Consider the following 108,284-nt stretch of genomic DNA (forward strand, 5'->3'; position numbering starts at 1 on the left):
ACGGGCATTGCCGAGGCTGACCCCGTGACCAGGGTTCCAACCAGTAAGTAGAGAAGGCGGTGCGCCCCCACAGGAAACCTGCTGCGGCCATTGATCTTGGCAGCTCGTCAGAGAAATCCCGGTTCGATCAGACCAGTGTTTTGCGCGGTCCGATGGAAAGGGTCATTCAATCTTCCAGGTCTTTGCGGCTGGGGGTGCGGCTTGGATCGCTCGCAAGGAACCCAAAGACGAAAATCCCGAGGAAAAAGAAGACGACCGAGTAGACGGAGATCTTGAGGGCGAGCATGGAGACCGACCGGCGTCTGTGACAAGGGCATCATCTTATGGGGCATGGCAGCGTCAGCAGGGGAATGAACCCTGATCAGGTCGGTCGATCGGAGTGGATTGAAACGTTTCGCAGTCGCTCGCGTTGTGATCTGCGTGCGGGCTGGCGCCGTTCAGGCTCTACCCAGGCTGGTGTTTTTCTCGATGAAACCTGGGGATCGACGCATCGCCCGGATTGGGCCAAGCGTGGTCTGCTGATCTGGCCAAAGGGACGCCAATGGCTGCGTCTTGAGCAGCAACTGATCTGGCCTGATGGCTGGTGTGACAGGGACTCCTGCCGTGCACGGTTGGTGCTGAGCTGGTGGGCGGAGCGGATGCGGCTCTGGGTTGATGGCGTGCTGGTTCATGAGGGGGATCTGTTCGACACCGCCTGTCGCTGGCCTCTCCCTGAGCGATGTCGCCAAGGGATTGCGTTGCATCTTGTGCTGGAGCTCTGCAGCCCACTGCATGACGATGGAGCTCTGATCAGCAGCCATCTGGATCTGGAGCCGCAACCCGGTTGCTCGGATCCGGATGGCACGCTTCTTCCTTCGGCCTTGGAACTGCACCTGGCGGCGGATGGTGATTTGCCGCTGCATTGGGCGGATTTGGATCCCGGTGGTGCTGAGGCGCAGGCCGCTGTCGCCATGCACCTTCACCAGGCGGACACCCCTCAAGGAGCGCTTCATTGGCTTGGTCATGCTCATCTGGATCTGGCCTGGCTTTGGCCGGTCGCCGACACCTGGCAGGCCGCTGAACGCACCTTCCGATCAGCCTTGGCTCTGATGCGTCGCTGGCCAGCGCTGCGCTTTGCCCATTCCACGCCGGCGCTTTACGCCTGGATGGAACAGCATCGCCCCGCTCTTTTTGCTGAGATCCAGGCGGCCAGCCGCGCCGGGCGCTGGGAACCGATCAATGGTCCCTGGGTCGAGACGGACTGTGTTCTGATCAGCACGGCGTCACTGTGGAATCAGTTCGCGCTTGGGCAGGACGACAGCCGGCGCCGCTTTCCGGAATGGGCCCATGAGTTGGCCTGGTTGCCGGACAGCTTTGGCTTCGCTGCAGGGTTGCCTGCGGTGGCGGCAGCCACCGGAGTGCGCTGGTTCTGCACGCACAAGCTGGCCTGGAATTCCGACAACTCCTTCCCCCATCGTGTGTTCCGTTGGCGCGGGCGGGGCGGATCCGAACTTCGCAGCCTGATGCTGCCGCCGATCGGGCGTCGCGCTGACCCCGTGGAGATGTTGCGGGAGCAACGGGCATGGCATCAGACCACAGGGCTGGAGACGGCGCTCTGGATCCCGGGCGTCGGTGATCACGGTGGCGGTCCGACCGACGAGTTGCTGGAGCAGATCGAGCTCTGGGAGGGGCAAGCGGCAGCATTGCCCGCCAGAGCCGGCACGGTGCGTGAGTTTCTGAAGGAGCTGGAGTGTGGCGATCAGGCCTGGCCGGTGTGGCGTGATGAGCTGTTTTTGGAGTTGCATCGCGGTTGCGCCACCAGCCGGCCCGATCAGAAGCGTCACAACCGCACGCTGGAGAGGCTTTTGCGGGAAGCCGATTCAGCTTCTGCCCTGTTGGCCATCGCTGGTCGGGATGGCGGCAGCAGCGACTGGCGCCCGCTGTTGTTTCAGCAGTTTCACGACATTCTCCCGGGGACATCGATCCCGGAGGTGTTCGAGCAGGCTGAACCGGTCTGGCGCTCGGCTCGGCGCCAGGCCCGAATGGCACGGGACCGGAGCCTGGAAAGGCTGCCTCGTCCGAAGGGCGCCCCGGGAGAATGGAGTTGGTGGGGGCTGGAGCCCTTGGCGTGCTGGTCGCCTCTGGTCCGACTTCCAGTCGGATCGTGGTCTGTCGATGCCGTTCCACTGCCCCAGCAAGCCGCTGCCGTTGGTGGTAAATGGGTGCAGTTGCCGCGTCAGCACGGGTCCTGTTCCGTGCCTCTCCGGCGTGAACCAGGCTTGGCGTCCTCCGCTGTTGAACCCCGGCAGCCTGTGGTCATCACCTCGCTGGGGTCGGGAGCCTGGCGTTTGGGCAATGGTCTGTTGGACCTCGAGGTTTCCGCAGCCGGACTCCTTTCTTTGCGGGATCGTGATGGTCGCGAGCAGCTGTCGGCGCCGCTGCAGCTCGAGCGTTACAGGGACCGTGGCGAATTTTGGGATGCATGGGATCTGGCGGCTGACTACCGCTCCCAGCCGCTGGGTGTCGTTCCCATGGCTTCGTTGCAATGGCTCGATCAGGGGCCTCTGGTGGCCCATCTGGTGCTGAGGCGCAAGATCGGTGCCAGCCGGATGCGCCTGGACCTGCGGCTGAAGGCCGATACGCCGTGGCTGGAGCTGATCTGCAGCATCGATTGGCATCAGACCCACGAGCTGTTGCGCCTGGAGCTGCCTTTGGCGACCCCCGCCGTTCGCATCGGTGCTGACACCAGTGGGGGAGTGATCGAACGCCCCGCTGCGCCGATGACGCCACGGGAGCAGGCCCGATGGGAAGTCCCCGTGGTCTCTTGGTTCGCCTCACAGTCGGCGGCTCCGGGAGGTGGGATGGCTGTGTTGCTGGACGGTCCCCAGGGGGTTGATTGGTCCCCAGCGCGGCTGGGGATCTCGCTGCTGCGGGGGCCGACCTGGCCTGATCCCAGCGCTGATCAGGGATGGCATCGCCATCGTTTGGCACTCATGCCGTTGTCAGGATCCTGGAGCGACGCTGGTGTGCCGCAGGCTGCTATTGCGTTCCGCGAGCCGGGTTGGTGTGCACCATTGCCCGCTGAGTTGCGGCAGTGGTTCCCATCGTTGCCGCTTCAGCTCACGCCGGTGGCATTGCAGGGTCATGACGGGGGCTGCTTGTTGAAGCTCCTTAACGCGGGATCTTCACGCTGCAGATGGGTTCCTGGCCCGGGCTGGGGTGTTCGCAGGCAAAGCGACCAGAACGCAACAGACGCAGTGGTGATCGCCCCAGGAGAACTCGTCTCCCTCGTGCTGTGTCAGTCCTCGTGATCGTCAAACGGGTCGTCGAGTGCTTTCGAGGGAGGACCAAAGGCTTGGTACACGCCAAATCCGGTTAGCCCGAACAAAACGGCGAGCACACCGATGGCAACGGACAGGGCTGGGGACGACGTTTCCATCACATCTCTCGACAGGATCAACCCCGAACCGGAGTAGGCCCCTACAGTATCGGGACTTCAAACCACCCGAGACCCGGCGTCGCCATGGCTCAACGCACCCGTCTGGGAGACCTTCTCCGCCCACTGAACTCCGAATACGGCAAAGTGGTTCCCGGATGGGGCACCACTCCCGTGATGGGCATCTTCATGGTGCTTTTCCTGGTGTTCCTGTTGGTGATCCTCCAGCTGTACAACAAGTCCCTCATCCTCGAGGGCATCAACGTGAACTGGAACGGCCTCGGCTGATCTGATCCATGAACATCTTCGGTGTCGGTCTCCCCGAAATGGCGGTTATCGGCGCCGTAGCGCTTTTGGTCTTCGGGCCGAAACGTTTGCCGGAACTTGGGCGCACCCTTGGAAAAACCCTGAAGGGTTTCCAATCGGCGTCGAAGGAATTTGAACGCGAGATCAATAAAGCGATGGCTGATCCGGAGGTCTCCGAAGACGCTCCCAAGCCGGCAGAAGAACTTCCCCCCAGTGACTGAATCGCTGTAGCGGCATGACCACTGATCTCAAGCTGGTGGTAGGGCTGGGGAACCCGGGCACGAAATACGCGGGCACGCGCCACAACATCGGTTTTATGGCTCTAGAGCTCTTGTCTGAGCGATCCGGATTTAGTTTTCGGCAGCAAGCCAAGTTGCATGGTTTTGCTGCTGATACAGGTTGTGGTGACCAGCGATTGCGTCTGCTGATGCCGCAGACCTATATGAATGACAGCGGTCGGGCGATCCGCGCTGCTCTCGATTGGTTTGATCTGGAGCCCCACCAACTGCTGGTGCTTGTGGACGACATGGACCTTCCCCTCGGTCGTTTGCGGCTTCGTGCTCAGGGCAGCGCTGGTGGCCATAACGGATTGCGCAGCACCATTCAGCATCTCGGGACTCAGGTCTTCCCGAGACTTCGCATCGGCATCGGCGCACCGGCTGACAACCCTGCCGAGCGTCGAGCCCGAACGGTGTCACATGTGCTCGGACCCTTCAGCAAGCTGGAGCAACCCTGTGTGGTAGCTGTGCTGGACGCTGTTTTGGAGGGGATTGAACGTCTTCAGCGTCAGAACTTCGAGCGTGCTGGGACTTGGATTAACGGGTTTCGCTACGACCTGGAGGCCGGTGACTGATGCCGGCTCTTCCGGCGACAACCGCCCATTTGCGGGTGCTCCGCCAATGCTTTCAGGCGCAGTGTGTTGAGGGTGAGGTCTCGGCTGGGGGGTTCGAGTGGCAGTTCTCCTGGGCGTTTGACCGCGGTGAGCTGTTGGTGGAGCCGTCCTTGGGACGCGCCCTGATTGAAGATGCTTTGCGGCGGTTCCTGGTGCGCTCCGATTACAGACTTGAACCGGGAGGCGATTACACCTTCATGGTCAGGGCCAGGTTCTGAGCGAGAACGTGGGTGCAGGTTCCGGCCATCGAAGTTGGCACTGCAGGTGCTCCTCCAGCATCACAAGGGCGGCAACAGCATCCAGGTCCACCGGTGGAATGCGCAGCCCTGTCGGCAGCATTCGTCGCCATCCCCGCGCTGGCCACAGCATCCAGTAACGCTCTCGTGCACGCAGGGTTGTTCCCCGCTCTGGAATCACGGTGAGGCTGCCCAAGCGCTCCAGCCGCTTGATCCACGCTTGGCATCCGGTGCCATCGCCGATCAGGATGCCGTCCAGAAGTTGGTCTTGATTCCACAGCTCCAGCCAGGGCTCCACGGCTTCTGGAGCCAAAACATGCCCCTCGAGCACAAGGCCAAGGTGAAGATCGGCCAGTACAAGGCCACACTTGCAGCGGCCTGGGTCGAGCACGGCCACCCGTTTCATGGGGATGCTTCAACCGTAACGACGACAGGATCGGCGCTGGCGCTGCCCCCTGATGCAATCACCTTCAAGACCACACTTTGGCTGGGTCCCTCAATCAATGTCTCGGCGAGTTGGGACAGTGCTGCTCCATCGAACTGCAGTCCCTCGGTGAGGGATCCTCGCCGTTGCACCTCGGCATAGGCCGAGGCCAAGAGAAGGTTCAGCCGCGTGAGAATGCCCTCCGGTGTGCGTTCATTGGGTTGCAGTGTGGTGGTCGCCAGCACGTCACCGTTTTGGGCCACCGGGCGGTTCGGGCGCACCTCGGGGAAGGCATAGACCGCCGTTTCGCCGCGCAGCACATTGGTGGCGGAGCGCAGTGAGATCACCCAGGTATCTGGTTTACGGAGGATGGTCTGCAGGCGTTCCACGTCGCTGCGGGGAACGCGGATCAGCTGTCGTTTGGGTGCTTCACCGGGCCTGACCTTGCCGTACGCGTTGACATTGGCCTCTTGCAACAGCCTGTCGACAGCCTGTTTCGCTTGACCCGGAGCATCGAGGCGAACCGTCGCTCTCGCCAAGGTCTGCCCGCTGCTAATAACAACCGATCCACGTCGGAGGGCGACCAGATTGCGTTCAAGTTCCTTGAGTTCCTGTTCACCGGATCTGATCCGGTTTCGCACGCTGTTTAATTCGGCTTCCGTGCGCTGGATATCGGCATCGCGAGCAGCGATATCCCGGCTCAGCCGTTCGCGTTCTGCCTCGAGTTGGGCGCGTTCGTTCTGCAAGGGAGCCAGTTCGCGACGCAAGGTATCCGCCCGTTGCTGTGACTGCTTGAGCTCAGCGGCGATCCGGTTGGTTTCCGTTCGGGTTTCTTGCCGTTCCCGTTCGGCTGCATCGAGCTGCCGCCGGCTGTCCTGCAGCCTCGCCTGAAGGGCATCCAGTTCAAACAGGCCCACCCGAAGCTGGCGGCTCACCATCAGAAGCACGCCGAGCGACAGTGCGCTGATCAGGCTGCCGGTCAACACCGTGATCAGAACGGCAGTCCGACGCGGGCGCATCTTGAACAGACTCAGGCGGGCCTTGCCGACGCGACTGCCCAACCGGTCTCCCAGGGTCGACAGCACGCCCCCGAGCACCAGCAGAACCAGGATCAGTGCCCAGCCGCTCATGGCTGCACCTGTTGCTCAACCTGCTGCCTAACTGAATCGTTTGGCCAGAGCGATCGGATCCAGAACAGTGATTTTTTTGCGGTCAATCTGAACCAGACCGGATTGACGCAAGTCTCCCAGCAGACGCGTGATTGTGACGCGCGTTGAGCCAATCGCTTCGGCGATGGCCTGATGGGACAGGCGCAGGTCGATCGTGATTCCCAGCTCATCCGCTACGCCGAAATCCCTGCACAGCACAAGCAGGAAGCTCACCAGCCGCGATGACATGTCCCTGTGGGTCAGGGTTTCGATCATCGTTTCGGTCTGAAGAATCCGACTGGACAGACCCTGTAGCAAGCGCAGGCCAACGCTCGTGTCTGCCTCGATCGCCGCCTTTACGGATGTCGCCGGCGCTGTCACCATCTCCACTCTGGTGAAGGCCACGGCGTGATAGAAGCGATCGGATCGTTGACCGGTCAGCAACGACAGCACGCCAAACAGGCTGTTCTCGCGCAGCAGCGCCACCGTGATCTCTTCCCCTGACTCATAAACGCGGGAGAGGCGGACGGCTCCGCGGCGAATCAGGTAAACCCGTTCGGCGGGATCCCCCGGGAAAAAGATGGTCTTGTTGCGGTCTACCAATTCACTACTGGCGCCGTCGAGATCCCGAATGATCTCCAGCAGAGAGCGGTTGGCGGGTTCTGCACTGGGAGCTGGAGCCACCATCTGGGGGGTGTATCGGCTGAAACCTCGGCTACTTGTCATAACAACCCCCTGGTGAGGCGAAGCTACGGAGCAAGCCGTTGCCGCCGTGTAGCGGTTATTACCTAACGCTGGTGTGCTCGTTGATGGCTTGGCGTTGCGCTTGCATTAATGATGTCAATCCAGGCTCAGCCAGATCCAGTAATTCATTGAGCTGGCTGCGGCTGAAGGGCGCTCCCTCCGCAGTCCCCTGGATCTCCAGCAGGCGACCATCTCCAGCCTGCACAACATTGAGATCGACCTCAGCTCTGCTGTCTTCGCTGTAATCCAGATCCAGTAACGCCTTGCCATCCACCAGGCCGACGGACACGGCGGCGACCTGGTCGACCAGCGGCGATTGTTCCAGGAGTCCCTGATCCACGAGTGAGAGGCAGGCCTGCTCAAGGGCGAGCCAAGCCCCGGTGATGGAGGCCGTCCGGGTGCCGGCGTCGGCCTGGATCACATCGCAGTCGATCAGCAGCGTGCGCTCCCCCAGGCGCTTCATATCGATCACGGCCCGCAGGCTTCGGCCGATCAACCGTTGAATCTCCTGTGTGCGGCCCGACAGTTTCATCAGCTCCCGAGATTGCCGCTGTGGCGTGGATCCCGGCAGTAGCCGGTATTCGGCGCTGAGCCATCCCAACCCTTCCCCTTTGCGCCAGCGGGGAACGTTCTCCTCGAGGCAGACGCTGCAGAGAACAGCGGTTCTGCCTGTGTGAACCACAAGGGAGCTCAAGGCAAAACCCATGGGATTCCAGGTCACCGAGAACGGTCGCAACTGCTGGGGACTGCGGCCATCAGTGCGGCTTTCAAGCGGTTGGCTCATCGGTGGTGTGCAGTTCTTCAAGCCTCGCAGGCGGGTGGTTCTTGCCCTTTCCAGACACCATGGGTGGTGTCAATCCCCTTGTGGAATGTCAACTCGCCGCTACATTCAAGGTCTTGCCGGGGTTGCCCGGACGGATGTTGCAGTGATGACCACAAGCCTTGCCGACCCCCAAGCGTTCCAGGACTCCCTGGATCGGGATCAGCAGGCTTTGCAGCGGGCTGGCCTCAGACCTCTTCCACCTGTCTCCGATCCTCCACCGCTCGTCCTGGTGGCTCCCGAAGGCCAGCTGCAGGTGCACACCGCGCCCTACCGCGGCAGCTTTGCCAGTGTTCTTAGTCAAGCGATGCGGGCCGCCGGTCTGGGCAGTCGGGTGCTGATCAGTCAGTTCCTCAAAGGGGGCGTGCAGCAGGGGCCTGCAGGACGCGTTCAACTCTGCGGTGGCCTGGTTTGGCTACGGCCCGAGGTACCCCTTTGCCTCTCCTCGCCGGGCCACCCTGGAGGTGCGGAGGCGGTGGCCGCGGTTTGGTCCATCTGCCGTCAGCATCTGATCCAGGGCGATCTCGATCAGCTGGTGTTGGATGAAATCGGGCTTGCTGTGGCCTTTGGATACCTGGATGAGGCGGACGTGATTGAAGCCCTCGAGCAGCGGCCCGCTTCGATGGATGTGATCATCACTGGACCTGCGATCCCCGCCGGTGTGGTGGAGATGGCAGACCAAGTCACGGAGTTGCGCCGAGGTTTCTGATGCTCAAGTGCGATCGCTGGATCACTGAACAGGCCGGGCAGGGAATGATCGAGCCATTCCAGAACGGCCTTGTCCGTCATCTGGATCCGGAGCAAAAGCTGCGTCCCGTGCTTAGTTTTGGTTGCTCCTCCTATGGCTACGACCTGCGCCTGTCCCCCCAGGAATTTCTGATCTTCCGGCACGTGCCCGGCACGGTGATGAATCCCAAGCGGTTCAATCCGGCCAATCTTGAGCCCACCCCTCTTCATGAAGATGAGGACGGCCGCTATTTCATTCTTCCGGCTCACTCCTATGGGCTTGGTGTAGCGCTGGAAAAGATGCGGGTTCCCCCCAACATCACGGTGATCTGCTTGGGCAAGAGCACCTATGCCCGCCTGGGAATCATTGTGAACACCACCCCGGCGGAAGCCGGCTGGGAGGGTCACCTCACCCTTGAATTCAGCAACAGCTCGGGTGCTGACTGCCGGATCTATGCCGATGAAGGGATCTGTCAGCTGCTGTTTTTTGAAGGCGATCCCTGCTCAACGACCTACAGCGATCGGCAAGGCAAGTACCAGCATCAGCCTGAACGGGTCACGCTGGCCAAGGTCTAGAGCGTTCGGGTTTAAGGGGCCAGTCGCGCCCTGTGAAGTCTGCTTTTTTCATACCAGGCCGCAAATTCAGGAGCCCACTCCACCATGTGGGGCCACATCAGATCGCAGAGCTGGCGGATCTCCAGCTGAGCATCGAGCTTGGCGCGCAGATCCATGAAGTGGAGAAAAGCGCGCAAGCTGAAGCTCACCACGAAGTGCTGCCGGTAGTCGAAAGGAAGGATGCCGCGGGCGTGCTCCTCGGAGAAGCCGGCCTTCAGAAGATCCCTGTAGCGCTCGGCGGCGCTTCGGCATAGATCGAGATCTTGGTCGCGCAGCTCTTCTGTGTAGCTGTATTTCTTGCCCTGCCGATCGCTGTAGTCGCCAACAGGACGGAGATAGAACACCTCTTCGAGGTCAAGGGCACCATCCGCTGCGCGGCAAATCCGTTCGCCGGTGTAGCGCATCGATTGCACATCGAAGCTCACACCGACCCGATGGGTGCGGGCCTGCTGCATTACCGAGTGAGGGAACCAGCCCACGTTCAGCACGATCTGTGCGTGCTCCATGGGGCCGTAGTGACCGCGCTCTCCGGAAAGGAGACGTTTGACGCAGATCTCTCCTGCTCGTTGTTCATCCGGCCAACTGGCACGGTCTCCGGCCACGAACCCCTCGCTGTAGTCCTGATGCATCGCGGCGTAAATGCATTGCTGCGGGTTCGGCGTGGCTGCGATCAGATCGACCCGAAAGCGGTCCATGAGGGCGTCACAAGACGAGTTGTGGTGATCATGGCGAGGCGTGTCAACCATGGCTGCGTGGTCCGGCCGTCGGCTTGCTCGTTGTTCCAGCCAGTGCGCTTTCCTCGGAGGAGGGTGGTTGCAGACGACTGATGCTGCCGATGCCAGGCAAGGAAGGCAACGGCTGATTCTCAAGCAGGGCAGTACCCAAAAGTTCCAGTTCTTCCAAGTTGCGCAGGCCAAGGGAGCGTCCCCTTGGCTCCCCTTCGGCGTTGAACAGATTCAATTGAGGGATGCCGTTCACGTCGTAGCGATCAACAAGATCTTGCCAACGGGGGTTGTCGACGTTCACCAGAACGACATCGAGTCGATCTCGCGTGCTCCGCTCAAGTTCCAACATCGAGGGCGCCATTTCTCTGCAGACCTGACACCAGTCGGCATAGAACTCGATCAGGGTTGGACGTCCGTTGTTCAACGCTATTTGCGGGTCGAGTGTTCGTCGCGCCAGCTGTTCCATCGGGCTCTCGCTCTGAATACCGCCCCGCAGCATCACTAGACCGAGGGCCAGAGCAACCGCGACCAGCACCAGCACCCATCGCTGTGCTGTTCCCAGGGGGGAAGACTCTGGGGTGCCAGGCATCGCGTCTCAATCGCAGTAATCACTCTGGCAGTCCCTGCAGAAGCCCGCGGCTAACTTGCTTCCATGCCAATTCTGCGACTGCTGAGCCTTCCGGTTCGGGCGCCGTTGCTGACGGTGCTGTTCCTGGTTGCCGTTGTGCTCGGCAACCATTGGCAGGTTGTTCAGCCCACGTTCACCTCTCTCCATGGGGTGAGTTCGGCTTGGTTCTGGTGCCTTGTGCTGCTGCAGGCCCAGGTGGTTGTCGTGTTCTGCACGATGCCGGATCTGCTGTTGCGGCAGGTCTCGATGCTCATGGCGTCCAGCCGAGTGATGACGTTGGTGGTGACGCTGCTGGTGGTGATCACCGGTGGCCTCTACCTGCTGAAGCTCAATGTGCTGACCGACGTGTTGATTCTGGCTTCAGCCCTGCTGTTGGCGCGGCTCGATCTCATCCGCATTGGTGTTTCGCCCGCTGCCGGGATCTGTCTGGTCCTGATGAGTGTTGTTGTGATCGCAGGTATTGCCGCTGGCACGCTCCTACCTCACCCCACGGCCAGCCTCTTTGCAGAAGGGTTGCGCATCACCTGAGTAGCCGAGCAGGTTGTCGAGCACTTTTTTGGTGTAGAAGCGTGTTTCCGGGTAGGGAATGCGTTCCACCCAGAGCGCGGCATCTTCTGCATCCCTGGGTTGCGGCCACGCCGCCACGGTGCCCGGTCCGGCGTTGTAGCTCGCAATGCTGCGGAAGGGATCGCTCTCCCATTGCTTCAGCAATTGGTTGAGGTACCGCGCCCCATAAGTGATGTTGTCGGCGGGATCCTGCAGCATCAGTGTGCTGGTTGGCTTACCAGCCATCTCCGTAGCTGTCGATGGCAGCAGTTGCATTAGGCCTACGGCTCCTGCGGGGGAGACGACCCCAGGTGCAAAGCGTGACTCCTGTTTGGCGATCGCTCGCAGCAGATTGGGTTGAAGCTCTTCCCTCTGAGCCGCTGCTTCCATCTCAGCCTGAAAGAGTCGGGGGAACTGGCTGCGATGGAGAAGGATCCGTTGCAGGCAGTTGGGATCACGCCAGCGGAGGCTGAGCCACCACAGCTGATCCAGTCCCATCCAGGTGTCTCCGACAGCCAGGCGCAGCCTGCCCTCAGCGAGACGTTCCTCAGATGGGAGCGTGATTGCCGGATCACGCTGTGCCTGCCAGATCTCCCAGGCTGCATGCACCTGTCCCAGCCGCCAAAGCCTGTTCACCAGAGCGTTTTGACTGTTGAGGGGCTGCCAGGTCTGTGGATTCTGCTGCGCATGTGGTTTGCGCAGATCTAAGGGTTCGGAGATCCCAAGGCGATCCATGGCGCGCCATCGGTAGTAGCCCGCTGGAAAGGATTTGATCAGGTTGCGCCAGATCCGCTCCGCCTGTGCTGTTTCCCCGGTTTCCTGGTGGCTGAGCCCCAGCCAGAACAGCCTGCGTGCCTCCAACGGTGGTGGCAGAGGCCCATGGTCGCTATCGCGTTCCAGCAGGTTGCGAGCGCGAAGCCAATTCCCGCTGAGAAAGGCATCGCGGGCCAGGTCCCATTGGAGTTGCCAGATGTCGGGATCGTCGGGCCATTGGTTCAGGGCGGCTTCCGCCCCATCACCGTCGGCCAGTCTCACCCGGGCCGCTGCGACGGCGGCCGAGCGCTTCTCAACGGCAGCCGGCAGGGCATTCAGGACCCCAGGGTCGGGGTAAAGCGGTTCGCTCAAGATCCGCGCTGCTTCGAGGCTGGCGGGGTGGTTCGGGTTGTTTTGCGTCAGCGTCAGCAGCTGGTCTGTTCCTCCGTCAGGGTCACCATGCAGCAGCAGGGATCTCCCGATGGCCAGTTGGGTTTCCGGGGCGGCATCGACGTCCTGGAGACAGGCCAGTGCCGTTTCAGCATGGCCTCGTTTTGCCAGTGCTTTCGCCAATAATTGACGCTGGTCGGGCTGCGGTGCCTGTGCCCCCGTGGCTTGGCAGGCGTCTCTCATCTGCTTCAGGGCGCCAGGCCAGCGCACATTCCATCGGGCCAGATGCAGGGCCCCTTGATGGAGCGGCAGCGGTTCGGATCCACCTCCCGCTGCCAAGGTCAGTGCTGCCGGGTGGGCGGGTTGCTTCTGCAGCAGCTGTTGGTGAAGAACGGGGTTGTCCTTGCCGAGGGCCAAGCGGGCCCAGGCGGAGCCGGGCGCGTCAGGAAAGCGATCCAGCAGGTGCTGCCAGGTTTGTTCGGCCACCGCTGTCTTGCCCTGGGCCGCGGCCTTAAGTGCTGCCCGTTCGAGAACGACACCAGCGAGTGGATCGCGTCCCCAGCCTTGACTGTTGAGGAGTTCATTCGATCCATCCCTGGCCACCATCAGCAAGGCGGCTTCCCGTCGCAGCTGCGGATCGATGGACCAGCGGTAGTGCTCCCAGAGCTGCGCTTGTGAAAGCTCGGGCGTCAGGGGCTGATGCTGCCTGTTGAGCAGTTGCTGCCCACCCCATGCAGCAAAACCGCTGAAACCGGCAACGGTGAGGAGCAGCAGCGTTCCGATTCGCGGCCCTGCCTGCACACCCAATCCGGAGCTGAGGTCATTCTGATGCTCTTGGGAGGAATGGCGACTGTTTCATCACCTGAGGGCAAAGCAGCACCTGTCACGTTCCTGGGAACCAGCATCAGAAGCGCTTCGTAAGGTGCTGTCCACGATTGAGACCCATGGTTCAAAAGGCGTGTTCTCCGATCGGCCCGGCTCTCGGTGACGATGCGCCAGGTTTTGGAACCGATGGGATCCGTGGGCTGGCTGGCACCGTTCTCACGCCGGCCTTATGTCTTCAGGTCGGCTACTGGGTGGGCCGGGTTCTGCAGGCGGAAGGCCCAGTTCTGATCGGGATGGATTCCCGGACCAGCGGCAGCATGGTGGTGTCTGCCCTGACGGCTGGTTTGACAGCGGCTGGGCGCGATGTGTGGACCCTGGGTCTGTGTCCGACACCGGCGGTTCCCTTGCTGATTCGGCAGCTCGGTGCCGCCGGCGGACTCATGGTCTCAGCGAGTCATAACCCCCCTGCTGACAACGGCATCAAAGTCTTCGGAGCCGATGGCGCCAAGCTCAGCGGCCCACGTCAGGCCCAGGTGGAGGCAGGTCTGAAGGGGGATCTGTCCTCGGTAGAGGAGGGGCAGTTCCGCTGTGGTGTTGCGCGTTCGAGCGCCGATCTGCTGGATGGCTATCGGGAGGTGTTGCTGCAATCCGTGGCTGAACGCCGTCTCGATGGCGTTCCGATCGTGCTGGACCTCTGCTGGGGCTCCGCGACAGCCTGTGGCGCGGATGCCTTCCGTGCCTTGGGGGCTGATCTCACCGTGCTCCACGGTGAACCCGATGGCGCCCGCATCAATGTGGCCTGTGGATCCACCCATCTGGAACCTCTGCAGCGGGCTGTGATCGAGCGCGGTGCGGCGATGGGATTTGCGTTTGACGGTGACGCAGACCGGATGCTGGCGGTGGATGGCCGTGGTCGCATCCTTGATGGAGACCACGTGCTCTTCCTTTGGGGATCCGTGCTGCAGGACCAGCAGGCGCTTCCCGATCAGCGGTTGGTGGCCACCGTGATGTCGAATCTCGGTTTCGAGCGGGCCTGGCAGCAACGCGGCGGCACGCTGGACCGCACGCCGGTAGGAGATCAGCATGTGCATGCAGCGATGGTGGCCAGTGGCGCTGCCCTCGGCGGCGAGCAATCCGGCCACATCCTTTCGGCTTCCCACGGACTCTGTGGGGATGGTGTCCTGACCGCCGTGCAGCTGGCCACGCTGTGCCATTCCCAGGGCATCACCCTCAGCGATTGGTTGGACCGCAGTTTTCAGGCCTACCCGCAGAAATTGGTCAATGTGCGGGTGATGGACCGTGCGCGACGCAAGAACTGGAGCGATTGCACCGCCCTCACCGACGCCATTGCATCGGCTGAGCAGTCGATGGGCGATGCCGGTCGCATTTTGGTGCGAGCCAGCGGCACGGAACCTGTGCTTCGTGTGATGGTGGAAGCCGAGCAGTCAGCGGCTGTTGAGCACTGGACGGGGCATCTGGCTGCTGTTGCCGAAGACCATCTCAACGTGGCCTGACGGTTATTTCCTGCGCCATCAGCAGAGCTCCATCACAGGCATCGCCCCTGGCTTTCCCCCAGCGTGCCTCCGGAATCGATTGATGCATGTCCTGTTGCACGGCCGTGCGAAACCCTGTGAGATGGGTGATCGCTCCCCCCTGGCAGACCACCAAGGGTGAGCGCAGCGAAAGACGCTGGGCCACGGTGCTGATGCAGCTGGAGAGAGTGGCTGCTGATCGCTGCACAATCTGTTCCGCTCCAGAGCATCCTCGGTCTGCTGCGTCCACCACCAGAGGAGCCAGAGCTGCGAAGTTCTCTGTGCCGAAGTCGGCCTGCACCACTCGGGCTTTCACCGCTGCATGGCTGTCGCAGCCCATCTGATTCCAGATCTGTTCCCGCAGTGGATGGTCGGGGAGACGTCCATCGGCCATCCGCAGGGTCAATTGCAATCCCTGATGGCCAAGATCAAAGGCTGAGCCGGCTCCATCGAGGAGCCATCCCCAGCCACCACAGCGATGTTCACGGCCATCGTCGCTGCGTCCAAGGATGATCATCCCCGTGCCGCTGATCACAATGATTCCGGCACCGTGAGGGATCGCACCTCGCAGCGCTGTGCGTTCGTCCCCAGTGACCAGCACCTTGTCCAGTCCTGTGTCATCACCGAACTCCAGCGCTCTGTGAAGCAGCCGTTCGGCGCGCTGTTGCAACGCTGTGCCGTGTTCGATGCCGCTGGCTCCGACAACGGCCGCCTGGATCACTCCATCGGGGTGATCCTTCAGTGCATGCCGGGCGCTGGTTCGGATCGCCTCGAGAAAACGTTCCTCACCCCGGGGGGCATCCAGATGACTGACTCCAGGCCCCTCGCCCACACCAACAGGTTGAAGCAAGCCATGCCCAACGAGGCTGAGGCGGCACCGTGTGTGGGTTTGCCCGGCATCGAATCCAGCAAGCAGCATCATGATCCGCTTCGTTGACTCACCAGGGTGGCCAGGGAAAACCAGCCGATGAGCTGAACTTCGGGGCGGAAGAAGATTGTGTCTGTGCTGCCCTGCATCAGCAGGCCAGCGATGGCGGCAAGGCTGGCAATGGCAGCCAACGCGTTTGGCCCATCAGTGTTCAGCGGCTGCAGACCCTGTCGCAGGCTGCTGGCCAGCAATCCCAGGCAGGCCAGCAGCCCGGGTATGCCTGTTTCCACCAGGATTTCCAGCGGAACGGAGTAGGCACTGAGGGCGTTGAACTTCGGCTGCTGATACAGGGGATAGATGCTGTTGAACGCTGCATTGCCAGGACCGATGCCCAGCCAGGGACGGTCTTGCACCATTTGGATGGCCGCCATCCAGACGTTGATGCGGAAATTGTTGGAACTATCCCCTCGGCCTGCCAGCAGGCTGGTGATGCGCGTGCGGATCGGATCGATCTGGGTTGCCGCCACCACCAGGCAAGCGGCTCCAACCAGCAGCACGGCGAGGGGCACCAGACGTCTCAAGACCAAGGGCCAGTGGCGTGTCCAGCGCATTAGCAGCAACAGCAGCAGCACGGCGCCGGCAGCCACCATCCCCAGCCATCCCCCGCGGCTGTAGGTGAACAGCGTTGCTGTTCCCGCAAGCACCAGCGTGGTGCCGGCAAACAACTGGGCTCCAAGGCCACGCCAGCGCACCAAAGCAATTGCTGCGAAGGGAATCAGCGGCAGCAGATAACCCGCCAGGAGATTGGGGTTCCCAAGGGGGCCATAAATCCGAATGGTGCCGGCGCTGATGGAATTCGGATCCGCCCAGCCGGCCAGTTCCTCGCTGGAGGCATAGAGCTGACGTAAGGCGAGAACACTGCTGAGTAGGCCGCCACTCAGCAGGCCGGCGACCAGCCGGTCCCACCATCGCTCGTTGCTCAGCAGCAGTTTGCAAAGCAAGGCATAGACACCCAGGTAGCTGAGCAGCTTGATCAGGCCCTTGCTGGCGGCGATCGGAACGGGTGAATACCCCGTCGCTACAACTGCAATGGCAAGAAAAAGCATCAGCCACAGCGAGATGGCACCGATGCGCCGTGGTGGGCTGCAGAGGCACCAGAGCAGCCACAGGGCTCCGCAGGCTGCAATCACCAGGGCCAGGCCTGTGCGTGTGAACAGGGGAAGACCTGTCACTAAAACCAACAGCAGCAGCCCAGCCAGCCCTTCCAGGCGTTTCAGCACCGCCGGATCAGGAGCTATCAGCCCCTGCCAGCGCGCCAATAGTGGACCACCGCTCGCCGCCTGGGTTGCATCCGCAGAGGCCATCGTTGGGCTCAGGTGGTGAGTGCTTCCGCAGGATTATCGATCTCCTGCCAACGCTGTTCCAGATCTGACACGGAAGGAAGTGGACTCTGATTCCTGCGGTACAGCACCCGGTAGACAGGGAGACGTTGTTCGAGCACGTAGCGCTCCCGTTCGGTGGGAACCGAAAGCGGGTTGCTCGCCCGCCAGGGACTTTGATCCTCCGCCGGGCGGTCAAAACAGGCGCTGAGTTCGGTGAGGGCCACCATCGGCTCAATCACGTCGAGAACATCGCTCTGCAGAAACAGCTCACGGCCGGGCTGGAGGGCCGTTGCGATGGCGAGGAGTAGCGCTGGTTGCAGGACGCGGCGCTTGCGGTGCCGCCGTTTGAACCAGGGATCGGGAAACTGGATTGACACCCGTTGCAGGCGGTCCTGCTCCAGGGCCTTCATCCAGCCTTCCAGGCTGATGTTGGCGTTGCAGAACAGGATTCGAACATTGCCGTGCTCCGAAGCCAGTGCGTCTTGATCGGCTGAGGTCACCAGGGGCCGGCGGATTTCAACGCCGAGATGGTTCCAGTGGGCATCCCGCTCGGCCAGGCCCAGCAGGCAACGCCCACGGGCGCAGCCGATATCAAGGTGGATCGGCTGATCAGGAACCCGGAACAGCTCCTCGGGTGGTGGTAGTTCCAGCGGTAGCTGGAAGAAACTGCTTAGAGGATTGACGTGCTGACGCAAGGTTCCGAGGCGGTGCGATCCGGTTCAACCGAGACTGTCAGAGCCACTGTCGGCGCCACTGTCAGAGGAGCTGACGGAGTCCTGACGCAGCAAGCCCCAGCAGGCGGTGTAGCCATGCAGATGGGTCGTACCGCCGACGGGCCCGATTTCTCCGTTGCAGAACGCTCCCGCCACGGGCAGGTCTGGCATCAGTTGGCGCGCCAGGCTGATGTCGCCATCGGCACGACCGAAAAGCCCTTGGCCTCGTCCCAAGCAGGCCATCAGCAGGCCGAAGTGGACTGTGTCGCTTTGATCAGCCGTCGCTGCCTTCAGCAACCCAAGGGCCTCGTCCTGGGAGGCGGCAGCCTCCCGGAGATGAAATTGCACGTTCTGGCCGGCACGCACTCGCTCTGCAACGGCCACGGCGCCATTGTTGGGATCCACACCGATCAGGTTGCGGATCAGGAAGGCGCTCGCTTCTGAGGCTGCTCCATTGGCATTCAGCCGCAGACTGCTGCGTTCGACGCCGAGGAACAGCGAGTGACGCACCAGCTCGCGCTCCCGTTCGTTGAGGTCGGCCAGGACCCGTTGCAGGCAATTGATGGGGCTGGCTTTGGTGCAGCCATCACTGAGTTCCAGCAGCACATTGCGCTGCACCTGTTCGATCGAGAACACAGGGCCAATGGGACGACAGCCCTGAGCCACCACCGTTTCAAGTCGCCAGTTTCCCCCGATGGAACAGACCACCGCGCCGGTCACAATGCGGTCATCCAGCAGCAGCGATCCGTGCGGGCTGTTGTGGGGCGCTGCGATGCCGCCAATCTTGTCGGCAGACGGGTAGGCATAGTCCAGGCCGCTGATCAGATCATTGATGCCACTGCTGGTGGGGTCGATCAGGAGGATCTGGCTGCGAGAACCCTCGGGGCTGATGCCAACCCAGTCCTGCCATTGCAGGGCTGCTCCGTCTAGATCAGGCAGCTCTTCAGTGCTGAGGTGACGGGTTGCGATCGACGCCCCTGGCAGGGAGAGCATCGTCACGCTCAAGGCCGGTGTCTGCTCCAGTTCCGATGCACTGCCGTCGCCGCGGGTGCCCACCACGCCTCCCCCTGTGCATCCGATCCAATGTTTGGCATTGATTTGCGCCCGCAGCATTGGCAGTAGCCGCGGCAGGTCGGTGGCGTAACCCGTTGAGGTGAAGACAAGTGCGAGGTCGGCTTCAGTCCTGGGTCGACCCAGTTGCTCGACCACGTCCCGCACCGCTTCGTCCAGAGACGCTTTGGCGGAAAGTCCTGTCCGGCAACTGACTTCAGTGCCCCCGGATCGGAACCAGCTGAACGGTGCGAACGGTGCCATGAAGCGGACCCTATCAACCCTGGAGCTCAGCTCGGGGCGTTGATAATGGCGGGACTGTGACAGGCCCCAGTGAACGAGCTCACGTACCGCGCTCTGGTGTGGCTGACTTATCGCTTGGCCGCCACTTTTGCCGTTGGTGTGCCTTTGGTCCTGTTGATCTGGTCGGCCTGGCGTCGTGAGCCCATGGTGTTGCGGCTCCTCGGCATCTACTGGAAAGTGGCCAGCCTGATGGCGATCAGCCTGCTGCTGCTCATGGATCAGCGCCCCCTGGGCTACGCCACTGCGGTTGTCGCTCCGGTCTTGATGGTGATCAGCCTCTGGTTCTGGGTTGACCTCAATGAAGAGCTGGCCGACCAACCGTCCTGGCGTCCCCTGCCGTTGGCGGTGAAGGTTTGGCGTTGGGCGTTCAGTGGTTTTGGACTTCTGAGCCTGGTGATGAGCGTCACAAGCTTGGGTTGCATGCAGCAGCTGGCGTCGTCTTCATGCCTGACGTGGCTCGAGGCTCCCCAGGGCATCCATGGCCTGGCAGCCACGGTGTTCAATTTCCTATTCGGTGGTCAGTGGACGGAGGCGGTTGCTGCCTTTGTGGGATATGTCGCCCTGGTGGCTTACTTGGCCGGTCTGCTGCAGTGGCTGTTGGTGCGTTTGCCCCGTTACGGGCGTGTGGCAGGCGATTTCTGATGACCAACCAGGCGGTGGTTCAGGCTCTGGAGGAGCGCACGAGACTCCAGCCCCAGCGGGTTATTCGTTTGCGGGGAACAGTGGGGGACAAGCCCTTCGAGTTGTTGATCTTCCGTGGATTCAGCAGCAGCACCACCCATCCAACCGCATTTGACCCCGATGCCTCTGTTCTGCCCGAGGGAACATGCCTCGATCAGGCCGAGTTGCTTCAGGGGCCCTTGACGCCCACCGGGGAGGTTGTGCTGGCTGGACCGATGCCGCCGAACGACCTTCTGGCTCAGGCCAGCTGGTGAGTTCGGCGGTCGAGCACGCCAACGCAGCGACCACAAATATGGGGATGGTCGGGATGCTGGCCCACATCTCCTTCGTAGTGCCAGCAACGCTCGCATTTCCTGCCGCGCGCACGGCTCACTTCGATCACAGCGAGCTCGTCGTCCTGGCTGGCCAGCAGTTCGGCCCAGGGCTCGCCACCGATCTGTAATTGTGAGACCAACAGCCAGTCCCGCAGTCCGTCAACTTCTGCATCGCCTTGCTCATTCAGCCAGGAGAGAGCGGCCTGGAGCTCCGGACTACGGGCGTCAATCCGCACGGATGCCTCCAGTGATGCGCCGAGCTCTTGCCGGCTGCGGCAGTCCTCCAGCACTTTGTTCACCCCTGTCCGCAGTTCCCGCAGCTGCTGCAAAGGAGCGCTGAGGGTGTCATTGCGCCAGTCGGCCGGCACCGTGGGCCATCCGCGTCGAAAGACCGAGGTCTCCTCGACTGGGTAGGGCAGGTTCTGCCAGATGTCTTCGGCCATATGGCACAGCACCGGAGCGATCAGACCGGCCAGACGTTCGATGATCAGTGCCATGACGGTCTGGCAGCTGCGCCGGCGCCGGTCCTGAGGAGCGCTCACATAGAGCCTGTCCTTGGCAATGTCGAGGTAGAAGTTCGATAGATCGGTGACGCAGAAGTTCTGCAGCAGCTGGAAAAAACGGAAGAACTCGTAGCTTTCGAAGGCTTCGGTGATGTCGTCCATCACCTCGGCCGTGCGCTGCAGCATCCAGCGGTCCAGCAACGGCAGTTCCGCCACGGGGATGGCGTCGGTTGCCGGATGGAAGTCGTGCAGGTTGCCGAGCAGGTAACGGCTGGTGTTGCGCACTTTGCGGTACACATCCGCCAGCTGGCGCAAAATCCCAGCTCCGATCGGCACATCGGCGGAGTAATCCACCGAGCTCACCCAGAGCCGCAGCACATCGGCGCCGTAGGGCGGTTCCTGCTTCTGGTTCTTGCCGCCCTCGATGATCACCATCGGGTCGACCACATTCCCCAGGGATTTGCTCATCTTGCGGCCTTTCTCATCCAAGGCAAAGCCGTGGGTGAGCACCCGCTTGTAGGGGGCGTGGCCGTTGACGGCGACCGAGGTGAGCAGTGAGCTCTGGAACCAGCCCCTGTGCTGGTCGGATCCCTCCAAGTAGAGGTCAGCGGGGTAGCTGAGGTTGTCGCGCTGGCTGGCGACAGCGGCCCAGCTCGAGCCGGAGTCGAACCACACATCCATGGTGTCGGTCCCCTTGCGCCATTGGTCGGCCTGGTCGGCATAGGAGGCCGGCAGCAGATCAGCTTCGTCCTTTTCCCACCACACGTCGGCACCGTGTTCAGCGATTAGAGCCTGGATGTGAGCCAGGGTTTCGGCATTCAGCAGCACCTCACCACCGTTGCGCTTGTAAAAAACGGGGATGGGAACGCCCCAGGTGCGCTGACGCGAGATGCACCAGTCGCCCCGTTCCTTCACCATTGATTCGATTCGGTTGCGACCTGAGGCGGGAGTCCACTCCACCTGGTCGATTGCCTCGAGTGCTTGCTCCCGGAAGCCCTCCACGGAGGCGAACCACTGCTCCGTTGCACGGAAGATGGTGGGTTTCTTGGTGCGCCAGTCGTAGGGGTAGCGGTGGCCATAGGCCTCCTGCTTGAGCAGAGCACCAGCGGCCTCAAGCGCCTCAATAATCGCGGGATTGGCATCCTTGAGAACGTTCAGTCCTGCGAACGGCCCGGCCTCCTCGGTGAGGTTGCCTGCTTCATCCACGGGGCAGAGCACCGGCAGGCCGTTCTTCTGGCCGGTGTGGAAGTCATCGACGCCATGACCAGGAGCGGTGTGCACGAGGCCCGTGCCTGATTCGGTGGTGATGTAGTCGCCGCCGATCACCACTGGACTAGTGCGATCCAGAAGAGGGTGGCGGTAGATCAGCCCAGCGAGCAGGCCGCCTTTCACCGTGGCGCGTCGCATCAGCGGGCGTTCCAGAGTTGTGCTGAGCGTTTCGATGAGGTCAGCAGCCACCAGAAGCAGGCCTCCGTTGCCGTCGTCCGCCAGGGCGTAATCGAGCCGTTCGTTGACAGACACCGCCAGGTTGGCCGGCAAGGTCCAGGGTGTGGTGGTCCAGATCGCCACCTGCAGGGCCTGGCCCAGGCCTTCTGGACCGGTTGGCAGCTCGAGGCCATCAGCCTTGAGCGCATCCCGAAGGGTCGCTGGCAGTTCCACTGCAGGGAAGGCGACGTAGACGCTGGGGCTGGTGTGGCCGTCGGGGTACTCCAGTTCGGCTTCTGCCAACGCCGTGCGCGAGCTCGGACTCCAGTGCACCGGCTTGAGTCCCCGATAGATGTGCCCTTTGAGCACCATGTCGCCGAACACCCGGATCTGAGCGGATTCGTATTCCTTTTGAAGGGTCAGATAAGGCTGCTCCCAGTCGCCCCAGATGCCCCAGCGCTGAAAACCTTTCATCTGGCCATCCACCTGCTTCCTGGCGTAGGCAGCGGCCTTTTTGCGCAGCTTGATCGGTGTCAGCGCCTTGCGCTGCTCCTGATCCATCGACTGCAGCACCTTGAGCTCGATTGGCAGACCGTGGCAGTCCCAGCCGGGCACGTAACGCACCCGCCTCCCATTCAGCACCTGATACTTGTTGATGACGTCCTTCAGCACCTTGTTGAGGGCATGGCCCATGTGAAGGGCGCCATTGGCGTAGGGCGGGCCGTCGTGGAGAGTGAATGTTGGACCACTGTTCTTGAGGCCCAGCTCGCCGTCGATTCCCTGGCTCTTCCAGAAGGCCTGCAATTCCGGTTCCCGTTGGACGGCATTGGCGCGCATGCCAAATCCCGTCTGCAGCAGATTGAGCGTTTTCTTGTAGGAGGGACGTTCCTCGGCGGCGGCGTCGCGCGTCTCCTTGCTCACGGGGTCCCTGCTCTGGCCTCGGGATTATCAGTCCTCGCCCTCTTGGGATGTGACGTCCACGAATCGATCGGGATCGAGGCTGGCACCTTCTGAACAAGCGTCATCGCTTGCGGCATCTGTTTCAGGAGACTCGGGACGCACCCATTTTTTGCCCGTGACCCCCGATTTTCCAGATGGTTTGAGTTGTTTGGCGATGCCGCCGATGCCTTCTCCCACGCGGCCCGTGGTGATGAGGAGCTGCTGAATGCTGGTACGCCAGTGGTCGAGCGATTGAAAACGCTGCTGTTCGGTTTCGCTGAGGGTGTTCCAACGGGCTTGTCCGACCTCAGAGCCCAAGCGAGCGATCAAGAGACCGGCGCAGAGAACAGCGAGCATCGGCGCTCCCCTAAGCCGGTCACTGCTGGTGACCAGCACGAGGCCCAGCAGTAACACCACCGCTCCCCACACCCCATCGCGCGGGCGACTGAGTTCGACGGCCAAAAGTGGAAGTAGCAGGAGTGCCAGGCCAAGCAGGAGGCAGAAATCGCCGCTGAGGGTCGCGAGCATCCGTGGTGAGGCGGAATGCTCCCATTCTGGGGCGATCTCTAAAGTTGGAACATTGCCCACCTGGCGGAATTGGTAGACGCGCTGGTTTTAGGTACCAGTGGCTTCGGTCGTGGGGGTTCAAGTCCCCCGGTGGGCATTCCTTTCCCTACGGTGGTTCGGGAACGTTCCAGACTTGTTGCCTGCCCTCCGGATGCACCAGAGCACTGCTCAACAACAGCAGCATCGTCCGGTTGGAGCGGCTTACCGCTCGGTTCCTCGCGAATTCGTCGATCCGCCAGCTTTTTGGAATCCCACCGTTGGGTTGTTTCTTGGGGGGTATGCGCTTGCCGCCTTGACCATCTGGGGTTGGTTTGTCGCCGCTTGGCCTTTGCAGGTGCTGCTCTGCACAGGCTTTCTGGCGCTGCACCTTGAGGGGACGGTGATTCATGACGCCTGCCATAACGCCGCACACCCCAACCGTTGGGTCAATCAGGCCATGGGCCATGGCTCGGCACTACTGCTCGGATTCAGTTTTCCCGTTTTTACACGGGTGCATTTGGAGCATCACGCCCACGTCAATGATCCGAAGAACGATCCGGATCACATTGTCAGCACGTTTGGTCCGCTCTGGCTCATTGCACCGAGATTTTTCTATCACGAATGGTTTTTCTTTCAGCGACGCCTCTGGCGCCGTTGGGAGTTGATGCAGTGGGGATTGGAACGCAGCATTTTTGTGGTGATTGTTCTCGCTGCCGCACGCTTTGACTTTCTGCCGTTCATCTTCAACTGCTGGTTTGCCCCTGCCTTGATGGTTGGCGTGACGCTGGGTCTGTTCTTCGACTATCTCCCTCATCGGCCGTTCACCTCGCGCAACCGCTGGACGAATGCCCGCATCTACCCAGGCAAGCTGATGAACTGGCTGATCATGGGGCAGAACTATCACCTGGTTCATCACCTCTGGCCGTCGATTCCCTGGTTTGAATACAAACCGGCCTACGAGGCCACCAAGCCTCTCCTCGATTCCAAAGGATCTCCCCAGCGGTTGGGCATTTTCGAGACCCGACGAGATGGCTTCAACTTCCTCTACGACATCCTCGTGGGTGTTCGAAGCCACAAGCGTCGCAGCGGAAAAATGAGGCGTGCCGCGCGGTTCATGCCAGGACGGGGGCTTCGACGCCACTGGCTCGGATTTGTTGATCGCATCGCGATCAAAACCGAGCCCAAACGTTGGGTGTCCCGCTGAACCTGATTCAGTCGGCGAGAATTTTCGGAACCCTGAAGAAGTCACCCTCCCTCTGGGGAGCTTGATTGAGAATGTCTTCGCGCACCGCCGTCGGCTGCACGCCGTCAACCCTCGTGACGTTGGTCACTTCCACAGCTCGGGTTGTTTCTGGAACCCCCTCGGTGTTCACCTGCTGCAGCTGGCCGACGTACTCGAGGATGGATTCGAGCTGATCGGTGTAGGTCGCAATCTTGTCCTCGGGCAGATCAAGGCGGGCGAGATGGGCCACCTTGCGGACGTCGTCGCTGGAAATCTGGCTCATGACTCGCCAAGGAACGTGCGCAGATCCTCGCTCAGCGCGGTGGCTGCTGTCTCCAGCAAGGCATCGCCGTGCTGAGCAGTGGCCAAGAAGGGATGGGACCCCATGCGTCCATCGGGGTGACGGCGCCGGAAGTCGTCCGGTCCGTGAATGGGTCCTGCCGGGGCTGGGTCGGGCAGCGGCCGCTGCTTGCTCTTCAGGCTGGGCTCCACGGCGAGGGTGACAGCGATTTCGCTGGGGGTGGCGTGATGCCCTTCTTTATCGCCATACAGATCACGCGCCTGGCGCATCACGGGGCCGGCCATGAACCAGTTGGCCAGGCGACAACGCAGTTGAGGGGCAACGGGGAGATTGCGGGTGGTGGCAGTGCCGTGGGCCTGGGCAAAAGCTGCCTTGGCTGTCGCAATGTTGCCGCCGTGGCCATTGATCACAAACACCCTTTCAAAGCCATGTCGCCCCAGGGACAACACCAGGTCATGCAGGACGGCCAGAAGTGTTGCTGGCTGCAAGCTCATCGTCCCAGCGAAGCCAAGATGGTGTTCGGCCATGCCGAAGGCCTGGGCTGGGGTGACCAACACGCCGGTGCGACGGCCTACTTCGAGGGCGACTGCTTCTGCGGTGAGGGCGTCGGTGCCGATGGCTCCAGTGGGGCCGTGCTGCTCTGTCGATCCCAGAGGAATGATCACGCCCTTGCAGCCTTGGAGGTAGGTCTCAACCTCAGGCCAACTGCGCAGGGCCAGACGAATGGCGTCTGTGCTGTCGACGGGACCGGGAATTGCAGCGGTCATTCAGGCTGGACCAATAACTTGATGATCGCTCAATCCCAGCCGATCAGTGGGCGGTTCCGTTGCCGTCGTATTTGTCGGTGTTGTAGTAGCCACCGCGCGTTCCGAAAAACAGGCAGGCCAAAGGGAACAGCACAATGCTGGCAAGAAGCACAGTGCCGAGGTTGAAGCTGGAGGTGGCTGCGTCCATCAGCTGGCCTGAATTGAGCTCAGCTTGGCGTGGATGCACCCTTACTGCATCGCTGACGTTGATTCTGTTGTGAGTTCGAGTCCTTCTCCGGGAATATCGAGCCACTCCCTCAGCCATCCGGTGAGCCAGATGAAAGGCAGCGTGTCGCTCAGCGCCGCCAGCACCTTGAACAGGTAGCCGCTGCCGATGAAGCTGATCAGCTGAGGCAGCACGGATCGTTCCGGTTGCACAGGAAGCACATGGGCGCCGTAATGGCTGATCAGCACCACAGCACTGGTGTCCACCAGCTGACTCACCAAGGTGGAGCCGTTGTTGCGCAGCCAGAGTGCTTTGCCTTGGGTGCGCTGTTTCCAGAAGTGGAAGAGCCGCACATCAACGAACTGCGCCGTGAGATAAGCCACCATCGAGGCGCCCACTGAGCCGAAGCTGAGCTGCTGAATGGTGCGGAAGGTGCTGTCGTCGCTGCCACTCATGGCAGGAAGCAAGCCTCCTAGCCAGAGGATGAGCAGCACCCAGCCATTGAGCAGCAGCCCGACCCACACCACTTGATTGGCTTTCTGTTCACCCCAGATTTCACTGATGAGGTCAGTGCAGAGGAAGGTGATTGGATAAGGCAACGCGCCAACGGCCACCACGATCGGCCAGCTTCCAATGCTGCCCAGTTGAAGGAAGCGGGTCAGTCCGAGGATGTTGAGCATGCCCAGAGTGCCGAGGAACAGGCCTGCCAGCACCAGGAACACCCCATCACGCCGTGCCTGGAGGTTGCTGTCCAAAGCCCGCAGAGTTCAAGCTGGAACAAGCGTGGCCGCCAGCCGGCAGCCTGTCATCGATTTCGATTCGCTTCCGTTCATTTTCTTTGCGCGACCAGCTCAGATCGTGGGGCCTGAGCTGGTGGGCTGCAGGTTGGTGAAACGCCAGCAGGACGGCAGCCTGCTCTGGGGTGTGGTGGTGGAAACAGAGGCCTATTCCCAGGACGACCCCGCCTGTCATGGCTACCGCCGCCGCTCTCGTCAGAACGAAACCCTGTTCGGGGAGCCAGGTCGGTTTTATGTGTATGTGAGCTATGGCATTCACCACTGCGTGAACGTGGTCACCGATCGGGAGGATTGGGCCAATGGTGTGCTGCTGCGCGCGGTGGCCCTTCCTGATGAACCGGAGCGGGTTGCGGCAGGTCCAGGGCTGCTTGCACGCCGTTTTGGGCTTGATCGCAGTGATGACAGTCGTCCGGTGACGGGCGAACATGAGGTGTGGATGGCCCCGAGGTCAGACACGTTTGCCAACCAGGATCTTGTGACAACAACGCGGATCGGCATCTCCCAGGGCGCAGCAACCCCGTGGCGCTGGTATCTGCGGAGTAGTCGCAGTGTCAGCCGGCGAGCCAAGGGTGATCGCATGCCGCCCAAGGCAGAGTGCTGGTCGCCATCGCCGGAGCCTCTGTCATGAGTGGCTGGCCGCATCGGCATGTTCTTGATCTCGCGTCGTTCGCTCGGGAAGACTTCGCGGCGGTGCTTGAGCTCGCCCAGCGGTTTCGTTCGCTTCCGATCACCGGTGCCCGAAAACTTCCTGCGCTGCAGGGCCGGTTGGTGGCGACGCTGTTCTTTGAGCCCAGCACCCGAACCCGCAGCAGTTTTGAGCTGGCGGCCAAACGTCTGTCGGCAGACGTCATGAGCTTCTCACCTTCCAGCAGCTCCCTCAGCAAAGGGGAAAGCGTTCTCGATACAGCGCGCACTTACGTGGCCATGGGTGCCGATGTGTTGGTGGTGCGCCACCGTTCCACGGGTGTGCCGCAGCAACTGGCGTTGGACCTTCAGCAGATGGGTGAGCGCACCGTCGTACTCAATGGCGGGGATGGTCTCCACAGCCATCCCAGTCAGGGACTGCTCGATCTGCTCACCCTTGCTCGGCATTTCTCCCCCCAGCATCCGATGCCGGAAGCTCTGCAGGGACGCCGCATTGTGATCGTCGGCGACATCCTTCACTCGCGGGTGGCCCGATCGAATCTTTGGGCCTTGACGGCCTGTGGAGCGGATGTGGTGTTGTGCGGTCCACCAAGCCTCGTTCCAGACGATTTTGCGGCCTTTGTTGATGCTCCGCCACCAGGTCTTCTGCAGGATCCAGTGCCGCAGCGGGGCAAGGTCAGCGTCATACGACGCCTGGAGCATGCGTTGCCGGGTGCAGATGCCGTGATGACCCTGCGGCTACAGAAGGAGCGGATGGGCCAGCAGTTGCTCACCAGCCTGGAGCGCTACCACCGCGACTTCGGGCTGAGCCATGAACGCATGCAGCTTTGCGGTCAGCAGGTTCCAGTTCTGCATCCTGGTCCGGTGAACCGCGGCGTCGAATTGACCGGGTCGCTCCTGGATGACCCGCGCGTCAGCCTTGTGGAAGAGCAGGTCAGGAACGGCGTGCCCACCCGGATGGCCTTGCTCTATTTAATGGCTGCTTCCGAATCCGCCACGGAGGCTTCCTTGGTGTCAAGAAGCTCCTGAGTGTGGGGAAGACCACTGAGTTGGTTGGCGTAGTACTGCATGGCTGCTTTGAGGGCCGCGTCGGGTTCGGCGATGGATGGACCGGTTCCGCTGGCCATCGGGAAGTGAGCATCCTCGGCGTCGAGGGCCAAATGTTGGCTGGGCATGCCTGTGAGCAGAACGGAGGCCCGTTGCCGGGTCGCCAGCGCGTACAGCCATTTGATGCTCAAGGTGATTCGGTTTTCCCGGTTAGGGATCAAGGCCAGGTGAACGATGGCCCATAGCAGAAGGCCCATCCGTCCTGAGAATTTGAAGCCATGCAGGTCGGCGACGGCACTGCCATGAACCACAGCCATGCTGCCGAAGTCGACGTAGCGGAACCTAGGGCGAGAGCGTCCTGCTACGAGTGCGGCGATGTCCTTGCCGATGAACGTGCCGGCCTGTTTGGCGGGAGCCGCCATCCCAGGCAGAGGTTTGCCATTCAAGGTGTGGCTATAGCTGCACAGATCGCCGGCGATTCGGATCTCGGGATGGCTGGGGATCGAGAAATCGGGGTTGACCACGACCCGTCCTCCGCGATCGACTTCGCAACCGGTCGCATCAGTCAGTTTCTGACCCAGATGTGATGCCTTGACGCCAGCGGTCCAGATCACAGTCGCGGCTTGAACCCGAACATCTCCATTGGGGCCACCGATCACAACCTCCCCGGGTCGCATGGTTTGGACGCGGCCCTGGGGCATGTACTCGATGCCATCGCGCTCTAGGGCTTTGAGGGCCGTCTCGGAGAGCTCTGCCGGCATCGCTTTGAGCACCCTGTCGCCAGGATCCACCAACACAATTCGCGTTTTCTGGGGATCCAGCTGCTTGAACGCATCGCTCAAGGCCCACCGCATCAGTTCTGAAACGGCACCAGCCATTTCGCAGCCGCTGGGACCAGCCCCAACGATCACCACTGTTTGCAGAAACTGTCGAGCTTCGGGATTGGGAGTTTGTTCCGCCTGTTCCATCGCCATCAGCAGACGACGACGGATCTCCTCCGCGTGTTCGAGGATTTTCATCGGGGGCGCAAACGTCCGCCAGTCCTCATGGCCGAAATACGTGCTCCCCGATCCCGTCGCCAGGATCAGGTGGTCATAGCTGTAGGCCTTGCCGTTGAACACGATCTGCTTGCCCTCTGGGTTCACCGTGCTGACCTCCCCCAGCAGCACCTGAACGTTGTCTTGCTTGCCCACCAGTTCTCGCAGAGGTGTGGCCACGTCGCTTCTTGAGACCAGCCCCGTAGCCACCTGATAGAGCAGCGGTTGAAACAGGTTGAAGTTGCGCTTATCAATCAAGGTGATGCGCACATCGGCCTTGGCCAACGCCTTGCAGGCATGCACTCCGGCAAAGCCGCCGCCGACGATGACCACATGTGGGGCATGACGCAACCGCTCGGCAGGCGGTTCAAGCTCCAGGAAGTAATGGTCGCTTGCCATCTGCAGCTTGTCGGGTTCTTCCCGAAGGGTATGAACCGCGATCTCGTTTGTCTGGTTTGAACGGTTCCGCTTCAGATCAGCTTGAACCCCTCCAGAAAAAGTCCGTAAAGAAAGCCAATACGACCAAGATCCAGCAGTTGCTGGAGCAGTTTCAGAGAGGGCTCGGAACTGCGTCGTCGCCGAATCGTGAGTTCAGCACCCAGCACCACCAGCAGGGCCGCGACGGGATCCATCTGGCCGAGAACGCCTGCGACCGAGGTGATCGCGCTACCGATTAAAAATCCGATCAGCCCGGACAGGGAGAGAAGGGACAGCTTCCGCCATGGATTGAGAGCCCACTGATCCAGCCTCTGGATTGCTTGCCCAACGTTGTTTTGCAGACGGGTGGATTGGAGCCGTCGCACGGCATTGGATTCGGGGGAAGAGGCAGGGTTCAATTCAGTGATCCCCATCACCCGGCCAAGCCCTGCCATTCACTGTATACACCACATCTGGATAAGTTGCAGGCATCAGGCACTACAGATAGGAGATATCAATAAAAAACCCGGGTCAAGCCCGGGCCGGATGATGGGGACTGGCGCAGCAAAGCCAGGCTTGAAGGCTTTGGCAACCGCTTGCGCTGAAGGTTATTTAGTCTCAGCTTTCGCTTTTCTGGACGCTTTGCCTTCGAGGAGCTCTAGAAGAGCTTCCATTTGAGCCATGACGCCCCGAACTTCGCCTGCCTCAGGGAGAAGACCGTCTTCCATCACTCCCTGATGCATTTCACGTAGTTCCTGGCGGATGTAGCGCAGGTGGCTCACGACCTGCTCGCGCTTCGATTGCGACATCGTTAACAGGGTAGTAATAACCCCCTTTTACCTCATGGAGGGTCAGGTTCGGCGTGATGGGGCGCGACTTATTGCACCGGCTGCGGCGAGAAGCGCGAAGGTGAGGAGAGCTGATGGTCGTGCCACGGTGCTGAAGACCACAAGGGCGAACAGGCCGATCAGTGGCAGGCGGCGCTGCAAAAACGCAGTGGAGAATAGGGGATTTGAACCCCTGACCTCTGCGGTGCGATCGCAGCGCTCTACCAACTGAGCTAATTCCCCGGTTGTGTAACGCTAGCCGGGACAGCCTGCGTCAAACTGAGACCAAAGGCCTCTCAGAATTGCTCGATGCTTACGCAGGAACGGCTGGAGGCTTTTGACGAGGCGTCGACGGCCGAACTCGCTCGTCGGCTCGAAGAAGACGACTACCCCTCGCCATTTGACAGCTTGTCTGACTGGCACCTGCTTCGGGCTCTGGCTATTCATCGGCCTGAATTGATCCTGCCTTACCACCACTTGGTGGACCAGGAACCCTTTGATGAGGACTGACAAGCCGTCCCCACTGAACGGGCGGCGTGTGCTGGTGGCCGTCAGCGGCAGCATTGCCGCGGTCAAAACGCCGTTGTTGGTCAGTGCGCTGGTCAAGGCCGGCGCAGAGGTGCGCTGTCTTGTCACCTCCAGTGGCGCTGCTTTGGTGAGCCCCGTTGCTCTGGCCAGCCTCAGCCGCCATCGCTGTTACCTCGAGGCGGATCAGTGGAATCCCGTCGCGCCCCGGCCGCTTCATATTGAACTGGCCGAGTGGGCGGAGTTGACCGTCGTCGCGCCCCTGAGTGCCAGCAGCCTGGCGCGTTGGAGCCAGGGGTCGGCAGACGGATTGCTCGCCAGCGTCTTGTTGGCAACAGAAGGTCCGGTGATTGCGGCCCCGGCGATGAACACCGCCATGTGGCGTCATCCTGCGGTGCAGCGGAACTGGCTGCAGATCCAAGAGTTCCCCAAGGTGGTCCCTTTGCTGCCGGTGTCCGGTCTTCTGGCCTGCGATCGCGTCGGTGATGGGCGAATGGCCGACCCGGCCTTGATTCAGTTGGCGGCGGAATCTGTCTTCAGCCGAGGCCCTGATGCTCCTGTCGCTACCCGTGATTGGTCGGGGATGTCTGTTCTTGTCTCGGCTGGACCGACCCAGGAGTTCATTGATGCGGCCCGTTTCATGAGCAACCGCAGCAGCGGTCGGATGGGAGTGCTCCTGGCGCAGGCGGCACGGTTCAGGGGTGCAACCGTGCACCTGGTGCATGGTCCATTGGATCTCCCTGATGCCTGGCTTGAGGGATTGCAATGCACGCCGGTCGGGAATGCATCTGAATTGAGCTCAGTTCTGCAAAGGGCCCTATCGACGTCTGATGTCCTTGTGATGGCTGCCGCTGTGGCCGATCTTCGGCGGGAGGCAGCTCCTCAGGACAAATTGGCCAAGCTGGAGCTTCAGTCGGTTCTGTCCTCCGGTTGGGTCGAAGTACCTGATCTGCTGTCTCAACTGACGCGTCATCGCCGCCCGGGTCAATTGATTCTCGGATTCTCAGCACTGACAGGGAAGGACACCCATCTGCTGGAGCGGGCTGAGAGCAAGCGGATGGCGAAGGGCTGTGATCTGATGATGGTGAATCCCATTGACCGTGATGGTCAGGGTTTCGGTGACCAACCCAATGGAGGCTGGTTGCTGGGGGAAGGTTGGAGCCGGAAGCTGCCTCTGACCACCAAGCTGATGCTTTCTCATCAGTTGCTGGATGCTCTGATGAAGACGAGGGATCAGGCCGCGGCGTCGATGGAATCCTGACCCAGCAGGTCGATGAAGGTGCGCAGCTGCAGCCTGGGGATGTAGGGCCATCCACCGTTTTTCTCCATGCTTTGCAGCAATGTGAACAATTTCTGGCGGTTTTCAGGGAGGCTCTGGCGGAACGGACCGTCCTGAACGTCTCGATGCAGGGCTTCTAGCTCGCGAAGAAAGGTCAGCAGTGCTTCCGGATTTCCCCGTAACTCCTCTGCCAGCTCGCCCAGGGCGGCCAGCGACGGGGCCATCCGCGCCTGGGTCGAATCTGGATCGTTTGATGTCACGCGCTTTCGACAAGTTGTTGAGAGCTGCAAAAGGCTAGCCCTGTCGCCATTTTTAGCCCTGTAAGATCCAGATTCGACGGCTTACCGTCCCCTCTAGCGTTCAGCCGACAGGCCTTTTCCATGCGCATTCGTCCTCTGCTGGCCGTCGTGCTGGCGCTCTGCCTTGCGTTCTTCACCACGGCCTGCAGTGGTGATAACGAATCGGTACAGCGGTCGGGGTCCAACGTGACCTACGACGACATCCGCAACACCGGCAAAGCAAATGATTGCCCCACCATTGGGGATTCTGCTCGCGGCTCCATTCCTCTAACCGTCGGTGGCAGCTACGAGCTTCGTGAGATCTGCATGCACCCGGTTCAGGTTTACGCCAAGGAAGAGCCCAAGAACATCCGACAGCAGGCGGAGTTCGTTGAGGGCAAGATCCTGACGCGTTTCACCTCCAGCCTGGATGACGTCTTCGGTGATCTCACTGTTTCTGAGTCCGGTCTTCAGTTCCAGGAAAAAGGGGGTATCGACTTCCAGGCCATCACCGTTCTCGTCCCTGGTGGTGAGGAGTTTCCCTTCACCTTCTCCAGCAAGTCGCTGGATGCCAAGGCCGAAGGTGCTGCGATCACCACCAGCACCGACTTTGAGGGCACCTACCGCACCCCGAGCTACCGCACGAGCAACTTCATTGATCCCAAAGGTCGCGCTCTGACCACCGGTGTTCAGTACGCACAAGGCCTTATCGCTCTTGGTGGAGACGACGAGAATCTCGAGAAGGACAACAACAAGCGTTATATCGATGGCGTGGGAACCATGAGCCTCTCCATCACCAAGGTCGATCCGGAAACCGGTGAATTCGCTGGTGTGTTCAGTGCGATCCAACCCTCCGACTCCGATATGGGTGGTCGTGAAGTGGTCGACATCAAGATCACCGGCGACCTTTATGGCCGCCTTGAAGAAGCCTGATCCCTCTCGCCACAACAGGTTGCATTCGGGGGCTTAGGCCCCCTTTTTTTTGATCCGTTGCAATCCTCCGGTGATCTGGGAGAATCGCCCGATCTTTCTCTGCAGCCATGACCGCCAGTGCTTCTGCTCCCGCCCAGCGATCCGGTGTGATCGCTCCCTACGGGGGAACTCTGGTTGATCTGATGGTGACCGATGCGGATTGTGCCGCGGTGAAAGCCTCCGCAACCAAAACGATCGAGTGCTCCGATCGCAACGCTTGCGATGTTGAGCTGCTCTGCGTCGGTGGTTTCTCACCCTTGCGTGGGTTCATGCACCAGGAGGACTACAACTCAGTCGTCAATGGTCATCGTCTTGCTGCCGGTCAGCTGTTCGGCCTGCCGATCGTCATGGACACCGACCGCGATGACGTCGCGGTCGGTGACACTTTGCTTCTGACCTACAAAGGCCAGGATCTGGCTGTTCTCGAGGTGGAGGACAAGTGGGAGCCCGACAAAGTGGCCGAAGCCAAGGGTTGTTACGGCACCACCTCCATTGAGCATCCTGCGGTGCGGATGATCACCATGGAGCGCAAGCGCTTCTATCTGGGTGGAAGCCTCAAGGGTCTCGCTCTGCCCGAACGCGTGTTCCCCTGTAAAACCCCTGCGGAAGTGCGGGCAGGCTTGCCCGAAGGTGAGGACGTGGTGGCGTTCCAGTGCCGTAACCCCATTCACCGCGCTCACTACGAACTGTTCACCCGTGCACTGCATGCACAGAACGTCAGTGACAACGCTGTGGTGCTGGTTCATCCGACCTGTGGTCCCACCCAGCAGGACGACATCCCCGGCGCCGTTCGCTTCCAGACCTATGAGCGTTTGGCGGCCGAAGTCAACAACGACAGCATCCGCTGGGCTTATCTGCCCTACGCGATGCATATGGCAGGCCCGCGCGAAGCGCTCCAGCACATGATCATCCGCCGTAACTACGGATGCACCCACTTCATCATTGGCCGGGATATGGCGGGCTGCAAATCGTCTCTGACAGGTGACGACTTCTATGGCCCTTACGACGCCCAGAACTTTGCCAAGGAGTGTGCCCCCGAGCTCACGATGGAAACGGTTCCTTCCCTGAACCTCGTCTACACCCAGGAAGAGGGCTATGTGACGGCCGAGCACGCCGAAGCCCGTGGCCTTCACGTGAAGAAGCTCAGCGGCACCCAGTTCCGCAAGATGCTGCGTGGCGGTGAGGAAATTCCCGAGTGGTTCGCCTTCAAGAGCGTTGTTGAGGTGCTTCGCTCCGCCTGAAGACTGAGAACCGGTTTAACATTCCTTCATCTACGAGACGGCCTGTGAACAAGCGTTGGCGAAATATCGGTCTCGGGGCCTTGTTGGTCCTGGCGATCGTTGTGATTGCACCAGCGTTCATTGGTGGCGGCGGTGGTAGCCAGCCCCAGGTGAACACCATCCGCTACAGCGAGTTCGTTGAGGCGGTGAAGGATGACCAGATCAGCCGTGTGCTGATCGCACCCGACCAGGGCACAGCTCAGGTTGTTGAAAACGACGGCCGTCGTGCCCAGGTCAACCTGGCCCCCGATCGTGAGCTGCTCGGTTTGCTGACCGAACACAACGTTGACATCGCTGTGCAGCCCTCCCGTCAGACCCCTGGCTGGCAGCAGGCTGCTGGAAGTCTGATCTTCCCGATCCTTCTTCTGGGCGGACTGTTCTTCCTCTTCCGGCGTGCCCAAGGCGGCGGCGGTGGCAACCCCGCCATGCAGTTCGGCAAGAGCAAGGCACGGGTTCAGATGGAGCCTTCCACTCAGGTGACCTTCACCGATGTGGCCGGCATTGAAGGCGCCAAGCTTGAGCTAACCGAGGTGGTCGACTTCCTCAAGAACCCTGATCGCTTCACGGCCGTCGGCGCCAAGATCCCCAAAGGTGTTCTGCTTGTAGGCCCTCCCGGCACCGGTAAGACCCTGCTCGCCAAGGCCGTGGCTGGTGAAGCAGGTGTTCCCTTCTTCTCCATCTCTGGCTCAGAGTTCGTCGAGATGTTTGTTGGCGTTGGTGCCAGCCGTGTTCGCGACCTGTTCGAGCAAGCCAAGAAAAACGCCCCTTGCATCGTCTTCATCGACGAGATTGACGCCGTTGGTCGTCAGCGTGGAGCTGGCCTTGGCGGTGGCAACGATGAACGTGAGCAGACCCTGAACCAACTCCTGACGGAGATGGATGGTTTCGAGGGCAACACCGGAATCATCATCGTGGCGGCCACGAACCGCCCTGACGTGCTGGATGCAGCGCTGATGCGCCCAGGCCGTTTTGATCGACAGGTCACCGTTGACCGCCCTGACTATTCTGGGCGCCTACAGATCCTCGGGGTTCACGCACGCGGCAAGACCCTCGCCAAGGACGTCGATCTCGACAAGGTCGCTCGACGCACACCCGGCTACACCGGAGCCGATCTCGCCAATCTCCTCAATGAAGCCGCCATCCTCGCGGCCCGTCGCGAACTCACGGAAGTGAGCAACGACGAGATCAGCGATGCCATTGAACGGGTCATGGCCGGTCCGGAGAAGAAAGACCGCGTGATGAGCGAGCGGCGTGCGCGTCTGGTTGCTTATCACGAGGCGGGTCACGCTCTTGTGGGAGCCCTGATGCCCGACTACGACCCCGTCCAGAAGATCTCCATCATTCCCCGCGGCAACGCCGGTGGCCTGACGTTCTTTACCCCCAGTGAGGAACGGATGGAGTCAGGTCTCTACTCGAGGGCCTACCTCCAGAACCAGATGGCTGTGGCCCTTGGTGGTCGTGTGGCTGAGGAGATCGTCTACGGAGAAGACGAAGTCACCACAGGTGCCTCCAACGACCTTCAGCAGGTCGCTTCCACGGCACGCCAGATGATTACTCGCTTTGGCATGAGCGACGAGCTTGGCCCAGTGGCACTTGGGCGAGCGCAGGGTGGCATGTTCCTCGGTAGGGATATCGCAGCGGAGCGCGACTTCTCTGAAGAAACTGCCGCAATGATCGACAAGGAAGTCTCCGACCTGGTGGATGTGGCCTACAAGAGAGCCACCAAGGTTCTGGTTGACAACAGATCCGTTCTGGATGAATTGGCGGAGATGCTTGTTGAGCAGGAGACTGTTGATGCTGAAGAGCTTCAGGAGCTTCTGATCAAACGTGACGTCCGGGTCGCCGAATACGTCTGATTTCGATTCATCATCCAACCGTTGGCTGGTGCGGCAGGAGCTCTTCGTGGCATCCCTGCAGCATCAGCCTCTTTTATTGGTCGTCAGGCCTGAACCCGACGATCTCGGGCCTTCAGCATCGGGATCCGTTCTGTTGGATCAAGTGCAGCAACTTCACGCTGCAGGACTGCGCCATCTCGAGGTGGCCTGGCAGGACCAGGCGGGCTGGGTGGCGTTCATGCAACGGGTGCAGGATTATTGCCCAGAGCTGAATCTGGGGGCAGCTTCTGTGACCTCTTCCCTGGCGCTCAATGATCTTTCACGGCTGAATCTCGGCTACGCCATGGCTCCCTGTTGGTGTCCTGAGCTTGTGGAGCAGGCGAGGGCTCTTGGAGTTTTGCTCGTGCCTGGCGTCTTCAGCCCAACGGAGGTGCATCAGGCGGTGCGGTTCGGATGCAGGGTCGTCAAGCTGTTTCCCGCGGCCAACCTTGGGCCGGGGTACTGGGGGCGATTGCATGCGCCTCTCGGTCCATTGCCCTTTGTGATTGCCGCTGGTGGTCTTGAAGTGAGCGACATACCGGTTTGGCTGGAGGCTGGTCATGGTGCCGTTGCTCTGGGCCGCAGAGTGGTGGGCTCGCCACCTGCTTTCCAAGCACTCCTCGACTGGTTACGCCAATCGACAACTCAGCCTTGATGCCAACACCTGGTCGACATGCGTCCAAGATGCTACAGATGAGATAGCTATCCAACTGCGTCATGTCGCAGCTCACGATCAAGCTCAGCGACAAGGCCGATGCCCTGATCGCTCAGCTTCAGAAAGAGATTTTCAATCGCCGGCGCAAGAAGGTTTCGGCTGCAGGGGTTGTGGAGACCCTGGTTGAAAGTGGCGCGAAATCGCAGTCAGACAAGCGTTTTGCCACGTCCTGGACGAATCTGATCAAAGACATCGAGAAGGCGGCCAAGCTGTCCTATGCCCACGGGAGCAAACCCTCCACTCTTAGTGATGAAGAGTGGGCCCTCGTGTTGAGCCATCGAAGTCGTTCCACGACCGGTCGGACACGCCGCACGGTCAAGAAAGCGATGGCTTCCAAGAAACCCGCCTCAGCCAAGGCTCAAGCCAGCAAAAAGCCCGCTCGCCGCACCCGGACCCGCAGCGCGGCAAAGTCGAAACCGGTTGCAACGGTCGTCAGCCCCAACGGCACGGCAGCTGTGGCGTCTGTTTGACCTGACCGAAGTGTGGTGCTCACCAGAGGCTGCATTGTCCCTGCTGTCTCAGCAGGTGATCAGCCAGAACGAGCGCCACCATTGCCTCCACCATTGGCACGGCCCTGGGCAGAACACAAGGGTCGTGCCGTCCTTTCCCTGCAAGCGTGGTGGCCTTGCCATCGGAATCGATGGTCTGCTGCTCTTTGCGGATTGTGGCCGTTGGCTTGAAGGCCACCCGGATCACAATCGGCTCACCGTTGCTGATTCCCCCTTGGATGCCGCCGGAGTTGTTGGTGGCGGTTTTCAGGCGACCGTCCTCGCTCGGTAGGAATGCATCGTTGTGCTCGCTGCCTTTCAGCAACGTGCCCTCGAAACCGGACCCAATTTCGAATCCTTTGGTGGCCGGCAGCGACATCACCGCTTTGGCGAGGTCGGCTTCGAGCTTGTCGAACACCGGCATGCCCAAGCCAATGGCGGGATGGCGCACCACGCATTCGATCACCCCGCCGCAGGAATCGCCTTCACGGCCGATCGCTTCAATCCGCTCAATCATTCGCTCCGCGACCGCTGGATCGGGACACCGCACAATGTTGGCTTCCACGTCGCTCAACTGCACCTCCTGCGGGTCGATGTCGGAGGCTTCGATGCTGTGAATGCGCTTGACCCAGGCCAGGATTTCGGTCCCAGCTGCCTGTTTCAGCATCTGCTTAGCGATCGAACCTGCTGCGACGCGGCCGATGGTTTCCCGCGCTGAAGCACGCCCCCCACCGCTGCTCGCCTGAATTCCGTATTTAGCTTGATAAGTGGCATCGGCATGGGAGGGGCGAAAGGCGACCGCCATGTCCTTGTAATCCCCTGGCCGTTGGTCTTTGTTGCGCACCACCATGGCGATCGGGGTTCCCAGGGTGGTTTCTCCATCCAGTAGGCCACTGAGGACTTCAACCTGATCCGCTTCCTTGCGTGGTGTGGTGATGTGGCTCTGCCCTGGCTTGCGTCGATCCAGTTCGGCCTGAATGGACGCGACACTGAGTTTGAGCCGTGGTGGACATCCCTCAACAATCACGCCGACTCCTCCCCCGTGGGATTCACCGAAGGTGCTGATCCGGAAGAGGTCGCCGAAGCTGCTGCCCATGGCCATGACTCGATGCGGTGAGGCTACGAAGCCGTCGGTTCAAATCAACTCCGGATGCGGCAATCTCGGGCGTTCTGTCGCGGGTTGCTGCCGGGCCATCTCGAAATCCAAGAAGTCAAACCCCGGACCGACGCAACAGCTCACCAGGGTGTAATCACCCAGGCTGCGTGCTGCCTGCCAGGCATTGGCTGGAACCACCTGAACAGGGTTGGATGCACTCAATGGTTCCCGTTTCAGCCCTGTTCCATCCGCCTGACACTGAAAGAGCTCCAGAGTGGCCCCCTCAATGTGCGTCCAGGCTTCGTCGGCACCGATGACGCGATGCCAGCAACTGATGGCGCTGGCTGGCAGCAGAAACAGAATGGCTGTCAAAGCAGGTCGTTCGACACTGTCTTGGCGTTGAACCGGGTTCTGGCTTCGGTGCAACTCGCGGTACCAGCCCCCTTCCGGATGGGGAATCAACTGCAGCTGCTGGATCAGGGTCTGTACCCGCGTCATTGCAGGCCTGCGCGCTGGCGCATGTTCTGGACGTGCTGCCAGATCTGAGCCACCCAGAGGAAAATCCAGCTCATGCCGATCAGCCAGATCGGTTGATCCTTGCGGAAGACGTCGAAGAGCAACACCACTCTCGGCTGGCTGGAGCGGTTGATGGCGGAGTGCATGAAGGTGTCATCCCAGAGGAACCCCTCACCTTCCTGGAGGTAGTAGTTCTGGCCATCGATCATCAGTTCACAGGAACTGCGGCCATCCCCAAAATGCTCCACATACAAAGGCAGGTGATACCTCCAAACCCCTTTGAAGGGACCTTTATGAGGCCGTAGAACCTTCCCTGGTGGGAACAGGCTCACGGCCGCTGAAACGACGTCGGGGTGATGCTGGAGAAAGCTCCGCAGGGAAGGGATCAGAGCTTGATTGGCTGGGTAGTCGTAGCCATAGCCTCGTAAGGGCAACATTCCCCAGACCTTGCGGTCGAATTCATACAGGGTGCGCTGTTGCTGCATGATTTCGTGGTTTGCCGGCAGGCGTCCTGAGAGTGCGATCTCCAGGGTTTCCTTGCGGATCTGCTGATAGGACTGCAACAGCTGACGATGTGCCGGGAAGCCGCTGTCTGCTGCTACCACCGCTGGGTTGTGGAGCGATTGTTCGTAGCACCAGCGGGCGATCTCACGCCAGAACCGGTAATGCCATGGACTCCAGCGGATCACGCGTTGGATGGGACTGCGTTGTTTCCGCTTGGCCGTTGGGCTGCCCACGCGATGCCGCTCCTCTTGAGCGTGGAGCTTTGCATGCGGATGTCTATTGCCGTGAGATCAAGGCTCTGAGGGTCCGCCAGCCACGCCGCAGGGTTGTGGTCCAGTCGTCGCTGCCGCGCCGGATCAGCCGTGTTGAGGGATAGAGCGGTGTGGTCTCGCCGAGATCCGGCCAGTTGGTGATGGATCCATTGTCGAGAATCACAACGCAGGGAATTCCCAAGGCTCCAGCTAGATGCGCTGTGGTGTTGCTAATCGTCAGAACACCCCGTACTCCAGCCACTTGGCTGGCGAATCCATCCAGATCAAGCATTTGGTCGATGGGTTGGGATGAGCGAATGCGTTGTCCACTCAGTTCCCGCAGTGCCCGGATTCGTGCTGGTTTTTCCAGGTACTGCAGGGACTGAATTGGTTGGCGGATGGTTTGGAGCACCGATGCCCAGTCTTCGACGGGAGGCAAGGTCTTGTTCCTGGATTTGGAAAACCAGCTGATGCCGATGCCCTTGGGCTTCTCTCCAGCAAAGATGGGTGCCGCCAGCGTGCGGAAGCCACTGATCAGCTGTTGTTCGTCAGAGCCAAACCAGTACGCCAGACGCTCCTGGGCCGCCATGTGCGATATCTCAGCACGGTTCGGGATCCTTGCTGGATCGCAGCAGATCACACCAGGGAAGCTCCTCTCAATGAGGGGATGAAGACGAGGATCGGTTGAGACGATCACGTGCGCGATGTGTTCTTTTAGATCGCCGATAAATCTCAGGATTCGCAACTCATCTCCCAAGTCCCGTGTGTTGGGCAGAACAAGAGCTCCGCTGCATGTCAGGTTTGGCCCTGGCTAAATCGGGAGTCGGTGAAGGGTGGTCTCTTCAGATGCTCGTGCCAGAGCCTGCCAACAATCTCTGTAGCAGCGAGCCCGTTCAAAGCGGTTGCCGATATAACGCAGCTGAGTCCACTTTTCCTTGTCAATGGCCCGTGCTGCTTGAGCGGCGATTACGTCTCTGATGTCGTCGCTCATGATATGTATTAGGGAGTTTGGCTTTTGATTTTGCAGGTAATTTCAAATGCCTCGATCAAAAAAAGATGCAGATATCTCATTTTTATTGTGCCGCCAGGGCGTCGGCATTGAGGCGGAATGCATCCCAATCACGACGCACTTGTTGCGCGTAAGGCTGGGCCAAAGAGCGAATGAAGAATTTGAATTCCCAACGGTGGTTTTCGGCAATATCTTTCAGCTTTTCCTCCAAAGGGGAAGAATCTTTGTTTTGGTTGAGGCGGCGAGCTGCTCTGCGGTGTTTCAGGGCCAGAACTTCCCCCCACTGTGCAGCCATCAGTAGAAACTCTTTGGAGGAGAGCTTAGAGGTGTCAAAATCCCGCTTGTAGGGACAGCGTTCCCGTACAGAATAGCTTTCATTCTCTAGGCTGACCCAGCCCAGGTGATGGTCGGGGAAATCAGAGAGTGCCGTGTATGCATCAGCATGACGGACAGCGTGGCTGGCAAAATTGTTGTTGTATTCCTGGGTTTCCTCTTTGCTCAAATAGCCGTAGGCAGTTGGTTGTCCTTGGAGTTTGATGTCCAGGATGAAGTCATGATCTTGTGTTTCTTTGTCGATGTCCCGAACAAGGGCGTAAAATCTTTGGCTCCCTAGTGAACCTGTGCCCGCTCCTAGGCGCTCAACAACATCCAGTATTTCCATGGGCCTGTCTGTTTGCTCAAGCCCCAAAAATTCATTCCGGCGTGCTCTGTAGTTGGCCAGAGCATCGATCAGTTGTTCGCGACGTGGAATGTCGAGGGCTCTGACTTTCTCTGAATTGAGCTGAAAATGCCGATCCTGCTCTCCACTAGTCCATTTCTCGAGCATTTTTCGTCGTGAGCTTTTCCCTTGCGTCTTGTTCAAGAAGCTTGCAAGTGGTTTGCAAGTATTGGCAGAGGTGAATCGTTTTTCGAATAATGTTTTGCTTTTGATTGTCCTCCTGAAATTCAATAGGTAGGAGCGAGAAAATGTGTTGAGGGCGTTATCGATTTCATCTGAATTATTGAGATCGCGATCCCAGCAGTCCAGTACGATGCTGACAGCAAAACGCCAAATATCATATTGGTAATCAGCGACAAGAGAATCGTCAAAATCATCGAATCCGAAGCACACATTTTCGCCTTGATGCTTAAATGCCCCCATGTTGTAAACGTGTGAATCACCCTGGAGCCATGTTCTTGACCAGGAAGAGCCTCCGAATTGATGGAGTCTCCATGAGCCAGCAAAGTCTTGCCAGAATAAATGATTGGTTCCGCGATAAAAGATATAGGGAGATTGGGCCATTTTATGATACTTTTTGAATTTTGATTCTTCTGGTAGGAAAGCATTTTGTGCTCGAATGGCTTCAATGATTTTTCCTTCCCTGTCATAGCTTTTTGATTCGCTGATCAGATCTTTCATGCTTGAGTCCTTGGCTTTTACTTTTTTACCTATAGCTGTTGCACGGATGCTTCAGGGTTTCCAAAACAACAAAAAGCCCCCTCCGAGGAGGGGGCTTTCCGATTCAGTTGATCTGAATCGTTTTTGCTGTTCCGAATGGAACAGGTTGATTCCAGATCAACCGATGGCGGGAGCCTGCAGAGCCACAGGAGTGGACTCAGCAGCAGCCAGGTCGAGGGGGAAGTTGTGAGCGTTGCGCTCGTGCATCACTTCCATGCCGAGGCCGGCACGGTTCAACACGTCGGCCCAGGTGTTCAGGACACGGCCCTGACCATCAAGGATGGACTGGTTGAAGTTGAAGCCGTTCAGGTTGAAGGCCATGGTTGACACGCCAAGGGCGGTGAACCAGATGCCGACAACAGGCCAGGCAGCCAGGAAGAAGTGAAGGCTACGGCTGTTGTTGAAGGAGGCGTATTGGAAGATCAGGCGACCGAAGTAACCGTGGGCAGCCACGATGTTGTAGGTCTCTTCCTCTTGGCCAAACTTGTAGCCGTAGTTCTGGGACTCGCTCTCGGTGGTTTCACGCACCAGGGAGGAGGTCACCAGGGAGCCGTGCATGGCGGAGAACAAGCTGCCGCCGAAGACACCTGCGACGCCCATCATGTGGAAGGGGTGCATCAGGATGTTGTGCTCGGCCTGGAACACCAACATGTAGTTGAAGGTGCCAGAGATGCCCAGGGGCATTGCGTCAGAGAAAGAACCCTGACCGAAGGGGTAAACCAGGAAGACAGCGGAGGCTGCAGCGACAGGTGCGCTGTAGGCAACGCAGATCCAGGGGCGCATGCCCAGGCGGTAGGAGAGTTCCCACTCGCGACCCATGTAGGCGTAGATGCCGATGAGGAAGTGGAAAATAACCAGCTGGAAGGGGCCGCCGTTGTACAGCCACTCATCGAGGGAAGCAGCTTCCCAGATGGGGTAGAAGTGCAGGCCGATGGCGTTTGAAGAAGGAACAACAGCACCAGAGATGATGTTGTTTCCGTAGATCAGGGAGCCAGCGACAGGCTCGCGGATGCCATCGATGTCAACCGGAGGTGCGGCGACGAAGGCGATGACGAAACAGATGGTGGCAGCCAACAGAGTTGGGATCATCAGCACACCGAACCAACCGACATACAGACGGTTGTTGGTGGAGGTGACCCACTCGCAGAAGGCCTGCCAGCTGGAAGCGCCGGAGCGCTGCTGGAGGGTGGTGGTCATGAGAACGGAAAGGAATGTTCCCGAAGGAACGGTTTAAGGAAGGGCAGGAGAGCCCTGCCTGATCGGGAGTGTAACGGAAGTTTGCGCTGTGTGTCGCGCGCTTTATGAAGCTGTTGTGAAGAGGCCTTCAGCGCCTTTGGCTGTAGCGCTTGTTAGCGTCCGGGAGACCCGATGACAGCTCACGTGGCGCCACAACAAGAACGGGTGTTGTTGGTGCGGCTGCCCTGCAATCCGATCTTTCCGATCGGGCCGATTTATCTCGCCGATCATCTTCACAAGTGTTTTCCGGAGATGCCCCAACGCATCCTGGATCTCGCGGCTCTGCCCGTGCTGGATGTCCATCGTGTGTTGGACGCCACCGTTGACCAGTTCCAGCCAACACTTCTTGTCTTCTCGTGGCGGGATATTCAGATTTACGCTCCTGTGGACGGACGAGGAGGCAACCCGCTTCAGAATTCGTTTGAAGTCTTTTATGCCCGCAATCCACTGAAGCGACTTCATGGAGCACTGGGTGGGCTTCAGTTGATGCGCAGTCATTACGGCGAGCTCAGCAGAAATCAGCGATTGGTGCGTCAGGGCTTGAAGCGTGCACGCCGTCACCAGTCGAACGCCAGGGCCGTTCTAGGAGGAGGAGCCGTCAGTGTTTTTTATGAACAGCTCGGCAAATCTCTGCCCAAGGGCACGATTGTTTCCGTCGGCGAGGGTGAGCCGCTTCTGGAAAAGTTGATAGAAGGCCAGTCTCTCGAGGGTGAGCGCTGCTTCGTTGTTGGTGAAACGCCACGGTCAGGCTTGATCCATGAACAACCGGAGAGTCGTCCCAAGACCGCCTGTAATTACGACTACATCGCCTCGATTTGGCCCCAGCTCGATTGGTATCTCGAAGGCGGTGATTTCTACGTAGGTGTTCAGACCAAGCGCGGCTGCCCCCACAACTGCTGCTACTGCGTTTACACCGTGGTGGAAGGCAAACAGGTGCGCCTCAATCCTGTGGATGAGGTGGTGAAAGAAATGCGCCAGCTCTACGACCGCGGGGTGCGTGGTTTCTGGTTCACCGATGCCCAATTCATACCCGCTCGGAGATATATCGATGATGCGAAAGAACTCTTGCGTGCCATTAAGGCCGAAGGGCTGACTGGAATCCGCTGGGCGGCCTACATCCGGGCCGACAACCTTGATCCGGAGCTGGCTCAGCTCATGGTGGAAACGGGCATGAGCTATTTCGAGATCGGGATCACGTCAGGGTCTCAGGAGCTCGTTCGCAAGATGCGCATGGGATACAACCTGCGCACGGTGCTGGAGAGTTGTCGCATGCTTGCTGATGCTGGCTTTCGCGATCACGTCTCCGTCAACTACTCCTTCAATGTGATCGATGAGCGGCCTGAGACGATTCGGCAGACCGTGGCCTATCACCGAGAGTTGGAGACAATTTTTGGGGCTGATCTTGTTGAGCCAGCCATTTTTTTCATCGGTCTACAGCCCCACACTCATCTCGAGCAGTACGGTTTCGATCAAGGCTTGATCAAGCCGGGCTACAACCCGATGAGCATGATGCCGTGGACGGCACGGAAGCTTCTTTGGAATCCTGAGCCGATGGGAAGCACTTTTGGCCGGGTGTGTCTCGAGGCCTTTGATCGTAATCCCGCTGATTTCGGCCGCACGGTGATGTCACTCCTGGAAAGGGATTACGGCTTGGCTCCGCTTCAAGAGGCCTTGCGGGCTCCTGTCGCCGGACGTTCGGCGCTGGCGAAAGCAGTACGTTGAATGTTGCAATTGCTTTAGGAATTAAAGCGCTCTTTTAAGGATGCTTGGATGTTGTAATCGCTCGAGAGATGTTCTCTAAGATTCGCGGCTTCTTTGGCGCTGAAGTCTGAAGGTATCTTGAATGTATTTGATTTATACCGTCTTTGATACATGTTTTTTGTGTGAACTATTTTTGCTTTGGATGCTTTGAGGAAGCTGAATTGCGATGTGATTTTTTTTATGCTTAGTTCGAAGTCGATCCCAATCTGCTCTGTGCATATCAGTGATGTTCTTGTTGGACTCATCTTGTTAATGAGGTCTTCGGTCAAGTACCAGGCTTGTCCCATGGCCATGTGGCCAAAGGCAAGGTGATGGAATCTGCTCAATTGGAGGGCTTCGTTGTGTCTTTCTGAGATTCCTCTGGCGAGTTCAAGGCAGCTTTTGTATCGAGCAAGATGCTTGCTTGCTAGCTTATGACAGTAGAAATATTGATTTAAATGATACAAGTGTTGGTCCCAGTTGAATGCTGATATCCATCTCTTGATGGGGTCGCGATTCAGTATTATCCAGTGGATATTTTCGTGGTCAGCAAACTTGTTGATGATATTTTTCAAGATAATATTTGCATCAAAGACGTGATACTCGATGATGCATGTGCTCTCTTTTGGGAAGGATTTTCTTAGGGAGTCAAGAACGGATTCGCCGGCACATTTCCCGACATGGATGACGCATATGGTCGCTATTTCTGCGCTGTCAACTTGTTCGAGTCTCTCTGGGTTGAATCTGTCGCTTGTGAAGTGGGGAAAAATCTCGAGAGTATTGATTCCTGTTTGGATTGTTTTGTTAATCGCTGGTTGTGTCTGAGCTTGCTCGAGTGCGTTCAGTAGTTCGGATGCCTCGGTAGATGAAATGAGGTGGTGATCCTGCGCCATCGTCAAGGCTTTCTGGGTTTGTTGCAGCGCAATTAGATCGGAAATAAGTGCAACCGGGGTCTCCGTTGATGTCTCGAAGAGGATTTCCGAAATTTCGAGTGATTTCCTTCTATCGCCAATAAAGCGATAAAAGCGCCGAATGCTCTCTAAGTACTTCTGATCCCCGGCGCGCTGTCGCTTCAGTTCTTCCATGAGCTGCAGGCTCTGGTCGAGGTGCCCCAGCTCAACAAGATCTTGGGAGGCATTTATGTATCCAATTGGATTATTTGGCTCTGCCCTGATCAGCTCTCGAGCGAAATTTAACGCGACCTCGGTTTGCTCTGATGCTCTTGCTGCATGAATGCCAGTGGTCAGAATCTTTGGGTTCTCAGGGTGATGGGTTAATCCGTTTTGGACTGTGTTGAGAGCTTCGGCGTATTGATCGAGTTTCAGATGATCCTGAGCCGCTCGGATGAAGCCGACTGGATTGTCGGGGCTGGAGTGAATGAGGTGTTGAGCGAAGAGGAGGGACTGACGGATTTGGTTCGACGCTCTTGCTGCATCAATGCCGGTCGTGAGGAGCTGTGGATGGTCTGGATGATGGGTTAATCCGTTTAAGGCTGTGTTGAGGGCTTCTGCGGGTTGATCGAGTTTCAGGTGATCCTGAGCTGCGCGGATGAAACCGATTGGATTGGCCGGTTGCTTGTCGCAGAGCGACTGAGCATGGACCAAAGCCAGATTGAAATCCTCAAGGCTGCGGAACACCTGATTGGCGGCGGTGAGGATCCCGGGGTGATCGGGAAACAGATTTAGACCATCTTCAATATTTTTTTTGGCATCAATCTTGAAGCCAAGGGCAAGGTTCTCTTGGCTGGCTCGGATGTAGCCAACGGGTTTATTGGGGTGCTCTTTCAGCAGGGCTGCAGCATATTTCAAGGCCTGCTTGTGGTCCTTTAGTGCCCTCTGGACGTCATTCGCACGCGTCAGAAATTGGAGATCTCGTTGATCGTCCTGGGTTGCTGTTGTGAGAATCTCAATGCAGCCCTGAAGATTGTTGACTCGTAGCTCTTTCTCAAGGAGTTCAGCCTTGTTCGGATGGCTCATGGTTTAAGGCTGTTGAGATGGTTTGCCGCGCTGCATGATCGATTCGATGCGCAGCAGAAGAACGAAGGCCGTCATAGCGATGACACCTCCTAACGGGTTGGCCTGACTGCCCCCCGGACCGATCAGCCAGGTGGGGCTTTGGGGATCAAGCTCAATCAGGCCGTTCTGCAGCAGAAACCAGCCACCCACAAGTCCCCCATGCAGCCCAATGCAACCCCAGAGAGAGCCGCGGTCAATTTGACGCTGGGAAGCGAGGACCAGTCCGAGAAGGAACAGACCAGCCAGCAGTCCAATCATCGCGGTGAGGCCGAGGTTGAAGCGTGTATGGACGAGGCTGAACACGGTGGCCTGGGCGACGGTTCCCTGACGCGAGCCGATGAAACGATTCAGTTCTGCCCATAGCCATCCCCGAAAAATCAACTCTTCAGCAAAGCCCACGCCAAAGCAGAGAAGAGCTGCATTGAACATCTGGCTCGAATCGACATGCCCCAGCCATCGTCCCCAGCCTCCGATCAGAACGATGGTCGTGATCAGTGTCAGGAGTCCAGCGGAGATCAGGAGGCCTCTTAGACACCCAATCGCGGCAGTCGGACGATTGACGGAGCCTGACTTGCCGATGCCCAAGGCGGTCCAGGGGTGTGGTGTTGACCACTTCAAGACAGCCCATCGGGGCAGCACCAGAACAAACAGCACAAAGCTCAGCACGGTTCCCGCAAGCGAAACCTCATGTGCTGACAGCCCGAGCAGCGTGAATGGAACAGCTGCAATCCAACCCAACGCGTAGAGCAGAGGAATGAACAGAACTGTGGGCAGCCAGGCTGGCTGAAGCAGGAGAAACCTGTCCAGCAATTGCGTCATCTCACTAACTTTCGGGTTCGATTGAGCTGGTCAGCCCCTTGCCCTTCAGTGTTTCGCAATAAAACTCAGCTGGCTCGATGTCACACACGATCACCAGGCCGACACCTGTGTTGTGAGCTTCCAGCATCACAGCCATGCAGTCCTGTTCGCTCAGTTGGGGCACAACCTGCTGCAGGGTGGACACCACGTATTCCATGGAATTCACCGGGTCGTTATGGAGCAGCACCTTGTAGCGAGGTGAGCGCTTGCGAACGCGTTCCGGAGCTTTGTCCAGAACGGCAGCACCTCCTGGTTTTTGGCTGGGAGCATCCACGGCCATGACCATTGATCCGAGATTTTTGAAATCTAAGGGGAATGCGAAGGATGGGCGGCTCATAGAGCCTTGATGCGGGCCATGGCCTCGTCCACATTGGCGCGACTGTTGAAAGCGGACAAGCGGAAATAACCCTCTCCTGCGGCACCGAAACCGCTTCCGGGTGTGCCAACCACATTGGCTTTGTTGAGCAGATGGTCGAAGAACCCCCAAGAGTCCATGCCCTCAGGGGTCTTGATCCAGACGTAGGGGGCATGTTCGCCGCCGTAGATAGTGAGCCCTGCTGCACTGAGTTCGCGGCGGATGATCGCGGCGTTCTCCATGTAAAAGCTCACGAGGGCCTTCACCTCGGCTTGTCCTGCTTCGGAATAAACAGCTTCAGCTCCGCGCTGAATGATGTAGCTCACACCATTGAATTTGGTGCTCTGTCGGCGGTTCCACAGCCCCCAAAGTTCAACCTCTTCGCCGGTGCTTGCCTTGCCTTTCAGCCCTTTCGGCACCACGGTGAAGGCACAGCGCGTGCCAGTGAAGCCAGCGTTTTTGGAGAAGGAGCGGAACTCGATGGCGCACTCCCTGGCTCCGTCAATCTCAAAAATGGAGTGGGGGAGTGCCGGGTCCTGGATGAAGGCCTCATAGGCCGCATCGAACAAGATCAGTGCGCCATTGGCACGGGCGTAGTCCACCCAGGCTTGGAGTTGCTCCCTGGTGGCGACTGCACCGGTGGGGTTGTTGGGGAAACAGAGATAAATCAGGTCGACAGGTTCACTGGGAATCTGTGCTGCAAAACCGTTGTCCGCACTGATCGGGAGGTAGCTCAGGCCTGCATACCGACCAACTTCGCCGGCTTCACCGGTGCGGCCGGCCATCACGTTGCTGTCGACGTAGACCGGGTACACGGGGTCCGTAACGGCCACCTTGTTGCCCTCGCCGAGGATGTCGAGGATGTTGCTGCTGTCGCACTTCGAGCCGTCGGAGACAAAAATCTCTTCGGCAGTGATGTCGCAACCTCGGGATTGGAAGTCGTTCTTGGCGATGGCCTCCCGCAGCCAGCCGTATCCTTGTTCGGGGCCATAGCCGTGGAAACCTTCGGCTGTGCCCATCGCATCGATGGCTGTCTTCATCGCCTCACGGCAGGCGAGTGGCAAGGGCTCCGTGACATCACCGATGCCCAGGCGAATCAGCGCTGCATCGGGGTGGTCGGTGCTGAACGCCTTAACGCGTCGACCGATCTCAGGGAACAGGTAGCCCGCCTTGAGCTTGAGGTAATTGCCGTTGACCTGAACCACGGAACCGGAAGCTATGTCTGCGGGGCATCTTGCCTTGTCGGCAGCTCCATACGATGTCGTTAGGAGTATGGACATCCGACGTGGTCGTCTCAGCCCTGGATCACCCGGTTGATTTTCATGCCCTGGTGGACAGCGGCATCAATAAACCCGCCCGCTATATGGGGCATGAGTTAGGCGTCGAACCACGGGATTGGCAAGCTGCATCAGTTCGCTGGGCGCTCACCTACCCCGAAATTTATGAGGTCGGCTCCAGCAATCTCGGTCACATCATTCTCTATTCGATCCTCAATGCTGTGCCTGGGCAGCTGTGTGATCGTGCTTATCTCCCCGCCGCCGATTTGGCCGGCCGCCTGCGGGAGCGACATCAGGCGCTGTTTGCGGTGGAAAGCCGTCGGCCCCTGCCCGCCTTCGACATTCTGGGCTTCAGCCTGAGTTACGAACTTGGCGCCACCAACATCCTCGAGATGCTGGACCTCGCCCAGGTGCCGATTCGAGCCGCCGATCGAGGCGACTTGCCGCTGGGTGATCCTGCCGCACCTCCGCTGATCTTCGCGGGCGGACCCACAGCCACCAGCAATCCAGAGCCTTACGCCCCGTTCTTTGATTTCATCGCCCTGGGCGACGGCGAGGAGCTGTTGCCTGAAATCGGCCTCGTGGTCACGCAGGCCAAAGCCGATGGATTGCCCCGATCGCAACTGCTCCGCGATCTGGCCCAGGTTCCTGGCGTTTATGTGCCTTCTCTCTACGAGGTTGGCGCGGATGGAGTCACCCTTCAGCCGCTCCACCCTGATGTTCCGGCGCGGGTTCTCCGACGTGTAGCGACCCCGATGCCCCACTACGCCATGGGCCTGGTCCCCCATGTGGAAACGGTGCATGACCGTCTCACGGTGGAGATTCGTCGTGGTTGCACCCGCGGCTGTCGCTTCTGTCAGCCCGGGATGCTGACGCGCCCCGCTCGGGACGTGGAACCCGAGGCGGTGATCGAAGCGGTTGAAACCGGGATGAGACAGACCGGCTACAGCGATTTCTCGTTGTTGTCACTCAGCTGCAGTGACTACCTGGCACTGCCTGCGGTTGGAGTTGAGTTGCGCAACCGCCTTGCGGATCAGAACGTCACACTCCAGCTGCCGAGTCAGCGGGTGGATCGCTTTGATGAAGACATCGCGCACATCCTGGGCGGAACGAGGAAAGCGGGTCTGACCTTCGCCCCTGAGGCCGGTACACAGCGACTCCGCGACATCGTCAACAAGGGCCTGACTGATGACGACCTGCTGCATGGCATCCGCACCGCCATGCAGAACGGCTATCGCAAGGTGAAGCTGTACTTCATGATCGGCCTTCCTGGTGAGACGGATGCCGATGTTTTGGGCATTGCTGAGACCTGCGTGATGCTGCAGCAGCACTGCCGTGATCTGGGTCGCCTGAACCTGAACATCACGATCAGCAATTTCACGCCCAAGCCCCACACGCCTTTTCAGTGGCACAGCGTCTCGACAGCTGAGTTCGAGCGGCGGCAGACCCTGCTCAGAGAGGCCTTCAGACGCTTGCGCGGTGTGAAGGTGAATTTCACCGATGTGCGGCTGTCCGCCATGGAGGATTTTGTGGGTCGCAGTGATCGCCGTCTGGCACCGGTGATTGAGGCGGCCTGGAGGGCCGGTGCCGGAATGGATGCGTGGTTTGAGTCGCTGGATCGCGCCTATGCCGCCTGGACCGGAGCTATTTCGGATGCTGGTTTGGACCGGCGTTATCGGGAGATGGAGGTCGGGGGCTGGAGTGCCGTCGCCGCCTTGGATCGGGAGGACCTAGAAGCCTTCTGTGCTCAGCCGCTCCCCTGGGATCACATCGATACCGGGATCGATAAGGCTTGGCTGACAGAAGATCTGCAACGGGCCCTTGCCGCGGCGGTTGTGCCGGACTGCTCCTTTGACGGATGCAGCAGCTGTGGTGTGTGTGGCCCGGACTTGGGGCACAACGTGGTGGTTCCTGCTCCCGAGGTGCCAACCCAAGTGCCCACGCAGGCGCCTCCCAGCGCTCGGGTGTGCCGCATCCGGGTGCGATTCGCCAAGACGGGATCGATGGCGCTGCTCAGTCATCTTGATCTGATGCGAATGCTGGAGAGGGCCCTGCGCCGCAGTGCTCTCCCAATCAGTTTCACCGGAGGTTTTCATCCCCTGCCACGCGTTCAAATCGCTCTAGCCCTGCCCCTCGGAGCTGAGGCCAAGAGTGAGTGGATGGATCTGGAATTCACCCGGGAACTGGAGCCAAATCACTTCTGCAGCACGCTCCAGCCCTTGTTGCCGGAGGGGATCCAGCTGTTAGCGGCAGCCGAGGTTCCCGTGAGTGGGAAAAGCCTCTCTCAAGAACTGACGGGTGCCGTTTGGTGTTTTGATCTCGTTCAGGACGATCAGACCCAGATCTCTGTGGACTGGAGTGCGGCTGTCGATCAACTTCTGCTGGCCAAGACCCTGGTTTGGCATGACACCGACAAGAAGGGGCGCCCTAGAGAAAGGGATTGCCGTCCAGCGTTGAAAGCGCTTCAAGTGACGAATCAGACCGCCGGTGGAGCCGCTCGTCTTCGGTTGGAAGCAGCGGTGGATGACATGGGCCGAAGTTTGCGCCCTGCTCAGATTCAGCACTGGCTTTCCGAGACCGTCGGGCAGCCCTTGCAAGTGCAACGCTTGATCCGTGAAGCCCTGATCCTCAGTGCTCAGTGCTAGCTTGGATGGAGAGCAGGCGTTACGCCCGTCGGGCCAACCTTGTTCCGGTCTTGTCTGATCCCTACGGATATCGAGGTCCATTTCACGACTTGCGTGGCGGTCTTTTTCGCAACCCCCAAGTCTGAGTCATAGGAGTTCTTAACTCCGCATCCTTTTGGTCTCATCGACCAGTTCAGATCTTTTAATCACCCGTGAGTGCGGACCGGCAGGTTCCACAACGGATCTGGCCCTGAATTGGGCTCAACCAGTCCTCTTATGCCCCAGCAAATTGTCATCGCGGAGCAGCTGCGCATCGCAGCGGTGCTGACCGATGAACGTGTTGATGAACTCATCGTCGCGCAGGGCCGCTATCAGATCGGAGATGTCTACTTAGGAACTGTTGAGAATGTTTTGCCCGGTATTGATGCTGCCTTCGTCAACATCGGTGAAAGTGAGAAAAATGGTTTCATCCACGTCACTGATCTCGGGCCACTGCGCCTGAAGAAAGGTTCTGCCGGGATTACTGAACTTCTTGAACCTCGTCAAAAGGTTCTAGTTCAGGTGATGAAAGAACCGACCGGAACCAAGGGTCCACGGCTGACTGGAAACCTCGCTCTGCCTGGGCGTTACTTGGTGCTGCAGCCCCATGGCCAGGGTGTGAACATTTCCCGACGCATCAGTGCCGATGCGGAGAGGAACAGACTCCGTGCTCTCGGTGTCCTGATTAAGCCGCCTGGAGCTGGTCTGCTGATTCGGACAGAAGCCGACGGCATCAGCGAAGACCTCCTGATTGAAGATCTTGAGTCGTTGTTGCGGCAGTGGGAGGCGATTCAGCAAGCAGCCGAAACGGCAGCACCACCTGTTCTGCTCAATCGCGACGAAGATTTCATCCATCGGATTCTGCGGGATCACATGGGGCCTGATTTGGCCCGGGTTGTGGTGGACGATGCTGCTGCTGTGGGCCGTGTCAGCAGCTTCCTCGGGGCTGATGCCGGCCACGTTCTGGTGGAAGCCCACAGTGAACCCAGTGAGTTACTGGAGCACTACAAGGTCAATGCCGCCATCCGCGATGCGCTGAAGCCTCGGGTTGACCTGCCGTCCGGTGGTTACGTGATCATCGAGCCCACCGAGGCGCTCACGGTGATTGACGTGAACTCCGGATCGTTCACCCGTTCGGCCAATGCGCGAGAAACCGTCCTGTGGACCAATTGCGAGGCTGCGATTGAGATCGCTCGTCAGCTCAAGCTTCGCAACATTGGCGGGGTGATCATCATCGATTTCATCGATATGGATTCCCGTCGTGACCAGCTCCAGTTGCTGGAGCATTTCACGACAGCAGTCCGTGACGATTCAGCTCGGCCGCAGATTGCACAGCTCAGTGAACTGGGCCTGGTGGAGCTCACCCGTAAGCGTCAAGGGCAGAACATTTACGAACTCTTTGGACGGGCCTGCCCCAGTTGTGGTGGCCTCGGCCATGTGGCTGTGCTTCCAGGCAAAGATCTGCTCCAGCCGTTGGCGACTGCCACGGGATTGGTTCGTTCTGCTGCCTCTGCCCGTGCTGAAGTCGTCTCTCCTGGAGAAAATGGTGGCAATGGCCGGCGGCGGCGCGGTGGCCGAGGGCGCGGCAGTCAGGACGCCGTCCTTCCCGTCGATACCTCTGATACAACGACCCCTGAGGTGTCGACCCAAGAGGCGCAGGAGCCTGCGATCGCCCGTCGTCAGGACCCCGAGTTGGTTGCTGTACCCATGACCGATGAGCAGCAGGAGTTGTTTGGCTGGCTTGGTTTGAACCCTGCCCTGCTGCTCGAGGAGCCTCCTGAATCCGACAATGTTGTTGTGCGGGTTGTCCGCCCTGGCGAGGATGAGCAGGACGTCCTTGAAGCGGCGCGTCAGCAACTGGCAGCCAGTTCCGGTCGTCGTCGTCGTCGCGGCGGCCGTGGTGGTCGTTCAGGCGCACGCAATGGGTCCAGTCAGCCCGTCGTGACCCCTACGGCTGAGATGCCCGTTGTCGTGATGTCATCCGCCCCAGATGAGGAGACTGCACCCCTGATGGTGGAAATCACACCCTTGGAGGCTGTCACCAATCTGACGATCAGCGAACCGGAGCCAACCATCCTTACGGAACCTGTTGAGTCGGAGCCTGCTCCGGTGGCTGAAACGTCTGAGCCAGAGGAGCCCCGCCGTCGCCGTCGCCGCTCCTCTGCTGTCGCCACGGTCTGAGCAGTCGGATGACCCTGCAGGAGTCCCTTCCCATGGGGAGGGATGTGGCTGGAGTTGATGAAGTCGGTCGTGGTTGCTTGTTCGGCCCTGTGTTTGCGGCCGCTGTCGTGCTGGATGGCGCAGCTGCAGACCGCCTGCTGAAGGCGGGACTGACCGACAGCAAGAAACTCTCCCCTAAACGTCGGGCTGCTTTGGTTCCCTTGATTCAGTCGCTGTGTGTTGCCTCCGGCCTGGGCCAGGCTTCAGCGCGAGAAATTGATGCCTGCGGGATTCGTGTTGCTACCGAACGCGCCATGTTGCGTGCTCTTCAGCGACTGCCGCAGTCCCCCGGCTTGGTGCTTGTGGATGGCAACCTTCCCCTCAGGTTGTGGCTGGGCCAGCAGCGCACGGTTATTTCAGGCGATAGCCGCTCACCTGCCATTGCGGCTGCCAGCGTCTTGGCCAAGGAAGCCAGGGATGCACTCATTCGGCGGCTGTCTGCTCGTTTCCCCGGTTACGGACTCGAGCGCCATGCGGGCTACGGCACGGCACAGCATTGTCAGAGCTTGAAGGCTTCAGGCCCCACGCCCCTGCATCGGCACACGTTCCTGAAGCGGGTGCTGGGTTGAGAGTTGCGCCTCTGTTGCACGGCACCAGCTCCGATAGTCGTCAATGAGCTGTTGGCCGACACGGGCTTTGATGCCAATGAGGATGCCGCTCAGGATTGATTCCCCTGTTGACTCCAGCACCCGTTTTGGAATCAGCTTGAGCAGGGATGGTTGACTCACGCTGACCGACAGATGGGCGTTCCCCTGAAGCCCCTCGGATGTGCAGGCGAGCCGTGCTTCCAGATTCAGCGCAAAGTCATCAACGATTCCTAGACCTTCCAGTTCGCAATCCAGGGCCTGCATCACCAGCGTGTCCTCTTCCATATGGATTTGAAGCGACACCACGGGCTTCACATGGAGTTGAAAGACCTTCAGGCTGGTCACCACATAGCGGTAACGACCCGGCTGCAAGGGTGTGAGCTGGCGTGCGTCCAGCAGGGCTCCGAGAACCCGTTCCTCCTCCCGCAGATAGGTAGGGAGGCGCTCTGCGCCGGTTCTGACAGGCAGATCAAGCTTTTGACTGGCTTCGAAGGCCAGGGGCATGGACTTCACCTGACGCGGCATGATCTTATCGAGTCCATGCAGTGCGGCTTCGATGCCTACACGTCTCGCATTCCTTGGTCCAGCCGGGACCTATGGCGAGCAGGCCGCCCGGGTGTTGATCGAACAGGACGCCATAGATGATGTTCAGTTGATTCCCTGCACCGGTCTTCGATCGGTTGTGGAACAGCTGGCTCAGGGGCTATGTGATGCAGCGGTTGTTCCCATTGAGAACTCAGTCGAAGGGGGAGTGACAGCGACCCTCGATGCGCTCTGGTCGCATCCGGAGCTTTGTATTCGAAGGGCTTTGGTGCTTCCGATTCAACATGCTCTTCTGGGGAGTGGTCCGCTCAGCAGAGTCACGGAAGTGCTCTCCCATCCGCAGGCCCTGGCCCAGTGCAGTGGCTGGTTGGCGCAGCATTTGCCTGATGCCCTGCAACTTCCCACGTCGTCCACCGCTGAGGCGGCTCGCATGGTGGCGGGCAGTTCCTTCCGTGCTGCGATTGCCTCCAAGACGGCTGCAAGGGAACACGGCTTGGATGAGTTGGCTTTTCCCGTGAATGATGTTGCGGGAAATCGCACCCGTTTTCTCTTGTTGCGCCGTGGTGAGCGCAGTGAACATGGAGATGTGGCCAGCCTTGCGTTCTCACTGCATCGCAATGCGCCGGGGGCCCTGCTTGAGGCGCTGGCTTGTTTGGCTCAGCGGGGGCTGAACATGAGTCGAATTGAATCGCGCCCATCCAAACGGGAGTTGGGGGAATACGTGTTTTTTGTGGATGTGGATCTCCCGGCGGATCCGTCTATGGCTCTGGCAGAGCTGATCGCCCAATTGCAGCCTCTCTGCGAGCATCTCGCCCATTTCGGGGCTTACCCCAGCAGCGACCTCAGTGGCTGTTGAACATCAGTGGCTGTTCAAAATCAGTTTTTCCTAATCCGGAAGACGCCAAACTGCATCAGGCCGGTGGAAAAGGCCCAGTGCATCAGCAACAACGTCGGCGTCTCCCTCAGGCCTTGAAGCACCGCTTTCGGTCCCAGGCTGAGCACAGACCAGGGACGTCGGATGCCCTCGACGATGGAGTCAATCCATGAGGGCAGCGTGGCCTGGGTCCAGTCATCGGTGACAATCTGACCACGATGGTGGGCACTGTTCTCGAGGTTCTGGCGGAACCCCTTGATGCTGGCGAATTCAGGGTGGGCCCACTGGTTCAGCAGCTGACGCATTACCCAGCGTTCGGATCGCGTCATGCCGCCGTCGGATGGGTCGCGGCGGTTCCAGTCGGCCACAGCAAGCAGACCATCCGGCCGCATCACCCGCAGCAGTTCATCGGCATAACGCTGTTTGTCTGGCATGTGAGGACCGGCCTCCACACTCCAGACCGCATCAAAGCTGTGATCGGGCAGTTGAAGATCCAATGCATCCATCACTTGGAAGCGGCATGTCAGGCCTGATGGTGTGAGGTGCGTGGCCCGCTTCACCTGGGCCGGGCTGATGCTGATTCCGACAACGTCCAATCCGTAATCCCGCGCCAGGATTCGGGCGCTGCCGCCGATTCCGCATCCCACATCCAGCACACGGCTTCCGGCGGGGAGTTGATCCAGACCACTCCAGCGCACGAGCTCATGGACGAAGTCCTCCTTGGCTTTGCGGAAGTCGCAGGAGGTCGGTGGGGATCCGTAATGGCCGAGATGAACATGATCCCCCCAGAGTTGCTCCAACAACCGGTCTTCCGTCCAGGCGTCGTAGGCGGAGGCCACACTCTCCGACGATTCGTAACGACGGTCGCGACGAAGCCACAGCGCAAGCCCGACGGCTCCAACCGCTCCGGCAACCACAAGCAGAGATGCCAGCATCACTTCAGATCCATCAACACGGTGCGGGCCGCCAACTGGCGTCGGGTGTGATCCAACATTTCAAACTGCTGATTCAACCGTTCGTGGGTGTCAGTCAGTTCCAGAAGGCTCTGTTGTTCCGATGCGGCTTGGTCGAGATGGGCGCTGATCCAGAACGACAGCTCCCTCGGTAAATCAGGGAGATCGTCAGGAAGCTCCACGTCTCGATTTTGAAGCTTGCTCGTCAGTTGAACGACGTCGGTCAAAGCCTTGCTGACCCTGTCCCGCAAGCTGTTGAGTGCCTCGGCATCGGCCACGGGCTCATCTTCCAACCAGCTCACCATGCCTGTTCGGTAGGGCGTTTCACGGGTGATGTTCAACAGTCGGAACCGCTGTTGGCCCAGCGAAACGATGTAGCTGCGACCGTCTTCGGTGGTTTGGTGCTGGAGCACCTCTGCGCAACACCCGATTTCGGCCATCTCGCCGTTCTCAGGATTGATGCGAACGATGCCGAATCGTTTGTCGGTCTCCAGAACCGTCTGGAGAAGCATCCGATAACGCGATTCAAAAATGTGCAGCGGCAGGAGCTGCTGAGGGAACAACACGACGTCCGGCAGGGGGAACAGGGGAAGCTCCCTCACGGAAAAATCGGACACGAACGCCGTGTTGTAGGCAACTGAATCCTAGGAAAGTGAAGTCCTGATCGACTGGATCAGAGCTTCACTTCGATGTCCACACCACTGGGGAGATCAAGCTTCATCAGCGCATCGATGGTTTTGGCTGAAGGGCTGTAGATGTCGATAATCCGACGGTGCGTGCGGGTCTCGAAGTGCTCGCGGGAGTCCTTGTCCACGTGGGGGGAGCGCAGAACGCAGTAGATCTTGCGTTTCGTGGGCAGGGGGATCGGACCGATGGCAGTTGCAGCGGTGTTATCGGCCGTTTCAATGATTTTCTCGCAAGACAGATCCAGCATGCGGCGGTCAAACGCCTTAAGGCGGATGCGGATCTTCTGCTGAGCGATGGCAGTGGACATAGGAGAGAGGCGAAAGAGCTTCGAAGACGAAGCAGGACTTCAGTTGTCGAGGTTCTTAGAAATGTAGAAGATGGGGGGGCGGAGCCCCTCCATCTCCTGCGTTGTGGTTCAGCTCGCGCTGATCACTCGATGATCTTGGAGACCACGCCAGCACCGATGGTGCGGCCGCCTTCGCGGATAGCGAAACGCATGCCGGTTTCCATCGCAACAGGACAGATCAGCTCACCGGTCATCTGGATGTTGTCACCAGGCATCACCATTTCGACATTGCTGCCGTCTTCAGCGGTGAAGGCGGTGATCTGGCCGGTCACGTCAGTTGTACGGATGTAGAACTGCGGGCGGTAGCCAGCGAAGAAAGGAGTGTGGCGGCCGCCTTCTTCCTTCTTCAGCACGTACACCTGACCCTCGAACTTGGTGTGAGGGGTGATGGAGCCAGGCTTCACCAGCACCATGCCGCGTTCGATGTCTTCCTTCTGGATGCCGCGCAGCAGCAGACCAACGTTGTCGCCAGCCATGCCCTCGTCGAGCAGCTTGCGGAACATCTCGACACCGGTGACGGTTGTCTTGCGAGGCTCGCGAATGCCGACGATCTCAATTTCTTCGCCAACTTTGACGATGCCGCGCTCAATACGGCCGGTGGCCACGGTGCCACGACCGGTGATGGAGAAGACGTCTTCCACAGCCATCAGGAAGGGCTTGTCCACTTCCCGCTCAGGCTCAGGAATGCTGGCGTCAACAGCCGCCATCAGTTCCTCGATCTTGGCTTCCCACTCAGCCTCGCCTTCGATGGCCTTAAGGCCAGACACCTGAACGACGGGGATGTCATCGCCGGGGAAGTCGTAGCTGGAGAGCAGTTCACGGATCTCCATTTCCACCAGTTCGATGATCTCTTCGTCATCGACCATGTCGCACTTGTTCAGTGCAACAACCAGAGCTGGAACGCCCACCTGCTTGGCCAGAAGGATGTGCTCCTTGGTCTGGGCCATGGGGCCGTCGGTGGCAGCACACACCAGAATGGCGCCGTCCATCTGAGCGGCACCGGTGATCATGTTCTTCACATAGTCCGCGTGGCCAGGGCAGTCCACGTGAGCGTAGTGACGAGACTCGGTCTCGTACTCAACGTGAGCGGTGTTGATGGTGATGCCGCGCTCACGCTCTTCGGGGGCGCCGTCGATGTCGGCATAGTTCTGAACTTCAGCCTGCCCTTTCTTGGCGAGCACGTTGGTGATCGCGGCGGTGAGGGTGGTCTTGCCGTGGTCAACGTGGCCGATGGTGCCGATGTTGACGTGGGGCTTGTTCCTTTCGAACTTCTCGCGTGCCATGGGTGTTTAAAGAATCGAGGGTTGGGTTTGGAGGAGTTTAGAGATCAGGAATTGCCCTGATTCTTGGAGATGATGGCCTCGGCCACATTGCGAGGAACTTCGGCGTAATTGTCGAATTCCATCGAGAAAATGCCCCGGCCCTGGGTCATGGAGCGGAGCTCGGTGGCGTAACCGAACATCTCGGCAAGGGGCACCTTGGCCGAGATTTTGGACGTGCCGTCATCGACGGACTGGCCTTCAACCTGACCTCGACGGGAGGACAGGTCGCCGATGATCGAACCGAGGAAATCCTCGGGGACTTCGACCTCGACCTTCATCATCGGTTCAAGCAGCACAGGATTGCACTTCTTGACGCCGTCCTTGAAGGCCATGGATCCGGCGATCTTGAACGCCATCTCCGAAGAGTCGACGTCGTGATATGAGCCATGCACCATCGTGCATTTCACATCGATCAGCGGATATCCGGCGATCACACCGGATTCGCAGGTCTCTTTCATGCCCTGCTCGGCGGGCTTGATGTATTCCTTCGGAACGACACCGCCCACGATCTTGTTGACGAATTCGAAGCCGGAGCCGGGCTCACCCGGTTCCATTTCGATCACGACGTGGCCGTATTGACCCTTACCACCGGTCTGACGAGAGAACTTGCCTTCGCCACCTGCGGAACCACGGATGGTTTCGCGATAGGACACCTGAGGTGCGCCGATGTTCGCTTCCACCTTGAATTCGCGCAGCATGCGGTCCACCAGGATTTCCAGGTGGAGCTCGCCCATGCCGGCGATCACGGTCTGACCGGTTTCAGAGTCAGTATTAACGCGGAACGTGGGGTCTTCCTCTGCCAAAGACACAAGTGCCTTGGAGAGTTTTTCCATGTCGCCCTTGGTCTTGGGCTCCACGGCCACTGAGATCACCGGTTCGGGGATGAATAGGGTCTCAAGAACGATGGGATCGTCCTGGGTGCAGAGGGTGTCACCTGTGGTGGTGTTCTTCAGACCCAGTACCGCGCCGAGGTCTCCGGCTCGCAGGGCATCGACTTCTTCGCGGTCATCCGCCTTCAGCACCACAAGACGGGAGATGCGCTCTTTCTCTCCCTTGGTGGAGTTGAGTACGTAACTGCCTTTCTCCAACACGCCGGAGTACATCCGGACGAAGGTGAGTTTGCCGTAAGGATCGGCCATCACCTTGAAGGCGAGGGCACTGAAAGGAGCGCTGTCGTCGGAAGGACGCACGGCTTCGCTGCCGTCGGGAAGCACACCCTGGATGGGGGGGACATCGACAGGAGCTGGCAGGTAGTCGATCACGGCGTCGAGCACCAGCTGCACGCCTTTGTTCTTGAAGGCAGAGCCGCAGAGCATGGGAACAAGACCGTGCTTCAGCACGCCTTCGCGAATGCCTTGTTTGAGCTCATCAACGCTGAGTTCGCCGCTCTCGAGGAACTTCTCGATCAGAGACTCGTCGGTTTCGGCGACGGTTTCCATCAAGGTGTTCCGCCATTCGGCCACCTCGTCGGCCATAGCAGCCGGCACTTCGGCCTCTTCGATATCGGTGCCGAGATCGTTCTTATAGATGTACGCCTTGTTGGCAACGAGATCGATGATGCCGCTCAGTTCACCTTCAGCCCCGATCGGAAGCTGGATCGGCACAGCATTGGCCTTGAGGCGATCCTTGATCTGGCCGTGAACCTTGAGGAAGTCCGCACCGGTGCGGTCCATCTTGTTGACGAACACCATCCGGGGGACGGAGTAGCGATCCGCCTGACGCCAAACGGTCTCGGATTGGGGCTGAACACCGCCAACGGCGCAGAAGACGGCGATCACACCATCCAGCACACGCATGGAACGCTCCACCTCGATGGTGAAGTCCACGTGGCCAGGCGTGTCAATGATGTTGATCCGATGGTCCTGCCAAGACGTCGAAATGGCAGCTGCCGTGATCGTGATGCCACGTTCCCGCTCCTGGGCCATCCAGTCGGTGACTGCAGCGCCGTCATGCACTTCGCCGATTTTGTGCACCACACCGGAATAGAACAGGATCCGTTCGGTAGTGGTGGTTTTTCCGGCATCGATGTGAGCAGCGATACCAATATTTCTGACGCGTTCCAGGGGGAAGTCGCGGGCCACAGGAAATTCTCCGGGGGTGGGGCGTGAAAAGGCGGGGAGACTCTACAGGTCAGCCATGAACATCTGTGTTGACGGGCTGGCCTGAAAGGCTCAGTAGCGGTAGTGGGCGAAGGCTTTGTTGGCTTCGGCCATTTTGTGGGTCTCTTCGCGCTTGCGAACGGCGCTGCCAGCCTCATTGGCAGCATCCATCAATTCGCCAGCCAACTTCTGGGCCATGCTCCGACCATTACGGGCACGGGAAAAGCTCACCAGCCAGCGCAGGGCCATGGCCGTTCCGCGCTCCTGTCGCACTTCCATGGGCACCTGATAGGTGGCGCCACCAACCCGGCGAGCGCGCACTTCCACCAATGGAGTGGCGTTCTTGACGGCAGTTTCGAACAGCTCGAGCGGATCTCCGCCGGTGCGCTCATTGATCAGCCCGAACGCGTCGGACAGGATCCGTTGCGCTGTGGACTTCTTGCCGTGCTGCATCAGGCGCACCACCATCATCGTGGCGAGGCGGCTGTTGAACTGCGGATCGGGAAGAATCGGGCGCTTTTCAGCGGCGTTGCGGCGGGACATTAGGGATCAGAACGTTGTGGGAATGAGGAAGAAACCGGTGATCACTCCTTGGGAGCCTTGGCGCCGTACTTGGAGCGGGACTGACGCCGGTCTTTCACGCCAGCTGTATCCAGGGTTCCGCGAATGATGTGATAGCGGACGCCAGGGAGGTCCTTGACACGACCACCACGGATCAACACGACCGAGTGCTCCTGCAGGTTGTGACCGACGCCACCGATATAAGCCGTGACTTCAAAGCCGGATGTCAGGCGCACACGAGCCACCTTGCGCAAAGCCGAATTGGGCTTTTTCGGCGTTGAGGTGTAGACGCGGGTGCAAACACCGCGACGTTCCGGACACGATTTCAGGGCCGGGGACTTTGTCTTGGCCTTGAGGCGTGAGCGCTCAGTGCGGATCAGCTGTTGGATGGTTGGCATCGATGGTCGGTGAGCGGCCGGACTCCCGACCTGATTCGACAATCGACCACGATACCGGGTGACGGTCCCACCTCAGAGGCGACTGAAGGCACTGCCACAGGCACAGGGTTCAACACCGTCGCTGCTGCGGATCAGAAATCCGCCCCCACTGAGGTCGCCGCGGTAGTCCAGACAAAGACCCTCGAGCAATTTGAGCTGCTCTGCAGGGGCGTGCAGCGTCACGCCATCGGCCCTTGCAATGGCAATACCGGCCAAATGTCCTGCTCGAATGCGCAGCACATGCTGTGCGCATTCCCCTGGAGTGACGTCGAGATGCATCTGCCCGGGTGTTCCCGCCACGGCAGCCTGACGACCTAGCTCGGCAGCAGCGGCAGCGGTCAGCCGCAAATTGGCAGCCATGCTCAGTTTCTTGGGTTCCCCACTGTCGCAGGTCTCAGAGGGGGATGAGCCCCAGTCCGTTATGAACTCTCGGGGTGCTGCCACGACCGTTCATCACGGTTTGACCTGCCACCACGAGGGTTGTCGAACTGCCGCCATCCATATTCAACGCATCACGCAGGCCCAGTTGTTGGGCTGCCAGTGCTGTTTCCACAAGCGTGGGATCACTGCCAGAGGCACCACGCAGGGTCATTAGCCATTGACCGCTCTGCCCTTGGGCAACCACGGTCCGCGGTGCCGCCAAGCTCATGAAGCCGGGACTAAAGCCTTCTTGGCGTCCATTCAGAACCACACGCCCGTTCTGCATCAGGAGTGGACCGCCGCCCAGCACATTCGGCTGTTGGGCGAGGGATGAGCTCGCCCGTGATCTCACCAGGATCCGATCGCCAGGTCGCGCTGGTAGTGGGGTGCGCCCGCGAGCTACCACCAACTCAGCGTCCTGTGGGATGGAAATCCCGCGCTGCAGGTTGGTTTGCTCGAACGTTGCCTCGACGCGGCCACCGCGAATCAAGAGTGCTTCCTCTTCACCGCTCAAGGCCTGGTAGCGGGGGCCCCAGGCCGGTGTGTAAAGGCTCAGTCCTTTTTGGACGTAGCCGCTGTTGATCGTGTTGATGTCCCAGCGCCGACCGTTGTTCACCTGCAACGTTTGGTCCAGGCGAAGTCGGCCGAACTGCAGATCTCCTGACGATCCCCAAGCGATGACGCCTCGGTTCAGGATCGGTCCCGACAGCCAGACCCCCTCGCGCCGCAGGGCTCCCAGGGGGAGTTGATTGATCCGGTTGAAAAACCCTCCGTTCACGGCGACCAGCGCCCCTGCGGGTTGAGAAAGCTGCGGAAGAAATTGCAGGCCCTGTTGCTGTTCGGTCTTGGCCAGGGGCTGCAGGGTGATCCCGAGGCGGCTCAGGTCACCGCCCGCACGAAACACCTGGATGGGTTTCACCCCCACCTTGATCGTGCGTTTCTCCAGCACAAAGCCACGCCTGAGCAACGCGGCAACAGTTGGATTGCTTAAGGGCAGGCGTGCGCTTGGGGGTTGGCGGCGGCCGCCGACCCGCACACCGTCCAGCACCAATCGCCAGGGAGATGACAGGCTCAAGCTCCGTAGCTTTGTGGCTTGTCCCTGCAGCACAAGGCCGCCGTCACGACGCTGCTGGGGAGCGAGCCCCCAGGCTTTGAGCTGACGTTTCTGTGACGGCGAGACCTTGAGCTCCAGCAACAGGTCACCGTTCAGCTGCTGCACCAAGGCGGGTCCGTTCAGATCAAGCACCAAACGATCTGCTGTTGAACCCTTGCCGCGGCGCAGGTTGTTCACGGTTGGGGTGGGCAGCCGAAGCGTCAGGCTGCTTCCGTTCACTTGGGTGGTAACACCGATCTCGGTTAGCCAGTCGCTCACTTCGAGACCGACTTCATCCCCGAGCGAACGGGTCTCTAGCGAAGCCAGGGCGACGGTTCGACCGAACCATTCCAGTGCCTCTCCGTCGATGCGCGCCACGCGCCTGAAACCCAGCCGGGATTCCAGGAGCTCCAAGGGCAGCCAGAGTTCCTCTGTTGCTGTGTTGCTGCCCCTCCAAAGCCAAACCGCTTTACTGCGCTCTCGGCCGATGAGGACTTCATCACCCCTTTGCTTCGGCACAGCGCGAAGCTCAGGCGGTGGCGCGGGCGGTGGCGCGGAAAGTTGGGCAAAGGCCAGCATGAAATGCCTTGGCGGTGAGGCGCCTGCCTAGGATCGTTCCTCGAGATGGTTTCTGCAGAGCTCGAAGCTGCAGACCCATGCGACCGTCCGGTTGAGTTCCCTATGTCTGAAGCCATCCGTTCCGCTGTCTGGCCTTACTGCGACAGCCCTGCACCCGAGGTTGTTGCGGGTGAGAAGGATGCTTGTGGCGTGGGATTCCTGGCCCAGCTGCAGGGACAGGCCAGCCATTGGGTGTTGGAGCAAGCCCTGCGTGGTTTGGGATGCATGGAGCATCGAGGCGGTTGTGGGGGAGATGGAGACTCCGGCGATGGCGCAGGGGTGTTGTGTGAAATCCCCTGGACGTTCTTGAAAGCCGTCTGGCCGGAGGCGGATGCAGCTCGTGGCCTCGGGATGATGTTCATGCCGACCGATGCCACCCGTCGTGCCGAGGTCCGAGGCCTTTGTGATGACGAGGCCAAGGCGCTGGGCTTGCAACCCCTGGGTTGGCGAACTGTCCCCGTGAACTCTGCGGTGCTCGGCCCCCTGGCACGCGCCACGGCTCCCGTCATTGAGCAGTGGGTACTCAACGGCGATGCGGACGACGCAGGGTTTGATGGGCAGCTGCTCCGGTTGCGTCGGCGGATTGGCGCCCGTGTGCGGGCTGCGCTTGGCGCCGAGGTGGCGCAGGACGTTTATGTCGCTTCCCTGAGCAGCCGGACGGTTGTCTACAAGGGGATGGTCCGATCCGAGGTTCTGGCGCAGTACTACGCCGATTTGCAGGATCAGCGTTTTGCGGTGAGTTTTGCGGTTTATCACCGTCGATTCAGCACCAACACTTTGCCCCGCTGGCCTCTGGCGCAGCCGATGCGGCTTTTGGGTCACAACGGCGAGATCAATACGCTGCTGGGAAATCTCAACTGGGCCAAGGCGTCAGAAGCCAGCCTTGAGAACGTCTGGGGAGAGGCGGCAGACGACCTGATCCCGGTGGTGAACCCTGCATTCAGTGATTCCGCCAATCTTGACGCCACCCTGGAGCTGATGGTGCGCAGCGGTCGGTCGATCACCGACAGCCTGATTACGCTCGTGCCGGAAGCCTTTCGCAATCAGCCCGATCTCGATCGCCGTCCTGATGTGACGGCGATGTATGAATTCAACGCGGGAATTCAGGAACCCTGGGATGGCCCCGCCCTGTTGGTCTTTGCTGACGGCAAGCGGGTGGGTGCCACGCTCGACCGCAATGGGTTGCGCCCGGCGCGTTGGTGCACCACCGAAGACGGCTTCGTGATCATGGGGTCTGAGACCGGCGTGGTCGACCTCAGCGGCAAGACGATTGTTCAGAAAGGGCGCCTTGGCCCCGGCCAGATGGTGGCCGTTGATCTGGAACGCGGTGAGTTGCTCGACAACTGGTCGGTTAAGGAAGACGCGGCATGTCGATTCCCCTATGCCGATTGGTTGCAGCAGCATCGCCGCGGTGTGGCACCGCAGCCCTGGACTCAAAACCGACAGGTGGGTGAACTCGACCTGCTGCGGTTGCAGACCGCCATGGGCTTCACCGCTGAAGACTTCGATTTGATCATCGAAGACATGGCGGCCCTCGGCAAGGAGCCGACTTACTGCATGGGGGATGACATTCCTCTGGCGGTGCTTTCCGACAAGCCGCACCTGCTTTACGACTATTTCAAGCAGCGCTTCGCCCAGGTCACCAATCCACCGATTGATCCCTTGAGGGAAAAACTGGTGATGAGCCTGGAGATGCATCTTGGAGAACGCCGGCCGGCCCTGAAGCCTCAGCCGGAAGCGGCTTCAGTGATCCACCTCGAGACTCCTGTTCTGAATGAGGCGGAACTAGCGGCCATCAGTCAGCAAGGTTTGCCCGTCCAGACCGTGTCCACCCAGGTGGCAGTGGAGTCCTGCGCGGGAGGCTTTCAGAAGGCCATTGATGCGCTTTGCAGCCTTGCGGAACAGGCGGTGCGTGCCCGTGGTGCGCAGGTGCTGGTGCTCTCCGATCGGGTCGACAGCACGGGGGCGGCAGTACAGCTCACGCCGACGACGGTTGCGATGCCGGCTCTGCTGGCCGTCGGTGCGGTGCATCATCACCTCCTGCGCCAGAAGTTGCGTCTGCAGTGTTCTCTTGTGGTGGATACCGCGCAGTGCTGGAGCACCCATCACATGGCCTGCCTGATCGGCTATGGCGCCAGTGCTGTCTGCCCTTGGCTCACCTGGGAGACCACGCGCCACTGGCTGGAACATCCCAAGACCAAGAAGCGAATCGAACAGGGCAAGTTGCCAGCTCTGGATCCCGATCAGGCCCAAGCCAACGTGCGGCTGTCATTGGAGAACGGTCTGCGCAAGATCCTCTCCAAAATTGGTATCTCGTTGCTGGCCAGCTATCACGGCGCCCAGATCTTTGAAGCGATCGGTCTGGGTGCGGATGTGGTGGAGACCGCCTTCACCGGGACGACGAGCCGTGTTGCAGGCATGACGCTCGCCGAGTTGGCGAATGAAACGCTCTCGATGCATACCAAGGCCTTTCCCGAGCTCAATCGCAGCAAGCTCGAGTTCATGGGCTTTGTTCAGTACCGCAGCGGTGCCGAATACCACCGCAACAACCCCGAGCTTTCCAAGGCGCTGCACAAGGCAGTGGCCCAGGGCCCTGGTTATGACCATTTCTCCACCTACCAGGCGCTGTTGGCGAATCGCCCGGTGATGGCCCTGCGGGACCTGCTGGAGTTCAAGCTGGCGTCCACCCCGGTGCCTCTCGACCAGGTGGAGAGTGTGGAGAGCATCTGCACCCGTTTCTGTACGGGGGGGATGAGCCTCGGTGCACTCTCCCGTGAAGCCCATGAAGTGCTGGCCGTGGCGATGAATCGCATCGGTGGCAAGAGCAACAGCGGTGAAGGTGGTGAAGATCCCGCCCGCTTCCAGATCCTCAAGGATGTGGATGGGGAAGGACGTTCCGCCGCATTCCCCAGCATCGGCGGGCTTCGCAATGGCGACACCGCTTGTTCGGCGATCAAGCAGGTGGCTTCAGGGCGTTTCGGTGTGACGGCTGAATATTTGCGGAGTGGCAAACAACTGGAGATCAAGGTGGCCCAGGGGGCCAAGCCCGGTGAAGGGGGGCAACTGCCAGGGCCGAAGGTCGACAAGTACATCGCCTGGCTGCGCAACAGCAAGCCAGGAGTGGCTTTGATTTCGCCGCCACCGCACCACGACATCTATTCCATCGAGGACCTGGCGCAGTTGATCCATGACCTGCACCAGGTGCATCCCGCTGCTCCTGTGAGCGTGAAGCTGGTGGCCGAGATCGGCATTGGCACCATCGCTGCGGGGGTGGCGAAGGCCAACGCGGATGTGATCCAGATCTCCGGTCACGACGGTGGCACGGGCGCATCACCTCTGAGTTCGATCAAGCACGCCGGCAGTCCATGGGAACTGGGCCTGACCGAGGTGCATCGCTCTCTGGTGGAAAACGGTCTGCGCGATCGGGTTCTGCTGCGTGCTGATGGAGGTTTGAAAACCGGCTGGGACGTCATGATCGCTGCCCTGCTCGGCGCGGAAGAGTATGGGTTCGGGTCGATCGCCATGATCGCTGAGGGTTGCGTCATGGCTCGGGTCTGCCACACCAACAATTGCCCTGTCGGGGTCGCCACGCAGAAGGAGAACCTGCGCAAGCGCTTCACTGGCGTCCCTGAGCACGTTGTCAACTTCTTTTGGTATGTCGCCGAGGAAGTGCGTCAGCTGATGAGTTTGCTCGGGGTCACCCGTCTGCACGAGTTGATCGGCCGCACGGATTTGCTCAAGGCTCGTTCCGTCGATCTGGCCAAGACCAAGGGTGTGGATCTATCCAGCCTGATCGCTCCGATCAGTGGCGCTGCGGATCGCTCCTGGCTTCGTCACAGTGACCAGGCGCACGGCAATGGTCCGATTCTTGAGGATCAGCTTCTCGACGATGTTGACCTCATGGCAGCGCTGGAGAACCATGGTTCCGTCAGCCGCAGCATCGAGATCATCAACACCGATCGCAGTGTCTGTGCCCGTTTGGCTGGTGAAATTGCCCAGCGTCATGGCAACCGCGGCTTCAATGGACAGCTTGATCTGACGTTTCTTGGTGCCGCGGGCCAGAGCTTTGGGGCCTTCCTGGTGCAGGGCATGCAGGTTCGTCTTGAGGGTGAGGCCAACGACTACGTGGGCAAGGGCATGAACAGTGGTCGTATCACACTGGTGCCCTCTGACGGTTCTGCCTCCCCAGGAGATCAGGTGATCCTTGGCAATACTTGTCTTTATGGAGCGACCGGGGGTGAGCTGTTTGCTTATGGCCGGGCTGGCGAGCGCTTTGGCGTTCGCAACAGCGGAGCCCGCACCGTGGTGGAGGGGGCAGGTGACCACTGCTGTGAGTACATGACTGGTGGTGTGGTGGTTGTCCTCGGCAGCACTGGCCGCAATATCGGTGCTGGCATGACTGGTGGTGTGGCCTTCCTTCTGGATCAGGAGGGGCGTGTCGCGCCTCGGGTGAATCCGGAGATTGTTGAGGTCTGCACTATCACAACCGATGAGCAGGAGACGCTGCTGAAGGGCCTGCTGCAACAGCATCTGGATCTAACGGGCAGCGAAAAGGCGGCCGATCTCTTGGCCAACTGGTCTGCGGCGAAGCATCGCTTCAAGGTGTTGGTCCCACCAAGCGAGCGGGCCGCTATGGGATTGGTTGACAAGCAGGCTGTGGCGGCGTAGCGCCATCGCCGTCCGATGGCTTGGTTTGTCAAGACCGAAACCTTCACGGCCGAAGCCGCCGCCCTGCCCGTCGAGCAGCGGCGGCCGATCATCCAGGCTCATCGTCAATGGGTTCAACAGGAAAAAGCTAAGGGTCGATCGATTCAGAGCGGATATCTTGTTGACGAATACCAGCGCCCTGGCGGCGGTGGTCTGTTGATCTTTGAAGCAGCCTCATACACCGAAGCGTTGGTTTGGGTGCAGAACGACCCAATGATCTGCGCCGACCTGGTGGACTGGAAGTTGCAGGAATGGATCTCCGTCAGCGGGGATGGCTGGTCGGACTAAGCGGCTTGTTGATTTGGACGTTGCATTGCATTCCGTTTGGCAACTGTCCAGAGACGATAGTCTGATTTATTGCATTCTTTGAGAAGTTGACTCAACGCTGGGCTGAGTTCAAAGTCAAACAATTTTGACTTATTGCTGTGAGCAGCTTCATACTCATAGTTGGGGAAGTCTTGTAAGATTTCGCAAGCGATAGCTTTCAGGGAATTGTTGAAATCTTCGACAATTCCAACGATAGATATGTCATCGAGAGCTTCAATTGCTCGCTGAATTTTTGGCTGGCTGCCTGGTCGAAGTGTTGCCAGGCGGGCGGTTTGAAAATTACGACATTGTGTGTCTCCTTCTTCTTGGAGGCGCTTGACAACATAGTCCTCGAAGCTGAGCTGTTTTGCCAGTTGTGCACCCCATGTATCTGAACTCTGCATGCGTTCGAACTTGTACGCAGAGATGATTCTTTTGACCGGGTCCCGAAGCATCGCGATAGAGATGATCTTGACTCCATCAATTTTTGGGACTGGTCCGTTCATCGTGTGAGATGAAAATGCCACTGCCTTTGGATGGTCGTTGATCCATTGTGTAACGTCAGCTGTGTTATCGCTGAGGCTTTTGAATTCTTTAGTGACCCATTGTTCGCCAAAGTTTTCTTTGAGGATGGAGTCTATGGATGTGCCTGCATTTTTAAACAGGTGGTAATGCAAGATGATTGTTCTGGTGTTTTCCATTGGCTCAATCCTGGCTCTTATAGAGTTCAATGCTTTCAAAGATTTCACGCATTAGGCGACGCCCTTCGCTGAAAGAAAACTGCTGCTCGGCATATTCTCGTGATGCTTTGGAGATCGATTTCCAGAGACTTTCATTGTGGTAAAGCTTGTTAATCGATTCTGCCCACTCCTGTGGTGTGCGGGCAATCATGCAGTCATGCCCATGCCGAAGTCCGATGCCTTCTGCAGCCATTGGGGTGAGGATCGTTGGAATGCCATAAGACAGAGCATTGATCACTTTCCCTTTAATCCCGGCCCCACTTAGCAGAGGGGCAATGAAGATGCGATGTTTGGTGTAGAGGTCTTCCAGATGGTCGATATAACCCACTGCATTGATGCCTTGTTCGCGCATGGTTTCTTTGAACTTGTGATCCATGGCTGCTCCGAAGACGGAAAGCTCAATTCCTGTGTTTTTGATCAAGGGCATGACCTCAGCTCCGAACCACTCCATGCCTTCGCGATTTGGGGGATGTTTGAAACCCCCCAAGAAAGCAAGGCCTGCTGTTGATTTGAAACGAGGGAAATGATGAGGAGTCTCGACAACCCACGGGCATTTCATCACTTTCACTGCGTTATCAGTATGGGATTGGATAACAGCATGTTCAGTTTCGTTGTAGCTGATGACAACATCGGTTTCGAGCATCATTTCTAATTCCATCTCACGCACTTCAGCTGCTCGTTCAAGCTTGTTTGGATCATCTCCTGCAGAACGAAGTTCTCGTAGGAAATGTAGATCTGCATTGTTCATGATGATTTTGCAGTCCGGTGCGTATTCCCTCAGAGCCGGAATACTTTCTTGAGCGACGTAGTACCTCGTGATGTAGGCGCAGTCGAACTCAGTGCCCCTTTGTGCGATGAAATCTTCAATGGAGCGATAGAATGGGGCAACGATCACCTCCACTCCCATATTGCGTAACGTTTGCGTATAAACGCCAAAGTCTTCGAAATTCTTCGGTATAAATGTAACTTTATAGCCGAGTGATTGCACGAGTTTGATTTCTTGAAGAGCTGCATAGGAGCCAGCATCTCGATCTTCTCGTGGAGTTGTGTAATCGATAAACAATGCTCTGCCGATGATGCCTCGATCTTTCTCAAGATCGGGCTCAATGCCATCTTTATTGTGTTTGCAAAAGGATTTGGACCAGGCCTTCTTGAATTTTGGACGATTAACTTCTTGAAATCGCTTGAATCCACTACTGGTATCTGTGCCGCTGGTTAAACCTTCATGGTGGTAAACGATTGAAGAAGGAATGTAGTAAGTCTTGTATCCAGCTGCTCTGATTTTGAATGAAAAGTCGGTGTCCTCGAAGTACATCGGTTTGAGGTATTCGGAAAGTCCTCCAACCTCATCCCAGATTGTTTTGGTTGTCATCAAGGCTGCACCACAGATGTAATCAACCTGGCGGGCATACATGAACTTTGGATCCCATGGGTTCTGGCCGGTTCCGTAGTTCCAGGGATTGCCAGATCCCCAGACAATCCCACCCGCGCCTTGAAGGGTGCCGTCCGGGTAAAGGAGTTTGGAACCCACGGCTCCAACATTCGGAAAACGCTGGAAGCCTTCGATTAATTCATCAATCCAGCCATCGGTCACCTCGGTGTCATTGTTCAGGAGGATGACGTATTTGCCTTGCGCTGCATTTACGCCTGCATTGCAGGCTTCAATAAAGCGTTGAGGTTCATTGTTGTGAATGACCTTGACGCCGCTTATAAATTCTTCGAGTCGTTGAGTGTCATCGCTTGATCCATCGTCAACGACAATAATTTCAAAGCTTGCTTTGTTGTATGCAACCAGGATTGAGCATAAGCAGTAATAGGTGACTCGAACTTTGTTGTGAGCAGGAACCACAATGGAAACTTGTGGGTTTCTTTGTGTTGGTATGTCGAGATATTCAAGGTCGAGCGTGTTGTGACTGCGGTCAAGTGTTGCGAGTGCCTGACTCAACATGCGTGAGTCGGAGCCGGCTAGTGGGTTGGCCAGGTGTTTGCGGATCGATGTATAACGATGGCCGGAGCGCACCGTCAGATCAGTGGGATAAGGAGGCTTGCTCTGTTCATCCAGGGTTGGCTCTGACGTTAGAGCCCTCCTGAGGATCATTGAGCTTGCTGCAAGAACTTGGCTCCCTGAAAGGTCTCTAATTTCGACAATGGCCGGGTCACCGTTCAGAAAGTGACTATTGATTTCCGTGTAGGTTTTTTCGGTTTCAATGAAATCAGTTGTACTGATTCGATTGTTGACGTAAATATTATGAAGCCCGGCCGTGTTGCATGTCGCTATGACTTGACCATCTTTTAATCCCTGGATTTTGCCTGAAGTATCGAGGGGGTGAAAGAGAACAGTGCTGCTACCGTTTTTCCAGACAATTTCCAGTGGTGAATCGTGACTGCTTTGGAAAAGGCTCACTCTGGCCTTTTTGAGTTTGGCGATGTTTGGGAAGCCTTGGCTCCCTTCGTAAATACGAGCTGTGCAGATTGTTGTTGGTAGTCCTGATTTTTCTGTGACTCTCAGGTCAGAGATAAAGTAGAAACTGTCGGTTCTATCCGTCTTCTCCCAGGGCATATAGCATTGATGTTCTACGTAGATTGTGAGTTCGGCGACACTGTTAATGGCTGGAAGGTTGATGATTGCTTTATGGTATTTGTGTTCTTCATTGCCGCCTTTGTGGTCCTCTGAGAAGTTGATTTCATGTCTAGTTGTTGTTGAGTTCTGGTTGACTTCTGCGACCAGTTTTCCTTTTCCGCGGTGAAGGCCAAGCATCGCCCTGATCTGAAGGCTCTCCTTTGGCGAGCTGTGTATTTCAACATTTTTTAGGATATTGATCCTGCATGGGTCTGGCTCATTCCCAAGGCAAAAGCTCAGGGTTTTCTTGCCATCAATGACAAAGTCATCAAGCAGATTTATGCCATGCTTGAATGGTATTTTCCTTTCGCTTTCAAGGCTGATATTTAGCTTTCTTTGTTGTAGTGGAAAAATTGCGTTTCCCTTCCCTTGAAGACTGGAACGCGATATTGGCTTCTCGAGGTCTTGAAGCCTGAAAACTTGACTGCCTTTTTTGATGTGAAGTGGCTCGACTTCCCAGGAGGTCTTCGGTGACAGATAGAGGGAATCTTCAATCAGCCATGCATTGATGTTGCCGTCGGCTGCCGAGGTTCCCTGCACCTGATTTTCTCCGCATTGGATTTGATCAGAGAAGATTAACTTGCGCCGTCAGCCGTTTTTCGGCGATGGGGCTTCTCATCGGGGATGGCTGCTCATCAGTCGCTGCACCTCACCGGCGTGGTAGCTGCTGCGGGTGAGTGGTGTGCTGACCACCTGAAGGAAGCCCAGTTCCTCTTCGCCGACTTTTTTGTAGGTCTCGAATTGGATGGGGGTCACAAAGCGGTCGACGGCCAGGTGTTTTGGTCCCGGAGAGAGATACTGACCGATGGTGACGATGTCGACCTTGTGGAGCCGCAGATCTCGGAGCGTCTCGATCACCTCCTCATCAGTTTCTCCGAGCCCCACCATCAGGCCCGACTTGCTGTAGGCCTTGGGCCATTGGTCACGCACCCGTTGCAGTAGCTCGAGGGAGCGTTCGTAGATGCCTTGGGGCCGAGCCAGCCGATACATCCTCGGCACCGTTTCGATGTTGTGGTTCAGCACGTGGGGGGCGGCGGCCATCACCGTTGCCAGGGCATCCCAGTTGCCGCAGAAGTCGGGAATCAGCAGCTCGATTGTTGTGAGCGGTGAGCGTTGCTTCACCTGTTCGATGCAGGCAACGAATTGGGACGCTCCGCCATCCGCGAGATCGTCGCGGTTCACCGAGGTGATCACCACGTGTTTCAGGCCCAAGCGGGCCACCGCTTCCCCAAGCCGTTGGGGCTCGGTGGGATCCAGCGCACGCACGCTTTTGTCGAAGTCGATATCGCAGTAGGGGCATGCGCGGGTGCAGCCGGGCCCCATGATCAAAAATGTGGCGGTACCGCCTGCGAAGCATTCGCCGATATTGGGGCAGCTCGCCTCCTGGCAGACCGTGTTCAGGTTCAAGTCCAGCAGCAGGTCGGCCACGGCGCCAATTCGTTCGCGCTGCGGAGCCTTAACGCGCAACCACTCCGGCTTGAGCACGGCGAAGCTTCTTCAATCCATGACCCTAGTCCGTTTCCTGATGCACCTGCCTGGATCTTGGATGCACTGATCTTTTAAGATTGGAACGCCGGGATGTGGCGCAGTTTGGTAGCGCACTTCGTTCGGGACGAAGGGGCCGCAGGTTCGAATCCTGTCATCCCGATTTTGTGAGTTGGTCGGCGCATTGGTGCTGGCTCAATAGCGCTCCACATGAAGGCATTGGACGAGTTGGAAGCTCTTCAGTTGAAGATCAGAATCGGTGAATAAGACCGTCCGGCCCAGACCGACCACCAACGCGCTGCACGGGCCTCAGCGATCCGACGTGCCTCCACGGCCATTCGGTACTGATGTTCCCGTTGCTCCCGCAGTTTTCGTTCCCGGGTTGCTCTTTTTTGGTTGTAGTTGGCTGCTCCTTCAATCTCCATTTGTTCTCTGGCGGCAGCCTTGAAGGCTTTGAGCTGCTTGAGCTGATTCACTCTGGCGCTGTAGACAGCCTTGATATCATCCGCGCCTTCAATGCCGCGGTTTTTGCTGAGAAAGGCATTGATCCGCGCGATCGTCAGATCAGCAATCCGATCCGCTTCTTCGAACATCAGGTTGTCGTAGAGCTGCTCGGCACGGTCTAGTTCTCGGCTGAAATACTCCATCTGGCCGGAGGAATCTTGAGGAGGGAGCTGAGCTACCAGTGCAGAGCTGGCTGGGTTGACCGCCACAGCGGGCTGAACCGAGGACAGCAGCAGCCCTGCAATCAGAGCGGGAAGAGTCATGGACAGATGCCCCGGTTCAGAAGTCGAGGACGTCTTTTGTCGTTTGCCGCCGCCGCTGCTCCTTGGTGTCGTACTCAGCGATGCAGCTGTTCTTCAGATAGAGAACGCAGTCGAGATACTCGCTGATTTCGATCATCGCCGCCCTTACCGCTTTGGAGGCGGGAACTTTTTGGTCGACGACTGGCTGTCATTGAAGCCGATTCCATACATGCCTCCCGATGAGGACTTGGATTCCGATGTGGAGGTCGCTTTGCCTTCAATCGTGCGGGCGTAAGCGATTTCGCCGGTGGTGGTGTCCACCACGCGCACATCCACTGCGACATAGGCCGAGCTGGAGGATGAAGACTTGCGCTGGCCGAAGCCCATGATGTTGAAGCCTCCGCCACCACTCTTGGTTTCGGTGTTCTCGCGGTAGTCGCTGACGCTGCCAAGGATGTAGTACTTCGCTCCAGTCATGATTCCCCTTTTGGGAGCGGTGGATTGCCTGACGATTCCGAGGTCAGCGAGTTCCTGCTCGCTGAGAACTTTCTTTAGTCCTTGGCGTTCGACAACTGTGAAGTGCCCAGTGCTTTTGAGTTCATTGGCCAGCATTCCTGTGAGTTTGGTGGAGACCGCAGGGCTCCACCACCAGGTTCCAGTGGCGCTGTTGGTGATCTCCTTCACCGCAACGGTGACAGGGCCGGACGCCATGCCTGAAATCTGCGCCTGAGCCGGGGGGAGCGTGGCTCCTGACACCATCAATGTTGCGGTGGTGATCAAGGCGAGTTTCATGAACCCAGGGCTTGAGTTGTCTTGGAAAGGTAGTCACGCCTTCTCAAAAAAATCTTCATGGCGTCCAGCCATTGGGTGTGGGATCGGAACCTCTCCTATTGGAGGCTCGCCCCGGGGTACCCCCGCGGTGTCACCATCCAGCCGTCCTCGGCACGGCTGCTGCTGTTCCCGATTAAAACCAAGGTGAGCATGTCCACCGATTCAGGCTCTAAGCGTTCAAGGCTGGTGATCTGAAGGGATTCCTCCGCGCGTCCCAGCTGCCGCGCCAGCATCACCGGTGTTGTTGGGGGGCGGCGTTTCAGCAGGATCTGCTTGGCTTGTCCCAGCTGCCAATCCCGGCCCTTGGAGCGGGGGTTGTAGAGGGCGAGGACAAAATCTCCAGCTGCAGCAGCTTCCAGTCGCTTTTCGATCACGGTCCATGGCGTGAGGCGATCGCTGAGGCTCACGCAGCAGAAGTCATGCATGAGTGGCGCTCCCGCCCGGGCGGCGGCCAGCTGGAAGGCCGAAATGCCGGGATGCACCAAGAAGCTGGGGCGGTCCTGCTCGGGTTGCTGGAGCAGCAATTCCAGGGCCAATCCCGCCATGCCATAGATCCCGCTGTCGCCGGAGGAGATCAGAGCAACTTTGGCGCCCTGTTGGGCTAGGCGCAGTGCTTCGGCACAGCGGTCCCATTCCCGGGTGAGCTGGCCATCGAAGCGGATCTGATCCTGACGGCGCAGGGGCTCCAGAAGATCGAGGTAAAGGCTGTAGCCAACCCAGGCGCAACAACGGGACAGGGCTGCTTTGGCGTCTCCGCTGAGCAGGGACAGATCCCCCGGCCCACTGCCGACCAGGTGAAGTTCGCCCCGCCCGGGGGCGTGGGGGATTGGAGCCTCGGCAATGGCCACAGTCACAGCGCCCTGTTCCCCTGTTGTGGGACGGCTGATTTGCTTCGGTTGGATCAGCACACTTTTGTCGCCTGCAGCCAGCAACGCCGCTGCTTCTGACACTGAAGCTGTTCCCATTTCCCTGCGCACGACCTCGGAGGGGTTCGGTACGTCAATGGAGGCCAGCGTCTGCTCTGCAAAGGTTCGGAACGGCCATGCTCTGGTCTTGCTGAGTTGTTGCAGGGCCGGTTCATCGGATTTGCGCTCTGCGCTGGCGATGCCTGCGACAGCCTCCTGCGCCAGCCCTGCTGTTGCTAAAGCCTCGGCAATGGCCTTTTCGACCAGGGACAGACTGGTGTTGCGCTCGCAGCCGATGCCGATCCAGAGCGTTGCTGGATGCCATTGGCAATCACCCTGAAGGCGCGCTCCGATCACAAGGTCAGCAGCCTCTGGCGCCGTGGTTTCAAGCAAGTGCTGGCTTTCGCGGCCTTGCCAGGCGGAACATCCACCGCCCTGGTGAACGCTGATGCTGAATCCCTGGGCTTGCCGCACCATCAACTCGCGCCAACCCGCCACCGACCCCCTGCGTCTCCAGCCCCAGGCTTCACCAAAGGCATCCAGGGGGAGACGTCCTTCATGGGCGCAGGCGCCCGTGATCACGGCCTGCCCTCCCAGATCCATGGCGATCTCCCGAGCGCGTTGTTCGGCGCCTGCCGAATGGCTGCCCAGCAGAGGGATGACAAAAGTTCCCTTTGGATCCAGCACCAGAACGGCGGGATCCTGCTCTTTGCCCTGGATCCGAGTGGCGATGAGGCGTGTCACAGCCCCTACGGCGCCAACAATCAGCACGACGTTCTGCGCTGTCCAGTGCTCATCAAGAGCGGCTTTGATGTCTTGATCGACCGCCTTGATTTGGTCGATGTGGCCGCGCAGCAAAAGGCGCTCCAAGAGCGGCAGTGCGCTGGTAGAGAGTCCTAGCCCCAGGGAGGGCACGTCGGGTGTGGGGTTCAGGGCAGGGAATCCGAGTCAGGGCTTGCGCAAGCTCCCATCACTGTTGAGCAGCTCACGCGCTGATCCTCCCAGGCTGCTGCTTGGCATCAGCTTGACTTCTGCTTTGGCCGGCTGTTCGAGCGATTCGGTTGGCTTTTCCGCTACCGGTGGAGTGTTGTCGCTGGTGTTCATTGGAGGATCGTTGTCAGCGGGCTCCTCCTTGGTCGGTGTTGGCTGGCTGGCTTCTGTCGTGGCTTGGTCCTGAGCCAGGGGCGACTGTGGGGGCTCGTGATCGCTGTTCTCGCGGGCGATGGGATCGGTCTCTGTCTCTGTCTCTGTCTCTGTCTCTGTCTCGGCTTCGATCTCGATCTCGACTGGCGCCAGTTGTGGTGGCTGTTCTGCTTTCTGTGGAGCCTCTTTCGGTTGTTCGACCGTTTCCGGCATCTCTGGCTCAGGTGATCCGCTTAAGCGGGCGAGCTGGCTCTCATTGAGGCGCGATCGCATCCAGCCCGGCTTCGGACCTGATGGAGCCTTCAGGTGAACCAGCTGATTGTTGAACACGGGTGTGATCGGCTCGCCCAGCCCATTCAGAAGTTCCATCTGAATGTCGTGACTGCCTGCGCCATTCGATCCTTTGAGCCATAGGGCCTCCTGGTGATCAACCAGAAAGCTGTCCCCATCAATGCTGATGCGTAGACGCCAGCGTCCATCCCCCTCACGCAGGTTTTGGAGCGGAGCATTCCAAAGGAGCCAGTCCACCAGAAGTGGTTGCAGGCCTTGTTCTCCAGCGGGTGGAACAGGAACCAGCCAGGGTGCATCCCGGTCGGGTTGCGTGCCCTGAAGTTTTTGCCAGAGGTGGACGCGGCCCTGGATGGAGGCCCCTGGTGACTGAACGGCCTCCCCCCAGGGATAAGCAGCCCATGCGCTGAACCGGTGACTGCCCGCTTCCAGATCGTCAATGCGGACCGTCAGGCGGTTGCCATCGCTATCGCTCAGCCGTAGGGGAGAACGGTCATCGATCTGGATGGCGATGTGGGGGCCCAGCCCCAGTTCGGGGTCGTTGTTCAGGGGCCAGTCATCGATCTCGAAACTCAGCTCAAGCTCTTGCGTCGCCACGATGGTGTCGTTGCTTGGATCCACCAACCGCAGGGATGGACGGTGCCGTTGCAGCTCCTGCCGCAGCTGTTGCACCGCCCCTGGTGGGGCCACTTCCTGGAGCTTCCCGCTGGGGGTGGAGCTTGATAGGGGCTTCGCGCCGGTGCCGACATCGCGGTTGAAGAATCCAGGTCGTGCATGAACTGGCAATCCGGCGCTCAGCAGCACCACAGCTGTCAGCAGAACAGCCCATATCGACTTCAGGCCAGGGCGAAGCATTGGGCATGAACAGATCTGATCATTCTGAACAATCAGCCCTTCAATGTCACAGTTTTAGTTACTTAGGGAGAATATTTGAGGGAAATTGTATTGCTTACTGGTTGAGATCTTCATTGTTTGACTGATTCTCGGCCTTCTGCAGACGCCTGTCGCTGACTGGCCCGCCATGGGATTGAACCTTTGTAACTCAGTGCCCTTTAACCCCACCTCCGCACCTATGCTTCCGCCAGCGGTCCCCTCTGTGGGGCCCCAGCTTCAGTGCAGTCAAGGGGTTTCGGCTTCCTGTCTCACTGACGCCCTGACGCTGATTCCTTGTGGATTGGTGTCCGGGGCCCCGGTGGATTCCCATTCGCCGGAGGGGTGGCCCACCACCTCGAATCCCGTCCCTCGAGGAACGACTCGATGACCATCAGCCCACCAGAGCGTGGGAGTGACGCGAAGAGCCAGGTCGAGAAGGTTGACAATCCTGCAACCTTTGAATTGTTCGGTAAGCCCGGACATTTCGACCGCGCCCTCGCGAAAGGTCCCAAAACCACCACCTGGGTTTGGAACCTTCACGCCAACGCTCACGACTTCGACGCTCACACGAGCGACCTGCAAGAGGTCTCTCGGCGGATTTTCTCCGCGCATTTCGGCCACCTGGCCGTCATCTTCATCTGGCTCAGCGGTGCCTTCTTCCACGGCGCACGCTTCTCCAACTATTCCGGTTGGCTTGCCGACCCCACCCATGTGAAGCCAAGTGCCCAGCAAGTCTGGGCTGTCTTTGGCCAAGACATCCTCAATGGAGACATGGGTGCCGGGTTCCAAGGCATCCAAATCACCTCAGGCCTCTTCCAGATGTGGCGGGCCTGGGGCATCACCAGTGAAACCCAGCTCATGGCTTTGGCCATCGGTGCTCTGGTGATGGCCGGCCTGATGCTCAACGCTGGTGTTTTCCACTACCACAAGGCAGCGCCCAAGCTGGAGTGGTTCCAGAACGTTGAGTCGATGCTGAACCACCACCTGGCAGGTCTGCTGGGTCTCGGTTCACTGTCATGGGCAGGCCACCTGATCCACGTCTCGGCTCCTGTCACCAAGTTGATGGATGCCATTGATGCCGGCCAGCCGCTGGTTCTCAATGGCAAGACCATCGCTTCCGCTGCTGACATTCCGCTGCCGCACGAATTCTTCAACCAGGATCTGCTGGCTCAGCTGTACCCCGGCTTCAGCGCCGGTGTCGGTGCTTTCTTCTCCGGTAACTGGGCTGCCTACAGCGATTTCCTCACCTTCAAAGGTGGTCTAAATCCTGTGACGGGAAGCCTTTGGATGACGGATATCGCCCATCACCATGTGGCGATCGCCGTGATGTTCATCGTTGCCGGTCACATGTACCGGACCAACTGGGGCATCGGTCACTCCATCAAGGAGATCCACGAAGGCCAGAAGGGCGATCCCCTGCTGTTCCCTGCCACCAATGGTCACGACGGACTTTATGAGTTCATGACCACTTCCTGGCATGCCCAGCTGGCGGTCAACCTGGCCATCGGCGGCTCAGTGAGCATCATCGTTGCTCAGCACATGTACGCGATGCCTCCGTATCCGTACCAAGCGATCGACTACCCCACCCAGATTGGTCTCTTCACACACCACATTTGGATCGGCGGTTTCCTGATCGTTGGCGCCGGCGCTCACGCTGCCATTGCCATGGTGCGCGACTACGACCCCGCGAAGCACATCGACAACGTGCTCGATCGGGTTCTCAAGGCTCGCGACGCGATCATTAGTCACCTCAACTGGGTCTGCATCTGGCTCGGAGCCCACAGCTTCGGCCTGTATGTCCACAACGACACCATGCGTGCCTTGGGTCGTCCCCAGGACATGTTCAGCGATTCGGCCATCTCGATTCAGCCGATCTTTGCTCAGTGGATTCAGAACGTGCACGCCGCAGCTGCCGGTAGCACCGCTCCTAATGCCCTCGCGGGTGTGAGTGAAGTGTTCAACGGCTCGGTGGTCGCCGTCGGCGGCAAAGTCGCCGCGGCTCCCATGCCGCTCGGCACTGCCGACTTCATGGTCCACCACATTCACGCCTTCACGATTCACGTGACGGTGCTGATCCTGCTGAAGGGTGTCTTGTACGCCCGCAGCTCCCGTCTCATCCCTGATAAGGCCAACCTGGGCTTCCGCTTCTCCTGCGATGGTCCTGGTCGTGGTGGTACTTGCCAGGTCTCCGCTTGGGACCACGTGTTCCTGGGCCTGTTCTGGATGTACAACTCCCTGTCAATCGTGATCTTCCACTTCTCCTGGAAGATGCAGAGCGACATCTGGGGAACGGTGAATGCCGACGGCTCCGTCGCGCACATCACCAATGGCAACTTTGCTCAAAGCGCCATCACCATCAATGGCTGGCTGCGTGACTATCTGTGGGCTCAGGCCGTTCAGGTGATCAACAGCTATGGCTCGAACACGGCTGCCTACGGAATCATGTTCCTCGGCGCTCACTTCGTGTTCGCCTTCAGCCTGATGTTCCTCTTCAGTGGCCGCGGCTACTGGCAGGAGCTGATCGAGTCCATCGTTTGGGCTCACAACAAGCTGAAGGTGGCTCCCGCCATCCAGCCCCGTGCTCTTTCCATCATCCAAGGCCGTGCCGTGGGTGTTGCCCATTACCTCTTGGGCGGAATTGCGACCACGTGGGCCTTCTTCCACGCCCACATTCTTGTGGTCGGCTGACCTCACCTGACCTCTCCCTCTAATGGCAACGAAATTTCCTTCGTTCAGCCAGGGTCTGGCCCAGGACCCGACAACCCGCCGTATTTGGTACGGGATCGCCACGGCTCACGACTTCGAGAGCCATGACGGAATGACGGAGGAGCGCCTCTATCAGAAGCTCTTCTCCACCCATTTCGGTCATCTCGCGATCATCGGCCTGTGGGTTTCGGGAAACCTGTTCCACATCGCCTGGCAGGGCAACTTCGAGCAGTGGGTCGCCGACCCCCTGCACGTGCGCCCCATCGCTCACGCAATCTGGGATCCCCACTTCGGTCAAGGCGCCATTGACGCCTTCACCCAGGCGGGTGCTTCCTCCCCGGTGAACATCGCCTACTCAGGCCTGTATCACTGGTTCTACACAATCGGCATGACGACGAATGCCGAGCTGTATCAGGGTTCCATCTTCATGATGATCCTGTCGGCTTGGGCCCTCTTCGCCGGCTGGCTGCATCTGCAGCCCAAGTTCCGTCCTTCCCTGGCCTGGTTCAAAAACGCTGAATCGCGTCTGAACCACCATCTGGCTGTTCTGTTCGGCTTCAGTTCCATCGCCTGGACCGGTCACCTGGTTCACGTTGCGATCCCCGAAGCCCGCGGTCAGCACGTTGGATGGGACAACTTCCTCAACGTTCTGCCTCATCCCGCCGGTCTTGGACCCTTCTTCACCGGCAACTGGGGTGTGTATGCCGAAAATCCCGATTCTCTGAATCAGGTCTTTGGTAGTTCCGAAGGTGCCGGCACCGCCATCCTCACCTTCCTTGGTGGCTTCCACCCTCAGACAGAAGCTCTCTGGCTGACGGACATCGCCCACCACCACCTGGCCATCGGTTGCATCTTCGTGATCGCCGGCCACATGTACCGGACCAACTTCGGTATCGGTCACTCCATCAAGGAGATCCTTGAAACCCACAACCCTCCCCAGGGCACTCCTGGTGATCTGGGTGCGGGCCACAAAGGTCTCTACGACACCATCAACAACAGCCTGCACTTCCAGCTTGGTTTGGCTCTCGCCTCCCTTGGCGTGATCACCAGCCTCGTTGCGCAGCACATGTACTCGATGCCGTCGTATGCCTTCATCGCGAAGGACTACACAACCCAGGCAGCCCTGTACACCCATCACCAGTACATCGCCATTGCGCTGATGTGTGGTGCCTTTGCTCACGGTGCGATCTTCTTCATCCGTGACTACGACCCCGAAGCCAATAAGGACAACGTCCTGGCTCGGATGCTCGAGCACAAAGAAGCGATCATCAGTCACCTGAGCTGGGTCTCCCTGTTCCTCGGATTCCACACCCTGGGTCTCTACGTCCACAACGATGTGGTCGTTGCCTTCGGTACCCCCGAGAAGCAGATTCTGGTTGAGCCCGTTTTCGCCCAGTTCGTACAGGCCGCCTCTGGCAAGGCCATGTATGGAATGGATGTGCTGCTCTCCAATGCCTCCAGCTCCGCCAGCCTTGCGTCCCAGAACATTCCTGGCGACCACTACTGGCTTGATGCCATCAACGGCAACACCGATGTGTTCCTGCCGATCGGCCCTGGTGACTTCCTTGTTCACCATGCCATCGCTTTGGGTCTGCACACCACCACCCTCATCCTCGTGAAGGGTGCCCTGGATGCTCGCGGCTCCAAGCTGATGCCCGATAAGAAGGATTTCGGCTACTCCTTCCCCTGCGACGGCCCCGGCCGTGGCGGTACCTGCGACATCTCTGCCTGGGACGCCTTCTATCTGGCAGTCTTCTGGGCTCTGAACACCGTGGGCTGGCTGACCTTCTACTGGCACTGGAAGCACCTGGCGATCTGGTCAGGCAACGTGGCTCAGTTCAACGAATCCAGCACCTACCTGATGGGCTGGTTCCGCGACTACCTGTGGCTCAACTCCTCCCAGCTGATTAACGGTTACAACCCGTTTGGAAGCAACAACCTGGCCGTCTGGGCCTGGATGTTCCTCTTCGGTCACCTGGTATGGGCTACCGGTTTCATGTTCCTGATCTCCTGGCGGGGTTACTGGCAGGAACTGATCGAGACCATTGTCTGGGCACATCAGCGCAGCCCCATCGCCAACATGATGGGTTACCGCGACAAGCCTGTGGCACTCTCCATCGTTCAGGCCCGTGTTGTTGGTCTCGCCCACTTCACGGTCGGCTATGTACTGACGTACGCAGCCTTCCTGATAGCTTCGACTTCAGGAAAGTTCGGTTGATTCTTTCCTGATTCAACCTGCTACGAGTCGTTCCTCGTTTCATTGATCCCCATCCGGTGTTACGGGTGGGGATTTTTATTTTCCCGATTTCATTCCATTGGAATCTGGCCATTGACTGCAATCAGCTCAGTTGGCTTTGGCTAAATTGTCCGAGTGCAACTTCGGTACAAATCTGATCCGTCCAAACGCGCCATCATCTGCTGTGTTGCCCTGCTGTGACCGCTTGTTTCATAGTGCTGGGGACTGTGCGCGTTTGTGGAAGCAACTGGGATGTGATTACAACGTCGTTCAGATTTCGCCAGGTCCCCTGCATGGTCGTTTAAGAGTTGACCATCAGGATGGAATTCTGCTTGTTTCGATGCAAGCGGATCAGGCATTGTTGGTGGAGGGAACGCGTCACCCTCGCTGGTTGCCTTTCACGATTGAACATAGTGATAACTACAGGGAGCATCGCCATTTTGGTGAGTCCCTGTCTCCGCATACGTTGGCTGGATTCAACACCAAAATGACGGAGACGTTGATGAGAACGTCTCCAGGTGGCAATTGTATTGGGGCTGTTCTTGTCGACCGTCGTCGTGCTGACATCTGGGCAGATCTGATGGGTGCCCATGAGGTCTCGGATCGTATGGAACATAACAACAAAGCCATTCTTTCCCCAATGGTTCATCGCAAGTTGCGTCAGTTGATGGTGCTTCCTGCTTGGCAAGGTGCTGACGTCCCTAAGCCTTTCCAGGCTGATCTTTTGGAGGCGCAGCTGATTGAGTCTCTCTCGCCTGAGAGTTCATCACTTGTGCAGCCTGTGCAGAAGACTCATCACAGCGATCTTGTGAAGGAGTTGGTTCGCTTTTCTTTTCAATCGAGCACTGCACCCGTCTCTTTGGGTTTGGTGTGTCAGGCACTATTCACGACCAAGACAACCCTCACTGTGAGTTGTCGTGAAATGTTTGGCTACGGACCGATGGCTTTGATGCGTCGCATTCGGTTGCAGCAAGTGCACGAAGTCTTAACTAGTCCCGGCCTTCGGCAACAAACAGGGTGCCACACCGTCCAGCAGGCAGCTGAGCATTTTGGCTTTGTAAGTCGAAATCACTTTGCAAGTGCCTATCGCGATCTCTTTGCGGAGACGCCGCGGACAACTTTGCTGGCGTCCCGGTGATGGAGAGCGCGGGCCATCTCTGGCCCGCGCCTGCCTTGACGTGGGGTTGGCGTCTTCTTAAAGATCAGCCACGGGCGAGAAGATCTGGGTGATCACGTCGCTTTCGCTCATCTCGGCTTTGCGATGATGCGCATGGCCATGGTGGTCATGGTCATGGTCAATGCTCTTTGTTTTTGTGTTGCCTCCGGAGTAATCCAGTTGTTTCTTGTTGAGGTTTTTGACTCCCACCACCTTGGCCAGCGTTTTTTTGCCGGCTTTGATCAATGAGTTGCCGCCTTCAGTGCTGATTTTGATCTGTTTTTTGTTGTATCCGTCCACGCGGATAACGTCCTTTCCTTTTTTGCGATAGTCCTTGATTAGGACCGTGGCATCTCCGTCAAGGTAGAAATAATCGTTGCCCTTTCCGCCAATCATGGTGCAGTCGTCACCGTCGGCATAGAGGTGATCCTTGCCATTGCCACCAATCAGGGTGTCTTTGCCATACCAGGTGAAGATTCTGTCGTTGCCCTTCCCTCCCTCGTATTTGTGCTTTTCCCAATGGCCCGACATCAGGTCATCCTTGTTGGACCCACCAACGAAAGTCTTGTTGGATTTTGGGACAACAACGTTGAAATCTGCGTAGTCAAGAACTTTGTCGGTCCAGGGGTCGATGTAATTCCCCTTGACATCGATATTCTCGTAGCCCCTCTCCCAGAGGTCCTGGATCGAGTCATACAGATCGCCTAGTTGATCCTTGATGTCAAGGTCAGGGATCCATCCTTCGATTTCGTCCTTAATGTTGTCTAGGCCATCAGTGACTTTGTCTGGGACGTGGTTTTTGCCCTTACCTTTGCCCATGGAAGTTGTCGATGAGTCAACTTCCTTCGTAGCAACAGCGTGGATGTCTTGCCTAATTCAACTCAAAAACGGTGATTTCTGGACCAACCGCTATCGGCAGTCCTACTGCCTAAGGTCTCCAGGTTGCAGTAGCTGAATGCTGGATCAGTGGACTCTGTTCCAGTACAACCTCGGGATTTGGCAAGGGAGCTTCACCACGTTCAATCAGCAGCTGCAGCTGCAACATGTTCAGCCATCTGAACTGACCCTGGCGCTAGCTCCATCCGGGGTCAGCATTGAGCTCTCTCTGCTGTTTTGGTCTGAACAGCAGCACCAGCCCGTTGCACCGCCCATGGCCGAGCCGGTGAAGCGGATCAGCCAGAGCTTCAGCAACCTTTCCTCCGAACTCTGCTTCTTTTCGACTGGGAGCTTTTGTCGTGGGTCCCTGTTCATTGCATCGTTTCCTCAGGCTTGGTCGCGCCCTTACGCCGAATTCGGATTCCTAAACGGCCCACGGCGTCACCGCTTGGTTCTGCTCTGGGACGGCGCGGGCCATCTGGATCGGATCATCCTCATCCGTGAGTTCCGTGCCGGGAGTTCAGCGGTGGAGTGTCCTCCCTTGCAGGCCAATCAACTATTGGGGGACTGGCGTTGCGACATCAACTCACCAGGAGATGGCCTTCGTCTTGAAGCGGACGATCTTGAGCAGTGGATCTTTTTGCCCGATGGCGGAGCTTTCCTGGCGCCGCTTCAGATTGATCCCAACCAGACATTCCGCATCGAAGCGCTTTGGGTGTCGAGTCCGACCCGCCTTGAGCGAATCACGCGCCGTTATGGAGACAACGGTGCGCTGACGTCGGTGGATCACCAGCTGCTCATCCGCTGACGTTGTTCCGGTCAGGGGGTTTTGCTCAAAGCTCCATCGTCCTCCCGGCCCCTGTTGCTGAAAGCAATGTCGAGCGTCCGCAGATAGGTGTGCAGTCCTGCATCCTGAATCGGCAGCACGTAGGCGTCTACGCCGGACTCATTGTGGTGTGAGTGCCAGTAGCCCGGGGGTGTCACGAAGGCTGCACCGGTCACCCAGTCTTCTCGGTAACCATTGCGGATCATTCCGTTTGCGTCCAGTTCGGTGCCAATCATCGTGTAGCACCCCGGTTGGCAGGCCACCGCAAAATCAAGAGCGATCGACTGGTGTCGATGCGGGCGTTGGATCTGACCTGCGGGGAGAATTCCCAACATGGCCCACAGGGTGTGGGTAACGGTGCGTGTCTGAGGGAATGCGTCGTTGCCTAAAAGCACACTCACGCGATTGGCGTTGGCTCCTCGAGGATTGCTGGCGATGGCAGCCAGCTCAGCGCGAGCATCTTGATGGCTGTAGAAGCAGGGTTCAAACACCGGCTTCACTGTGCTGACGCCCAAATAACGAAGCAGGGGGGCATCGTGCACCCAGTAGAGGCCGGCGCGAGTCTCGCTGCTGTGGATCGCATCCCCGCCAGCGGGCAGAACGAAGGTGTCTCCTTCGCTCCAGTGAAAAACTTGACCACAGGATTCGGTTTGCCCATGGCCTCGGGCAACAAAGAACAGCTGACTGGTCGCATCCGCATTGGTGCGCAGTGCTCCTCGATCCAGGCGAATGAAATTGCCGCAGAGCGATGGACCGGTGGCCGGGCCCTCGCAGTGCAACTCAGCACTCAAATCAAGAGATTGCAGGGCCGTCCCAGGCTCATCGAAGAAACTCGCCGAAAAGCTTCGGTAGGGAATCGTGCTGATCAGGCCCTTCTGCAAGGGATTGGCGGCTGAGCCGTAGTCAAAGAACTGCGCCTGAGAACTCGTTGCCGTGGTCGCCCGCGGGGTGATGGTCATCGTTCCTTCCAGGAGCAGAACCAATGGTTCGAGGCCGCACCCTACGTGGTGGGCCATGCTGCAGCCGTTCAGGGTGCACTGTTAGGTCTGGGCTGGTGTTCGACGCGCTTCAACATCAGGTAGACGGCAGGGACTGCAAACAGTGAAAGGAAAGAGGCCACGAGCAGTCCGCTGAAGACCACGGTCCCAATGCTGATCCTGCTGGCGGCTCCCGTTCCTTGCGCCAACAGAAGAGGCAGGAAGCCCGCCAAGGATGTGATGGCTGTCAGCAGGATTGGACGCATCCTGTTCACGGCCGCGTCGAGCACCGCTTGGCGCAGTTCCAGGCCCGCTGCAATCCGTTGGTTGGCGAATTCCACGATCAAAATTCCGTTCTTGGCCGCCAGGCTCACCAGCACCAGGAGTCCCATCTGGCCGTAAACATCGAGCGGTAGACCCCGCAGTTTCAAGCCGATCAGTGCTCCCAGCAGAGCCATCGGCACCGTCAGCAGAATGATGAATGGATCGATAAAACTCTCGTAGAGCGCGGCTAGAAGCAGATACACCACAGTCACACCGAGGGCGAACAGCACCCAGGTCACCTGTCCAGCCCGTTGTTCTTCCAATGCCAGGCCGGTGAAGGCCAACCCGATGTTGTTGCCTCCAATCCGATCTCCTGCCTGGATTAGAGCGTCGATGGCTTCACCGCTGCTGACCGTTGGAGCGGGGATGGCGGTGATGCGGATCGCCCGGTTGAGTCCGAAATGGCGAATGTTGTTGACGCCCTCCTCTCGGCTCAATCTCGCCACTGTTGCCACAGACACAAGCTCACCGCTGCGGTTGCGCACCATCAGGCTGGTGAGATCTTCGGGTCGACGTCGCTCACGTCCATCCAGCTGCAGAACAATCGAGCGGATCCGACCGCCGTCGAAGGTGTCGTCGATGTAGCGGCCACCGAAGGCTGTGCCGATTTCCCGCAGTGTTGCGCCGAAGTCGAGGTCGAGAGCGGCCAGTTGGTCGCGGTCCAGGGTCAGGCGCCAACGGGGGAAACTGGCATCAAAGCGGGTGCTGACGCGTTCAAATCGGTTCGTCTCCTCCGCTGTTTGGATGAACGCTTCGGCGACACTGCCAAATTGGTCCAGGCTCAATTGGCCGCCGCTGCGGTCCAGCAGCTCAAGCGAGAGCCCTGATTCACTGCTGAAGCCCCTGACTGCAGGAGGGGTGGTCAGTACGACCCTGGCATCTCCGACCCGTTGCTGAATGTCGCGGCGGAGGCGGCGTTGGATGGCGCTGCTGCTCTGCTCAACGCCGGGACGATCCTTGAGTGCCTTTAACCGGAGGTAGAAGGACCCTCGGTCTTCTCCACTTTGTCCGAAGGAACTACCCGCATAAAAGTTGCCGGTGCGCACCAGGGGTTCTTCGCTGACGATGCGACGGATGTCGTCCATCACGGCAACGCTGCGCTCGAGACTGGCTCCGTCGGGGAGGGTGAAGTAGCCGCGGATCTGACCCTGGTCGTCATCCGGAATGAAGGCTGTCGGCATCACGGCCAATCCAGAGGCCGTGATGACAAGGCCGCTCAGCAGCACAAGGGAAATGAGCCGCTTGCGGTGTAGCCATGCGTCGAGCTGCTTTGCGTAGTGACCTTGGAGTGTGTGCATTCCCCGCCGCAGCCACCGGCTCAGCTTTCCGATGACCCCAGGAAGCCGGCCGCCGCCAGCAGGACCCAACACACGGGCGCAGGCCATCGGAGTGAAGCTGAGCGCATTCAATGTGGAGAACAGAATTGCTCCGCTGATGGCCAGGGCGATCGGTTGATAGAGGCGTCCAATCGATCCAGGAATCAGCAGGACAGGCAGGAATACGGCTGCCAACACCAGTGACGTGGCGACAACTGCATTTGCCAGCTCGGCCATTGCATCTTCTGCAGCCTGGTCGGGGGGGGCGCCACGTTCGATGCGTCCGGCGATGTCTTCGCTCACAACGATGGCGTCATCCACAACGATTCCTGTGGCCAGCACCAGCCCGAACAGGATCAGGCTGTTGAGGTTGGAACCGCTCAGTTTCACCAGGCTGAGGCTTCCCACCAGCGCCACCGGCACGGCGAGGCCTGGGATCAGGGCGAGGCGCCATCGGCCTAAAAACAGCACCAGCACGACCAGCACCAGCAGCACGGCATCGCGCAAAGTGATCAAGGTGCGATCGAGGTTGGCCTCAACCGTGTCGGCCACATCAACGATCAGCGATAGCTCGATGCCCGGCGGGAAGCTCGGTCCCAACTGCTGCAACTTGCGCTTGATCGCCCTGCTCACCTCCAGGGCATTGGCCCCGTCACGCTGGTAGATCCCCACGGCGACGGAGCGCTCCCCGTCCAAATTCATGGCCTCTCGTCCGTAGTTGCGCTGTCCGAGGGCAACCCGTCCCACATCCTTCAGTCGCAGCAGCCCGCCGTTGTCCAGCCGGCGCAACACGAGATTCTCGAAATCCGACCTGCTGCGGAGGCGCCCCTCCGCTTCCACCGGAAGGCTCAGCAGCTGGCCCGATGGAACAGGGGCCGCGCCAATGCTGCCAACGGCAGCCAAAACATTCTGTTCAGCCAGGGCTCGGCTGACATCGCCAAGGGTCAGGTTGGTTTGTTCGAGGCGTTGCGGATCCAGCCACAGGCGAAAGGAGAGTTCACTGCTGCCGAAGATCTGCACATCGCCGATGCCTGGTGTGGTGAGCAGTGCGTCGCGCAGGGTCTGGTCCAGCCAACCTGTGAGAAAAGTCGGGACGTATTGATCGGGTGGGTGGCTGAACCCCAAGATCATCAACAGATCTTCCGAGGAGCGACGCACTTGGAGTCCCTGGCGCGTCACCGCTTGAGGCAACCGGCGGCTGGCGAGGTTGACCTCGTTCTGCACCTTGATGGCATTCAGCTCGGGATCTCCCGCGTTGAATCGCAACGAGATGCTGGCGCCGCCTTGCCTGCTGGTTGAGCTGATGCTTTCGACCCCTTCAAGGCCATTCAGCTGTTGTTCCAACACCCGTGTCACGCTCTGCTCCACCACCTCCGGCGAAGCCGCAGGGAAGCTGGCGTTAACGCTGACGCGGGTGGGCGCGAGTGGCGGAAGATCCTCCAGCCCCAGGCCAAACAGCGCTGTGCAGCCCGCCAGAACGATCAGCAGGCTGCAGACGACCGTAAGGACCGGCCGTCGGAGAAACGGCTGGGAGATCGACCGCACCTGGACGTCTCAAAAGTGTGTGGATCTTGGCAGGAAAAATCCCCCGATTGCCTGCTGGGCAAGCAACCGGGGGATGAATGGTTTGGGTGAAGAGCTCGGGTGAATGAATTCAGCCGACGCTCCAGACACCAGCAGCGATCTTGAACAGATCCTGAAGGTGAACGGTGTTGCAGAGGAACCAGGCAAAAACGGCGCCGCCGCAGCCACCAAGCCAGAACCCACTAGTGAAGTCGGACCAACCTGTGCGGGTGAAGAGGTCGGCGGGAGGATTCTCAACCGTGACGTCTGCCGGGGGGATGTTGGGTTGCTTGCCGGGCTGGTTGTACAACAGGAACAGCAGGCTGAGGATGTGAACAGCACCAATGGCGGCCAGCAGACCGGCGGTTTGCTGATACTCGGTGGCACGCAAAGGGCCACAGATGGTGAAGGGGCCGAAGAGCAGATAACCGAACGCTGCGCCCGTTTCCAGGCCACGGAAGTTCGGGGAAATCCCAGGGCGGTAGAGGGGCAGGTTGTTGATCAGTCCCTTGATGAAATAACCGCTGTTGACGGGGGTCGCAAGATTGCCGACGCAGGGATCAGCAGCAGGAGTGACAGTCATGAGTTACGAGTGCTGAGGGGTTGAAACGATCCGCAGTTCGCGGTCACTCGGCAGCGGTGATCACTCGACCAACAAGGACGATGAACACTGCGGGAAAAACGATTCCGGTGATGGGCACAAAAATCGCAGGCAGCCAGGCAGCAGCGAAATCTCCAGTCATGTCGAGGCCAAAAGCTTCTCAGCTACTGTAAGGAGGTCCGATCTGACGGCCTGCTTTAGGTCGCGCCGGCGACATAAAAGTTCAATCCGCATGCAGAACGTTCTCCTCCCTGGTGCCGTCGTCCTGCTCACGGTGGTGCTCTGGTTGCGCAGGAAACCGCTGAAGCCGATGCTCTCCAGCACCGATGCCAGTGGTGTTGCGCAGCTCAACCGTGCCCAGCTGGAACTGGTGATTGAGCCTGCCTCTTTGGGGTCTTCCCCTAATGATTCCCTGGAGGCCTGGACGGCACCAACCAGCGAGCTGGAGCGTCTTGCTTTGCAGCGTCGCCTGAAAAATGACATGGAGGCTGGCCCCGAGGAACGCTTGCAGGCCGTTCGTTTGGCTGCCCGATGGGGCCATCGTTCGGCGCTGCCCTTGCTGCGCCAAGCCCTGCGGGACAGTGATTCACGCGTGGTGGAAGAGGCCGCAGCCGCGATCGCTCCTTTTCGCTCTGCACCAGCTGCTGTCCCATCCCGTCAGCTCGCTCGGCCACCTCGCAATGTTTCGCGGATGCGATAAATCGGCCTGCCCTGGCTTTCGTGATAGGTGCGGATCAGCAGTTCGCCCAGGAGCCCGAAACAGAAGAGCTGAATTCCAGCGAGCCCAAGAACGACGGCCAGCGTGAGCAGAGGGCGGTTGGCGATGTCTCCACCCATCACTTTGATCGCCAGTAAGTAGGTGCTGGCAATCAAGCTGGCGGCAATCGCGATCAACCCCCCGAAGCCGAACACGTACATCGGTCGGGTCAGAAATCGCTTCATGAACCAGACCGTGAGCAGATCCATCAACACGCGGAAGGTCCGGTCGATCCCGTATTTGCTGCTGCCGAACTGACGGGCGCGGTGGTTCACCTTCACTTCGGTGATCCGTGCGCCCTCGATGAAGGCCAGGGCGGGAAGAAAGCGATGCAGCTCTCCATAGAGCCGCATGTCTGCCAGCACCTCCCGTCGATAGGCCTTCAGTGAGCAGCCGTAGTCATGGAGCCTCACGCCGGTCACCCGTCCGATCAAACGGTTGGCCAGTCGGGAGGGCAGTTTGCGTTGAAGCGCGGCGTCCTGTCGCTGATGGCGCCAGCCACTCACGAGGTCATATCCCTCTCGCAATTTGGCCAACAGCATGGGGATGTCGGCTGGATCGTTCTGAAGATCTCCATCCAGGCTGACGATGACCTCTCCGCGAGCCACGTCAAACCCTGCTGCCATGGCTGCGGTTTGGCCGTAGTTCTTGCGCAGCAGCACGGCCACCACTTCAGGCACGTCGCTGCTGACTTCTGCCAGCACCCCTGCGGTGCGGTCGCTCGATCCATCGTCGACAAGGACCAGTTCAAATGTCTCACCGGCTGGACGCAGTGCCGAGATGAGCTGGTTAACCAGATGCGGGAGGCTTTCCTCTTCGTTGTACAGCGGCACCACCACCGAGAGATCCAGGGGTGCACTCATGCCGGTCGCGCTGCGAGTCGCTCAACTTAAGCAGGGTCCATGCCGATCCGGCTGACTGCATCAGGAGAGATGGGATCCGTCATGGCAACGAACCACACGGCCTGCTCTGCGAAATTCAGCCCGGTAATGCTTTGCGACTGGATGTTGGTCGCGGGTGTGAAGGCTGTCGATGCCGATTCCATTGCGCCCATGGGCTTGGCCTGAGCTGTGGCGATAGCGGCCATCGCCGAGATGCAGGCCGACGTGGGTGCAGCGCTGGCGTGTGCCGAAAAACAGCAGATCCCCTGGTCGCAGCAGGTCGTGTTGGTCAGGGCATGCAGCAATTGGTTGGCAGAACCGCTCCTGCTGATAGGCGTCTCGAGGAATCCAAATGCCCTGGCTGGCGAAGGCCATTTGCATCAGACCAGAACAATCCATGTCTGGCTCGGTGGTTCCGCCCCATAGATAAACATTGGGATGTTGCTCGGCGGTTTCGCTCCAGGCGAGCACGCCAGGAAGCTTCCGTTCAATCTCCGACGCGCTCAGCTGCGATGGTCGCCAGGGTGAGCATTGCTCAGCTCGCCCCAGGACAGCCTGGAGGTCCAACCAGCAGCGGTAACCATCCTCCAGCAGCTGCACGGCGATCCTGTTGCGCTGCTTCTCCAGGATGCGAAAGCGGCGCCCACGGCAGGCCTGCGTTGTCAGACTTTCGCTATCAGGTCTCGCGTAACCATTGACGTTTCCGCACAGCTGCCAGCAGGAGCCTGTCTGAATCAGGTCTGGGGCCAGCAGGGTGCCTAACGTCGCCATGGCCCAATCGAATCGCTATGGCGTTCTACCGTCCCGATCCCGCAATGGCGGCTCGGCTTGAGACGGCACTCGATGCGCTCGATGCAGACGGCCGTCCGGGGCTGCGCAACAGTCTGGCGATCACTTGGGTGCGGTACGACGATGCTGTACCGGAGGCTGGGCAGGGCAGCGGCGCCTCCTGGAATCAGGACCGGATCCTCTATCCGGCCAGCGTGGTCAAGCTGTTTTATGCCGTCGCCGTCGAGCAGTGGCTGCAGCGTGATCTGATCCAGGACGGTGACGAACTTCGACGCGCCGTGCGCGACATGATTGCCGACTCCAGCAACGATGCCACTGGGCTCGTGGTTGATCTGCTGACGGGCACCACAAGTGGCCCAGTCCTTCACGGCGAGCGCTGGGAGCTTTGGACCCAGCAGCGTCGTTTGATTAATGCCTGGTTGCAGAGCTTGGCCTGGCCGGAACTTGAGGCGGTGAATTGCTGTCAGAAGACCTGGGGAGATGGTCCCTACGGCCGCGACAAAATGTTTTATGCGGCAGACAACAGCAACCGCAATGGGTTGTCCACCGCCGCTACAGCCCGCATGTTGGAGGCGGTCATGACAGGTTCGGTGGTGTCGCCGCCGGCATGTCGTCGGCTGCAAGCTCTGTTGCATCGCTCACTGGATCAGCAGCAGCGCCGTGCCGATCCTGAGAACCAGGTGGATGGCTTCCTTGGCGATGGTCTGCCCGAGGGAACGCAACTGTGGAGCAAGGCTGGCTGGATGAGCCAGGCCCGACACGATGCAGCTTGGTTTCAGGGATCCGATCAACCACCCATGCTTTTGGTGGTTTATTCAAATGGGCCCGATCGAGCCCGCGATGAAACCCTGCTGCCTGAATTAGCGAAGGCGCTCAGCAGTTACACCAACGATGAAGATGAGGTGCTGTGATTGGATGATTTGGCATTTCAGAAGTTGTTCTGTCGACAACTTCATGTGCTTGGGGCTAAGAAGGCCTTTGTGAGTTGTTGAAAATAGTTGAACCAAATCATGCAAAAAAACGGCATTTATGATGAGATTCTCTTGGCGTAGTCGCAATGCTTCTTGGAATGTCTCGATGGTGTAAGCCACCGTTTCAAGAAGCTCTTTGATGGGTTAAAGATTGTTTTATTGTGGCTAATCCGTATGGTGATGGCAGGTTGTGGAGGCGCCTTGAGGCTTGCGTGAAGGGGATTAAAACAATCGCGATGGAATCGGCTTTGTATGAAGTGTCTCCATTTTGATAAAGATAGTTCGCTTGTCTATGGGCGGATGCGATTGGAGTTATTATATTTAGTATCCAAATAAATTGTAGTCTCTTTCGTAAAAAGCTTGAAATTCTTGAAATAGTGAAGATGATTTAATTGCTTTCTGTTCGGCTTTGATCGATTGGTCTGGGCCTTGATCGGTGCGCGTGGCATTCGAGTCTTTTGATCTCAGTGGGGCTGAAAAGTTCCACTTCGTCTGCAGGTTCTGCCAGTCTGAACTGAAATTTTCAAGTTTGATGATTGAATAAGAGTAGATGTCTGGATGCGACCCGAAATCGGCGAATAGATGCTGAGGCCAGAAATGAGCGGATTGAAAATGATTTGCGAAGCAGTTCGGCGTGTCTGTTACGTGTTGAAGAAATCGTTCTAGATATTCTGTCAATGACGAATTGCCAACATCTAAAAATCTCTTGTCATTGCGCTGGAGTTTTCGTTTGTATTCCGATGTGAACCTGCTCCATGGATCTCTCACGCTGCTGATAAAATGCAAGGATCGAATTTTTTTGATTCCCAGCCTTGCGATGACTTGGGATATGCATAAGTGGTCGAGTTCCAAAATTTTGGGTTCATGTGAGACTTTGTTGGCACTTTTCGGCTTATATATTCCATAGAGATTCTCCATGTCGCATTGATTGTACGATAAATTTTCTAATTTTGTGAGATCAGAATGGTAGAGCGCGCTATTGATCGATGTGCCACCGCATCTTGGGTTATGAACATGAAAAAAATTGAGTTTAGAAATTAAGGGCATCTGATCTCTGAATTCTTAAAGCACTCAATGCTCTTAAGTCTACATCAGGAGGTTTGGCGGAGTATCTAAGGCTCGCAGCAATATTCATTCTTGTATTTGTGTGTTCACTTGCTAGGCAATTATGAATGATTTTATGGCAGCTATGTTTGAGCTTAAGAGCTCTTGCCTGTATTCTTGGACTCTCCTTTTGATATTGAAGTTTTCCAGTAATGTTGTGTTTAGGAACTTAAGTATGGCTTCATTGATTGTTTCCCCTGAATAGGAAAGACCTCGTTTTTCTAGGCCATAGATTGCTGCTAATGATGAGCTGGTGATGACAGGTTTTCCAAAAGTAATGGCACTGGGCAGTGCGGATGTGATTTTTTTCTCGGCATAGCCTGGGCCTGGTAAGACCAAGACAGCATCTGATTCGACAATGGCTCGATAATACATGCCGTATTTGACTCGATTGGAATCAGAGCTGATTTTTGCAAATTCAAAATTGCTTTCGAGATTTTTTTCCTGAACCAAGTCGATCAGAGCTGTTCTGTCTTTCCCCCCGCCGGCAATTGTAAATAAAATGCTTTTCCGGGCAGCGCTAGGTAGTCGATCTAAATAGTCAGTTAAAGCTTCATAATTTCTGGACTGAAAGTTTACTCCTCCAAGAATGGCGAATTTGTAAGGGCGGCTCTGAGATGATGGCCCAAGATTTTCTTGGCTTAGAGGTAGTTGTTTTGGCTTGAAAATTGAATGGACAATCTTACTTTCTAGCTGTAATTCTTTTTGCAAGGAGTCGCCCACATGTTCGGCGAGAACGATGGGGGAGGATTGGTGATCCGCTTTCCAGAACCTGGAGACAAGCTTGTTTTTTAATTTATCAATATTGTGAATAATTCCTGTTACTTTGATCCCGTTGCTCTGTATTTTTTTGGCTAAGTTGATGCTCCATTCGTTTTGAAGTGTCAAGAAGATTGCATGCTCAATTCCGTCCGATTTCAGCTCTTTTAGGAATCTCTCCTGAGCGGCACCTTTAAGGAGTCTACGGTAAATAATATCGTAATTTTTATTTTTGACACTCTGGCCTTTCGGATTCTGTTTGCCGTTGTAGGCATGGAAGACATCGCCTTTGGAGGAAAGGGATCCTGGATGTAGCCAGACCTTGGCGTCATAGCCAAGGCTTAGGATGGCGTCCACGAATGGAGGAGCAAGTTCTTCGTGGACTGCTCCCATTTGTATCAGGGCGATTCGTTTTTTTGTTGCCATAAAAAATAAGATTAATCCGCTCGTTTTTGTAATTCTAACACCTTGAAGTTGTGATCAAATCAAGATGATCTCGCTGGATTGCTTCTCTGGTAAGGGTTTGATGCTGTGGTGGATTGCGTGTCGGGAGGAAATAGTGAGGTCTTGTAAGGGGTGTGTGGCTAAGAAAAGGAGTGATATTCACGTTTTGTTGATCATTCAATGGATTGAAGCTTTCGCTTGTGGGTATGGTTGCGATGCTTCGAAGGATTCATCTATCACAAGGCGTCTGGGATTTTAGATCTTTCGAATCCATGATAATTCTCTCGATGTCGTTATTGTTTTCCCGCTGCCTGCGACACCTGTTGATGTTGATTGGTTGATTTCAAAACACATTCCAAAATGCTTGGCATTTTTGATCCCAGCTTCCTTTCCTGCGCCCGCCATGTGCTGTTTGGGCTATCAGCTGATCAAGCATTGATGTGAACCTGGCTGATCACCAAGGTTCAGGGGTGAAAACCCTGACAGGACATGTTTTGAACGGAGAGGGAGGGATTCGAACCCTCGACAGAAGTTGCCTCCTGTAACTCCTTAGCAGGGAGCCGCTTTCAACCACTCAGCCACCTCTCCAGCGGCGCTCCTAGAGTACCAAGTGGTGGGCAGATGGTCAGATTTCCACCCGAGGCAAGCGTCGTTTGAAACCACAGAGGATCTCCCAGGGGATTGAACCGCAGCAGTTGCTCCAGTCCTGAGGGCTTATTTCGAGATCCCCGTCACGTCCCAGCAGAGTGACGATGTTTCCTTCTTCAAGTTCGGGGGCGTTGGTGGCATCCAGCACGAGCTGATCCATGGTGATCGCTCCCACTTGTGGGAGCGGTCGATTTCGATGGAGGGCATGGATCTGTCCGCTGAGGGACCGCAAAACACCATCGGCATAGCCCAGTCCCACCACTGCTAGGCGGGATGGTCGTTTTGTGATGAAGCGATGGCCATAGCTGACGCCTGTCCCGGCAGGGACAGTGCGGATGAGGCTGACACGGGCGCGTACGGCCAGGGCGGGTTGCAGTGGAATGACGTTGCTCAGATGGCTTGCGGGAGCATGGCCGTACAAGGCAAGGCCAACGCGCACGAGGTCGTGGTGCAGCTCACGATTGAGCAAGGTTCCCGCGGAATTGGCCAGATGGCGGGTGATGCTGTCGCCCGCTTGTGGCACGGCCGACAGCATGCTGACGAAGCGATCCTGCTGGAGGCTTGTCAGGGCATCGTCCGGTTCGTCTGCACAGGCCAGATGGCTGTAGATGCCCGCCAGATTGAGGTGTTTCAGCCTCTGCATGCCCGTCGCGGTCTGATGGCTGTCGCTGAGGGAGCAGCCCAGCCGTGCCATGCCGGTGTCGATCTTCAGCTGCACGTCGAAACGTCGACCACTGTCGGCTGCGACCGCATTACAGAGCTGAGCATCTTTCAGACTGCTCAGGGTGGGCATTAACCGCCAGTGCAGGCAGGTGCGTAGGTCGTCCGGTTCGTTCAGGTTGCTCAACAGCAGTACCGGCGCCTCCAGACCGGCCCGTCGGAGTTCAAGACCTTCCTGCAGCGTCGCCACACCAAGGCTGGACGCTCCCCCTTGAAGCGCTGCACGCGCAACGGTTTCAGCGCCATGGCCATAGCCATCGGCCTTCACCACCGCCATCAGTAGGGTGCGAGGGCCGAGGTGCTGGCAAAGAGCCCTGGCGTTGGCCCGAATCGCTGCTGGTGAGACTTCCACCCAGGCACGCTGACGTGGATTCAGCTCCGGAATCACAGGCAGTGCTCGGCGCTACCGAGACGGCTTCACATCGCCGATAGCATGAAGCTTATTGAGTGAGCTGGCATGGGCCAGGTTCTCGTTCTCAATGCGTCCTACGAGCCGCTCAATATCACCACCTGGAGACGGGCGGTGGTGATGATGCTGAAGGGCAAGGCCGAGAGCCTGGAACACGACCCCTGTCGGCAACTGCGTCAGGGCACCAACCTGCCGACGGTGATTCGCCTGCGGCAGTACGTCCGCGTTCCCTTCCGTCAGCTGCCCCTGACGCGTCGCAACCTCTTCCAGCGGGACAACCACACCTGCCAGTACTGCGGCAGTCGTGAAAATCAGTTGTCAATCGACCATGTGATGCCCCGCAGTCGGGGAGGTGGTGACACTTGGGAGAACGTGACCACGGCCTGCCTCAGCTGCAATGTGCGCAAGGGCAATCGAACTCCGAGGGAAGCCTCCATGCCTCTGCGTCATGTCCCGCGTCGGCCAGCCAGCAGCCTCAGTTTTGAGGCCCGGCGCCAGATCCATTCCGGCCATCATCAGGAATGGGCGAAATACGTCATCGGTGCTTGAGGCTCAATCGTCGGTCTGGTTGGTCAGCGCTTCGAGCTTCTGGCGTTGCTCTTCGGCGATGCAGGCACCGATTAGGTCGTCCAATTGGCCCTCCAGCACAGGTTCAAGGGTGAAGTTGCGCCCCAGCCGGTGATCGGTGGTTCGGTTGTCTTTGTAGTTGTAGGTGCGAATTTTTTCGGAGCGGTCTCCACTGCCGACCTGGGCGCGTCGGTTGCTGCTTTCCCGTTCCGCGGCAGCAGCTTGTTCCCGCTCCAACAATTTGGCGCGCAAGATCTCTAAGGCCCGTTCCCGGTTTTGCAGCTGTGAGCGTTCCTGGGTGCAGAACACGCGGATGCCCGTCGGTTTGTGGAGGAGGTCTACGGCGGTTTCCACCTTGTTGACGTTTTGGCCCCCAGCACCCCCCGAGCGGGCGGTGCTGATCTCGAGATCCTTCGGATCGAGCTGAACTTCCACTGCATCGGCTTCAGGCATCACCGCCACAGTGGCGGTGGAGGTGTGGACTCTCCCTTGGGATTCCGTGGCCGGGACGCGTTGCACCCGATGGACCCCCGCTTCAAATTTCAGTTGGCTGTAGACGCTGTCGCCGCGCACCGAAAGAATTAGCTCGCGAAACCCTCCCAGGTCGGCCTCTGTGCAGCTGATCGGTTGCACCGCCCAGCCCACTTTCTGGCTGTAACGCTCGTACATCCTTGCCAGATCACCGGCCCACAGACAGGCCTCGTCACCTCCTGCACCGGCGCGAATCTCAAGCATCACACTGCGCTCATCGCGGGGATCCCGCGGTAGTAGAGCCAGGGTGAGGCGCTCGGTCAGCGTTGCGTGCTGTTCCTGGAGACTGAGCAACTCATCCTGCGCGAGCTCCTCCATTGCGGTATCACCGCGGCTGTCCTTGAGCAGCTGACGTGCGGAATCACGCTCGGTTTCGAGCTTTTTCAATTCCTCGAAATCGAGCACAAGTGGCTCAAGCCTGGATCGCTCCCGCGCGATCGATTCAAGCCGCTTTGGATCTGCGGCCACATCAGGATCAGCCAGCTGCCGCTCGAGGTTGCGGAAGCTGGCTGTGGCTGTTTCCAGCCGAGTAAACAACGTCGAGGCGTCCATGCCCCGGTCTCACCCTTAGGCCTTGGACTCGGCCTTGGCTTGGTCGGCACCTTTTTTCTTGGTGCCCATGCCGTACTTCTTCATGAAGCGGTCCACGCGCCCCTCGGTGTCGAGGATCTTCTGGGTGCCGGTGAAGAAGGGGTGGTTGCCGCTCCAGACGTCGACGTGAATCTCCGGCTGGGTGGCACCAGTGGTCATCACCACTTCGCCGTTGCAGATCACCTTGGCGTCGGGATACCAGGTGGGATGAATGTCGGGCTTTGGCATGAGTAAAAAATCAGCGCTTGGAGAACTGAGGAGCCTTACGGGCTTTCTTGAGACCGTACTTGCGACGTTCCTTGGCACGGGGGTCGCGGCTCAGGTGGCCTTCTGTCTTGAGCGGCTTGCGGTTGTCGGCGGACAGCTCACAAAGGGCACGGGCAGCACCCTGCTTGATGGCGCCTGACTGACCGGTCAGTCCACCGCCGTGAACATTCACCAGAATGTCGTATTCGCTAGTGAGGCCAAGGGTCTCCAGGGGAGCTTTGACCGCTGCGATGTACGAGGGGTTGTAGTTCAGATAGTTGTCACCGGGACGACCATTGATCGTGATCGTTCCATTGCCGGGAACAAGGCGTACACGGGCGACTGAGGTCTTACGACGACCGGTGCCCCAGTAAACGACGGAGTTGCTGCTCATTTGGCGGATGCGGAGGGGTTGAGCTGAAGAGCCTGGGGCTTCTGAGCGGCATGGGGATGCTCGGTGCCCTTGTAGACCTTGAGCTTGCGGAACATCTGGCGGCCCAGGGCGTTGTGGGGAAGCATGCCTTTGATGGCCTTCTCCACGATCCGCTCCGGAATGCGTTCCTGGAGAGCCTCGAAGGTTTCCACCTTCATGCCTCCGGGACGACCGGAGTGACGGCGGTACAGCTTCTGCTGGGGCTTACGGCCGCTGACCTTGATTTTCTCGGCGTTCACAACGACGACAAAATCACCGGTGTCCAGATGGGGGGTGAAGCTGGGGTTGTTCTTGCCGCGAAGCACGGCGGCCACTTCAGTGGCCAGACGGCCAAGGGTTTGATTCTCAGCGTCCACCACGTACCACTGGCGGTCGATCGAATCAATCGGGGGAAGAGAGGTCTTGTTCATCGCGCCGGCATGCCGGTTCGGGTATGTCCCGCCTGATGCAGCGGAACTGGGCAAAGGGGGTCGGTCCAGAGCTGGACCTGACGGGGCTCAAGGATCGAGCTTACTCTTCGGCCCTCCAGCTCCTTCGAGTTGGGCAGCATTCCAAGTAGAGGCCCGTTTATCCCGGCGTTGAGGGTGGATCCGGAGGCGGATCACTCTCAGCCAGAAAAAACCACGGCTGACAATCGTACCAGCCGGCTTTGGTGAAGATGGGCTCCGCATAGCCAGCCCGAAGCAGGCAGAGGCCTGTTGCTGGCGCCGACTCCTTCACCTCATGGCGTCGTCGTTCCCGCCAACGATCCTCAAAGGCGGCAACACTGAGACGGTGTTCGCCGACCGCCACCAGCTGGGCCATCAACAGGCGAACCATGCCGTACAGAAAACCACTGGCCTGAATTTCCACCCGCAGCAGATCGCCCTGGCGTTCCACGAGCACCTCCTGCACGGTGGTTCGCGCATGGGCGCGACGGCTGCCTGCCTTCATGAAGGCGCTGAAATCGTGCAGGCCAAGCATGGTGTTCAAAGCGTCCCGCATGCGGGACGCGTCCAGCCTGTGTTGGTAGCGGTGCCAGCTCCAGGGGCTCAGAAACAAATTCGGACGGCGGCCGTTATGAATCGTGTACCGGTAACGCCGGTAGGTGGCCGAGTAACAGGCATGCCAATCCAGGGGACGGGCGACGGATTCACGCACACGAATCGTGCTCGGGAGGCGTCCGTTCAAGGCAGGGGCCCATTTGCGAGCGGGAATCGGTCCACTGCAGTCGAAGTGCACCACCTGACCAGCCGCATGCACTCCGGCATCGGTGCGCCCGGCGGCAAAGGTTTGCACCGGCCGATGCGGATCGAGCTGGGCGATGGCGTCCTCCAGCACGGCCTGAACACTGCGACCGTTGCGTTGACGCTGCCAACCACAAAACGAAGAACCCTCGTACTGAAGGCTGAGCGCAATCCGCTGGAGGAATGCTTTCTCAGGACCTGCAGACGAGGGTTCGGTGTTCAAACGTCAGGTTTGACGTGAGGTGTGATCAGACCAGTTCAATGATGGCCATCTCGGCGTTGTCGCCACGACGGGGAACGGTGCGGGTGATGCGGGTGTAGCCGCCTTTGCGATCGCTGTAGCGGTTGGGGGCCTTGTCGAACAAGGCATGCACCAGTTGCTTGTCGTAGATGTAGCCCATCGCCCGGCGACGGGAGGCGAGGCTGCCGTCCTTGGCCAGGGTGATCATGCGCTCGGCTTCGTCGCGAAGCGCTTTGGCCCGTGCCTTGGTGGTGGTGACCCGACCTTCGCGAATCAGCTGGGTGGTCAGGGCGCGCAGCATTGCCTTGCGCTGGTCAGCTGGACGTCCCAGCTGAGGAACTCGGCATTGATGACGCATGGTTCTGTCGGTGACGAAGACGAAAAAGGACGTTCAGGCCGTTCTGCGGTTAGGCAGAGGTGCGGCTCTGGGGGATGGAAATGCCGATGCGCTCGAGGGCTTCGATCACTTCATCAGCGGATTTGGAACCGAAGTTCTTGATCTCGAGTAGATCCTCATAGCTGAAGCCCATCAGGTCAGACACGGAGTTCACCTGGGCACGCTTCAGGCAGTTGTAGGCCCGAACCGAAAGGTTCAATTCCTCGAGAGGAATCTGTGCTTCCGCCGAGGGCTCCGGCTCAGCAGGGACTTCCTCAACAAGAGTGACCGTGGCCAGCGGCTGGAACAGCTCGATCAGTTGATTGGCCGATTGAGCCAGGGCGTCGTCAGGGGTAATGGAGCCGTCGGTGATGATCTCCATCCGCAGGCGCTCCCGTGCCGAGCCCCCTTCGGCAACGGCGGTTTCATCGATGGTGAAGTTGACCCGGGTAACGGGCATGAACACCGCATCGATCTGGAGCAGATCAATCGCACTGGTTTCTTCGTTGTAACGATCCACCGGGCGATAGCCGACGCCGCGTTCCACATGAACTTCCAGCTCAAGGCTGTGTCCATCGGCCACAGTCGCGATCGGACGATCGGTGTCGACCACCTGGACCTGGGAGGAAAACTGAAGGTCGCCGGCCTTGACTTCGGCAGGACCAGCCACAACGAGGCGGCCGATCTCGAGCTCGCCAGAGCGGCTGTTGACAGTGAGCTCTTTGCAGTTCAACAGGATGTCGAGCACGTCCTCACGAACACCAGGCACCGTGGCGTATTCGTGATTGACTCCTGCAATACGAATCGCAGTCACGGCACTGCCTTCGAGCCCCCCCATCAGCACGCGACGCAGCGCGTTGCCCAAGGTCGTGGCCTGGCCACGTTCAAGCGGACCAATCAGGAACACACCCGATTGGGCGCGATCCTCGGATACCTGATGCTCAATGCGATCAATCTGGTACTGCAGCACTGTCTGAATCGGGGTAAGTGGAGAAACCGGACGGAAATCAGGTCGGTTCAGACGCGGCGGCGCTTGGGCCGCCGGCAACCGTTATGAGGCAGGGGGGTGACGTCACGGATGAGCGTGATTTCGAGACCAGCAACCTGGAGAGCGCGGATGGCGGTCTCGCGTCCTGATCCAGGACCTCTCACCAGAACTTCGATTTGGCGCATCCCTTGATCAAGGGCACGACGGGCCGCTGCTTCGGCAGCCGTTTGAGCAGCGAAAGGGGTTCCTTTGCGGGCACCTTTGAAGCCACTCGCACCTGCGGACGACCAGGAAATCACTTCACCGGCAGTGTCGGTGATCGAAACGATGGTGTTGTTAAAGGTGCTCTGGATATGAGCAACACCGTTGGGGACGTTGCGCTTGGCCTTCTTGGGCCCGGATTTTTTGACGGTTTTTGCCATGGCCGAATGCAGTCAGGGTTAAGGACGTTGAGGGCTTACTTCTTCTTGCCGGCCACAGTTTTCCGCGCGCCGCGGCGGGTCCGAGCGTTGGTGCGGGTGCGCTGTCCACGAACGGGAAGGCTCATGCGATGGCGACGGCCACGAAGACAACCAATGTCCTGCAGGCGCTTCAAGGCCATTCCTTCCTGCCGGCGCAGGTCACCTTCAATGGTGTATTCCTCCATGGCATTCCGGAGCTTCTGAAGATCTCCGTCCTCGAGATCTTTGACCCGGATGTCAGGGCTCACACCGGCTTTGGCCAGAATGGCCTGCGAGCGGGTGAGACCAACTCCGTAGATATAGGTGAGGGACACTTCAACCCGCTTGTCGCGGGGAATGTCAACGCCGGCGATCCGTGCCACGGTTGTTCAATTGAAAAGGACAGATGCCTCCGAGGTCCTGGAGGCGAGGATGTGAAGAACAGCTGGGGATCAGCCCTGGCGCTGTTTGTGCTTGGGGTTGGCGCAAATGACCATGACCTTGCCGTGGCGACGGATCACCCGGCACTTGTCACACATTTTCTTGACTGAGCTGCGCACCTTCATGAGGCGTGGCTCTCCAAATTTCCAAACGGCAACGTTACCATGCCGGTCAATCGAGCACTGACTCGATCCGCTTGGTGATCTCTTCCACGGAGCCTTGGGCAGGAAAGGAAACCAGCAGTTCCTTGTCGCTGTAGAAGCGAATCAGAGGGGCTGTCTTCTCCCGGTACACCTCCAGTCGATTGCGGATCACAGCTTCGTTGTCATCGGCGCGACCACGCGACAACAGCCGTTCAATCAAAACAGCGTCATCCAGTTCCAGCAGAACCACGGCCTGGATGGGTTGCTGGAGTTCGGTCAGAAGTGGTTCAAGGGCTTCAGCCTGGGGCACTGTGCGGGGAAATCCATCGAGAAGCCAGCCGTCTGATGTCAATGCCTTCATCTGGCTTTCCACGATGGCCAAAACGAGGGCGTCACTGACCAGCTCACCACGGTTCATCACCGCTTCAGCTTCTTTTCCGAGTTCGCTGCCGGCTGCGACTTCAGAGCGCAGTAGATCTCCTGTGGACAGGTGCTTCATGCTGTTGGCAGCGCAGAGCCGAGCGGCCTGGGTGCCTTTGCCAGCGCCTGGAGGACCAAGGAAAAGCAAACGATTTTTCATGGTTGCGTAGTCGTGGGGTGGAGTGAACGGAAGGTGCGCTACTCAGCAGCGGTCACTGGCGAACGAGTCCCTCGTAGCGCTGCGAAATCACATAGGTCTGCACCTGTTTGGCCGTGTCGATGGCCACACCAACAAGGATCAACAGCGAGGTGGCTCCAAGACCTTGGAAGGTCTGCACATTGGTGGCGCGTTCGACGCCAGCTGGAATGATCGCGACGGCGCCGAGAAACAGACCACCCAGCAGGGTGAGACGGTTTTGGACGCCCGAGAGATACGTTGCGGTGGCGCTGCCGGGCCGGACGCCGGGGATGGCAACACCACCCCTTTTCAGGTTGGTGGCAATGTCCGCGGGATTCACCGTGAGTGATGCATAGAAGTAGGAGAAACCCAGGATCAATCCAAAAAATGTGAGCGCATAGGGCCAGGGATTCGATGCTCCCGGATTCAGGGCGCTGGCAGCGCGGATCAACCACTCGCTCTTGGTCAGGTTGGCGATGGTGACGGGGAGGAAAATCAGGGCCGAGGCAAAAATGATTGGCATCACGCCGCCAGCATTCAGCTTGAGCGGCAGGTAGCTCTGACGGGTGGGGAGAACACCAGCGCCACCCACCTGGCGCTTGGCACTCACGATGGGGATCCGGCGCGCCCCTTCCTGCACGAAGATGATTCCAACGATCGTGGCCAGGAACACAAGCACCAAAACAACGATGCCAAGCACGGTGTCGCGGTCACCGGTCTGAGCGGCTTCGATCGTCGCGCCAAGGGTGCGCGGCAGTGTCGCGACGATGTTCAGGAAAATCACCAAGGAGGCCCCTTGGCCGATGCCTCGCTCGGTGATGACTTCACTCAGCCACATCACCACCATTGAGCCGGTGACCAGGGCGAGCGCTGTCTGCGCCACAAAGACCACTTCGCTCAGGCCCTCGACGGC

111 protein-coding genes and 4 tRNA genes (2 of these 115 running past the window's edge) are annotated in these 108,284 nt (G+C 58.8%); 37 read left to right on the forward strand and 78 right to left on the reverse strand.

From position 1 onward, the window contains the following. Both SynPROSU1_RS01620 and SynPROSU1_RS01625 read right to left on the reverse strand, forming a co-directional pair. Positions 1 to 8: the beginning of a DUF3769 domain-containing protein gene (locus SynPROSU1_RS01620; protein ID WP_186571259.1), read on the reverse strand. Its footprint begins 2,800 nt before the window's first position; the window shows 8 of its 2,808 coding nt (coding positions 1–8); its start codon is at positions 6 to 8; the stop codon falls past the left edge of the window. Positions 9 to 166: 158 nt separating this feature from the next. Then, positions 167 to 286, reverse strand: coding sequence for a photosystem II reaction center protein I (locus SynPROSU1_RS01625; protein WP_006042333.1), 120 nt, complete (start codon positions 284 to 286; stop codon positions 167 to 169). Between the two features lie 64 nt (positions 287 to 350). Between SynPROSU1_RS01625 and SynPROSU1_RS01630 the strand changes: the two genes are divergently transcribed. Continuing rightward, entirely contained in the window at positions 351 to 3,290 is a 2,940-nt protein-coding gene (locus SynPROSU1_RS01630) for a glycoside hydrolase family 38 C-terminal domain-containing protein (RefSeq protein ID WP_255444737.1), read from the forward strand. Here the strand turns inward: SynPROSU1_RS01630 and psbN are convergent. Beyond that, complete coding sequence (psbN, locus tag SynPROSU1_RS01635) at positions 3,278 to 3,418, reverse strand: photosystem II reaction center protein PsbN (RefSeq protein WP_011363291.1); 141 nt, start codon at positions 3,416 to 3,418, stop codon at positions 3,278 to 3,280. The two genes, SynPROSU1_RS01630 and psbN, sit on opposite strands and share 13 nt — an antisense overlap. A gap of 84 nt (positions 3,419 to 3,502) precedes the next feature. On the opposite strand from psbN, the gene psbH reads away from it, so the two are divergent. The 4 genes from psbH to SynPROSU1_RS01655 are packed head-to-tail and all read left to right on the forward strand — an operon-like array spanning position 3,503 to position 4,831. Continuing rightward, a complete protein-coding gene (psbH, locus tag SynPROSU1_RS01640) occupies positions 3,503 to 3,703 on the forward strand; it encodes a photosystem II reaction center phosphoprotein PsbH (protein ID WP_006849996.1) in 201 nt (66 codons plus the stop codon). Positions 3,704 to 3,711: 8 nt separating this feature from the next. Beyond that, positions 3,712 to 3,942 (forward strand): TatA/E family twin arginine-targeting protein translocase, encoded by a 231-nt coding sequence (locus SynPROSU1_RS01645; RefSeq protein ID WP_186571261.1) that lies wholly within the window; start codon positions 3,712 to 3,714, stop codon positions 3,940 to 3,942. A 14-nt stretch (positions 3,943 to 3,956) separates the two neighbouring features. Beyond that, positions 3,957 to 4,574 carry an aminoacyl-tRNA hydrolase gene (gene pth / locus SynPROSU1_RS01650; protein ID WP_186571262.1) on the forward strand — a complete coding sequence of 206 codons (618 nt, stop codon included), beginning with the start codon at positions 3,957 to 3,959 and terminating at the stop codon, positions 4,572 to 4,574. Then, the gene (locus SynPROSU1_RS01655) at positions 4,574 to 4,831 is read left to right on the forward strand and encodes a DUF3146 family protein (protein WP_186571263.1); all 258 of its coding nucleotides are present in this window, start codon (positions 4,574 to 4,576) and stop codon (positions 4,829 to 4,831) included. The genes pth and SynPROSU1_RS01655 overlap by 1 nt, the downstream gene beginning before the upstream one ends. Here SynPROSU1_RS01655 and SynPROSU1_RS01660 read toward each other — a convergent pair. Genes SynPROSU1_RS01660 through rph form a run of 4 tightly spaced genes read right to left on the reverse strand, consistent with a single transcriptional unit; the run spans position 4,815 to position 7,949 of the window. Beyond that, positions 4,815 to 5,255: a resolvase gene (locus SynPROSU1_RS01660; protein ID WP_186571264.1), complete on the reverse strand. Its 441-nt coding sequence runs from the start codon at positions 5,253 to 5,255 to the stop codon at positions 4,815 to 4,817. The two genes, SynPROSU1_RS01655 and SynPROSU1_RS01660, sit on opposite strands and share 17 nt — an antisense overlap. Next, a complete protein-coding gene (locus SynPROSU1_RS01665; protein WP_186571265.1) occupies positions 5,252 to 6,403 on the reverse strand; it encodes a DUF3084 domain-containing protein in 1,152 nt (383 codons plus the stop codon). Before SynPROSU1_RS01665 ends, SynPROSU1_RS01660 begins: the two co-directional genes overlap by 4 nt. Before the next feature lie 27 nt (positions 6,404 to 6,430). Then, positions 6,431 to 7,147, reverse strand: coding sequence for a global nitrogen regulator NtcA (ntcA, locus tag SynPROSU1_RS01670; RefSeq protein ID WP_186509701.1), 717 nt, complete (start codon positions 7,145 to 7,147; stop codon positions 6,431 to 6,433). 58 nt (positions 7,148 to 7,205) lie between these two features. Beyond that, the gene (gene rph / locus SynPROSU1_RS01675) at positions 7,206 to 7,949 is read right to left on the reverse strand and encodes a ribonuclease PH (RefSeq protein ID WP_186571266.1); all 744 of its coding nucleotides are present in this window, start codon (positions 7,947 to 7,949) and stop codon (positions 7,206 to 7,208) included. A gap of 145 nt (positions 7,950 to 8,094) precedes the next feature. On the opposite strand from rph, the gene SynPROSU1_RS01680 reads away from it, so the two are divergent. Continuing rightward, positions 8,095 to 8,694, forward strand: a complete 600-nt coding sequence (locus tag SynPROSU1_RS01680) for a cob(I)yrinic acid a,c-diamide adenosyltransferase (protein WP_186571267.1) — start codon at positions 8,095 to 8,097, stop codon at positions 8,692 to 8,694. Continuing rightward, entirely contained in the window at positions 8,694 to 9,287 is a 594-nt protein-coding gene (gene dcd, locus SynPROSU1_RS01685) for a dCTP deaminase (protein WP_186571268.1), read from the forward strand. The genes SynPROSU1_RS01680 and dcd overlap by 1 nt, the downstream gene beginning before the upstream one ends. 11 nt (positions 9,288 to 9,298) lie before the next feature. On the opposite strand, the gene thyX is transcribed toward dcd, so the two are convergent. Together thyX and SynPROSU1_RS01695 are read right to left on the reverse strand one after the other, a co-directional pair. Further along, the gene (gene thyX, locus SynPROSU1_RS01690; RefSeq protein WP_186571269.1) at positions 9,299 to 10,021 is read right to left on the reverse strand and encodes an FAD-dependent thymidylate synthase; all 723 of its coding nucleotides are present in this window, start codon (positions 10,019 to 10,021) and stop codon (positions 9,299 to 9,301) included. Positions 10,022 to 10,064: 43 nt separating this feature from the next. Then, positions 10,065 to 10,640: a thioredoxin domain-containing protein gene (locus tag SynPROSU1_RS01695; protein WP_186571270.1), complete on the reverse strand. Its 576-nt coding sequence runs from the start codon at positions 10,638 to 10,640 to the stop codon at positions 10,065 to 10,067. A 63-nt stretch (positions 10,641 to 10,703) separates the two neighbouring features. Here SynPROSU1_RS01695 and SynPROSU1_RS01700 point away from each other — a divergent pair, with 63 nt between their 5' ends. Next, positions 10,704 to 11,207, forward strand: coding sequence for a hypothetical protein (locus SynPROSU1_RS01700; RefSeq protein ID WP_186571271.1), 504 nt, complete (start codon positions 10,704 to 10,706; stop codon positions 11,205 to 11,207). On the opposite strand, the gene SynPROSU1_RS01705 is transcribed toward SynPROSU1_RS01700, so the two are convergent. Next, entirely contained in the window at positions 11,157 to 13,169 is a 2,013-nt protein-coding gene (locus SynPROSU1_RS01705) for a lytic transglycosylase domain-containing protein (RefSeq protein WP_186571272.1), read from the reverse strand. The two genes, SynPROSU1_RS01700 and SynPROSU1_RS01705, sit on opposite strands and share 51 nt — an antisense overlap. A gap of 143 nt (positions 13,170 to 13,312) precedes the next feature. On the opposite strand from SynPROSU1_RS01705, the gene glmM reads away from it, so the two are divergent. Next, a complete protein-coding gene (gene glmM / locus SynPROSU1_RS01710; protein ID WP_186571273.1) occupies positions 13,313 to 14,707 on the forward strand; it encodes a phosphoglucosamine mutase in 1,395 nt (464 codons plus the stop codon). Here glmM and SynPROSU1_RS01715 read toward each other — a convergent pair. The 4 genes from SynPROSU1_RS01715 to SynPROSU1_RS01730 are packed head-to-tail and all read right to left on the reverse strand — an operon-like array spanning position 14,694 to position 19,002. Next, on the reverse strand, positions 14,694 to 15,647 hold the full coding sequence (locus tag SynPROSU1_RS01715) for a BadF/BadG/BcrA/BcrD ATPase family protein (RefSeq protein ID WP_186571274.1): 954 nt from the start codon (positions 15,645 to 15,647) through the stop codon (positions 14,694 to 14,696). The genes glmM and SynPROSU1_RS01715 overlap by 14 nt on opposite strands. Continuing rightward, positions 15,644 to 16,957 (reverse strand): IctB family putative bicarbonate transporter, encoded by a 1,314-nt coding sequence (locus tag SynPROSU1_RS01720; RefSeq protein WP_186571275.1) that lies wholly within the window; start codon positions 16,955 to 16,957, stop codon positions 15,644 to 15,646. Before SynPROSU1_RS01720 ends, SynPROSU1_RS01715 begins: the two co-directional genes overlap by 4 nt. Positions 16,958 to 16,965: 8 nt before the next feature. Continuing rightward, on the reverse strand, positions 16,966 to 17,670 hold the full coding sequence (trmB, locus tag SynPROSU1_RS01725; RefSeq protein WP_186571276.1) for a tRNA (guanosine(46)-N7)-methyltransferase TrmB: 705 nt from the start codon (positions 17,668 to 17,670) through the stop codon (positions 16,966 to 16,968). 24 nt (positions 17,671 to 17,694) lie between these two features. Continuing rightward, on the reverse strand, positions 17,695 to 19,002 hold the full coding sequence (locus SynPROSU1_RS01730) for an FIST N-terminal domain-containing protein (protein WP_186571277.1): 1,308 nt from the start codon (positions 19,000 to 19,002) through the stop codon (positions 17,695 to 17,697). 69 nt (positions 19,003 to 19,071) lie between these two features. Between SynPROSU1_RS01730 and SynPROSU1_RS01735 the strand changes: the two genes are divergently transcribed. Together SynPROSU1_RS01735 and SynPROSU1_RS01740 are read left to right on the forward strand one after the other, a co-directional pair. Then, entirely contained in the window at positions 19,072 to 19,683 is a 612-nt protein-coding gene (locus tag SynPROSU1_RS01735; RefSeq protein ID WP_186571278.1) for a DUF3177 family protein, read from the forward strand. After that, a complete protein-coding gene (locus SynPROSU1_RS01740; protein WP_186571279.1) occupies positions 19,683 to 19,976 on the forward strand; it encodes a hypothetical protein in 294 nt (97 codons plus the stop codon). Before SynPROSU1_RS01735 ends, SynPROSU1_RS01740 begins: the two co-directional genes overlap by 1 nt. On the opposite strand, the gene ileS is transcribed toward SynPROSU1_RS01740, so the two are convergent. Both ileS and SynPROSU1_RS01750 read right to left on the reverse strand, forming a co-directional pair. Next, a complete protein-coding gene (ileS, locus tag SynPROSU1_RS01745; RefSeq protein ID WP_186571280.1) occupies positions 19,961 to 22,885 on the reverse strand; it encodes an isoleucine--tRNA ligase in 2,925 nt (974 codons plus the stop codon). The two genes, SynPROSU1_RS01740 and ileS, sit on opposite strands and share 16 nt — an antisense overlap. A 27-nt stretch (positions 22,886 to 22,912) precedes the next feature. Next, positions 22,913 to 23,431: a Ycf66 family protein gene (locus SynPROSU1_RS01750; RefSeq protein WP_186571281.1), complete on the reverse strand. Its 519-nt coding sequence runs from the start codon at positions 23,429 to 23,431 to the stop codon at positions 22,913 to 22,915. A 54-nt stretch (positions 23,432 to 23,485) separates the two neighbouring features. Between SynPROSU1_RS01750 and SynPROSU1_RS01755 the strand changes: the two genes are divergently transcribed. Both SynPROSU1_RS01755 and crtR read left to right on the forward strand, forming a co-directional pair. Next, a tRNA-Leu gene (locus SynPROSU1_RS01755) sits at positions 23,486 to 23,567 on the forward strand. Positions 23,568 to 23,621: 54 nt separating this feature from the next. Next, entirely contained in the window at positions 23,622 to 24,653 is a 1,032-nt protein-coding gene (crtR, locus tag SynPROSU1_RS01760; RefSeq protein WP_186572177.1) for a beta-carotene hydroxylase, read from the forward strand. A 7-nt stretch (positions 24,654 to 24,660) separates the two neighbouring features. Here crtR and gatC read toward each other — a convergent pair whose 3' ends face one another. From gatC to SynPROSU1_RS01780, 4 genes are read right to left on the reverse strand one after another with little or no spacing between them, the layout of a single operon-like run. Beyond that, positions 24,661 to 24,954, reverse strand: a complete 294-nt coding sequence (gene gatC / locus SynPROSU1_RS01765; RefSeq protein ID WP_186571282.1) for an Asp-tRNA(Asn)/Glu-tRNA(Gln) amidotransferase subunit GatC — start codon at positions 24,952 to 24,954, stop codon at positions 24,661 to 24,663. Next, on the reverse strand, positions 24,951 to 25,739 hold the full coding sequence (locus tag SynPROSU1_RS01770) for a creatininase family protein (protein ID WP_186571283.1): 789 nt from the start codon (positions 25,737 to 25,739) through the stop codon (positions 24,951 to 24,953). Before SynPROSU1_RS01770 ends, gatC begins: the two co-directional genes overlap by 4 nt. A 43-nt stretch (positions 25,740 to 25,782) precedes the next feature. Further along, a complete protein-coding gene (locus tag SynPROSU1_RS01775) occupies positions 25,783 to 25,965 on the reverse strand; it encodes a hypothetical protein (RefSeq protein ID WP_222929914.1) in 183 nt (60 codons plus the stop codon). Between the two features lie 2 nt (positions 25,966 to 25,967). Beyond that, positions 25,968 to 26,699: a queuosine precursor transporter gene (locus SynPROSU1_RS01780; RefSeq protein ID WP_186571284.1), complete on the reverse strand. Its 732-nt coding sequence runs from the start codon at positions 26,697 to 26,699 to the stop codon at positions 25,968 to 25,970. Between the two features lie 28 nt (positions 26,700 to 26,727). On the opposite strand from SynPROSU1_RS01780, the gene SynPROSU1_RS01785 reads away from it, so the two are divergent. Both SynPROSU1_RS01785 and SynPROSU1_RS01790 read left to right on the forward strand, forming a co-directional pair. Continuing rightward, entirely contained in the window at positions 26,728 to 27,369 is a 642-nt protein-coding gene (locus SynPROSU1_RS01785) for a DNA-3-methyladenine glycosylase (protein ID WP_255444739.1), read from the forward strand. Next, positions 27,366 to 28,415, forward strand: coding sequence for an aspartate carbamoyltransferase catalytic subunit (locus SynPROSU1_RS01790; RefSeq protein WP_186572178.1), 1,050 nt, complete (start codon positions 27,366 to 27,368; stop codon positions 28,413 to 28,415). The genes SynPROSU1_RS01785 and SynPROSU1_RS01790 overlap by 4 nt, the downstream gene beginning before the upstream one ends. Here the strand turns inward: SynPROSU1_RS01790 and SynPROSU1_RS01795 are convergent. The 5 genes from SynPROSU1_RS01795 to SynPROSU1_RS01815 all read right to left on the reverse strand — a co-directional run bounded on the left by SynPROSU1_RS01795 (position 28,355) and on the right by SynPROSU1_RS01815 (position 30,957). Then, positions 28,355 to 29,869: an NAD(P)/FAD-dependent oxidoreductase gene (locus SynPROSU1_RS01795; RefSeq protein WP_186571286.1), complete on the reverse strand. Its 1,515-nt coding sequence runs from the start codon at positions 29,867 to 29,869 to the stop codon at positions 28,355 to 28,357. The two genes, SynPROSU1_RS01790 and SynPROSU1_RS01795, sit on opposite strands and share 61 nt — an antisense overlap. Before the next feature lie 71 nt (positions 29,870 to 29,940). Next, positions 29,941 to 30,321, reverse strand: coding sequence for a DUF565 domain-containing protein (locus tag SynPROSU1_RS01800; protein ID WP_255444740.1), 381 nt, complete (start codon positions 30,319 to 30,321; stop codon positions 29,941 to 29,943). Between the two features lie 174 nt (positions 30,322 to 30,495). Next, positions 30,496 to 30,696: a hypothetical protein gene (locus SynPROSU1_RS01805; RefSeq protein ID WP_115024980.1), complete on the reverse strand. Its 201-nt coding sequence runs from the start codon at positions 30,694 to 30,696 to the stop codon at positions 30,496 to 30,498. A gap of 42 nt (positions 30,697 to 30,738) precedes the next feature. Continuing rightward, positions 30,739 to 30,876, reverse strand: a complete 138-nt coding sequence (locus tag SynPROSU1_RS01810) for a hypothetical protein (RefSeq protein ID WP_186572436.1) — start codon at positions 30,874 to 30,876, stop codon at positions 30,739 to 30,741. Between the two features lie 8 nt (positions 30,877 to 30,884). Beyond that, a tRNA-Ala gene (locus tag SynPROSU1_RS01815) sits at positions 30,885 to 30,957 on the reverse strand. 66 nt (positions 30,958 to 31,023) lie between these two features. Between SynPROSU1_RS01815 and SynPROSU1_RS01820 the strand changes: the two genes are divergently transcribed. Together SynPROSU1_RS01820 and coaBC are read left to right on the forward strand one after the other, a co-directional pair. Further along, entirely contained in the window at positions 31,024 to 31,224 is a 201-nt protein-coding gene (locus tag SynPROSU1_RS01820; RefSeq protein ID WP_025362051.1) for a DUF2555 domain-containing protein, read from the forward strand. Then, entirely contained in the window at positions 31,214 to 32,500 is a 1,287-nt protein-coding gene (gene coaBC / locus SynPROSU1_RS01825; RefSeq protein ID WP_186571288.1) for a bifunctional phosphopantothenoylcysteine decarboxylase/phosphopantothenate--cysteine ligase CoaBC, read from the forward strand. Before SynPROSU1_RS01820 ends, coaBC begins: the two co-directional genes overlap by 11 nt. On the opposite strand, the gene SynPROSU1_RS01830 is transcribed toward coaBC, so the two are convergent. Next, complete coding sequence (locus SynPROSU1_RS01830; protein WP_255444742.1) at positions 32,473 to 32,742, reverse strand: hypothetical protein; 270 nt, start codon at positions 32,740 to 32,742, stop codon at positions 32,473 to 32,475. The two genes, coaBC and SynPROSU1_RS01830, sit on opposite strands and share 28 nt — an antisense overlap. A 156-nt stretch (positions 32,743 to 32,898) precedes the next feature. Between SynPROSU1_RS01830 and SynPROSU1_RS01835 the strand changes: the two genes are divergently transcribed. From SynPROSU1_RS01835 to SynPROSU1_RS01855, 5 genes are all read left to right on the forward strand, one after another. After that, on the forward strand, positions 32,899 to 33,729 hold the full coding sequence (locus tag SynPROSU1_RS01835) for a photosystem II manganese-stabilizing polypeptide (RefSeq protein ID WP_186571290.1): 831 nt from the start codon (positions 32,899 to 32,901) through the stop codon (positions 33,727 to 33,729). Positions 33,730 to 33,836: 107 nt separating this feature from the next. Next, positions 33,837 to 35,009 (forward strand): sulfate adenylyltransferase, encoded by a 1,173-nt coding sequence (sat, locus tag SynPROSU1_RS01840; RefSeq protein ID WP_186571291.1) that lies wholly within the window; start codon positions 33,837 to 33,839, stop codon positions 35,007 to 35,009. 44 nt (positions 35,010 to 35,053) lie between these two features. Next, a complete protein-coding gene (gene ftsH, locus SynPROSU1_RS01845; protein WP_186571292.1) occupies positions 35,054 to 36,904 on the forward strand; it encodes an ATP-dependent zinc metalloprotease FtsH in 1,851 nt (616 codons plus the stop codon). 28 nt (positions 36,905 to 36,932) lie between these two features. Beyond that, positions 36,933 to 37,577, forward strand: a complete 645-nt coding sequence (locus SynPROSU1_RS01850; protein ID WP_255444743.1) for a bifunctional 4-hydroxy-2-oxoglutarate aldolase/2-dehydro-3-deoxy-phosphogluconate aldolase — start codon at positions 36,933 to 36,935, stop codon at positions 37,575 to 37,577. Positions 37,578 to 37,639: 62 nt separating this feature from the next. Beyond that, positions 37,640 to 38,107 (forward strand): hypothetical protein, encoded by a 468-nt coding sequence (locus SynPROSU1_RS01855; protein ID WP_186571294.1) that lies wholly within the window; start codon positions 37,640 to 37,642, stop codon positions 38,105 to 38,107. A gap of 19 nt (positions 38,108 to 38,126) precedes the next feature. On the opposite strand, the gene aroC is transcribed toward SynPROSU1_RS01855, so the two are convergent. From aroC to psbA, 7 genes are all read right to left on the reverse strand, one after another. After that, the gene (aroC, locus tag SynPROSU1_RS01860) at positions 38,127 to 39,221 is read right to left on the reverse strand and encodes a chorismate synthase (RefSeq protein ID WP_186571295.1); all 1,095 of its coding nucleotides are present in this window, start codon (positions 39,219 to 39,221) and stop codon (positions 38,127 to 38,129) included. A 39-nt stretch (positions 39,222 to 39,260) separates the two neighbouring features. After that, positions 39,261 to 39,719, reverse strand: a complete 459-nt coding sequence (locus SynPROSU1_RS01865; protein ID WP_186571296.1) for a cupin domain-containing protein — start codon at positions 39,717 to 39,719, stop codon at positions 39,261 to 39,263. Then, complete coding sequence (locus tag SynPROSU1_RS01870; protein ID WP_186571297.1) at positions 39,716 to 40,474, reverse strand: aspartyl/asparaginyl beta-hydroxylase domain-containing protein; 759 nt, start codon at positions 40,472 to 40,474, stop codon at positions 39,716 to 39,718. The genes SynPROSU1_RS01865 and SynPROSU1_RS01870 overlap by 4 nt, the downstream gene beginning before the upstream one ends. Before the next feature lie 43 nt (positions 40,475 to 40,517). After that, positions 40,518 to 41,081 carry a hypothetical protein gene (locus tag SynPROSU1_RS01875; RefSeq protein WP_186571298.1) on the reverse strand — a complete coding sequence of 188 codons (564 nt, stop codon included), beginning with the start codon at positions 41,079 to 41,081 and terminating at the stop codon, positions 40,518 to 40,520. Positions 41,082 to 41,303: 222 nt separating this feature from the next. Further along, the gene (locus SynPROSU1_RS13810; protein ID WP_222929895.1) at positions 41,304 to 41,483 is read right to left on the reverse strand and encodes a hypothetical protein; all 180 of its coding nucleotides are present in this window, start codon (positions 41,481 to 41,483) and stop codon (positions 41,304 to 41,306) included. 82 nt (positions 41,484 to 41,565) lie between these two features. Next, on the reverse strand, positions 41,566 to 42,900 hold the full coding sequence (locus SynPROSU1_RS01880; RefSeq protein ID WP_186571299.1) for a DUF2252 family protein: 1,335 nt from the start codon (positions 42,898 to 42,900) through the stop codon (positions 41,566 to 41,568). Between the two features lie 156 nt (positions 42,901 to 43,056). Further along, positions 43,057 to 44,136, reverse strand: a complete 1,080-nt coding sequence (gene psbA / locus SynPROSU1_RS01885; RefSeq protein WP_186571300.1) for a photosystem II q(b) protein — start codon at positions 44,134 to 44,136, stop codon at positions 43,057 to 43,059. A gap of 171 nt (positions 44,137 to 44,307) precedes the next feature. Between psbA and SynPROSU1_RS01890 the strand changes: the two genes are divergently transcribed. Beyond that, complete coding sequence (locus tag SynPROSU1_RS01890) at positions 44,308 to 45,897, forward strand: photosystem II high light acclimation radical SAM protein (protein WP_186571301.1); 1,590 nt, start codon at positions 44,308 to 44,310, stop codon at positions 45,895 to 45,897. 14 nt (positions 45,898 to 45,911) lie between these two features. Here SynPROSU1_RS01890 and SynPROSU1_RS01895 read toward each other — a convergent pair whose 3' ends face one another. From SynPROSU1_RS01895 to SynPROSU1_RS01910, 4 genes are read right to left on the reverse strand one after another with little or no spacing between them, the layout of a single operon-like run. Next, positions 45,912 to 47,891, reverse strand: a complete 1,980-nt coding sequence (locus SynPROSU1_RS01895; protein WP_186571302.1) for a hypothetical protein — start codon at positions 47,889 to 47,891, stop codon at positions 45,912 to 45,914. A 3-nt stretch (positions 47,892 to 47,894) separates the two neighbouring features. Next, complete coding sequence (locus SynPROSU1_RS01900; RefSeq protein WP_186571303.1) at positions 47,895 to 48,749, reverse strand: CPBP family intramembrane glutamic endopeptidase; 855 nt, start codon at positions 48,747 to 48,749, stop codon at positions 47,895 to 47,897. Positions 48,750 to 48,753: 4 nt separating this feature from the next. Next, positions 48,754 to 49,074, reverse strand: coding sequence for an ATP-dependent Clp protease adapter ClpS (gene clpS, locus SynPROSU1_RS01905; protein ID WP_186571304.1), 321 nt, complete (start codon positions 49,072 to 49,074; stop codon positions 48,754 to 48,756). Between the two features lie 47 nt (positions 49,075 to 49,121). After that, on the reverse strand, positions 49,122 to 50,348 hold the full coding sequence (locus tag SynPROSU1_RS01910) for an LL-diaminopimelate aminotransferase (protein ID WP_186571305.1): 1,227 nt from the start codon (positions 50,346 to 50,348) through the stop codon (positions 49,122 to 49,124). Positions 50,349 to 50,401: 53 nt separating this feature from the next. Between SynPROSU1_RS01910 and SynPROSU1_RS01915 the strand changes: the two genes are divergently transcribed. The 3 genes from SynPROSU1_RS01915 to SynPROSU1_RS01925 all read left to right on the forward strand — a co-directional run bounded on the left by SynPROSU1_RS01915 (position 50,402) and on the right by SynPROSU1_RS01925 (position 55,872). Continuing rightward, a complete protein-coding gene (locus SynPROSU1_RS01915) occupies positions 50,402 to 53,065 on the forward strand; it encodes a TIGR03960 family B12-binding radical SAM protein (protein ID WP_186571306.1) in 2,664 nt (887 codons plus the stop codon). 255 nt (positions 53,066 to 53,320) lie between these two features. Beyond that, positions 53,321 to 55,264 carry an Rne/Rng family ribonuclease gene (locus tag SynPROSU1_RS01920; protein ID WP_186571307.1) on the forward strand — a complete coding sequence of 648 codons (1,944 nt, stop codon included), beginning with the start codon at positions 53,321 to 53,323 and terminating at the stop codon, positions 55,262 to 55,264. Between the two features lie 8 nt (positions 55,265 to 55,272). Beyond that, a complete protein-coding gene (locus SynPROSU1_RS01925; protein WP_186571308.1) occupies positions 55,273 to 55,872 on the forward strand; it encodes a ribonuclease HII in 600 nt (199 codons plus the stop codon). On the opposite strand, the gene SynPROSU1_RS01930 is transcribed toward SynPROSU1_RS01925, so the two are convergent. Further along, a complete protein-coding gene (locus SynPROSU1_RS01930; protein ID WP_255444744.1) occupies positions 55,819 to 56,394 on the reverse strand; it encodes a DUF1997 domain-containing protein in 576 nt (191 codons plus the stop codon). The two genes, SynPROSU1_RS01925 and SynPROSU1_RS01930, sit on opposite strands and share 54 nt — an antisense overlap. Before the next feature lie 52 nt (positions 56,395 to 56,446). On the opposite strand from SynPROSU1_RS01930, the gene pheA reads away from it, so the two are divergent. Then, positions 56,447 to 57,289 carry a prephenate dehydratase gene (gene pheA / locus SynPROSU1_RS01935; protein ID WP_186571310.1) on the forward strand — a complete coding sequence of 281 codons (843 nt, stop codon included), beginning with the start codon at positions 56,447 to 56,449 and terminating at the stop codon, positions 57,287 to 57,289. Positions 57,290 to 57,309: 20 nt separating this feature from the next. On the opposite strand, the gene SynPROSU1_RS01940 is transcribed toward pheA, so the two are convergent. From SynPROSU1_RS01940 to SynPROSU1_RS01980, 9 genes are all read right to left on the reverse strand, one after another. After that, positions 57,310 to 58,242, reverse strand: coding sequence for a methyltransferase domain-containing protein (locus tag SynPROSU1_RS01940; protein WP_186571311.1), 933 nt, complete (start codon positions 58,240 to 58,242; stop codon positions 57,310 to 57,312). Beyond that, positions 58,242 to 58,877 (reverse strand): LON peptidase substrate-binding domain-containing protein, encoded by a 636-nt coding sequence (locus SynPROSU1_RS01945; protein WP_186571312.1) that lies wholly within the window; start codon positions 58,875 to 58,877, stop codon positions 58,242 to 58,244. The genes SynPROSU1_RS01940 and SynPROSU1_RS01945 overlap by 1 nt, the downstream gene beginning before the upstream one ends. A gap of 56 nt (positions 58,878 to 58,933) precedes the next feature. After that, entirely contained in the window at positions 58,934 to 59,254 is a 321-nt protein-coding gene (gene rpsJ, locus SynPROSU1_RS01950; protein WP_011363346.1) for a 30S ribosomal protein S10, read from the reverse strand. A gap of 122 nt (positions 59,255 to 59,376) precedes the next feature. Further along, positions 59,377 to 60,576: an elongation factor Tu gene (gene tuf / locus SynPROSU1_RS01955; RefSeq protein ID WP_186571313.1), complete on the reverse strand. Its 1,200-nt coding sequence runs from the start codon at positions 60,574 to 60,576 to the stop codon at positions 59,377 to 59,379. 44 nt (positions 60,577 to 60,620) lie between these two features. Continuing rightward, positions 60,621 to 62,696: an elongation factor G gene (gene fusA / locus SynPROSU1_RS01960; protein WP_115022731.1), complete on the reverse strand. Its 2,076-nt coding sequence runs from the start codon at positions 62,694 to 62,696 to the stop codon at positions 60,621 to 60,623. 90 nt (positions 62,697 to 62,786) lie between these two features. Further along, a complete protein-coding gene (gene rpsG, locus SynPROSU1_RS01965) occupies positions 62,787 to 63,257 on the reverse strand; it encodes a 30S ribosomal protein S7 (protein ID WP_115022733.1) in 471 nt (156 codons plus the stop codon). Between the two features lie 41 nt (positions 63,258 to 63,298). Beyond that, positions 63,299 to 63,673, reverse strand: coding sequence for a 30S ribosomal protein S12 (rpsL, locus tag SynPROSU1_RS01970; protein WP_006850614.1), 375 nt, complete (start codon positions 63,671 to 63,673; stop codon positions 63,299 to 63,301). A gap of 72 nt (positions 63,674 to 63,745) precedes the next feature. Beyond that, positions 63,746 to 64,072: an AIR synthase gene (locus SynPROSU1_RS01975; protein ID WP_186571314.1), complete on the reverse strand. Its 327-nt coding sequence runs from the start codon at positions 64,070 to 64,072 to the stop codon at positions 63,746 to 63,748. A 34-nt stretch (positions 64,073 to 64,106) separates the two neighbouring features. Further along, positions 64,107 to 65,804: a phosphodiester glycosidase family protein gene (locus tag SynPROSU1_RS01980; RefSeq protein WP_186571315.1), complete on the reverse strand. Its 1,698-nt coding sequence runs from the start codon at positions 65,802 to 65,804 to the stop codon at positions 64,107 to 64,109. A 102-nt stretch (positions 65,805 to 65,906) separates the two neighbouring features. Between SynPROSU1_RS01980 and gltB the strand changes: the two genes are divergently transcribed. Both gltB and SynPROSU1_RS01990 read left to right on the forward strand, forming a co-directional pair. Then, positions 65,907 to 70,511 (forward strand): glutamate synthase large subunit, encoded by a 4,605-nt coding sequence (gltB, locus tag SynPROSU1_RS01985; protein ID WP_186571316.1) that lies wholly within the window; start codon positions 65,907 to 65,909, stop codon positions 70,509 to 70,511. Positions 70,512 to 70,526: 15 nt separating this feature from the next. Next, positions 70,527 to 70,838, forward strand: a complete 312-nt coding sequence (locus SynPROSU1_RS01990; protein WP_186571317.1) for a YciI family protein — start codon at positions 70,527 to 70,529, stop codon at positions 70,836 to 70,838. On the opposite strand, the gene SynPROSU1_RS01995 is transcribed toward SynPROSU1_RS01990, so the two are convergent. The 3 genes from SynPROSU1_RS01995 to lipA all read right to left on the reverse strand — a co-directional run bounded on the left by SynPROSU1_RS01995 (position 70,835) and on the right by lipA (position 75,701). Then, positions 70,835 to 71,557 carry a sulfotransferase family 2 domain-containing protein gene (locus SynPROSU1_RS01995; RefSeq protein ID WP_186571318.1) on the reverse strand — a complete coding sequence of 241 codons (723 nt, stop codon included), beginning with the start codon at positions 71,555 to 71,557 and terminating at the stop codon, positions 70,835 to 70,837. The two genes, SynPROSU1_RS01990 and SynPROSU1_RS01995, sit on opposite strands and share 4 nt — an antisense overlap. 4 nt (positions 71,558 to 71,561) lie before the next feature. After that, positions 71,562 to 74,756: a glycosyltransferase gene (locus tag SynPROSU1_RS02000; protein ID WP_186571319.1), complete on the reverse strand. Its 3,195-nt coding sequence runs from the start codon at positions 74,754 to 74,756 to the stop codon at positions 71,562 to 71,564. A 75-nt stretch (positions 74,757 to 74,831) separates the two neighbouring features. After that, positions 74,832 to 75,701, reverse strand: coding sequence for a lipoyl synthase (gene lipA, locus SynPROSU1_RS02005; protein WP_186571320.1), 870 nt, complete (start codon positions 75,699 to 75,701; stop codon positions 74,832 to 74,834). Between the two features lie 89 nt (positions 75,702 to 75,790). On the opposite strand from lipA, the gene SynPROSU1_RS02010 reads away from it, so the two are divergent. Beyond that, a tRNA-Pro gene (locus SynPROSU1_RS02010) sits at positions 75,791 to 75,864 on the forward strand. A gap of 76 nt (positions 75,865 to 75,940) precedes the next feature. Here the strand turns inward: SynPROSU1_RS02010 and SynPROSU1_RS02015 are convergent. The 4 genes from SynPROSU1_RS02015 to SynPROSU1_RS02030 all read right to left on the reverse strand — a co-directional run bounded on the left by SynPROSU1_RS02015 (position 75,941) and on the right by SynPROSU1_RS02030 (position 80,469). Beyond that, on the reverse strand, positions 75,941 to 76,468 hold the full coding sequence (locus tag SynPROSU1_RS02015; RefSeq protein ID WP_186571321.1) for a hypothetical protein: 528 nt from the start codon (positions 76,466 to 76,468) through the stop codon (positions 75,941 to 75,943). 144 nt (positions 76,469 to 76,612) lie between these two features. After that, positions 76,613 to 77,239: a CsgG/HfaB family protein gene (locus tag SynPROSU1_RS02020; RefSeq protein ID WP_186571322.1), complete on the reverse strand. Its 627-nt coding sequence runs from the start codon at positions 77,237 to 77,239 to the stop codon at positions 76,613 to 76,615. A gap of 95 nt (positions 77,240 to 77,334) precedes the next feature. Then, entirely contained in the window at positions 77,335 to 79,062 is a 1,728-nt protein-coding gene (gene cobJ, locus SynPROSU1_RS02025) for a precorrin-3B C(17)-methyltransferase (protein WP_186572179.1), read from the reverse strand. Positions 79,063 to 79,131: 69 nt separating this feature from the next. After that, positions 79,132 to 80,469: a hypothetical protein gene (locus SynPROSU1_RS02030; protein WP_186571323.1), complete on the reverse strand. Its 1,338-nt coding sequence runs from the start codon at positions 80,467 to 80,469 to the stop codon at positions 79,132 to 79,134. A gap of 402 nt (positions 80,470 to 80,871) precedes the next feature. Between SynPROSU1_RS02030 and psaA the strand changes: the two genes are divergently transcribed. The 3 genes from psaA (at position 80,872) to SynPROSU1_RS02045 (ending at position 86,567) form a co-directional block, all read left to right on the forward strand. Continuing rightward, positions 80,872 to 83,175 carry a photosystem I core protein PsaA gene (gene psaA, locus SynPROSU1_RS02035; RefSeq protein WP_166017663.1) on the forward strand — a complete coding sequence of 768 codons (2,304 nt, stop codon included), beginning with the start codon at positions 80,872 to 80,874 and terminating at the stop codon, positions 83,173 to 83,175. Positions 83,176 to 83,197: 22 nt separating this feature from the next. Beyond that, entirely contained in the window at positions 83,198 to 85,411 is a 2,214-nt protein-coding gene (gene psaB, locus SynPROSU1_RS02040; protein WP_166017519.1) for a photosystem I core protein PsaB, read from the forward strand. 253 nt (positions 85,412 to 85,664) lie between these two features. Then, positions 85,665 to 86,567, forward strand: coding sequence for a helix-turn-helix domain-containing protein (locus SynPROSU1_RS02045; protein ID WP_186571324.1), 903 nt, complete (start codon positions 85,665 to 85,667; stop codon positions 86,565 to 86,567). 57 nt (positions 86,568 to 86,624) lie between these two features. Here SynPROSU1_RS02045 and SynPROSU1_RS02050 read toward each other — a convergent pair whose 3' ends face one another. After that, positions 86,625 to 87,404, reverse strand: coding sequence for a calcium-binding protein (locus SynPROSU1_RS02050; RefSeq protein WP_186571325.1), 780 nt, complete (start codon positions 87,402 to 87,404; stop codon positions 86,625 to 86,627). Between the two features lie 136 nt (positions 87,405 to 87,540). On the opposite strand from SynPROSU1_RS02050, the gene SynPROSU1_RS02055 reads away from it, so the two are divergent. Then, positions 87,541 to 88,269: a DUF3598 family protein gene (locus SynPROSU1_RS02055; protein ID WP_186571326.1), complete on the forward strand. Its 729-nt coding sequence runs from the start codon at positions 87,541 to 87,543 to the stop codon at positions 88,267 to 88,269. A gap of 11 nt (positions 88,270 to 88,280) precedes the next feature. On the opposite strand, the gene SynPROSU1_RS02060 is transcribed toward SynPROSU1_RS02055, so the two are convergent. The 4 genes from SynPROSU1_RS02060 to SynPROSU1_RS02075 form a co-directional block, all read right to left on the reverse strand. Then, positions 88,281 to 89,246: a cupin gene (locus SynPROSU1_RS02060; RefSeq protein ID WP_186572180.1), complete on the reverse strand. Its 966-nt coding sequence runs from the start codon at positions 89,244 to 89,246 to the stop codon at positions 88,281 to 88,283. 68 nt (positions 89,247 to 89,314) lie between these two features. Next, on the reverse strand, positions 89,315 to 92,449 hold the full coding sequence (locus tag SynPROSU1_RS02065) for an efflux RND transporter permease subunit (RefSeq protein ID WP_186571327.1): 3,135 nt from the start codon (positions 92,447 to 92,449) through the stop codon (positions 89,315 to 89,317). 109 nt (positions 92,450 to 92,558) lie between these two features. Next, complete coding sequence (locus SynPROSU1_RS02070; protein ID WP_186571328.1) at positions 92,559 to 93,050, reverse strand: photosystem I reaction center protein subunit XI; 492 nt, start codon at positions 93,048 to 93,050, stop codon at positions 92,559 to 92,561. A gap of 43 nt (positions 93,051 to 93,093) precedes the next feature. After that, a complete protein-coding gene (locus SynPROSU1_RS02075; RefSeq protein WP_006851672.1) occupies positions 93,094 to 93,210 on the reverse strand; it encodes a photosystem I reaction center subunit VIII in 117 nt (38 codons plus the stop codon). 90 nt (positions 93,211 to 93,300) lie between these two features. Here SynPROSU1_RS02075 and SynPROSU1_RS02080 point away from each other — a divergent pair, with 90 nt between their 5' ends. Then, positions 93,301 to 93,768, forward strand: coding sequence for a HEAT repeat domain-containing protein (locus SynPROSU1_RS02080; protein ID WP_186571329.1), 468 nt, complete (start codon positions 93,301 to 93,303; stop codon positions 93,766 to 93,768). Here SynPROSU1_RS02080 and SynPROSU1_RS02085 read toward each other — a convergent pair. Beyond that, positions 93,726 to 94,688 (reverse strand): glycosyltransferase family 2 protein, encoded by a 963-nt coding sequence (locus SynPROSU1_RS02085; RefSeq protein ID WP_186571330.1) that lies wholly within the window; start codon positions 94,686 to 94,688, stop codon positions 93,726 to 93,728. The two genes, SynPROSU1_RS02080 and SynPROSU1_RS02085, sit on opposite strands and share 43 nt — an antisense overlap. Positions 94,689 to 94,748: 60 nt before the next feature. Further along, on the reverse strand, positions 94,749 to 95,477 hold the full coding sequence (locus tag SynPROSU1_RS02090) for a C40 family peptidase (RefSeq protein ID WP_186571331.1): 729 nt from the start codon (positions 95,475 to 95,477) through the stop codon (positions 94,749 to 94,751). 17 nt (positions 95,478 to 95,494) lie between these two features. On the opposite strand from SynPROSU1_RS02090, the gene SynPROSU1_RS02095 reads away from it, so the two are divergent. Further along, positions 95,495 to 96,406 carry a serine hydrolase gene (locus tag SynPROSU1_RS02095; RefSeq protein WP_186571332.1) on the forward strand — a complete coding sequence of 304 codons (912 nt, stop codon included), beginning with the start codon at positions 95,495 to 95,497 and terminating at the stop codon, positions 96,404 to 96,406. 381 nt (positions 96,407 to 96,787) lie between these two features. Here SynPROSU1_RS02095 and SynPROSU1_RS14130 read toward each other — a convergent pair whose 3' ends face one another. The 5 genes from SynPROSU1_RS14130 to alr all read right to left on the reverse strand — a co-directional run bounded on the left by SynPROSU1_RS14130 (position 96,788) and on the right by alr (position 100,529). Continuing rightward, positions 96,788 to 97,513, reverse strand: coding sequence for a sulfotransferase family 2 domain-containing protein (locus SynPROSU1_RS14130; protein ID WP_370586238.1), 726 nt, complete (start codon positions 97,511 to 97,513; stop codon positions 96,788 to 96,790). A gap of 111 nt (positions 97,514 to 97,624) precedes the next feature. Then, positions 97,625 to 98,755: a hypothetical protein gene (locus SynPROSU1_RS02105; RefSeq protein WP_186571334.1), complete on the reverse strand. Its 1,131-nt coding sequence runs from the start codon at positions 98,753 to 98,755 to the stop codon at positions 97,625 to 97,627. A 273-nt stretch (positions 98,756 to 99,028) separates the two neighbouring features. Further along, entirely contained in the window at positions 99,029 to 99,178 is a 150-nt protein-coding gene (locus SynPROSU1_RS13815) for a hypothetical protein (protein WP_222929896.1), read from the reverse strand. A gap of 94 nt (positions 99,179 to 99,272) precedes the next feature. After that, positions 99,273 to 99,361 (reverse strand) — tRNA-Ser (locus tag SynPROSU1_RS02110). 37 nt (positions 99,362 to 99,398) lie between these two features. Then, the gene (gene alr, locus SynPROSU1_RS02115; RefSeq protein WP_186571335.1) at positions 99,399 to 100,529 is read right to left on the reverse strand and encodes an alanine racemase; all 1,131 of its coding nucleotides are present in this window, start codon (positions 100,527 to 100,529) and stop codon (positions 99,399 to 99,401) included. Between the two features lie 69 nt (positions 100,530 to 100,598). Between alr and SynPROSU1_RS02120 the strand changes: the two genes are divergently transcribed. Next, positions 100,599 to 101,099: an HNH endonuclease gene (locus SynPROSU1_RS02120; RefSeq protein WP_186571336.1), complete on the forward strand. Its 501-nt coding sequence runs from the start codon at positions 100,599 to 100,601 to the stop codon at positions 101,097 to 101,099. Between the two features lie 3 nt (positions 101,100 to 101,102). On the opposite strand, the gene prfA is transcribed toward SynPROSU1_RS02120, so the two are convergent. The 12 genes from prfA to secY form a co-directional block, all read right to left on the reverse strand. Continuing rightward, on the reverse strand, positions 101,103 to 102,200 hold the full coding sequence (gene prfA / locus SynPROSU1_RS02125; protein ID WP_186571337.1) for a peptide chain release factor 1: 1,098 nt from the start codon (positions 102,198 to 102,200) through the stop codon (positions 101,103 to 101,105). Positions 102,201 to 102,215: 15 nt separating this feature from the next. Further along, positions 102,216 to 102,467 (reverse strand): 50S ribosomal protein L31, encoded by a 252-nt coding sequence (rpmE, locus tag SynPROSU1_RS02130; protein ID WP_186571338.1) that lies wholly within the window; start codon positions 102,465 to 102,467, stop codon positions 102,216 to 102,218. A 10-nt stretch (positions 102,468 to 102,477) separates the two neighbouring features. Further along, positions 102,478 to 102,879: a 30S ribosomal protein S9 gene (gene rpsI, locus SynPROSU1_RS02135; RefSeq protein WP_115022771.1), complete on the reverse strand. Its 402-nt coding sequence runs from the start codon at positions 102,877 to 102,879 to the stop codon at positions 102,478 to 102,480. Next, positions 102,876 to 103,328, reverse strand: a complete 453-nt coding sequence (gene rplM, locus SynPROSU1_RS02140; RefSeq protein ID WP_166017528.1) for a 50S ribosomal protein L13 — start codon at positions 103,326 to 103,328, stop codon at positions 102,876 to 102,878. Before rplM ends, rpsI begins: the two co-directional genes overlap by 4 nt. A gap of 157 nt (positions 103,329 to 103,485) precedes the next feature. After that, complete coding sequence (gene truA, locus SynPROSU1_RS02145; protein ID WP_186571339.1) at positions 103,486 to 104,367, reverse strand: tRNA pseudouridine(38-40) synthase TruA; 882 nt, start codon at positions 104,365 to 104,367, stop codon at positions 103,486 to 103,488. A gap of 25 nt (positions 104,368 to 104,392) precedes the next feature. Continuing rightward, the gene (gene rplQ / locus SynPROSU1_RS02150; protein WP_006851925.1) at positions 104,393 to 104,743 is read right to left on the reverse strand and encodes a 50S ribosomal protein L17; all 351 of its coding nucleotides are present in this window, start codon (positions 104,741 to 104,743) and stop codon (positions 104,393 to 104,395) included. A gap of 49 nt (positions 104,744 to 104,792) precedes the next feature. Continuing rightward, positions 104,793 to 105,731, reverse strand: a complete 939-nt coding sequence (locus SynPROSU1_RS02155) for a DNA-directed RNA polymerase subunit alpha (protein WP_186572181.1) — start codon at positions 105,729 to 105,731, stop codon at positions 104,793 to 104,795. A gap of 47 nt (positions 105,732 to 105,778) precedes the next feature. Then, the gene (gene rpsK, locus SynPROSU1_RS02160; RefSeq protein WP_006850182.1) at positions 105,779 to 106,171 is read right to left on the reverse strand and encodes a 30S ribosomal protein S11; all 393 of its coding nucleotides are present in this window, start codon (positions 106,169 to 106,171) and stop codon (positions 105,779 to 105,781) included. 35 nt (positions 106,172 to 106,206) lie between these two features. Beyond that, entirely contained in the window at positions 106,207 to 106,572 is a 366-nt protein-coding gene (gene rpsM / locus SynPROSU1_RS02165) for a 30S ribosomal protein S13 (RefSeq protein ID WP_115022779.1), read from the reverse strand. A gap of 69 nt (positions 106,573 to 106,641) precedes the next feature. Further along, complete coding sequence (rpmJ, locus tag SynPROSU1_RS02170; RefSeq protein WP_006850859.1) at positions 106,642 to 106,755, reverse strand: 50S ribosomal protein L36; 114 nt, start codon at positions 106,753 to 106,755, stop codon at positions 106,642 to 106,644. Between the two features lie 46 nt (positions 106,756 to 106,801). Further along, the gene (locus SynPROSU1_RS02175) at positions 106,802 to 107,353 is read right to left on the reverse strand and encodes an adenylate kinase (RefSeq protein ID WP_186571340.1); all 552 of its coding nucleotides are present in this window, start codon (positions 107,351 to 107,353) and stop codon (positions 106,802 to 106,804) included. A gap of 52 nt (positions 107,354 to 107,405) precedes the next feature. Then, positions 107,406 to 108,284 carry the 3' portion of a preprotein translocase subunit SecY gene (gene secY, locus SynPROSU1_RS02180; RefSeq protein WP_186571341.1) on the reverse strand. Its footprint extends 441 nt past the window's final position, so the window shows 879 of its 1,320 coding nt (coding positions 442–1,320); the start codon falls outside the window, past its right edge; it ends in the stop codon at positions 107,406 to 107,408.

Source organism: Synechococcus sp. PROS-U-1 (assembly GCF_014279755.1).
Taxonomy (GTDB): domain Bacteria; phylum Cyanobacteriota; class Cyanobacteriia; order PCC-6307; family Cyanobiaceae; genus Parasynechococcus.

Excerpts from the sequence above, each read along its gene's own strand:
- SynPROSU1_RS01625 (WP_006042333.1), bottom strand. The coding sequence starts at position 286 with ATGCTCGCCCTCAAGATCTCCGTCTACTCGGTCGTCTTCTTTTTCCTC.
- SynPROSU1_RS01630 (WP_255444737.1), top strand. The coding sequence starts at position 351 with ATGAACCCTGATCAGGTCGGTCGATCGGAGTGGATTGAAACGTTTCGC.
- psbN (WP_011363291.1), bottom strand. The coding sequence starts at position 3,418 with ATGGAAACGTCGTCCCCAGCCCTGTCCGTTGCCATCGGTGTGCTCGCC.
- psbH (WP_006849996.1), top strand. The coding sequence starts at position 3,503 with ATGGCTCAACGCACCCGTCTGGGAGACCTTCTCCGCCCACTGAACTCC.
- SynPROSU1_RS01645 (WP_186571261.1), top strand. The coding sequence starts at position 3,712 with ATGAACATCTTCGGTGTCGGTCTCCCCGAAATGGCGGTTATCGGCGCC.
- pth (WP_186571262.1), top strand. The coding sequence starts at position 3,957 with ATGACCACTGATCTCAAGCTGGTGGTAGGGCTGGGGAACCCGGGCACG.
- SynPROSU1_RS01655 (WP_186571263.1), top strand. The coding sequence starts at position 4,574 with ATGCCGGCTCTTCCGGCGACAACCGCCCATTTGCGGGTGCTCCGCCAA.
- SynPROSU1_RS01660 (WP_186571264.1), bottom strand. The coding sequence starts at position 5,255 with ATGAAACGGGTGGCCGTGCTCGACCCAGGCCGCTGCAAGTGTGGCCTT.
- SynPROSU1_RS01665 (WP_186571265.1), bottom strand. The coding sequence starts at position 6,403 with ATGAGCGGCTGGGCACTGATCCTGGTTCTGCTGGTGCTCGGGGGCGTG.
- ntcA (WP_186509701.1), bottom strand. The coding sequence starts at position 7,147 with ATGACAAGTAGCCGAGGTTTCAGCCGATACACCCCCCAGATGGTGGCT.
- rph (WP_186571266.1), bottom strand. The coding sequence starts at position 7,949 with ATGAGCCAACCGCTTGAAAGCCGCACTGATGGCCGCAGTCCCCAGCAG.
- SynPROSU1_RS01680 (WP_186571267.1), top strand. The coding sequence starts at position 8,095 with ATGACCACAAGCCTTGCCGACCCCCAAGCGTTCCAGGACTCCCTGGAT.
- dcd (WP_186571268.1), top strand. The coding sequence starts at position 8,694 with ATGCTCAAGTGCGATCGCTGGATCACTGAACAGGCCGGGCAGGGAATG.
- thyX (WP_186571269.1), bottom strand. The coding sequence starts at position 10,021 with ATGGACCGCTTTCGGGTCGATCTGATCGCAGCCACGCCGAACCCGCAG.
- SynPROSU1_RS01695 (WP_186571270.1), bottom strand. The coding sequence starts at position 10,640 with ATGCCTGGCACCCCAGAGTCTTCCCCCCTGGGAACAGCACAGCGATGG.
- SynPROSU1_RS01700 (WP_186571271.1), top strand. The coding sequence starts at position 10,704 with ATGCCAATTCTGCGACTGCTGAGCCTTCCGGTTCGGGCGCCGTTGCTG.
- glmM (WP_186571273.1), top strand. The coding sequence starts at position 13,313 with ATGGTTCAAAAGGCGTGTTCTCCGATCGGCCCGGCTCTCGGTGACGAT.
- SynPROSU1_RS01715 (WP_186571274.1), bottom strand. The coding sequence starts at position 15,647 with ATGATGCTGCTTGCTGGATTCGATGCCGGGCAAACCCACACACGGTGC.
- SynPROSU1_RS01720 (WP_186571275.1), bottom strand. The coding sequence starts at position 16,957 with ATGGCCTCTGCGGATGCAACCCAGGCGGCGAGCGGTGGTCCACTATTG.
- SynPROSU1_RS01730 (WP_186571277.1), bottom strand. The coding sequence starts at position 19,002 with ATGGCACCGTTCGCACCGTTCAGCTGGTTCCGATCCGGGGGCACTGAA.
- SynPROSU1_RS01740 (WP_186571279.1), top strand. The coding sequence starts at position 19,683 with ATGACCAACCAGGCGGTGGTTCAGGCTCTGGAGGAGCGCACGAGACTC.
- SynPROSU1_RS01750 (WP_186571281.1), bottom strand. The coding sequence starts at position 23,431 with ATGCTCGCGACCCTCAGCGGCGATTTCTGCCTCCTGCTTGGCCTGGCA.
- crtR (WP_186572177.1), top strand. The coding sequence starts at position 23,622 with ATGCACCAGAGCACTGCTCAACAACAGCAGCATCGTCCGGTTGGAGCG.
- gatC (WP_186571282.1), bottom strand. The coding sequence starts at position 24,954 with ATGAGCCAGATTTCCAGCGACGACGTCCGCAAGGTGGCCCATCTCGCC.
- SynPROSU1_RS01770 (WP_186571283.1), bottom strand. The coding sequence starts at position 25,739 with ATGACCGCTGCAATTCCCGGTCCCGTCGACAGCACAGACGCCATTCGT.
- SynPROSU1_RS01790 (WP_186572178.1), top strand. The coding sequence starts at position 27,366 with ATGAGTGGCTGGCCGCATCGGCATGTTCTTGATCTCGCGTCGTTCGCT.
- SynPROSU1_RS01795 (WP_186571286.1), bottom strand. The coding sequence starts at position 29,869 with ATGGCAAGCGACCATTACTTCCTGGAGCTTGAACCGCCTGCCGAGCGG.
- SynPROSU1_RS01800 (WP_255444740.1), bottom strand. The coding sequence starts at position 30,321 with ATGGGGATCACTGAATTGAACCCTGCCTCTTCCCCCGAATCCAATGCC.
- SynPROSU1_RS01805 (WP_115024980.1), bottom strand. The coding sequence starts at position 30,696 with ATGTCGCAATCGAAGCGCGAGCAGGTCGTGAGCCACCTGCGCTACATC.
- SynPROSU1_RS01820 (WP_025362051.1), top strand. The coding sequence starts at position 31,024 with ATGCTTACGCAGGAACGGCTGGAGGCTTTTGACGAGGCGTCGACGGCC.
- coaBC (WP_186571288.1), top strand. The coding sequence starts at position 31,214 with ATGAGGACTGACAAGCCGTCCCCACTGAACGGGCGGCGTGTGCTGGTG.
- SynPROSU1_RS01830 (WP_255444742.1), bottom strand. The coding sequence starts at position 32,742 with ATGGCCCCGTCGCTGGCCGCCCTGGGCGAGCTGGCAGAGGAGTTACGG.
- SynPROSU1_RS01835 (WP_186571290.1), top strand. The coding sequence starts at position 32,899 with ATGCGCATTCGTCCTCTGCTGGCCGTCGTGCTGGCGCTCTGCCTTGCG.
- sat (WP_186571291.1), top strand. The coding sequence starts at position 33,837 with ATGACCGCCAGTGCTTCTGCTCCCGCCCAGCGATCCGGTGTGATCGCT.
- SynPROSU1_RS01855 (WP_186571294.1), top strand. The coding sequence starts at position 37,640 with ATGTCGCAGCTCACGATCAAGCTCAGCGACAAGGCCGATGCCCTGATC.
- aroC (WP_186571295.1), bottom strand. The coding sequence starts at position 39,221 with ATGGGCAGCAGCTTCGGCGACCTCTTCCGGATCAGCACCTTCGGTGAA.
- SynPROSU1_RS01865 (WP_186571296.1), bottom strand. The coding sequence starts at position 39,719 with ATGACGCGGGTACAGACCCTGATCCAGCAGCTGCAGTTGATTCCCCAT.
- SynPROSU1_RS01875 (WP_186571298.1), bottom strand. The coding sequence starts at position 41,081 with ATGGCGGCCCAGGAGCGTCTGGCGTACTGGTTTGGCTCTGACGAACAA.
- SynPROSU1_RS13810 (WP_222929895.1), bottom strand. The coding sequence starts at position 41,483 with ATGAGCGACGACATCAGAGACGTAATCGCCGCTCAAGCAGCACGGGCC.
- SynPROSU1_RS01880 (WP_186571299.1), bottom strand. The coding sequence starts at position 42,900 with ATGAAAGATCTGATCAGCGAATCAAAAAGCTATGACAGGGAAGGAAAA.
- psbA (WP_186571300.1), bottom strand. The coding sequence starts at position 44,136 with ATGACCACCACCCTCCAGCAGCGCTCCGGCGCTTCCAGCTGGCAGGCC.
- SynPROSU1_RS01890 (WP_186571301.1), top strand. The coding sequence starts at position 44,308 with ATGACAGCTCACGTGGCGCCACAACAAGAACGGGTGTTGTTGGTGCGG.
- SynPROSU1_RS01895 (WP_186571302.1), bottom strand. The coding sequence starts at position 47,891 with ATGAGCCATCCGAACAAGGCTGAACTCCTTGAGAAAGAGCTACGAGTC.
- SynPROSU1_RS01900 (WP_186571303.1), bottom strand. The coding sequence starts at position 48,749 with ATGACGCAATTGCTGGACAGGTTTCTCCTGCTTCAGCCAGCCTGGCTG.
- clpS (WP_186571304.1), bottom strand. The coding sequence starts at position 49,074 with ATGGTCATGGCCGTGGATGCTCCCAGCCAAAAACCAGGAGGTGCTGCC.
- SynPROSU1_RS01915 (WP_186571306.1), top strand. The coding sequence starts at position 50,402 with ATGTCGTTAGGAGTATGGACATCCGACGTGGTCGTCTCAGCCCTGGAT.
- SynPROSU1_RS01920 (WP_186571307.1), top strand. The coding sequence starts at position 53,321 with ATGCCCCAGCAAATTGTCATCGCGGAGCAGCTGCGCATCGCAGCGGTG.
- SynPROSU1_RS01925 (WP_186571308.1), top strand. The coding sequence starts at position 55,273 with ATGACCCTGCAGGAGTCCCTTCCCATGGGGAGGGATGTGGCTGGAGTT.
- SynPROSU1_RS01930 (WP_255444744.1), bottom strand. The coding sequence starts at position 56,394 with ATGCCCCTGGCCTTCGAAGCCAGTCAAAAGCTTGATCTGCCTGTCAGA.
- pheA (WP_186571310.1), top strand. The coding sequence starts at position 56,447 with ATGCCTACACGTCTCGCATTCCTTGGTCCAGCCGGGACCTATGGCGAG.
- SynPROSU1_RS01940 (WP_186571311.1), bottom strand. The coding sequence starts at position 58,242 with ATGCTGGCATCTCTGCTTGTGGTTGCCGGAGCGGTTGGAGCCGTCGGG.
- rpsJ (WP_011363346.1), bottom strand. The coding sequence starts at position 59,254 with ATGTCCACTGCCATCGCTCAGCAGAAGATCCGCATCCGCCTTAAGGCG.
- tuf (WP_186571313.1), bottom strand. The coding sequence starts at position 60,576 with ATGGCACGCGAGAAGTTCGAAAGGAACAAGCCCCACGTCAACATCGGC.
- rpsG (WP_115022733.1), bottom strand. The coding sequence starts at position 63,257 with ATGTCCCGCCGCAACGCCGCTGAAAAGCGCCCGATTCTTCCCGATCCG.
- rpsL (WP_006850614.1), bottom strand. The coding sequence starts at position 63,673 with ATGCCAACCATCCAACAGCTGATCCGCACTGAGCGCTCACGCCTCAAG.
- SynPROSU1_RS01975 (WP_186571314.1), bottom strand. The coding sequence starts at position 64,072 with ATGGCTGCCAATTTGCGGCTGACCGCTGCCGCTGCTGCCGAGCTAGGT.
- SynPROSU1_RS01980 (WP_186571315.1), bottom strand. The coding sequence starts at position 65,804 with ATGCTGGCCTTTGCCCAACTTTCCGCGCCACCGCCCGCGCCACCGCCT.
- gltB (WP_186571316.1), top strand. The coding sequence starts at position 65,907 with ATGTCTGAAGCCATCCGTTCCGCTGTCTGGCCTTACTGCGACAGCCCT.
- SynPROSU1_RS01990 (WP_186571317.1), top strand. The coding sequence starts at position 70,527 with ATGGCTTGGTTTGTCAAGACCGAAACCTTCACGGCCGAAGCCGCCGCC.
- SynPROSU1_RS01995 (WP_186571318.1), bottom strand. The coding sequence starts at position 71,557 with ATGGAAAACACCAGAACAATCATCTTGCATTACCACCTGTTTAAAAAT.
- SynPROSU1_RS02015 (WP_186571321.1), bottom strand. The coding sequence starts at position 76,468 with ATGACTCTTCCCGCTCTGATTGCAGGGCTGCTGCTGTCCTCGGTTCAG.
- SynPROSU1_RS02020 (WP_186571322.1), bottom strand. The coding sequence starts at position 77,239 with ATGAAACTCGCCTTGATCACCACCGCAACATTGATGGTGTCAGGAGCC.
- SynPROSU1_RS02030 (WP_186571323.1), bottom strand. The coding sequence starts at position 80,469 with ATGCTTCGCCCTGGCCTGAAGTCGATATGGGCTGTTCTGCTGACAGCT.
- psaA (WP_166017663.1), top strand. The coding sequence starts at position 80,872 with ATGACCATCAGCCCACCAGAGCGTGGGAGTGACGCGAAGAGCCAGGTC.
- psaB (WP_166017519.1), top strand. The coding sequence starts at position 83,198 with ATGGCAACGAAATTTCCTTCGTTCAGCCAGGGTCTGGCCCAGGACCCG.
- SynPROSU1_RS02050 (WP_186571325.1), bottom strand. The coding sequence starts at position 87,404 with ATGGGCAAAGGTAAGGGCAAAAACCACGTCCCAGACAAAGTCACTGAT.
- SynPROSU1_RS02055 (WP_186571326.1), top strand. The coding sequence starts at position 87,541 with ATGCTGGATCAGTGGACTCTGTTCCAGTACAACCTCGGGATTTGGCAA.
- SynPROSU1_RS02060 (WP_186572180.1), bottom strand. The coding sequence starts at position 89,246 with ATGACCATCACCCCGCGGGCGACCACGGCAACGAGTTCTCAGGCGCAG.
- SynPROSU1_RS02070 (WP_186571328.1), bottom strand. The coding sequence starts at position 93,050 with ATGACTGTCACTCCTGCTGCTGATCCCTGCGTCGGCAATCTTGCGACC.
- SynPROSU1_RS02075 (WP_006851672.1), bottom strand. The coding sequence starts at position 93,210 with ATGACTGGAGATTTCGCTGCTGCCTGGCTGCCTGCGATTTTTGTGCCC.
- SynPROSU1_RS02080 (WP_186571329.1), top strand. The coding sequence starts at position 93,301 with ATGCAGAACGTTCTCCTCCCTGGTGCCGTCGTCCTGCTCACGGTGGTG.
- SynPROSU1_RS02085 (WP_186571330.1), bottom strand. The coding sequence starts at position 94,688 with ATGAGTGCACCCCTGGATCTCTCGGTGGTGGTGCCGCTGTACAACGAA.
- SynPROSU1_RS02090 (WP_186571331.1), bottom strand. The coding sequence starts at position 95,477 with ATGGCGACGTTAGGCACCCTGCTGGCCCCAGACCTGATTCAGACAGGC.
- SynPROSU1_RS02095 (WP_186571332.1), top strand. The coding sequence starts at position 95,495 with ATGGCGTTCTACCGTCCCGATCCCGCAATGGCGGCTCGGCTTGAGACG.
- SynPROSU1_RS14130 (WP_370586238.1), bottom strand. The coding sequence starts at position 97,513 with ATGCCCTTAATTTCTAAACTCAATTTTTTTCATGTTCATAACCCAAGA.
- SynPROSU1_RS02105 (WP_186571334.1), bottom strand. The coding sequence starts at position 98,755 with ATGGCAACAAAAAAACGAATCGCCCTGATACAAATGGGAGCAGTCCAC.
- SynPROSU1_RS13815 (WP_222929896.1), bottom strand. The coding sequence starts at position 99,178 with ATGGCGGGCGCAGGAAAGGAAGCTGGGATCAAAAATGCCAAGCATTTT.
- SynPROSU1_RS02120 (WP_186571336.1), top strand. The coding sequence starts at position 100,599 with ATGGGCCAGGTTCTCGTTCTCAATGCGTCCTACGAGCCGCTCAATATC.
- prfA (WP_186571337.1), bottom strand. The coding sequence starts at position 102,200 with ATGGACGCCTCGACGTTGTTTACTCGGCTGGAAACAGCCACAGCCAGC.
- rpmE (WP_186571338.1), bottom strand. The coding sequence starts at position 102,467 with ATGCCAAAGCCCGACATTCATCCCACCTGGTATCCCGACGCCAAGGTG.
- rpsI (WP_115022771.1), bottom strand. The coding sequence starts at position 102,879 with ATGAGCAGCAACTCCGTCGTTTACTGGGGCACCGGTCGTCGTAAGACC.
- rplM (WP_166017528.1), bottom strand. The coding sequence starts at position 103,328 with ATGAACAAGACCTCTCTTCCCCCGATTGATTCGATCGACCGCCAGTGG.
- rplQ (WP_006851925.1), bottom strand. The coding sequence starts at position 104,743 with ATGCGTCATCAATGCCGAGTTCCTCAGCTGGGACGTCCAGCTGACCAG.
- rpsK (WP_006850182.1), bottom strand. The coding sequence starts at position 106,171 with ATGGCAAAAACCGTCAAAAAATCCGGGCCCAAGAAGGCCAAGCGCAAC.
- rpmJ (WP_006850859.1), bottom strand. The coding sequence starts at position 106,755 with ATGAAGGTGCGCAGCTCAGTCAAGAAAATGTGTGACAAGTGCCGGGTG.
- SynPROSU1_RS02175 (WP_186571340.1), bottom strand. The coding sequence starts at position 107,353 with ATGAAAAATCGTTTGCTTTTCCTTGGTCCTCCAGGCGCTGGCAAAGGC.